This is a genomic window from Stenotrophomonas sp. 21LCFQ19, assembly GCF_056861425.1.
This window is the reverse complement of sequence record NZ_JBSPUF010000016.1, coordinates 1-115,343: the sequence shown is the minus strand read 5'-3', so window position 1 is coordinate 115,343 and position 115,343 is coordinate 1. Positions and strand designations below refer to the sequence as shown.

The 115,343-nt window shown below is 64.0% G+C and carries 91 protein-coding genes and 1 tRNA gene (1 of these 92 running past the window's edge); 53 read left to right on the top strand and 39 right to left on the bottom strand.

Going from position 1 to position 115,343, the window contains the following annotated elements:
• The 5 genes from AC13FW_RS16890 to AC13FW_RS16870 form a co-directional block, all read right to left on the bottom strand.
• Positions 1-164, bottom strand: partial view of a TonB-dependent receptor plug domain-containing protein gene (locus tag AC13FW_RS16890; RefSeq protein WP_482989845.1) — the start only. It extends 2,689 nt beyond the left edge of the window; only the first 164 of its 2,853 coding nucleotides appear in the window; its start codon is at positions 162-164; its stop codon lies beyond the left edge, outside the window.
• Positions 165-402: 238 nt separating this feature from the next.
• The gene (locus tag AC13FW_RS16885) at positions 403-1,710 is read right to left on the bottom strand and encodes an ABC transporter permease (RefSeq protein WP_482989844.1); all 1,308 of its coding nucleotides are present in this window, start codon (positions 1,708-1,710) and stop codon (positions 403-405) included.
• A 10-nt stretch (positions 1,711-1,720) separates the two neighbouring features.
• Positions 1,721-2,881 carry an ABC transporter permease gene (locus tag AC13FW_RS16880; RefSeq protein ID WP_482989843.1) on the bottom strand — a complete coding sequence of 387 codons (1,161 nt, stop codon included), beginning with the start codon at positions 2,879-2,881 and terminating at the stop codon, positions 1,721-1,723.
• Positions 2,882-2,892: 11 nt separating this feature from the next.
• Entirely contained in the window at positions 2,893-3,579 is a 687-nt protein-coding gene (locus AC13FW_RS16875; protein WP_282269254.1) for an ABC transporter ATP-binding protein, read from the bottom strand.
• A gap of 413 nt (positions 3,580-3,992) precedes the next feature.
• Positions 3,993-5,243, bottom strand: a complete 1,251-nt coding sequence (locus tag AC13FW_RS16870; protein ID WP_482989842.1) for an efflux RND transporter periplasmic adaptor subunit — start codon at positions 5,241-5,243, stop codon at positions 3,993-3,995.
• Positions 5,244-5,454: 211 nt separating this feature from the next.
• Between AC13FW_RS16870 and AC13FW_RS16865 the strand changes: the two genes are divergently transcribed.
• From AC13FW_RS16865 to AC13FW_RS16845, 5 genes are all read left to right on the top strand, one after another.
• The gene (locus tag AC13FW_RS16865) at positions 5,455-6,375 is read left to right on the top strand and encodes an ABC transporter ATP-binding protein (protein WP_482989841.1); all 921 of its coding nucleotides are present in this window, start codon (positions 5,455-5,457) and stop codon (positions 6,373-6,375) included.
• Positions 6,375-7,154 (top strand): ABC transporter permease, encoded by a 780-nt coding sequence (locus tag AC13FW_RS16860; RefSeq protein WP_482989840.1) that lies wholly within the window; start codon positions 6,375-6,377, stop codon positions 7,152-7,154. The genes AC13FW_RS16865 and AC13FW_RS16860 overlap by 1 nt, the downstream gene beginning before the upstream one ends.
• A 35-nt stretch (positions 7,155-7,189) precedes the next feature.
• Positions 7,190-8,395, top strand: coding sequence for a sensor histidine kinase (locus tag AC13FW_RS16855; RefSeq protein ID WP_482989839.1), 1,206 nt, complete (start codon positions 7,190-7,192; stop codon positions 8,393-8,395).
• Positions 8,392-8,994, top strand: a complete 603-nt coding sequence (locus AC13FW_RS16850; protein ID WP_482989838.1) for a response regulator transcription factor — start codon at positions 8,392-8,394, stop codon at positions 8,992-8,994. Before AC13FW_RS16855 ends, AC13FW_RS16850 begins: the two co-directional genes overlap by 4 nt.
• A gap of 213 nt (positions 8,995-9,207) precedes the next feature.
• Positions 9,208-9,978 (top strand): ThuA domain-containing protein, encoded by a 771-nt coding sequence (locus AC13FW_RS16845; RefSeq protein ID WP_482989837.1) that lies wholly within the window; start codon positions 9,208-9,210, stop codon positions 9,976-9,978.
• Positions 9,979-9,983: 5 nt separating this feature from the next.
• Here AC13FW_RS16845 and AC13FW_RS16840 read toward each other — a convergent pair whose 3' ends face one another.
• From AC13FW_RS16840 to AC13FW_RS16820, 5 genes are all read right to left on the bottom strand, one after another.
• Entirely contained in the window at positions 9,984-10,520 is a 537-nt protein-coding gene (locus AC13FW_RS16840) for a cytochrome b (RefSeq protein WP_482989836.1), read from the bottom strand.
• Positions 10,517-11,626, bottom strand: coding sequence for a catalase family peroxidase (locus AC13FW_RS16835; protein ID WP_482989835.1), 1,110 nt, complete (start codon positions 11,624-11,626; stop codon positions 10,517-10,519). The genes AC13FW_RS16840 and AC13FW_RS16835 overlap by 4 nt, the downstream gene beginning before the upstream one ends.
• A gap of 595 nt (positions 11,627-12,221) precedes the next feature.
• On the bottom strand, positions 12,222-15,341 hold the full coding sequence (locus tag AC13FW_RS16830) for an efflux RND transporter permease subunit (RefSeq protein WP_482989834.1): 3,120 nt from the start codon (positions 15,339-15,341) through the stop codon (positions 12,222-12,224).
• A 6-nt stretch (positions 15,342-15,347) separates the two neighbouring features.
• Positions 15,348-18,572, bottom strand: coding sequence for an efflux RND transporter permease subunit (locus AC13FW_RS16825; protein WP_482989833.1), 3,225 nt, complete (start codon positions 18,570-18,572; stop codon positions 15,348-15,350).
• A 47-nt stretch (positions 18,573-18,619) separates the two neighbouring features.
• Complete coding sequence (locus tag AC13FW_RS16820) at positions 18,620-19,861, bottom strand: efflux RND transporter periplasmic adaptor subunit (protein ID WP_482989832.1); 1,242 nt, start codon at positions 19,859-19,861, stop codon at positions 18,620-18,622.
• A 587-nt stretch (positions 19,862-20,448) separates the two neighbouring features.
• On the opposite strand from AC13FW_RS16820, the gene AC13FW_RS16815 reads away from it, so the two are divergent.
• From AC13FW_RS16815 to AC13FW_RS16765, 11 genes are all read left to right on the top strand, one after another.
• A complete protein-coding gene (locus tag AC13FW_RS16815) occupies positions 20,449-21,768 on the top strand; it encodes an amidohydrolase (protein ID WP_482989831.1) in 1,320 nt (439 codons plus the stop codon).
• A gap of 45 nt (positions 21,769-21,813) precedes the next feature.
• Positions 21,814-22,677 (top strand): DUF4261 domain-containing protein, encoded by an 864-nt coding sequence (locus AC13FW_RS16810; protein ID WP_482989830.1) that lies wholly within the window; start codon positions 21,814-21,816, stop codon positions 22,675-22,677.
• An 82-nt stretch (positions 22,678-22,759) separates the two neighbouring features.
• Positions 22,760-23,569: an NADPH-dependent 7-cyano-7-deazaguanine reductase QueF gene (gene queF / locus AC13FW_RS16805; protein ID WP_482989829.1), complete on the top strand. Its 810-nt coding sequence runs from the start codon at positions 22,760-22,762 to the stop codon at positions 23,567-23,569.
• A 99-nt stretch (positions 23,570-23,668) separates the two neighbouring features.
• Positions 23,669-23,971 (top strand): LysM peptidoglycan-binding domain-containing protein, encoded by a 303-nt coding sequence (locus AC13FW_RS16800; RefSeq protein WP_482989828.1) that lies wholly within the window; start codon positions 23,669-23,671, stop codon positions 23,969-23,971.
• 48 nt (positions 23,972-24,019) lie between these two features.
• Entirely contained in the window at positions 24,020-24,502 is a 483-nt protein-coding gene (locus AC13FW_RS16795; protein ID WP_482989827.1) for a hypothetical protein, read from the top strand.
• A 526-nt stretch (positions 24,503-25,028) separates the two neighbouring features.
• Entirely contained in the window at positions 25,029-27,260 is a 2,232-nt protein-coding gene (locus tag AC13FW_RS16790) for an NADP-dependent isocitrate dehydrogenase (protein ID WP_482989826.1), read from the top strand.
• 250 nt (positions 27,261-27,510) lie between these two features.
• On the top strand, positions 27,511-28,479 hold the full coding sequence (locus tag AC13FW_RS16785; protein WP_482989825.1) for a hypothetical protein: 969 nt from the start codon (positions 27,511-27,513) through the stop codon (positions 28,477-28,479).
• Complete coding sequence (locus AC13FW_RS16780) at positions 28,476-29,024, top strand: GTP-binding protein (RefSeq protein ID WP_282272045.1); 549 nt, start codon at positions 28,476-28,478, stop codon at positions 29,022-29,024. The genes AC13FW_RS16785 and AC13FW_RS16780 overlap by 4 nt, the downstream gene beginning before the upstream one ends.
• Positions 29,017-29,433, top strand: a complete 417-nt coding sequence (locus AC13FW_RS16775) for a roadblock/LC7 domain-containing protein (RefSeq protein WP_282272047.1) — start codon at positions 29,017-29,019, stop codon at positions 29,431-29,433. The genes AC13FW_RS16780 and AC13FW_RS16775 overlap by 8 nt, the downstream gene beginning before the upstream one ends.
• Positions 29,434-29,899: 466 nt before the next feature.
• A complete protein-coding gene (gene aceK, locus AC13FW_RS16770) occupies positions 29,900-31,630 on the top strand; it encodes a bifunctional isocitrate dehydrogenase kinase/phosphatase (RefSeq protein WP_482989824.1) in 1,731 nt (576 codons plus the stop codon).
• A gap of 60 nt (positions 31,631-31,690) precedes the next feature.
• Positions 31,691-32,572: an energy transducer TonB gene (locus tag AC13FW_RS16765; protein ID WP_482989823.1), complete on the top strand. Its 882-nt coding sequence runs from the start codon at positions 31,691-31,693 to the stop codon at positions 32,570-32,572.
• A 251-nt stretch (positions 32,573-32,823) separates the two neighbouring features.
• On the opposite strand, the gene rho is transcribed toward AC13FW_RS16765, so the two are convergent.
• Together rho and trxA are read right to left on the bottom strand one after the other, a co-directional pair.
• Entirely contained in the window at positions 32,824-34,593 is a 1,770-nt protein-coding gene (gene rho / locus AC13FW_RS16760; protein ID WP_482989822.1) for a transcription termination factor Rho, read from the bottom strand.
• Between the two features lie 225 nt (positions 34,594-34,818).
• A complete protein-coding gene (trxA, locus tag AC13FW_RS16755) occupies positions 34,819-35,148 on the bottom strand; it encodes a thioredoxin TrxA (RefSeq protein ID WP_057628040.1) in 330 nt (109 codons plus the stop codon).
• 196 nt (positions 35,149-35,344) lie between these two features.
• Here trxA and rhlB point away from each other — a divergent pair, with 196 nt between their 5' ends.
• The 7 genes from rhlB (at position 35,345) to AC13FW_RS16720 (ending at position 42,401) form a co-directional block, all read left to right on the top strand.
• Positions 35,345-37,009 carry an ATP-dependent RNA helicase RhlB gene (rhlB, locus tag AC13FW_RS16750; RefSeq protein ID WP_296252711.1) on the top strand — a complete coding sequence of 555 codons (1,665 nt, stop codon included), beginning with the start codon at positions 35,345-35,347 and terminating at the stop codon, positions 37,007-37,009.
• A gap of 431 nt (positions 37,010-37,440) precedes the next feature.
• Entirely contained in the window at positions 37,441-38,127 is a 687-nt protein-coding gene (ftsE, locus tag AC13FW_RS16745) for a cell division ATP-binding protein FtsE (RefSeq protein WP_481510910.1), read from the top strand.
• Complete coding sequence (gene ftsX / locus AC13FW_RS16740) at positions 38,124-39,092, top strand: permease-like cell division protein FtsX (RefSeq protein WP_482989821.1); 969 nt, start codon at positions 38,124-38,126, stop codon at positions 39,090-39,092. Before ftsE ends, ftsX begins: the two co-directional genes overlap by 4 nt.
• A gap of 7 nt (positions 39,093-39,099) precedes the next feature.
• Positions 39,100-39,942 carry a response regulator gene (locus AC13FW_RS16735; RefSeq protein WP_482989820.1) on the top strand — a complete coding sequence of 281 codons (843 nt, stop codon included), beginning with the start codon at positions 39,100-39,102 and terminating at the stop codon, positions 39,940-39,942.
• Positions 39,939-40,658: a uracil-DNA glycosylase gene (gene ung / locus AC13FW_RS16730; protein WP_482989819.1), complete on the top strand. Its 720-nt coding sequence runs from the start codon at positions 39,939-39,941 to the stop codon at positions 40,656-40,658. Before AC13FW_RS16735 ends, ung begins: the two co-directional genes overlap by 4 nt.
• Positions 40,659-40,836: 178 nt before the next feature.
• Positions 40,837-41,712 carry an RNA polymerase sigma factor RpoH gene (rpoH, locus tag AC13FW_RS16725; protein ID WP_282272958.1) on the top strand — a complete coding sequence of 292 codons (876 nt, stop codon included), beginning with the start codon at positions 40,837-40,839 and terminating at the stop codon, positions 41,710-41,712.
• A gap of 287 nt (positions 41,713-41,999) precedes the next feature.
• Entirely contained in the window at positions 42,000-42,401 is a 402-nt protein-coding gene (locus AC13FW_RS16720; RefSeq protein WP_482989818.1) for a GFA family protein, read from the top strand.
• 21 nt (positions 42,402-42,422) lie between these two features.
• Here AC13FW_RS16720 and AC13FW_RS16715 read toward each other — a convergent pair whose 3' ends face one another.
• Positions 42,423-43,703, bottom strand: coding sequence for an NAD(P)/FAD-dependent oxidoreductase (locus tag AC13FW_RS16715; protein ID WP_482989817.1), 1,281 nt, complete (start codon positions 43,701-43,703; stop codon positions 42,423-42,425).
• Between the two features lie 127 nt (positions 43,704-43,830).
• Between AC13FW_RS16715 and AC13FW_RS16710 the strand changes: the two genes are divergently transcribed.
• Together AC13FW_RS16710 and AC13FW_RS16705 are read left to right on the top strand one after the other, a co-directional pair.
• Positions 43,831-44,634 (top strand): NYN domain-containing protein, encoded by an 804-nt coding sequence (locus tag AC13FW_RS16710; protein ID WP_481510853.1) that lies wholly within the window; start codon positions 43,831-43,833, stop codon positions 44,632-44,634.
• A gap of 18 nt (positions 44,635-44,652) precedes the next feature.
• Positions 44,653-45,273, top strand: coding sequence for a glutathione S-transferase family protein (locus AC13FW_RS16705; protein ID WP_482989816.1), 621 nt, complete (start codon positions 44,653-44,655; stop codon positions 45,271-45,273).
• A gap of 414 nt (positions 45,274-45,687) precedes the next feature.
• On the opposite strand, the gene AC13FW_RS16700 is transcribed toward AC13FW_RS16705, so the two are convergent.
• Positions 45,688-48,828: a TonB-dependent receptor gene (locus AC13FW_RS16700; protein ID WP_482989815.1), complete on the bottom strand. Its 3,141-nt coding sequence runs from the start codon at positions 48,826-48,828 to the stop codon at positions 45,688-45,690.
• 1,238 nt (positions 48,829-50,066) lie between these two features.
• On the opposite strand from AC13FW_RS16700, the gene AC13FW_RS16695 reads away from it, so the two are divergent.
• From AC13FW_RS16695 to AC13FW_RS16640, 12 genes are all read left to right on the top strand, one after another.
• Positions 50,067-52,526: a GH92 family glycosyl hydrolase gene (locus AC13FW_RS16695; RefSeq protein ID WP_482989814.1), complete on the top strand. Its 2,460-nt coding sequence runs from the start codon at positions 50,067-50,069 to the stop codon at positions 52,524-52,526.
• Between the two features lie 98 nt (positions 52,527-52,624).
• Positions 52,625-53,683 carry a LacI family DNA-binding transcriptional regulator gene (locus AC13FW_RS16690; RefSeq protein ID WP_482989813.1) on the top strand — a complete coding sequence of 353 codons (1,059 nt, stop codon included), beginning with the start codon at positions 52,625-52,627 and terminating at the stop codon, positions 53,681-53,683.
• A gap of 43 nt (positions 53,684-53,726) precedes the next feature.
• Positions 53,727-55,034 (top strand): L-fucose:H+ symporter permease, encoded by a 1,308-nt coding sequence (gene fucP, locus AC13FW_RS16685; RefSeq protein WP_482989812.1) that lies wholly within the window; start codon positions 53,727-53,729, stop codon positions 55,032-55,034.
• Positions 55,035-55,040: 6 nt separating this feature from the next.
• Positions 55,041-56,036 (top strand): carbohydrate kinase family protein, encoded by a 996-nt coding sequence (locus tag AC13FW_RS16680; RefSeq protein WP_482989811.1) that lies wholly within the window; start codon positions 55,041-55,043, stop codon positions 56,034-56,036.
• Complete coding sequence (locus AC13FW_RS16675; protein WP_482989810.1) at positions 56,033-57,265, top strand: AGE family epimerase/isomerase; 1,233 nt, start codon at positions 56,033-56,035, stop codon at positions 57,263-57,265. Before AC13FW_RS16680 ends, AC13FW_RS16675 begins: the two co-directional genes overlap by 4 nt.
• Positions 57,266-57,479: 214 nt before the next feature.
• A complete protein-coding gene (locus AC13FW_RS16670) occupies positions 57,480-60,140 on the top strand; it encodes a beta-mannosidase (protein ID WP_482989809.1) in 2,661 nt (886 codons plus the stop codon).
• A complete protein-coding gene (locus AC13FW_RS16665; protein WP_482989808.1) occupies positions 60,140-61,573 on the top strand; it encodes a glycoside hydrolase family 47 protein in 1,434 nt (477 codons plus the stop codon). Before AC13FW_RS16670 ends, AC13FW_RS16665 begins: the two co-directional genes overlap by 1 nt.
• Before the next feature lie 232 nt (positions 61,574-61,805).
• Positions 61,806-62,468, top strand: coding sequence for a response regulator transcription factor (locus AC13FW_RS16660; protein ID WP_282270172.1), 663 nt, complete (start codon positions 61,806-61,808; stop codon positions 62,466-62,468).
• Positions 62,465-64,297 (top strand): sensor histidine kinase, encoded by a 1,833-nt coding sequence (locus tag AC13FW_RS16655; RefSeq protein WP_482989807.1) that lies wholly within the window; start codon positions 62,465-62,467, stop codon positions 64,295-64,297. Before AC13FW_RS16660 ends, AC13FW_RS16655 begins: the two co-directional genes overlap by 4 nt.
• A gap of 102 nt (positions 64,298-64,399) precedes the next feature.
• Positions 64,400-66,541 (top strand): hypothetical protein, encoded by a 2,142-nt coding sequence (locus AC13FW_RS16650; RefSeq protein WP_482989806.1) that lies wholly within the window; start codon positions 64,400-64,402, stop codon positions 66,539-66,541.
• 24 nt (positions 66,542-66,565) lie between these two features.
• Positions 66,566-66,787, top strand: a complete 222-nt coding sequence (locus tag AC13FW_RS16645) for a hypothetical protein (protein WP_482989805.1) — start codon at positions 66,566-66,568, stop codon at positions 66,785-66,787.
• A 196-nt stretch (positions 66,788-66,983) separates the two neighbouring features.
• A complete protein-coding gene (locus tag AC13FW_RS16640; protein WP_482989846.1) occupies positions 66,984-68,033 on the top strand; it encodes a serine hydrolase domain-containing protein in 1,050 nt (349 codons plus the stop codon).
• Between the two features lie 283 nt (positions 68,034-68,316).
• On the opposite strand, the gene AC13FW_RS16635 is transcribed toward AC13FW_RS16640, so the two are convergent.
• On the bottom strand, positions 68,317-70,512 hold the full coding sequence (locus tag AC13FW_RS16635; RefSeq protein WP_482989804.1) for a primosomal protein N': 2,196 nt from the start codon (positions 70,510-70,512) through the stop codon (positions 68,317-68,319).
• 421 nt (positions 70,513-70,933) lie between these two features.
• Between AC13FW_RS16635 and AC13FW_RS16630 the strand changes: the two genes are divergently transcribed.
• From AC13FW_RS16630 to sppA, 4 genes are all read left to right on the top strand, one after another.
• Positions 70,934-71,953 carry a hypothetical protein gene (locus tag AC13FW_RS16630; RefSeq protein WP_481615598.1) on the top strand — a complete coding sequence of 340 codons (1,020 nt, stop codon included), beginning with the start codon at positions 70,934-70,936 and terminating at the stop codon, positions 71,951-71,953.
• Positions 71,946-72,506, top strand: a complete 561-nt coding sequence (locus tag AC13FW_RS16625; protein ID WP_482989803.1) for a DUF3106 domain-containing protein — start codon at positions 71,946-71,948, stop codon at positions 72,504-72,506. The genes AC13FW_RS16630 and AC13FW_RS16625 overlap by 8 nt, the downstream gene beginning before the upstream one ends.
• A 141-nt stretch (positions 72,507-72,647) precedes the next feature.
• Positions 72,648-74,012: an MATE family efflux transporter gene (locus AC13FW_RS16620; protein WP_482989802.1), complete on the top strand. Its 1,365-nt coding sequence runs from the start codon at positions 72,648-72,650 to the stop codon at positions 74,010-74,012.
• A 70-nt stretch (positions 74,013-74,082) separates the two neighbouring features.
• Entirely contained in the window at positions 74,083-75,990 is a 1,908-nt protein-coding gene (gene sppA / locus AC13FW_RS16615; RefSeq protein WP_482989801.1) for a signal peptide peptidase SppA, read from the top strand.
• A gap of 284 nt (positions 75,991-76,274) precedes the next feature.
• On the opposite strand, the gene AC13FW_RS16610 is transcribed toward sppA, so the two are convergent.
• Positions 76,275-76,505, bottom strand: a complete 231-nt coding sequence (locus AC13FW_RS16610) for a hypothetical protein (protein ID WP_482989800.1) — start codon at positions 76,503-76,505, stop codon at positions 76,275-76,277.
• A 95-nt stretch (positions 76,506-76,600) separates the two neighbouring features.
• Here AC13FW_RS16610 and AC13FW_RS16605 point away from each other — a divergent pair, with 95 nt between their 5' ends.
• Positions 76,601-77,377 carry an SDR family oxidoreductase gene (locus AC13FW_RS16605; protein WP_482989799.1) on the top strand — a complete coding sequence of 259 codons (777 nt, stop codon included), beginning with the start codon at positions 76,601-76,603 and terminating at the stop codon, positions 77,375-77,377.
• Here AC13FW_RS16605 and AC13FW_RS16600 read toward each other — a convergent pair.
• From AC13FW_RS16600 to AC13FW_RS16560, 9 genes are all read right to left on the bottom strand, one after another.
• Positions 77,365-77,988, bottom strand: coding sequence for a DUF4124 domain-containing protein (locus AC13FW_RS16600; RefSeq protein ID WP_296248628.1), 624 nt, complete (start codon positions 77,986-77,988; stop codon positions 77,365-77,367). The genes AC13FW_RS16605 and AC13FW_RS16600 overlap by 13 nt on opposite strands.
• On the bottom strand, positions 77,988-78,656 hold the full coding sequence (locus tag AC13FW_RS16595) for a DUF4124 domain-containing protein (protein ID WP_482989798.1): 669 nt from the start codon (positions 78,654-78,656) through the stop codon (positions 77,988-77,990). The genes AC13FW_RS16600 and AC13FW_RS16595 overlap by 1 nt, the downstream gene beginning before the upstream one ends.
• 239 nt (positions 78,657-78,895) lie before the next feature.
• Positions 78,896-79,456, bottom strand: a complete 561-nt coding sequence (gene tsaC / locus AC13FW_RS16590) for an L-threonylcarbamoyladenylate synthase type 1 TsaC (RefSeq protein ID WP_482989797.1) — start codon at positions 79,454-79,456, stop codon at positions 78,896-78,898.
• A gap of 251 nt (positions 79,457-79,707) precedes the next feature.
• Complete coding sequence (locus AC13FW_RS16585) at positions 79,708-82,209, bottom strand: DNA topoisomerase I (protein WP_482989796.1); 2,502 nt, start codon at positions 82,207-82,209, stop codon at positions 79,708-79,710.
• A gap of 188 nt (positions 82,210-82,397) precedes the next feature.
• Positions 82,398-83,321, bottom strand: a complete 924-nt coding sequence (locus AC13FW_RS16580; protein WP_296248621.1) for an RDD family protein — start codon at positions 83,319-83,321, stop codon at positions 82,398-82,400.
• Between the two features lie 33 nt (positions 83,322-83,354).
• Complete coding sequence (locus tag AC13FW_RS16575; protein ID WP_482989795.1) at positions 83,355-84,089, bottom strand: GYF domain-containing protein; 735 nt, start codon at positions 84,087-84,089, stop codon at positions 83,355-83,357.
• A 21-nt stretch (positions 84,090-84,110) separates the two neighbouring features.
• Positions 84,111-84,584 carry a DUF494 family protein gene (locus AC13FW_RS16570; protein WP_282268100.1) on the bottom strand — a complete coding sequence of 158 codons (474 nt, stop codon included), beginning with the start codon at positions 84,582-84,584 and terminating at the stop codon, positions 84,111-84,113.
• A gap of 45 nt (positions 84,585-84,629) precedes the next feature.
• Complete coding sequence (dprA, locus tag AC13FW_RS16565; RefSeq protein WP_482989794.1) at positions 84,630-85,781, bottom strand: DNA-processing protein DprA; 1,152 nt, start codon at positions 85,779-85,781, stop codon at positions 84,630-84,632.
• A gap of 78 nt (positions 85,782-85,859) precedes the next feature.
• Entirely contained in the window at positions 85,860-86,984 is a 1,125-nt protein-coding gene (locus AC13FW_RS16560; RefSeq protein WP_282268096.1) for a LysM peptidoglycan-binding domain-containing protein, read from the bottom strand.
• A 128-nt stretch (positions 86,985-87,112) separates the two neighbouring features.
• Between AC13FW_RS16560 and def the strand changes: the two genes are divergently transcribed.
• The 4 genes from def (at position 87,113) to AC13FW_RS16540 (ending at position 91,054) form a co-directional block, all read left to right on the top strand.
• Positions 87,113-87,628 (top strand): peptide deformylase, encoded by a 516-nt coding sequence (gene def, locus AC13FW_RS16555; protein ID WP_282268094.1) that lies wholly within the window; start codon positions 87,113-87,115, stop codon positions 87,626-87,628.
• A 181-nt stretch (positions 87,629-87,809) separates the two neighbouring features.
• A complete protein-coding gene (fmt, locus tag AC13FW_RS16550; protein ID WP_482989793.1) occupies positions 87,810-88,733 on the top strand; it encodes a methionyl-tRNA formyltransferase in 924 nt (307 codons plus the stop codon).
• A 4-nt stretch (positions 88,734-88,737) separates the two neighbouring features.
• Positions 88,738-90,081, top strand: coding sequence for a 16S rRNA (cytosine(967)-C(5))-methyltransferase RsmB (rsmB, locus tag AC13FW_RS16545; RefSeq protein ID WP_296248610.1), 1,344 nt, complete (start codon positions 88,738-88,740; stop codon positions 90,079-90,081).
• 205 nt (positions 90,082-90,286) lie between these two features.
• Positions 90,287-91,054 (top strand): glycosyltransferase family 25 protein, encoded by a 768-nt coding sequence (locus AC13FW_RS16540; RefSeq protein WP_482989792.1) that lies wholly within the window; start codon positions 90,287-90,289, stop codon positions 91,052-91,054.
• A gap of 31 nt (positions 91,055-91,085) precedes the next feature.
• Here the strand turns inward: AC13FW_RS16540 and AC13FW_RS16535 are convergent, their stop codons facing one another.
• The 5 genes from AC13FW_RS16535 to AC13FW_RS16515 all read right to left on the bottom strand — a co-directional run bounded on the left by AC13FW_RS16535 (position 91,086) and on the right by AC13FW_RS16515 (position 96,296).
• Positions 91,086-92,003, bottom strand: a complete 918-nt coding sequence (locus AC13FW_RS16535; RefSeq protein ID WP_482989791.1) for a glycosyltransferase family 2 protein — start codon at positions 92,001-92,003, stop codon at positions 91,086-91,088.
• Positions 92,000-92,947 carry a UDP-glucuronic acid decarboxylase family protein gene (locus AC13FW_RS16530; RefSeq protein ID WP_481508833.1) on the bottom strand — a complete coding sequence of 316 codons (948 nt, stop codon included), beginning with the start codon at positions 92,945-92,947 and terminating at the stop codon, positions 92,000-92,002. The genes AC13FW_RS16535 and AC13FW_RS16530 overlap by 4 nt, the downstream gene beginning before the upstream one ends.
• Positions 92,948-93,063: 116 nt before the next feature.
• Positions 93,064-93,978: a glycosyltransferase family 2 protein gene (locus AC13FW_RS16525; RefSeq protein ID WP_296248602.1), complete on the bottom strand. Its 915-nt coding sequence runs from the start codon at positions 93,976-93,978 to the stop codon at positions 93,064-93,066.
• Positions 93,975-95,264, bottom strand: coding sequence for an O-antigen ligase family protein (locus AC13FW_RS16520; RefSeq protein WP_482989790.1), 1,290 nt, complete (start codon positions 95,262-95,264; stop codon positions 93,975-93,977). Before AC13FW_RS16520 ends, AC13FW_RS16525 begins: the two co-directional genes overlap by 4 nt.
• A 195-nt stretch (positions 95,265-95,459) precedes the next feature.
• Positions 95,460-96,296: a glycosyltransferase family 2 protein gene (locus AC13FW_RS16515; protein WP_482989789.1), complete on the bottom strand. Its 837-nt coding sequence runs from the start codon at positions 96,294-96,296 to the stop codon at positions 95,460-95,462.
• A gap of 101 nt (positions 96,297-96,397) precedes the next feature.
• Between AC13FW_RS16515 and AC13FW_RS16510 the strand changes: the two genes are divergently transcribed.
• Positions 96,398-97,429: a CDP-glycerol glycerophosphotransferase family protein gene (locus tag AC13FW_RS16510; protein WP_296248596.1), complete on the top strand. Its 1,032-nt coding sequence runs from the start codon at positions 96,398-96,400 to the stop codon at positions 97,427-97,429.
• 263 nt (positions 97,430-97,692) lie between these two features.
• Here the strand turns inward: AC13FW_RS16510 and AC13FW_RS16505 are convergent, their stop codons facing one another.
• The 4 genes from AC13FW_RS16505 to AC13FW_RS16490 all read right to left on the bottom strand — a co-directional run bounded on the left by AC13FW_RS16505 (position 97,693) and on the right by AC13FW_RS16490 (position 102,039).
• The gene (locus tag AC13FW_RS16505) at positions 97,693-99,186 is read right to left on the bottom strand and encodes a PH domain-containing protein (RefSeq protein ID WP_482989788.1); all 1,494 of its coding nucleotides are present in this window, start codon (positions 99,184-99,186) and stop codon (positions 97,693-97,695) included.
• A 17-nt stretch (positions 99,187-99,203) separates the two neighbouring features.
• The gene (locus tag AC13FW_RS16500; RefSeq protein WP_482989787.1) at positions 99,204-99,710 is read right to left on the bottom strand and encodes a PH domain-containing protein; all 507 of its coding nucleotides are present in this window, start codon (positions 99,708-99,710) and stop codon (positions 99,204-99,206) included.
• 212 nt (positions 99,711-99,922) lie between these two features.
• Positions 99,923-101,044 (bottom strand): GTP cyclohydrolase II RibA, encoded by a 1,122-nt coding sequence (gene ribA / locus AC13FW_RS16495; RefSeq protein WP_482989786.1) that lies wholly within the window; start codon positions 101,042-101,044, stop codon positions 99,923-99,925.
• A 74-nt stretch (positions 101,045-101,118) separates the two neighbouring features.
• Positions 101,119-102,039, bottom strand: coding sequence for a lauroyl acyltransferase (locus AC13FW_RS16490; protein WP_482989785.1), 921 nt, complete (start codon positions 102,037-102,039; stop codon positions 101,119-101,121).
• 63 nt (positions 102,040-102,102) lie between these two features.
• On the opposite strand from AC13FW_RS16490, the gene dtd reads away from it, so the two are divergent.
• From dtd to AC13FW_RS16475, 3 genes are all read left to right on the top strand, one after another.
• Positions 102,103-102,543 carry a D-aminoacyl-tRNA deacylase gene (dtd, locus tag AC13FW_RS16485; RefSeq protein WP_482989784.1) on the top strand — a complete coding sequence of 147 codons (441 nt, stop codon included), beginning with the start codon at positions 102,103-102,105 and terminating at the stop codon, positions 102,541-102,543.
• A gap of 93 nt (positions 102,544-102,636) precedes the next feature.
• On the top strand, positions 102,637-104,484 hold the full coding sequence (gene rpoD / locus AC13FW_RS16480) for an RNA polymerase sigma factor RpoD (RefSeq protein ID WP_482989783.1): 1,848 nt from the start codon (positions 102,637-102,639) through the stop codon (positions 104,482-104,484).
• Positions 104,485-104,715: 231 nt separating this feature from the next.
• A tRNA-Ile gene (locus tag AC13FW_RS16475) sits at positions 104,716-104,791 on the top strand.
• A gap of 312 nt (positions 104,792-105,103) precedes the next feature.
• On the opposite strand, the gene AC13FW_RS16470 is transcribed toward AC13FW_RS16475, so the two are convergent.
• On the bottom strand, positions 105,104-106,000 hold the full coding sequence (locus AC13FW_RS16470) for a tyrosine-protein phosphatase (protein WP_482989782.1): 897 nt from the start codon (positions 105,998-106,000) through the stop codon (positions 105,104-105,106).
• 18 nt (positions 106,001-106,018) lie between these two features.
• Entirely contained in the window at positions 106,019-108,280 is a 2,262-nt protein-coding gene (locus tag AC13FW_RS16465; protein ID WP_482989781.1) for a TonB-dependent receptor, read from the bottom strand.
• A gap of 136 nt (positions 108,281-108,416) precedes the next feature.
• On the opposite strand from AC13FW_RS16465, the gene AC13FW_RS16460 reads away from it, so the two are divergent.
• Entirely contained in the window at positions 108,417-109,061 is a 645-nt protein-coding gene (locus tag AC13FW_RS16460) for a TetR/AcrR family transcriptional regulator (RefSeq protein WP_296253045.1), read from the top strand.
• A gap of 666 nt (positions 109,062-109,727) precedes the next feature.
• Here AC13FW_RS16460 and AC13FW_RS16455 read toward each other — a convergent pair.
• From AC13FW_RS16455 to AC13FW_RS16445, 3 genes are all read right to left on the bottom strand, one after another.
• Positions 109,728-109,982, bottom strand: coding sequence for a hypothetical protein (locus AC13FW_RS16455; RefSeq protein ID WP_482989780.1), 255 nt, complete (start codon positions 109,980-109,982; stop codon positions 109,728-109,730).
• A gap of 46 nt (positions 109,983-110,028) precedes the next feature.
• Positions 110,029-110,553, bottom strand: a complete 525-nt coding sequence (locus AC13FW_RS16450; protein ID WP_482989779.1) for a YbbD-related protein — start codon at positions 110,551-110,553, stop codon at positions 110,029-110,031.
• Between the two features lie 408 nt (positions 110,554-110,961).
• Positions 110,962-112,377, bottom strand: coding sequence for a sensor histidine kinase (locus AC13FW_RS16445; protein WP_482989778.1), 1,416 nt, complete (start codon positions 112,375-112,377; stop codon positions 110,962-110,964).
• A 428-nt stretch (positions 112,378-112,805) separates the two neighbouring features.
• Here AC13FW_RS16445 and AC13FW_RS16440 point away from each other — a divergent pair, with 428 nt between their 5' ends.
• Both AC13FW_RS16440 and AC13FW_RS16435 read left to right on the top strand, forming a co-directional pair.
• A complete protein-coding gene (locus AC13FW_RS16440; protein ID WP_482989777.1) occupies positions 112,806-113,525 on the top strand; it encodes a response regulator transcription factor in 720 nt (239 codons plus the stop codon).
• A gap of 684 nt (positions 113,526-114,209) precedes the next feature.
• The coding region (locus AC13FW_RS16435; RefSeq protein WP_482989776.1) for a tandem-95 repeat protein at positions 114,210-115,343 on the top strand (1,134 nt) is incomplete at its 3' end.

The following is a 115,343-nucleotide window of genomic DNA, read 5'->3' as shown; positions in this document are numbered from 1 at the left end:
TGGGCGGTCTCAACGCTGGCTTGGCGGATGCGTGAACCGGTGATCTCGATGCGGTCCAGGGTGGTGGTGGTCTCGCCCGCATCCTGTGCGAACGCGGTGAGGCTGGAGCTGCCGAGCAACGCGAGGGTGATCGCGGAGCACAGTTTGGTCGACTTCAAATACATCGCTTTCGGTTTTCCTTTATACCAACTACAAAAAAAGCGCCCTTTTGGGGCGCCGTCACAGATGCATCACCGTTGGGGGAGGGACACAGCATCTGCCATCACAGCTCCGCTGGCCGCCGGGACTTGGGCGGGCGCGCATGATGACCGAAACCGATGGCTGCGTGAAGGTAGACTTTCCGCCAACCCACCTGCACAAGGGCAGGTGGGTTGTTTGCTGTGCGGGCTGCGCCGTGTTGAGTCAGGTTTCGCGCAATGCGGTGGTGATGGGCAAACGCGCCGCGCGCAGCGCGGGGAACAGGCCGCCGACCAGGCCAATTCCCAACGCCCACTTCAATCCGCTCCACAACAGTGGTGGCGAGACCTTGAACTGGAACACCACCTGGCTGAAGTTGTTGCCCAGGGTTGAAACAGTGAAGTTGTTGAATGCCAGCCAGGCGACGGCACCGCCCAGCAGACCGCCCAGCAGGGCCAGCAGCATGGTTTCCAGCATCACCGCGGTAACCACCGGCACGCCACGGAAGCCGATTGCGCGCAGCGTTGCGATTTCCCGCGCACGGGTGGCGACGGCGGCATACATGGTGTTGAGTGCGCCGAACACCGCACCGACGGCCATGATCGCGCCGATCACCGTGCCCAGTACCTTGAGCAGCTTGTTCAAGCCGCCGCCCTGCTTGCGGTAATACTCGGCCGTGCTTTCGACGTCGAGCTTGAGCCGCGGATCGTTGGCGACGGCTGCCTTGAAGCTCTCAAAGCCTTGTTTGCCGTCGGTGCGCACGCTGATCGATTGCCAGGCACTGCGGTTGTAGGTAGTGGCCAGCGTCTGCGCATCGGTCCACAACTCCGAATCATGCGCATCGCCGGATTCGAAGATACCGACCACCGTCCAGGCTTGATTGCCCAGCATCAACTCCTTGCCAACCTCCAGGCCCTGGAACTGCTTCTGCGCCCCTCGGCCGGCGACGATCTCACGAAGGCCCGCACCGAATTTGCGGCCTTCGACCAGCTTTACCTTGTCGTGCACGGCCCAGGCCTGCTCGCCGACACCACGGAACTGTGCGTTGACATCGGTGCCGTCGCCGCGCGAGGTGAGGTTGACCACCTGTGAGACTTCAGCAGACAGCAACGGCCGGCCATCTTCACCACGCTTCACGCCTGGCAGGGTTTCCAGCAAGGGCACCTGATCGCGGGTGATCACCGAGTTGGTCTCGGCCTGCGAGCCACCGCGCAGGACGATTGCGGTGCTGTCATCGCCGGTGCTTTCCAGTGTGGCCTGGAAGCCGTGGCCCATCGCCAGCATCGCCACCAGCACGCCGACCACACCGGCGATACCGATCACGATCACCGATGAGGCGCCCCAACGCTGCGGCAGGCTGGCAAGGCCAATCCGGGTTGCAGCCAGTGCCAGCCGCCCGGTGCGCGTGAGAAGCAGCCACAGTGTGATTGCCACCGCGAGTACCGCCACACCGATCCATGGCAGCGCGATCCACACGCCAAGGCCAACCACCAACAGCACGATCACCAGCGCATTCGAAAGAAAGTTCTTCATGTCGTTGTCCTCAGCGCCCGGCCAGTGCGTCGACGATCTTCAGGCGCTTGGCCCGCAGTGCCGGCAACACGCCCACCACCAAGCCGATCACCACGATCAGCACCAGTCCCACGATCCAGGTCTGTGCCGGCACGTGCGGCGGCAGCAGGCCCATGGTCTGCGGCGCCATCACCGGCAGCGCCAGCGCGGCGAGCCCCAGGCCGATCGCACCGCCCAGGCCGACCAGTACGATGGATTCCACCATCACCAGCATCAGCATGGTGCCGTCCTTGAAGCCCAGCGTCTTCAGCGTGGCAAGTTCGGGCACGCGTTCACGCACGGCCTGGGCCATGGTGTTGCCGGTGAGCAGCAGCAAGGTGAAGAACACGGCACCCATGATCGAAGTGACGATCATGCCGATGTCGGCGAACTGCTTGATGAAAGCTTGCTGGAAGGCTGATTCGGTCTGGCTCTTGGTTTCGTGATCGGAGTTGGCCGAGATCGCGTCGATGGCCTGCGCCACACGTGAAGCATGATCCGGGTTGTCCAGACGCACGGTGTACCAGCTGACCTGGTTCTTGATGTAGTCGTTGGATTCGTCGAAGTACTTCCAGTTCATCGTCAACTGGCGTTCTTCGTTGGCAGCGGTAGCGGTGTTCTTGGACTTGAAGGTACCAACCAGCTGCAACGGCCAATCGTTGCTGCCACCACGCGGGAAGATGGTGGCCTGCAGCGGAATGGTGTCGCCGATCTTCCAGCCGAACTGCTTGGCCAGCGACTCACCGACGATGGCGCCGGTACGCGTGTTGCGGAAGGCCTCCACCTGTTCCTTGGAAATGTCGAACTCGGTCATCAGGTCGAAGTAGTTCGGCGCAACCGAGAAGTTCGGGAAGAAATTTTTCTGGTCCTGGTAGATGCCGCCGAACCACATGGCATAGGTGACGTCGTCGACGCCCTCGATCTGCCGTATCTGCGACTCCAGCCGGATCGGCAGTGATTGGGTGATGGACAGACGCGAGGCCACCACCAGGCGGTTGGCACCGGCCACGGTGCTGCCACCGCTGGCAAAGGCCACGCGCACCGAATCGAGCATGCCGAACAACAGGAAGGCGGTAACGATGGAGAGCAGGGTGAACAACGTACGCGTGCGGCTGCGGAACAGCTGCGCCCAGATCAAAGAGAAGTACTTCATGGCCGTGCTCCTCAGTGCACCGGGGCGTCGACCAGCTCGCCCTTGTCCAGATGCACGGTGTGGGTGGCGTACTCGGCGGCCTTGGGATCATGGGTAACCATGATGATGGTCTTGCCGTGTTCGCGGTTGAGCAGCTGCAGCAGGCCCAGCACTTCCTCCGCGCTCTGGCGGTCGAGGTCGCCGGTGGGCTCGTCGCAGATCAGGAAAGTGGGATCGGAGACGATGGCGCGGGCGATGGCCACGCGCTGCTGCTGGCCGCCGGACAGCTCGTTGGGCCGGTGATCGCGGCGATCCGCCAGGCCGACCAGGGTCAAGGCGATCTGCGCACGCCGCTTGCGGTCGCTGGCGCTGAGGTTGGTCAGCAGCAGGGGCAGCTCGACGTTCTTCTGCGCGCTGAGCATGGGCATCAGGTTGTAGAACTGGAACACGAAGCCAACGTGGTGGCTGCGCCAGGTGGAGAGCTGGCCCGCGCTGAGCTGGTCGATGCGCTGGTCTTCGATGTTGATCTCGCCACCGCTTGGGGTATCCAGGCCACCTATCAGGTTGAGCAGGGTGGTCTTGCCGGAACCGGATGGGCCCATCAGCGCGACGAAGTCGCCACGGTCGATGTCCAGGTTGATGCCGTGCAGGACCTGCACTTTTTCCGGGCCACGCTGGTAGGTCTTGGTGATGTTGCGCAGGGAGACGAGGGTGCTCATGGATGATCCTCAGCAGTGACGCGGTGGTGTTTGATGTTGGATATTGAGTGCTTGATGCCGGACGTGGGATTGCTTCGCTTTGCTTCTGTTCCCTCCCTTTGCCGAAGGCAAGGGGAGGGTTAGGGAGGGGGGCTTTGGCTTTGCTTTTCTCTGGCGTTGGCCGTTGCTGTTGTTGCTTTCCCCTCTCCCGCCTGCGGGAGAGGGGTAGGGGTGAGGGCTGCTTCTGCTTTGCTTCAGGTTTCTGCAGTAGCTCTGCTTCATGTGGCTTTCAAAGCCAAAGCCAAAAGCACCCCTCCCCAACCCTCCCCTGCGCTTTGCGCAAGGGAGGGGGTAGAAGCAAAAGCAAAAGCAGAAACGCTACTTCAATGCATCAAGTGATTCGCACCAGCTCTGCAAACATCACAAACCCGCGCTTACTTCTCCGCGCCTTCCAGCGCCACCTTGTCGCCATCCTTCAATTCCGCTGCAGGACTGAGTACCACTGTCTGCCCGGCACTCAATCCCGACAGCACCTGCTTGTCCTTGGCCAAGACCTGGCCTACTTCCAGTGCCTGCTGTTTCACCTTGTCATCAGCCTGCACCACGAAGGCGACCGGCTTGCCGTCGCGCTCGACGATGGCGGCAGTGGGTACGCGCACGCCCTTCGGTGCTTCAGTGCCAGCGGCTGCGGCTTTCTCCAGGAAACTGACGCGTACGCCCATCTCCGGCACGATGCGAGGGTCCTTTGCTTCCAATGCCACACGTACCTTGACCGTCGCCTTGCCGCGGTCAGCGGTGGGAATGATGGCGATCACGTGGCCCGGAATCTTCCAATCCGGGTAGGCATTCAGCACGATTTCCACCGGCATCTTCGGCTGTACGCGGCCGATGAAGGCTTCGCCTACCTCCACTTCCACTTCCAGCGATTCCATGTCGACGATGGTGCCGATGCCAGTACGGGTGAAGCCGCCACCGGCCGACAGCGGCGAGACGATCTCGCCGGGCTGCGCAGCCTTGGCCGTGACCACGCCGGAGAACGGTGCACGCACCACGTTGTTGTCCACGCCCAGGTCGGCGATGGCCAGCGCATCCTGCGCGACCTTGGCGTTGTGGCGTGACGTTGCCAGCTGCGCGCGCAGGCTGTCGCGGGCGGCCACGGCCTGGTCATACTGCGAGCGTGAAACCAGTTGCTGGCCAACCAGCGACTGCAGGCGGCTCGCCTCAGCTTCGGCCTGGCGCAGCTGCGCCTGCAGGCCTTCGGTCTGGCTGCGGGCGGCATCGAGCTGGGCGGCGTTGAGGCTGCGTTGCGCGTTGGCATCGATCGGGTCCAGCGTGGCCATCACCTGGCCTTCTTCGACCCGCATGCCTTCCTCGATCATCACCTCGCGTACCTTGCCGGTGATCTTGGCCGAGACGGTCGCCATGCGCCGGGCAACCACGTAGCCGCTGGCGTCCAGCACCGAGCTGTTGCCGGCACCGGCCTGGTTCATGGCCACCACGGGGGCGGTCTGCACCGTCACCGGCGGTTTGCCGCCCAACATGGCGCCAATGCCGAGTACCAGCAGCAGGGCTACTGCCAGTCCGATCACGATCCACAACCAACGGCGCGACGGTGCCGGGCCACGCGGTGGCGGGGCGGAGCGGTCGATGCGGAGTTCCTTCAGCAGTTCGGCAGATGCATTCATGGGTAGCAGGACGGCGTGAGAGCGGGAATGTGACCGCAACTTAGCGTAATTCGCTGCGGCCGACAGTGATGGACCGGGACGGGCACATCATAGGCAGCACCCTGCCCGGCGCGCAGGTGACGGCTGTCATGTGCTTTGCCTGATCGGATTCACTGGGGACGCAGACATCGCCGACCTAATGTTGCGGCACTCCCTGAAGAAGGCGGCGGCAATGACGGCACATGGTGAAGTACTGGCAAGCCTGCAAGGCGTGCACAAGCATTACGGTGCAGTACGGGCCCTGGATGGCGTTGATCTGGAGCTGCGGGCCGGGCAGGTGCTGGCGCTGCTTGGGCCAAATGGTGCAGGCAAGACCACCGCCATCAGCCTGCTGCTGGGCCTGCTGCGGGCCGATGCCGGGCAGGTGCAGCTGTTCGGTCATGATCCGCAGCAGCTGGCGGCGCGGCGTGGCATCGGGGTGATGCTGCAGAGCGCCGCGTTGCCGGAGACCTTGAACGTGGCCGAGCTGATCCAACTGTCGGCCAGCTACTACCCGGCGCCCCGCGATCTGGCGGATGTAGCCGCGCTGGCCGGTATCGAGGACCTGCTGAAGCGTCGCTACGGCAAGCTGTCCGGCGGGCAGCAGCGACGGGTTCAGTTCGCCCTTGCCGTATCTGGGGGGCCACGGCTGCTGTTCCTGGACGAACCCACGGTTGGCCTCGACCTGCCGGCCCGCCAGCAGCTGTGGGCGACGGTAAGGGCCCTGGTCGCCGAAGGCACCGCGGTGGTCCTGACCACCCACTATCTGGAGGAGGCCGAGCGCTTGGCCGATCGTGTCTGCGTGCTGCTGCGCGGACGTATCGTCAGCGACGGCAGCGTGGATGCACTGCGCGCACGGGTCATCCATCGCAGCATCCGCTGTGTCAGCACCTTGGATGCGGCGGTGCTGGCGTCCTGGCCAGGAGTGGTGCAGATCAACCGGGACGGTGACTACCTGCAGCTGCGCAGCGACCGCGTCGAAAGCGTGGTGCGGCAACTATTGCAGGCAGACCCTGCGCTATCCGGACTGGAGGTGCAGCCGGCTGGCCTGGGCGAAGCCTTCACCGATCTGACTGCAGCCGATGCTGCGCAAATACAACGTGAGGCAGCCTGATGAACAGCCAATACGAATCCATGCTGCCGGTGATGTCGTCCCGCCAAGTGCTGGGTGCCTATCTGCAGGAGAGCCGTGCCGAATGCCTGCGCTATCTGCGCTATCCGGGTTTCGTGCTGCCGACCCTGCTGTTTCCGGCAGTCTTCTATCTACTGTTCGCGGTGCTGCTCGGCCACACGCAGCCGGCCCAGGCCGCCCGCTTCCTGCTCGGCAGCTATGTCACCTTCGGGGTGATGGCGCCGGGCCTGTTCGGCTTTGGCATTGCGCTGGCATTGGAACGTGACAATGGCCTGCTCACCCTCAAGCGCGCGATGCCGATGCCGCCGCTGGCCTATCTGCTCGGCAAGATGGTGATGGCGATGCTGACCGCGCTGGCCATCGTGGTGATCCTGCAGCTGTTGGCCACCACCGTGGCCGGGGTGCAGCTCAATGCCTCACAGATGCTGCGGCTGACCGCGGTGGCAACCCTGGGCACCTTGCCGTTCTGCGCACTGGGCCTGTTGCTGGGCACGCTGGCCAAGGGCAATGGTGCGGCCGCGGTGATCAACCTGGTTTACCTGCCGATGGCGGTGTTGTCGGGCCTGTGGTTTCCCTTGAAGGTGCTGCCGCCGCTGTTGCGGGACTTGGCGGTGATCTGGCCGAGTCATCATCTGAATATGTTGGCGCAGGGTGCATTGGACTTCGAGGTGGGCAGTGCGTGGCCGCACGTGCTGTGGCTGCTCGTATTCACGGTAGCCATCACGGCGGTGGCCGGTTGGCGTCTGCGCCGCCACGGCTGATGGCATCATTGCCGCATTGCACAGGATGAAGGTCGATGGGATTGCAGCGCCCTGGGTGGTTGAAGCCGGCACCGGACTCGGTGGTGGCCGACAACATCAAGCTCGGCAAATGGCCGTGGGTGGATGCCGTGCATCTGCTGTGGACGGTGTGGGTGTTCATCACGCCGATGTTCGGCGCGGGCTACACCCTGCGCTGGGCGTTGATCACCCTGTGGTCGTTCCCGCTGTTCATCGTGTTCTACATGTTGACGCTGACAAGCGCGCGGCGGCACGCGCCGATCTTCGCGCTGGCGATGATCGTGCTGTCGATGGCGCTGCTGCCGATCTACCCCTCCGGCATGAACTACTTCGTGTTCGGTTGCGTGATGCTGCGGACCAACCGTTGCATCAGCACGCGCCAGTACATGTTCGAGCTGGTGCTGTTGAACCTGGCGTTCCTGTCGCTGGCTTGGTGGATTGGCTACCCGTGGCAGGTGATTGCGTGGATTCCGGCGTTGACGGTCATCATTGGATTGATCGTCAATGTCGAGCGAACCAGCAGCGAGAAGGATGCAGCGCTGCGCCTTTCCCATGAGGAAGTACGACGCTTGGCGGCGACCGCCGAGCGCGAGCGCATTGGTCGCGACCTGCACGATCTGCTTGGGCATACCTTGTCGCTGATCACCTTGAAGATGGAACTGTCACGCAAGCTGTTCGAACGCGACCCGCAGCGCTCACAGCGCGAGCTGGCCGAGGCCGAGCAGATCGCGCGCGATGCGCTGGCCCAGGTGCGCAGCGCGGTTACTGGTTTTCGTGCTGCCGACCTTGCTGCTGAGTTGGCTTCGGCCCATCTATTGCTGGAGTCTTCGCGCGTGCATCTGCGCTATTCGCCGCCGCCCGCGATGCATGGGTGGATCGAGGCTGGCTTGTCGATGGTGTTGCGCGAGGCCGCGACCAATATCGCTCGCCATGCCCAGGCCAATGAAGCCCTGATCAGCATCGACGTTTCGCCGGAGGCGGTGCAGATGGAAGTAGTGGACGACGGTCGCGGTGGTGTTTCAGCCAACGGCAATGGTCTGGCCGGAATGCGCGAGCGGGTGTTGGCATTGGGCGGTGAACTGCAGATCGAGTCGCCGAAGGGCCAGGGTACGCGCTTGAAGATCCGTGTCCCGGTGCAGGCGCAGGACAGGCCGTCGACGTTGGTCGCCGGCGTGCCGCAGGCCGACGCAGGAAGTCTGCCGGCACAGGAGGCACGCGCATGATCCGCATCCTGTTGGCCGAGGACCAGGCGATGGTGCGCGGTGCGCTGTCGGCACTGCTCAACCTGGAATCGGATATCGACGTGATAGGCACGGCTGCCGACGGCGAACTCGCCTGGCGCGAACTGCAGCGCCTGAAGCCGGATGTATTGGTCACCGACATTGAAATGCCACTGCTGACCGGGCTGGAGTTGGCACAACGGGTGCAGCGCCAGCAGTTGCCGATCAAGGTGGTGATCGTCACCACGTTTGCCCGCAGCGGCTTCCTGCGCCGCGCATTGGACGCTGGCGTGCAGGGCTATTTGCTCAAGGATGCGCCGGCCGAGAAGCTGGCTGATGCATTGCGTCAGGTGCAGCGCGGCGGGCGTGCGATCGACCCGCAACTGGCAGTAGAGGCCTGGTCCGAGGCAGACCCGCTGAATGATCGCGAACGGCAGGTGCTACGACTCGCCGGAGAAGGCCGCTCGGCCAATGAGATCGCCGAGCAGCTGGGTTTGTCGCATGGCACCGTGCGGAACTACCTTTCCGAATGTATTGGCAAACTTGGCGTCGCAAATCGCATTGAGGCGCACCGCGTGGCGCGCCAGAAAGGCTGGTTGTAGCCAAGCTGTAGCGCCGAGCCATGCTCGGCAGGGGCCTCCCAAGCAGACCCAACCTCGCTGCAATGGACACAGTGCGAGCTTCGCGGCTTATGCCGCTCCCACAAGCGGTTGGCGGTATGCCTTTATCCGCATGAGCTATGAAATTTCAGCAACGCCGCCGTTGCCGCGTCGACGGCACACTATGCTCGCTGCAATCACGGGCAGGAGCTGGGCATGCGAGGTAGATGCTGGATGTTGGCGGTATTGCTGGGTATCAGCAGCCCTGCATGGGCGCAGCAGTTCAAGGTGCTGGTCGCTGCAATCCCCAACCAGTACCACCATGACTACATCCCGGTGGCCAAGCCGCAGTTCGAGGCGCTCGCGCGGCAGCACTACTTCGCGTTGACCTGGGCGTGGAACACCACTGCTTTCGATCAGGATCTGGCGCAGTACGACGCCATCGTGCTGCTCAACACGCCGGCCACCGAGCTGGCACCGACGCAGCGTGAGAAGTTCCAGCAATACGTGCGCAATGGCGGAGGCGTGGTCGCGGTGCACAAGGCGTTCGCGATACAGCGTGGTGAGTGGGCGTGGTACGACCGTATGATTGGCCGCTCGTTCCGTACCCATCCCTATCTGCAGACCGCCATGGTCGATGTGGTCAACCGTGATTTTCCGGCGACCGCGGGTCTGCCGCAGCGCTGGATGTGGAGCGATGAGTGGTACGAGTACGATCCCCCGTACAGCGATGACCTGGTCACGCTGCTGGCGGTTGATGAGCGTAGCTACGATCCGACCTTGATCTGGCCGGGCCAGGTTGCCAAGGGCATGGGCAGGGATCATCCGGTGGCGTGGTATCACCGGTTCGAAGGTGGTCGCGTGTTTGCCACCGCGCTGGGACATCAGGCCGAGGCCTATAACGATCCGCGCTACCTGGAGCACCTGTACGGCGGCATCTACTGGGCTGCTACCGGCAAGGGCGAGGGCAAGCCGCCAGCGCGGTGAGCGCTTTAGCGGCGTGGGCCGCGTGCCATCGCCTGGAACACGCCATCGCGGCGCACCCAGGCATGGAACAGGGCCGCGCCCACATGCATCAGCACCGTGGCAAACAATAGGTAGGCCAGCAGGCTGTGGGCATTGCGCAGCAGTGCATACAGCGATGGCGTATGCGGCACGATGGCCGGCAGCTGCACGCCGCCCCACAACACGATGGGATAGCCGCCCGCGGACAACATCGCCCAGCCAATCAGCGGCATCGCCAACATCAATGCATACAACAACCAATGCGATGCGGTGGCGGCCCATGCCTGCCATGCCGGCAGGTCAGTGGGCAGCGGCGGTGGCCGGTGGCGCAGGCGGTTGTACAGGCGCAGCACGGCCAGTAGCAGGATCAGGATGCCGAGAGGTCGGTGCAGGTTGATCAACCCCGGCCGCAGGTGCACCGAGGCAACCATGGTCACGCCGACGAACAGCATTGCCAGGATCAGCAGCGCCATGCTCCAGTGCAGTACGCGCGCCAGCAGGTTGAAGTGGCCGTTGCTGTTCATGGCTGCACCTGTGCGTTGTCACGCGCGGCTTCGCCGGTAGCGCGCTCGCGCTCGCGACGATTGAAGGATTGCGAGTACACCGCCGAGCGCGCGGCCAGGATGGGATCGTCGCTGCCTTCGACGCCGCCTGGAAGAATCAGTGGGTCGAAGTTGAGGTCGTTGCAGCTGCCTTGTTCCTGCGGCTGCATCCGTTCGATGGTGAGCACGCCAGCGGTTACTTGCTCGCGTTCCGCAGGCCACGGCACGGACGGGTCATTGATCGCGTCCTGTGTGCTGGCCAGGGTCACCACCAGATTCCAGCGGATCGGGCCCTGTGCGAGCCGCTGCTGAAGATCCTGGCTGAGGAAATCCACGCCGGCCTGTTCGCGGGTTGCGGCATCCAGCTCACGCGGCGTGGCCTGTGGTTGCCAGCGCCAACGTACCGCTCGGCGTTGCCCCTGCGCATTGGTGAACCAGAAACTGTTGACGCTGTTGAACTCGGTGCTGGCCCAGCTGTCGGTCCACGGTGCGGTCTTGGCCCATTGGGTGAAGGCACGGGCGCTCGGATATTTTTCCTGGATCGCGGCCTGCTTGGCCGGGTCCGGCTTGCCGGTGGCGGGATCGGGAATCTGTGCGCGGGTCTGCTCGTAGAAGGCCTCCGGTGTCGCGACGGCGAGGAACGGGAAGCTGTTCATGGCCATGCGCCATTGCTGGCCGTCATCGCTGCTCAGCTGCAGGGCGATACTGCGCACGCGCGCATTGTTATCGGCACCATGCGGGTTGCCGCCGCCTATCGACAGCCGTCCGAGTACCGGCACACGCGCCTGTTCGAAGACGCGGGCGTGGGACAGTTGTGGTGCCTGTACGTTTGGTTCGAACCAGCCGTTTACACATACGCCCTTGCTGTGGGCGCGACGAAAGCCGGGATGGTTTGCGCCGGTGGCTTCGATGGCGTCGGTGAAGTTCTGTGCGGTCAGGCGATCACGGCCAATCCAGCCAGCGAGCCAGGCAAAGCCGAGTGCGATTGCACCGAGGATCAACGCGATCAGGCCGATCCAGGGCAGGGGAGAGTGCGGCTGGCTGCCGCGCGCTAGCCCGCCGTGACGGGTGAACTTGAATAGGGGCATTGCGGTACCAGTCGTGTCTGACGGGAGCGTGGTGCCGCTATACGGTGGCAGAACTGGCTGCCGAGGGCCAGCGTTGCTCCCTCCCTTGCGCGTATGCGCAGGGCTTTCAGCCCCCCTCCCTTGCGCGTAGCGCAGGGGAGGGGGGGGGAGGGGTGAGCTTTTGCGCTGTTGCTGTTGCTTTGGCTGCTGCCTTTTCTCGCTTGGATCGCATGCGTGCATGCAAATCGAAAGCTGAAGCCAAAGCCAAAGCCAAAGCCAAAGCCAAAGCCAAAGCCAAAGCCAAAGCCAAAGCTCCCCTCATCCCAACCCTCGCTCCGCGCCCCGGCCCTTGCGCTGGCGCAAGGGCGTTCGATGGGCAGCGAACCAGTGGTTCGCAAGCTGCCCCTCTCACCCCGCAGGCGGGAGAAGGGCTAAGGCGACAGCCGGAGCCAAAGCAACAGCAACAGCAACGGCCAGAGCAACGGCCAGAGCCAGAGCCCCTCCCCGACCCGTCCGGCCCGAAGGCGTAGCCTTCGGTCGTTCATCAGGTCGCGCGGCGCTGCCGCGCAAGCAGACCTTCTTCACCCCCTGCGCTGCGCGCAAGGGAGGGGGTGTATCACGCGCGTGCCAGCTTGCGCAGGCGCTTGCGCTCCCTGCTGCGTGCACGCCAGTTGCGCCAATGCTGCTGCAGGCAGGAGAAGATCACATACAGCGCCGGTGTGCTCAGCAGGGTCAGGCTTTGCGAGATCAGCAGGCCGCCGATCATCGCGATGCCCAACGGACGGCGCAGCTCGGAGCCTTCACCCAGGCCAATCGCCAGCGGCAGCGCGGCGAGGATGGCGACCATCGTGGTCATCATGATAGGGCGGAAGCGCACGATGCTGGCTTCGCGCACCGCTTCGGCCGGGGATTTGCCGTGCACGCGCTGCGCGACCAGGGCGAAGTCGATCATCATGATCGCGTTCTTCTTGACGATGCCGATCAGCAACACCAGCGCGATCATCGAGATGATCGACAGATCGGTATTGGTGACCCACAGGGCCAGCAAGGCACCCATGCCCGCTGCCGGCAAGGTGGACAGGATCGTCACCGGATGCACCAGGTTCTCGTAGAGCATGCCGAGCACGATGTAGACCGTGGCGATGGCGGCGATGATCAGCATCAGCATCGCCACCGGGTCCATGGCCTGGCGGAAACCTCCGGGCGCAGCCTGGCGGATATCGCCGGGCATGCGCAGGCCTTCGATCACCGATTTGACGATGGCATCGCCTTCGCCACTGCTTACGCCCGGCGCCAGGTTGTAGCTCAGGTCCATCACCGTGTACTGGTTCTGGTGGGTGACCTGCGACGGCGCCAGGCCGGGTTCCTGATGGGCGAGGGCGGTCAGCGGAATCATCTGCCCGCTCTTGGACGGCACATACAGGTCTTCAATCGCGGCCGGGCTGCCGGTCTGGCTGGGCAGTGCATTGACCACAACCCCATACTGGTTGAGGTCGGCATAGATGGTGGAGATCTGGCGTTGGCCGAAGGCGCCGTACAGCGCACCGTCGATGGCGCCGATGGTCACGCCAAGACGCGAGGCCTTTTCGCGGTCGATGACGATCTTCTGCATCAAGCCGCCCTTGTCCACGTCCGAGCCGACATCACGCAGTTGCGGATGTTGCTTCAACGCGGTCACCAGCTTGGGCAGCCACTCGGCCAGTTGCTCGGCGTCGTTGCCCTGCAGGGTCACGCGGTTCTGCGCGCCCTGTGAACCACCACCGCCGCCGTCGGAGGGAAGGTCCTGGATTGCGCGCAGACGCACATCCAGATCCGGGAACTGCGCGGCTTTGGCGCTGAGCCGGCTGACCACCACATTGGTGGGCTCCTTGCGGCCTTCCTTCTCGGTATGCAGCTCGATGTTGAACTGTGCGCTGCTGCCCTGGCGGCTGGAGCCCAGTCGCGAGCCAACCATCTTCACCGCCGGGTCGGCCAGGAAGGTATCGCTGAGCCGGCGTTGGCGTTCGGCCATTTCCTGGAACGAGACGGTGGCACTGGAACTGGCACGGCCCCAGATAAGGCCGGTGTCCTGTTCGGGGAACTGGCCCTTGCTGACCGAGCCGGCCAGATAGAACGTGGCCACGATCAGCAGCAATGGCGTCAGCGACAACAGCAAGGCATGCCGCAGCGAGAAATCCAGTGCGACCGTATAGACCTTGAGCATCCCCTCATGCACGCGGTCCAGCATGCGGTTGGTGCGGGTATCGCGCGCGCCTTCGGCATGTGGATGCAGGAAGCGTGCGCACAGTGCCGGGGTCAGGGTCAGCGAGACCACGGCCGAGACCAGGATGGCCGCAACCAGGGTGAGGGTGAACTCGCGGAAGAACGCACCGATCATGCCCTGGGCGAAGATGATCGGCAGGAACACCGCGATCAGCGAGGCGGTGATCGAGACGATGGTGAAGCCGATCTCGCGCGCGCCGGCCATCGCTGCTTCACGTCGCGGCATGCCCTCGTCGAGATGGCGCATGACGTTCTCGATCACCACGATGGCATCGTCGACGACGAAGCCGATGGCAATCACCAGCGCCAGCAGGGTGAGGTTGTTGAGGGTGAAGTCCAGCGCGTACATCACCAGCGCCGCACCGGCCAGCGACAGCGGAACGGTCACTGCGGCTATCAGCGTCGGCGCGAGCCTGCGCAGGAACAGCGCCATGGTCAGGATCACCATCAGCAGGCTGATCATCAAGGTGATCTGCACTTCAGCCAGCGAGGCGCGGATGGTCGGCGTGCGATCGAAGTACGGGGTCAGCGTGGTGCCTGCGTCCAGATAGCCGGTGAGCGAGGGAATGGCCGCTTTTACCCGATCGACGGTAGCGACGAGGTTGTCGCCGCTGCGCAGGTAGACATACATCAGTACGCCGCGCTTGCCGTTGAACCACGCGGCTTGATATGCGTCCTGCTGGCCGTCGTAGACCGTGGCCACATCCTTCAAGCGCACCACCGCGCCATCGTGGGTGGAGATGGCGACGTTGGCGAAATCCGAGGCCTTGCGGATCTGGTCGTTGAGGATGATCGCGGTCTGGCTGCTGCCGTCGCTGAGGAAGCCCAGCGGCGAGGCGACGTTGGCTGCGCGCATCGCGTTGCGCAGGTCATCCGGGCTCAGGCCCAGTGCAGTCATTGCACGCAGGTTGAGGTCCACGCGCACCGCCGGCGTGGAAGCACCGGCGATATCCACCTGCGAGACACCGGGGAGCTGGCGCAGGCGCTGCGCCAGCAGTGAGTCGGCGGTGTTGTACAGCTCGGCTACCGACTGCGTGTCCGAGGTCAACGCCAGCGCGATCACTGGATCGTCGTTGGGATTGGCTTTCTGGTAGGTGGGCGTATTGATGCCGGCCGGCAGGTCAGCCATGGCCGCGTTGATCGCAGCCTGCACATCCTGTGCGGCCGAATCGATGTCGCGGCTGGTGTTGAACATCAGGAACACCATGCTGCGGCCATCGCTGCTGCTGGAGCGCATGGTGTCGATGCCCGGCACCTGGCCGAGGTGGCGTTCCAATGGCGCGGTGACCGTGGCCGCCATGGTGTTTGCGTCGGCACCGGTATTGGAGGCCTGTACGAAGATCACCGGGATGGCGAGGTTGGGCAGGGCGGCAACGCCCAGCCGCAGGTAGCAGAGCAAGCCGGCGAAGAACAGGCCGATCGCCAGCAGGGTGATGCCGATCGGGCGCGAGATGAAAGGCGCGGAGATGTTCATCCGCGCTTACCGTGCCGTCTGCAGGCGTGCAGCGGCACGTTGTTCACGACGCTTGGCCGCCCACTCGGACAGGCGCTCGAAGTACAGGTAGATCACCGGCGTGGTGTACAGCGTGACCAGCTGCGACAGCAGCAGGCCGCCGACGATGGCCACACCCAGCGGACGCCGCAGCTCCGAACCGATACCGGTGCCCAGTGCCAGCGGCAGGGCGCCGAGCATGGCCGCGGCGGTGGTCATCATGATCGGGCGGAAACGCAGCAGGCAGGCGCGACGGATCGCGTCATAGGCATTGGCGCCGGAGCGCTGCGCGTCCAGCGCGAAGTCGATCATCATGATCGCGTTCTTCTTGACGATGCCGATCAGCAGCACGATGCCGACGATGCCGTCCACCGACAGGCTCATGCCGCACAGATACAAGGCCAACAGTGCGCCGACACCGGCCGGCGGCAGGGTCGAGATGATGGTCAGCGGATGGATCCAGCTTTCGTACAGCACGCCGAGCACGATGTAGATCACCGCGATGGCGGCCAGCAACAACAGGATCACGTCGGTCTGGCTGCTGGAGAACTCGGCGGCGGTGCCGACAAACTGCGCCTGCATCTGCTGCGGAAGTTCCAGTTCGGCCACCGCCTTGTTGATCGCATCCACGCCTTCGGACAGGGAGTAGCCCGGTGCCAGGTTGAACGAGATCGTCGCCGAGGGCAGCTGCTGCTGGTGGCTGACGATCAGCGGCGCGGTACCTGGCTTGGCGCTGGCAATCGCCGACAGCGGGATGCTGCCGCCTGCGCCCAGCGCGATGCCGGTATTGGCACTGCCGATGCCGGTGGCGGTGGACGAGTTGCTCGAGGTCACCTGGCCCAGGGTGGTGGCATTGCTGCCGCTGAGCGTGCCGCTGCCGTTGCTGCCGATCGCCAGCTGGTTCATCAGCGCATCGCTGGTACGGAACTCCGGCGCCACTTCCAGCACCACGCGGTATTGGTTGAGCTGGGTGAAGATGGTCGAGATCTGGCGCTGGCCGTAGGCGTCGTACAGCGTGTCGTCGATGGTCTGCATCGGCACGCCGTAACGGCTGGCCTTGTCGCGGTCCACTTCCACATGCAGCGCGCGGCCGTGGTTGGCCAGGTTGTCATCGACGTCGGTCAGTTCCGGCAGCCGGCGCAAGGCATCGGTGACGCGCTCGGTCTGCTTGGCCAGCTCGGCGCTGTCCATGTCCGACAGCGAGAACTGGTAGGCGGTGGCGGCCACGCGCGTATCCAGGGTCACGTCCTGCACCGGCTTCAGGTACAGCGCGATGCCGGGGATATGCGCGGCGGCGGCCTGCAGACGCGGCAGGATCACATCCAGCCCATCGCGATCGCCACGGTCCTTGAGCACGATGCTCAGCTGGCCCTGGTTGAGGGTGGGATTCATGCTGCCAGCGCCGATGTAGGCGGCGACGCCGGTGACCGCTTCATCACTCTGCAGCGCAGCGGCCACGGCTTGCGTGCGCTGCTGCATCTGCTCGAAGGCGACGTTCTGGTCGGCGATGACCACGCCGGTGACCATGCCGGTGTCCTGGTCGGGCAGCAGGCCCTTGGGGATCACCATGTACAGCAGCACGGTCAACGCAACCGAGGCCAGGGCGATGCCCAAGGTGAGCGGCTGGTGGTGCAGCACCCAGTCCAGCGTGCGCTCGTAGACGCCGACCAGGCGCGACCAGGCGGTGACCTTGCCTTCCGCTGCGGTCCGCTCGTGCGCGTCGTCGCCTTCCGGCAGCGCATCGGGCTTGAGCAGGTAGGCGCACATCATCGGCGTCAGCGTCAGCGAGATCACCATCGAGATCGCCACTGCAATCGACAACACCCAGGCGAACTCGTGGAACAAACGGCCGGTGACGCCCGGCATCAGGATCAGCGGCAGGAATACCGCGATCAGCGAGACCGTCAACGACAACACGGTGAAGCCAATTTCCCTGGAGCCGATCTCCGCCGCTTCCTGGCCGTCCTTGCCCTTCTCGATGTAGCGCACGATGTTTTCGATCATCACGATCGCATCGTCGACCACGAAGCCGGTGGCCACGGTCAGCGCCATCAGCGACAGGTTGTCCAGCGACATGCCGGCGAAGGCCATCACCCCGAACGTGCCAAGCAGGGACAGCGGCACCGCCACCGACGGGATCACCGTCGCCCACAGCCGGCGCAGGAACACGAAGATCACCGCCACCACCAGGCAGATGGTGAGGACCAGGGTGAACTGCACGTCATGCACCGAGGCGCGGATGGTCACCGTGCGGTCGGAGAACACATCGAGCTTCACGTCGGCCGGCAGCATGCCCTGCAGGTTGGGCAGGATCTGGCGGATGTTCTCCACCGTCTTGACGATGTTGGCACCGGGCTGGCGGCGTACTTCCAGCAGCACTGCCGGCTTGCCATCGGCCCAGGCGGCGAGCTGGTCGTTCTCGACGCCATCGACCACCTTGGCGACGTCACGCAGGCGTACCGGCGCGCCATTCTGGTAACGGATGATGATGTCGTTGTAGTCGGCCGCGTCGCTGAGCTGGTCGTTGGTGGACAGCGTATAGCTCTGCGTCTTGCCGTTGAGCGAGCCCTTGGGTGCGTTGACGTTGGCCTGGGTCAACGCACTGCGCAGGTCTTCCAGGGTCATGCCCATGTTGGACAGCTGCGCCGGATTGACCTGGATGCGCACTGCAGGTCGCACGTTGCCGGCGATGGAGACCAGGCCGACGCCGTCGGTCTGTGACAGGCGCTGGGCGAGGATCGAGTCGGCGAGATCGTTGACCTCACGCAGCGGGCGCGTGTCCGAGGCCAGCTTCAGGGTCAGGATCGGCGCATCGGCCGGATTCACCCGGTTGTAGACCGGCTGGTAGGGCAGCGAACTGGGCAGGGTGGCCTGGCGGATGGCCGCCTGCACGTCCTGCGCGGCGGTATCCAGATCGCGTTCCATCGAGAACTGCAGCACGATGCTGGACAGGCCTGCCGACGAATCGGAGGTCATCATGTCCAGCCCGGAAATCTGCCCCAGCTGCCGCTCCAGCGGCGTGGTCACCAGCGAGGCCATGGTCTGTGCGCTGGCGCCCGGGTACTGGGTGGTCACCACCAGGCTGGGCGCTTCGATCTCGGGCAGGGCCGCAACCGGCAGGCGCTGGTAACCGAGGATGCCCAGCAGCATCAGCCCGATCATCAACAGGGAGGTGGCGATCGGGCGCCGGATGAAGATAGTCGAAAAGCCCACGGTCGGTTCCTGGTGCGGGGGAGGGGAGGCGGGTGCGGGCCAGCGCCTCAGCGCGGCGGGCCACCCCGTCCACCACGGTTGCCCTTCTGGCTGGCCGCCTTGAGCTGTTCTTCAGTCGGCGTCGGCGGTGCCTGGCCCGGTGCCAGTGCATTGACCTTGCTGCCTTCCTTCAAGCGGAACTGGCCTTCGGTGACGACCTTGTCGCCGGCCTGCAGGCCCGTGCTGATCACCACGTGGCTGTCATCGACCTGACCACCCTGCACCACCTCACGCAGGGTGACGGTGTTGTCGGGCTTGACCAGGTAGACGAAATCGCTGGTGCTGCTGCGCTGCACCGCTTCGGCCGGCACCACGATCGCGCCGGGCAGCACGTTGAGCTTCATCTGCACATTGACGAACTGGCCCGGCCACAACGCATCGTTGGCATTGGGGAACTGTGCGCGCAGGCGGAAGGTGCCGCTGCTGCTGCTGATCTGGTTGTCCACCACCTGCAGCACGCCGTCGGCATTGACCACGCTGCCGCCTTCGCGGTCCAGGGTGGCGGTCTGCAGCGGGCCTGCGGCCTGTCCGCTGCGCACTGCGTCGAGCTGCTGCTCGGGCAGGTTGAACAGCACATAGGCCGGCTGCAGCTGGGTGACGGTGACGATCTGGCTGCCGGCGCTGACCACATTGCCCGGGTCAACCGCACGGATACCGGCGATACCGTTGATCGGCGAGGTGATGCGGGTGTAATCCAGCTGCACCTTGGCCTGTGCGGCCGAGGCCTGCGAGGCGGCGACCGCGGCCTGGTATTGGGTCACCTGGTTGCGCAGCGTTGTCAGGTCGGTCTGGGCGACGAACTGGCGGTATTCCGGTGAGTTGGAGCGTGCATAGTTGGACTGTGCGGTAGCCAGCAGGGCTTCGTTCTGGCGCTTGCTGGCGACGGCTTGGTCGTACTGTGCCTGGAAGGTGCGCGGGTCGATCTGCGCCAGCAGCTCGCCCTTCTTGACCGCCTGGCCTTCGCGGAAGTTGACGCTGAGCAGCTGGCCACCGACCTGCGGGCTGACGGTGACGGTATTGAACGCGGTAACCGTGCCTTGCGCGGTCAGGTAGACCGGCACGTCCTTCTTCTCGGCGCTGACCGCGGTGACCGGCACCGGGTCCTTGTCCTGCTCACCCTGGCCGCCCTGGCTCATGCCTGCCGGCGCCGCACCGGCCTTCTGCTTGCCGCCCCCCATCACCCGATAGCCGATACCGGCCACCAGCAGCACTGCAATGACCAGCAGTACGATCTTCCAGAAACGCGACATGCGAAAACTCCTGATGAACCGATAGGGGAGGGCAAACAAGGCGCAGAGGATACCGCCGCACCTGTTGTCATGGAGGCATGACCGATGGGCCACGCATACAGACCCGTGCAGGTGATGAACGTTCCATCGCGGCATCGGTTGACCTGATGTTGTAGTGCCGAGCCATGCTCGGCAGGGGTGTTCCCAGCGTCGCATCAACCTGCAGGAATGCTGTGGGAGCGGCGTCAGCCGCGAAGCCGACACATTGGGAACCACCAATTGGTCTGCGATCTGGCTGTTCTTGTAGGAGCGGCGTCAGCCGCGAAGCCGGCCCGGTGGGAGCCACCAATTGGTCTGTGATCCGGCGAGCCATCAGCTTCGCGGCTGACGCCGTTCCCACAAGCCGGTGGTTGCGGGGCAGGCCCTTTGCCGAGCATGGCTCGGCACTACATGAAGCCCACAAGCTGACGGGGTGTTAGGAAGGCTCCTGCCGAGCATGGCTCGGCACTACCGCCGATCGCCTGCAGCGTGTCGGTTCCCTGCCGGCGGGCGGTTGGCCCATGATTGGCCTACATTCACCCTGTCACCGATTGGAAGGAGAGTTGCTGATGGCCCGCAAGACCGTGTTGCTGTCTGCCTTGCTATGCGCCCTTGCCCCGCTGGCGCAGGCCCAGGATGCCGCCCCGCGGCCCGAGGTGGCAGCTGCCGCCACTCGCCTGCAGCAGCAGGTGGTGGATTGGCGTCGCGACTTCCACGCCCATCCGGAGCTCTCCAACCGCGAAGAACGCACCGCGGCCAAGGTCGCCGAGCGCCTGCGTGCAATGGGGCTGAACCCGAAGACCGGCGTCGCCGTACACGGCGTGGTCGCCATCATCAAGGGCGGCCTGCCCGGGCCGAAGATCGCCCTGCGCGCCGACATGGACGCGCTGCCGGTCACCGAACAGACCGGCCTGCCGTTCGCATCCAAGGCCACTGCCGAGTACCGCGGCGAGCAGGTCGGGGTGATGCATGCCTGTGGCCATGACGCGCACACCGCAACCCTGCTGGGCGTGGCCGACGCGCTGGTCGCCATGCGCGACACGCTGCCCGGCGAAGTGATGCTGATCTTCCAGCCGGCCGAGGAAGGCGCGCCGCCGCCGGAGCAGGGCGGTGCCGACCTGATGCTGAAGGAAGGCCTGTTCAAGGACTTCAAGCCGGAGGCGGTGTTCGGCCTGCATGTGTTCTCCAGCGTGCAGGCCGGCCAGATCGCCGTGCGCGGTGGTCCGCTGATGGCGGCCTCCGACCGGTTCGGTATCACCGTCAATGGTCGCCAGACCCACGGCTCGGCGCCGTGGAACGGCGTTGACCCGATTGTTGCGGCCTCCGACCTTATCGGTACCGCGCAGACCATCGTCAGCCGCCGCGCCAACCTGTCCAAGCAGCCGGCAGTGCTCACCTTCGGCGCGATCAAGGGCGGCATCCGCTACAACATCATTCCCGACTCGGTGGAGATGGTGGGTACCATCCGCACCTTCGACCCGGACATGCGCAAGCAGATCTTCGCCGACCTGCGCAACGTCGCCGAGCACACCGCTGCCGCCCACGGTGCGACGGCTGTCACCGACATCTACGAGAAGGACGGCAACCCGGCCACGGTCAACGATCCGGCACTGACCGCGCGCATGCTGCCCAGCCTGCAGGCGGTGGTTGGCAAGGCCAACGTCTACGAGCCGCCGCTGCAGATGGGCTCGGAGGACTTCTCGCTGTACGCACAGCAGGTGCCGTCGATGTTCTTCTTCGTCGGCTCCACTGGTGCCGGCATCGACCCGGCCACTGCGCCGAGCAATCATTCGCCCAAGTTCCTGCTCGACGAAAAGGCGCTGGATGTGGGCCTGCGCGCGCTGTTGCAGGTGTCGCTGGATTATCTGCACGGTGACAAGGCAGGTTGAGTCCGGGTAGTGTCAGGGGCTTACCTACAAGGAAGAAGGCGCTCCATGACAGCCAGCCTGGCCATGCTGCTGCAGTCGCAGCTCGACCCTCAGCTCACCGCCGAAGCCTTGCTTGCGCAGATGCGCAGCGATTGGCCCGACCTGGACCAATCGCTGCTGCGGGTGGGCGAGGCAACGACGGAAGGCGCCGTCGACAAGGATGCCGATGGCGACGATTCGCCGATGCTGTGCCTGGAATACGCCGACTACCTGATCGCGTTGATGCCGATTCCGGTGCAGATCGGCGATGACATCGCGCAGATCTGTGCGCACAGCCGGCTGTGGCCAGATGCCACGCCGGCACCGGTGGACTACGCAGCACACACCATCGTCACCGTGATGCGCTTCGGCGACGACGGGCAGGAAACCAATCTGGTTGCACAGGCGGCACTGCTCAGTCGTGTGCTGGCATCGGCTGTGGCCGTGTCCAACAGCATCGAGGCGGTGTACTTCGGCAGCGCCAATCACGTGGTGCTGCCAAGCTTGTTCCGCGAGCTGACCCAGGCCACCTTGCCCGAGCCGCTGCCGATCGCCTGGGTGGCGATCAATGTCGGCCAGCGCCCGGACGGGGTGATGACCGGCCATACCCGCGGCATGGACATGCTGGGCCTGATGGACATCGAGATTCCCGAGACCGGGGAAACTGCTGAAGGCGTGTTCAGCCGCCTCACCGGCATCGTCGATTACCTGATCGAGAACGGCATGGTCATCAGCAATGGCGATACCCTCGGGGCGACCGAGGAGGAGCGTATCCGCGTGGTCTACGGCCCCTCTGCGCTGGACCCGGAGCGCGAGGTGATGCGGCTGGTGAGCGAGGATATCCCGCAGGCCAAGTCCGGCAAATCGTGGTGGGCGCGGCTGCTGAACTGACGCTGCGCCAGGCAACGGTTTTCCTGCGAATGAGCGCCTCGGTATATCCGGCGCTCAAGCTGGCGCAACTACAATGGGGCCGATGAACACTCCCCAAGATTCCAGCCTCGGCCGCGAGGTCGACTACCCCCGCCAGTACGACGCCAGTCTGCTGTTCCCGATCCCGCGCGCCGGCGCCCGTGCCGAGATCGGCCTGGGCAGCGAACTGCCGTTCGCCGGCGAAGACCGCTGGCATATCTATGAGCTGGGCTGGCTGGACGCGCGCGGCAAGCCCTGCGTGGAGACCGCAACCCTGTACGTGCCGGGTACCTCGCCGAACCTGATCGAGTCCAAGTCGCTCAAGCTGTACCTGAACTCGCTCAACGGGGCACGTTTCAACCGTGCCGAAGCCGTGCGCGAGCGCATTGCCACCGATCTGTCGGCCTGCGCCGGTGCCGATGTGCGGGTGGAGTTCGGCCTGCCGCCGGTCGAACAGGCGGCAGGTGAGAGCATTGACCACCTGGATGTCGCCATCGACAGCTATGGCCCGCCCGATGCGGCCTTGCTGCTCGCCGATTCCAGCACGATGGCCAATGAGACCCTGGTCTCGGCGCTGCTCAAGTCCAACTGCCCGGTGACCGGCCAGCCGGACTGGGCCAGCGTCAGCATCCGTTACCAGGGCCCGCGCATGGACCGTGAAGGCCTGCTGCGTTACCTGGTCAGCTACCGCGACCACGCCGAGTTCCACGAACAGTGCGTGGAGCGGATCTTCCTGGAGCTGAGCCAGCGCTGCCAGCCCATCACGCTGGAGGTCGAGGCACGCTATACCCGCCGCGGCGGCCTGGACATCAACCCGCGCCGCTCCAGCCCGGGCCTGTCCGCCAGCCACCCGATCCGCGACCTGCGTCAATAAACATTCAGCTGCGTACGCAGGTTTTTACGTCGGCACGATGAAACCTTAACAGGCCTCGTGCAATCGTTGCTCCCCGTCAGTCACGGAGGAGCAACCTGGATGAGCAGTACTGAGAAGAAAGCTGATTTTTCTGGTGTGACCTCAAGCGTTGATACCACTGCCGAAGTTGTAACCAAGGCGGATTTCTCGGGTGTCACCAGTACAGTCGACACCACCGCGGAAGTCGTAGGCGAGCAGCAGTACACCGTGCAGAGCGGTGACAGCCTGTCCAAGATCGCCAAGAACCTGCTCGGCGATGGCAACGCGTGGAAGAAAATCTTCGATGCCAACCGTGATGTCCTCGACGACCCGGACAAGATCCGCCCCGGGCAGACGCTGAAGATTCCAGCGCGCCAGGGTTGATCCTCGCGCCAATACATACGCACCTTCAAATCAGATTCGGAGCAATTCATGAAGAACACTTCGCTTAGCAGTGCCCTGATGATCGCCGTGGTCGGTGCCGTGGCACTGGTTGGTTGCAAGAAGAAAGAGGAAGCTGCGCCCACTCCGCCGGCGCCGGCTGCAACTGCCCCGGCTCCGATGGTTGAGGCAGCACCTGCGGCGCCGGTTCTGGCGGTGACCGCGGTGACGGTTGGCAACACAGCGGCAGCTGACAAGTCGGTGGCCCCGGTCGCGGTATTGGCGGCCAAGGACAAGATCATTGTGTCGATTAAAACCGACGGCACCGCCAGCAATGTCAACTTGGGTGCCAAGCTGACGTATCAGGATGGCCAGGTCGCCGGCGAGCAGAGCAATACGCTCAACACGACTGCGGCTGAGACCACCAACATCGAATTCGCCAACAGCAAGCCGTGGCCAGCTGGCAAGTACACCGCCGACGTCACCGTCGATGGCAAGGCTGCCGGTACCCCGCAGCAGTTCGAGGTGAAGTGAGCAAGGCGTAAGCCGGCGAACTCTCTCCCGCCGGTGATACGCATGGGCGCAGCCACCAGGCTGCGCCTTTTTTTTTGCATCAACCGTATATGCTTGTTGTAGGAGCGGCGTCAGCCGCGAAGCAGGGACACCATCGGGTGAAGGCATTCGGGCAACCTCAGCGTCGCGGCTGACGCCGCTCCCACAGAAAGCAGCGTGCCGCTGCATGGAGCCGCAGTTTGCGCACTGTGTGCACCTGTTCCATGTATGGCGCGGGTGGTTGCAGGTGAGACCACCACCACCGTGGGCGACATGAGCAAGACGGCGCAAGGCCTGCGCGGGCTTGCGCTGCAACAGGCCCGCCACTCCCTACCTTTGCGTATGGGTTTGCTTTGCCCGGCCCGGTCGAAAACGCGACAATACAAGGGTTTCCCAATCCGGCAGCCGGATGGGGTTTGCGCGCCGGCCCACTGGATGGTCGAGCGCCTGCCCAATCGCCGCTGCCGTTCCACGCACCGCATCCGTCAGCAAGAGAGTTTTTGCCCCCATGTCGAATACGCCGAAGATCATCTACACGCTCACCGACGAAGCTCCGTTCCTGGCCACGCAGTCGCTGCTGCCCATCGTCGATGCCTTTACCGCGACCGCCGGCATCGCCGTCGAAACCCGCGATATCTCGCTGTCCGGCCGCATCCTGTCGCAGTTCCCGGATTTCCTGAAGGACGAGCAGAAGATCAGCGATGATCTGGCCGAACTGGGCGAACTGGCCACCAAGCCGGAAGCCAACATCATCAAGCTGCCGAACGTGTCGGCCTCGGTGCCGCAGCTCAAGGCCGCGATCAAGGAGCTGCAGGACCAGGGCTTCATCCTGCCGAACTACCCGGACGCACCGACCGACGACGTGTCGCGTGACATCCAGGCGCGCTACGACAAGATCAAGGGCAGTGCGGTCAATCCCGTGCTGCGCGAAGGCAACTCCGATCGCCGCGCACCGTTGTCGGTGAAGAACTACGCCCGCAAGCACCCGCACCGCATGGGCGCCTGGACTGCCGACTCCAAGTCGCACGTCGCGCACATGGACGGCGGTGACTTCTACGGCAGCGAAAAGTCGGCCACCGTCGCCAACGCCGGCAGCCTGAAGATCGAGCTGGTACAGAACGACGGCAACACCGTCGTGCTGAAGGCCAAGACCGCAGTGAAGGCCGGCGAAATCGTCGACGCCTCGGTGATGAACCGCAAGGCGCTGGCGGCGTTTGTTGATGCACAGATCGCCGATGCCAAGGAGCAGGGCGTGCTGTTCTCGCTGCACCTGAAGGCGACCATGATGAAGGTCTCCGACCCGATCATGTTCGGCGTCGTGGTCGACGAGTTCTACAAGGACGTGCTGGCCAAGCACGCCGCCAGCCTCGCCCAGATCGGTTTCGATTCCAACAACGGCATCGGCGACCTGTACGCGCGCCTGTCGCAGCTGCCGGAAGCCGAGCAGGAAGCGATCAAGGCCGACATCGCCGCCGAGTACGCCAAGCGTCCGGCCGTGGCCATGGTCAACTCGGACAAGGGCATCACCAACCTGCACGTGCCGTCGGACGTGATCGTCGACGCCTCGATGCCGGCGATGATCCGCGACTCCGGCAAGATGTGGAATGCCGAAGGCAAGCTGCAGGACACCAAGGCCGTCATCCCGGACCGTTGCTACGCCGGCGTGTACCAGGCCGTTATCGACGACTGCAAGGCGCATGGTGCGTTCAACCCGGCCACCATGGGCTCGGTGCCGAACGTCGGCCTGATGGCACAGAAGGCCGAGGAATACGGCTCGCACGACAAGACCTTCCAGATCGCTGCCGATGGCGTGGTCAAGGTCACTGACGAAGCCGGTAACGTGGTGTTCGAACACGCCGTCGAAGCCGGTGACATCTGGCGCATGTGCCAGACCAAGGACGCGCCGATCCAGGACTGGGTGAAGCTGGCGGTCAGCCGCGCCCGCCTGAGCAACACCCCGGCGCTGTTCTGGCTGGATGCCAAGCGCGCCCACGATGCGCAGGTGATCGCCAAGGTCGAAAAGTATTTGAAGGACCACGATACCAACGGCCTGGACATCCGCATCCTGTCGCCGGAAGAAGCCACTGCCGTGTCGCTGGAGCGCATCCGCAAGGGCGAGGACACCATCTCGGTGACCGGCAACGTGCTGCGTGATTACCTCACCGACCTGTTCCCGATCCTGGAGCTGGGCACCAGCGCCAAGATGCTGTCCATCGTGCCGCTGATGGCCGGTGGCGGCCTGTTCGAAACCGGGGCTGGCGGCTCGGCGCCGAAGCACGTGCAGCAGTTCGTCGAAGAGGATTATCTGCGTTGGGATTCGCTGGGTGAGTTCCTGGCCCTGGCCGCATCGCTGGAACACCTGGGCCAGCGTTACGACAACAAGGGTGCCACCGTGCTCGCCAATGCCCTGGACGCTGCCAACGGCAAGTTCCTGGACAACGACAAGTCGCCGTCGCGCAAGCTGGGTGGCATCGACAACCGCGGCAGCCACTTCTACCTGGCCATGTACTGGGCGCAGGCGCTGGCCGAGCAGAACGACGATGCCGCGTTGAAGGCAAAGTTCGCACCGCTGGCCGAAGTACTGACCAGCAACGAGCAGAAGATCGTCGACGAGCTGGCAGCGGTGCAGGGCAAGGCCGTGGACATCGGCGGTTACTACCGTCCGGACCTGGCCAAGGCCGGCCCGGCGATGCGTCCGAGTGCCACCCTCAATGCCGCGATCGCCAGCCTCAAGGCTTGATCAAACGTAAGAGCAGTAACAGCGAGTTGTAGCTGCCGTTACACATCGAAAGCCTGCCTCCTCCCAGGAGGCAGGCTTTCTTGTTTTCGCGTGATGACCGCGTGTAGATGCGACCAAGGTCGTGTGCCGAATGCGCCACTGAAAAATCGAAGTGTGGGACCAATCACCCTTTCACATGCAGCATCTGGAATAGCCTGATTCGACACGCAGGGAATCGCATGACGCGAGCGCGTCAAAAGGGGAAGAGGGCATGACCAGGGTGCTGGTAGTGGGCTCGGACACCCGGGAGGAGCAGACGCTCCTCGGGCGATTGAGGGAGATTGCGGGGCTACCACCGGAGGGTCTGCAACGCTGTGTCGATCTGGACCAGTGCGACCTGCTCCTGGTCCGCGATACCCCGGCGTTGCGCAGCGCTGCCCAACACATGGCCAGCAAGCGGCCGGCGATGCGCTTATGGCTGCACGATGATGCCGGCGCCGTGCACGATGGCCGCAGTAGCGGCGAACTGCATCTGGATCGGGCGCAGATCCAGCACGCGCTGGCACCGCCGCCCACGCCGACAACCACCGATGGTCTGTATCTGGCCAGCGGTGCCAAGCAGGTTACCCGTCTGTTGCGGCAGCGCTTGCAGGTGAAGCAGGGCCGGGCGGTGCTGTCGTTGCAGGGCCAACCACAGCTGCTGATTGATTTCGAACACGACCAGATGGTGCCGCTCTACGTGCATCCAGCGCAGGGTCCCAGCCTTGCCCAGCAACTGGGTGACGTATTCGAGCTGTTGGCGCTGCAGGAACTGTCGTTGGCGCGCTTCCAGGCCTTGGCGGAGAACCTGTCGCGGCAACCGCTGCGGCCGCTGCTGTGGCAGATGGCGCAGTACGGCGACAACTGGACCGATTTTGATCGACGCCTGCAACAGAACGCGCGCGTGAGCCTGCTGCGCTGGCCGGACTTCCGTGTGCTCGCCCATCAACACGATGGTTTCAGGCTGTGCTCGCTGCTGCTGAAGAAGCCCTGCACCCTGGCCGAATGCACCGAGCTGCTGGAACTGGACAGCAACGCAACGCGCGCCTTCATGCGCTCGGCCTACCTGTGTGGCTATGCCACGGTGCAGCTGCCAGAGCCCGCAGCTGCGCCGTCGCCGGCGCCGGCCAAGCTTGGCGCCAGCGCCCTGCTGGCACGCATGTGGCGCAGCGTCCGTCACCGTACAGGGACCCATGCATGATCGAACACAAGGTAGTGATTCTGGGCGCCATGGGGGCAGGGAAGTCGACGCTGGTGCGTGCTGTAGCGGGCGGCACCGTCATTGATACCGACGTACTCAATACCGACGCCAGTTCCTCCAAGCTGGTAACCACGGTGGCGATGGACTATGCCGACGTGAGTCTGCCCAATGGCGATCGGCTGCGCCTGTACGGCACACCTGGGCAGGAGCGGTTCTCCTTCATCTGGCCGGTGCTGCTGCAAGGCGCGCGTGGCGTGGTGATCCTGGCTGACGCCTCCAGCCCTGACGTGGCGCAGGAAATGGAGCGTTACCTGCTGGCACTGCGCGAACACGCCGGGACGGTTCCGGCGGTCATTGGTGTATCCAAATTCGATCTTGTGCCGGACGTGGACCTCGATGCCTGCCTGCTGCAGGCACAGAAGACCGCCGGCCGGCCGTTGCCACTGGTGCCGTTCGACGCACGCTCGGAGGATGCGGTGATGCTGCTGATGGATGTGCTGATGGGTGAGGTCGAAGCCGCTGCCCTGGTGGGTGCCCATGACTGAGGCCAAGGCGATTGCATTGCTGGAGGATTGGGAGGTCGCCGTGATAGACCAGCGGCTGCAGGAGTTCACCAGTTCAGTGGATGGTGTGCGTGCCGCGGTGGTTGCCAGCATCGATGGTTTTGTCCTGGCACAGGCGGCCACCGAGACCTCCAGTGGCGAACGCCTGGCCGCCATGACCAGCGCCATGCTGGCCCTGGCTTCGGCGGTTGGTCGCGAGCTGGCGCTGGGCACGATGGACGTGCTGATGCTGGAGGCCAGCGAGGGCAAGGTATTGATGCAATCGATCCAGTTGCCCCGCGGCTCGCTGCTGCTGATGGCCGCTTGCGGCCAGCGCAGCGTGATCGGCCATGTGCTGTGGAGTGCGCGCGAGTGCGGGCGCAAGATCCAGGCGGAATTGTCCGGGGAGTGAGGGAGGCACTGGCTGCGGCTGCATTGGAGCCAAAGCCAAAGCTCCCCTCATCCCAACCCTTCTCCCGCGGGCGGGAGAAGGGCTAAATCAAAAGGCAAGGCCAAGGCCAAGGCCAAAGCCAAAGCCAAGGCCAAGGCCAAAGCCAAAGCCAAAGCCAAAGCCAAAGCCAAAGCACCCCTCCCCAGCCCTCCCCTGCGCTAGGCGCAAGCGAGGGGGCGGAGCTTGCGCTCGCACGCAACCTGCAGATGGCCGCGATCCACCCCCTCCCTTTTGCGTAGCAAAGGGGAGGGTTGGGGAGGGGTGCTCTTGGCGCGAAACCCCCAATCCACGAACAACTCCACGCCCAGGCCTGCCCCGAACAGCAGCCAGTGGCGTATGGTCAGCGCAACTCCCCGGTGTTCTCCCGCATGCGATTGCCCCGTACCTGCATTGACCCAGCACCTCGGCAACGTCTGGTCATGCCGTCATGACCGAGTCGGCTACAGACAGCGCGTTGGCCGCCAGCATCGCCAGCTGCATCGCGCAGGGCTTCGATGATTACCACCGCGACTTCGCCCAGATCAGCCGGCGCGCACGCGAGCGCTTCCAGCGCCGGGACTGGACCGCTGCCAAAGCCGATGCAGTGGAGCGCATCGAGCTGTATGACGTCTGTGTTGCACAATGCCGCACCCAGCTGGATCAGCTACTGCAGGGCAGTAGCGAGCTGCAGCTGTTGTGGCGGCAGGTCAAACAGGACTTCGCCGGGTTGATCGAAGGCCGCATCGACGGCGAGCTCTACAAGACCTTCTACAACACGCTCACCCGGCGTCTGTTTGCCACCCATGGCGTGGATGACAGCATCGAGTTCATGGCGTTGGACATTGAACCCTCCGACGCCATCACCCATCCGGTCGCGCGGCATGTCTATGCAGTGTCCGAGGCGCGCCCGGCCGAAGCGTTCTCACGCTTGTTGGCGGACTATGCGTTCGACCTGCCGTACACGCACCAGCTGCGTTGTGCGGCGGCCATCGCGGTGCGGCTGCAGGATGATCTCTCGCATTGGGGGCCGTATCCGGTGCGTGCGATCGAGTTGTTGCAGACCGTGTTCTACCGCGAGCGACGTGCCTATCTCGTGGGGCGCGTGTTCGGCGAGCACAGGTTTTCGCCGTGTGTGATTGCGCTGATCAACGATGAAAGCGGGATTCGCGCGGAGGCGGTGCTGAGCCGCCGCCGCGATGTGGCGCATCTGTTCGGCGTCTCACGCAGCTACTTCCAGGCCGACCTGCCTACCGTGGCTGATGCAGTGGTGTTCCTGCGCAGTATCCTGCCGGGCAAACCGGTGGATGAGATCTACACGGTGTTGGGCCGGGCCAAACAGGGCAAGACCGAGCGTTACCGCACCTTCTTCAGTCATTTCCAGCAGCACGACAACGAGCAGCTGGTGCACGCGGATGGCACGCCCGGTATGGTGATGACGGTATTCACCCTGCCCAGCTACCCGCTGGTGTTCAAATTGATACGTGATCGGTTTGCGTGGCCGAAGACGATGAGTCGGCAGGATGTTGAAGACAAGTACGCCTTGGTCTTCAATCTGGATCGCATCGGGCGCTTGCTGGATGCCCAGCCTTATCGCTACCTGCGCTTCCCCCTGCAACGGTTCGCGCCCGCGCTGCTGCAGGAACTTGTGCAGGAGTGCAGCCAGAGTGTCCGCGTCGATGGAGACGAGGTAGAGATCGCGTTGTGCTACGTGCAGCGGCGTTTCCGGCCGTTGAATCTCTACCTGCGTGAGCAGGGTGCAGAGGCGGCGCGCGCTGCCGCGCTGGACTATGCGCAGGCGATCCGCGACATGGCCTGCAACAACATCTTCCCCGGTGACATGTTGTTGAAGAACTTCGGCGTGTCGCGGCATGGTCGCGCGGTGTTCTACGACTATGACGAACTGTGCCTGGTGACCGAGTGCACTTTCCGCGCATGGCCACGGCCGCGTAGCGAAGAGGAGGCGATGGCGGCCGAGCCCTGGTTCCATGTCGCGCCCAACGATGTCTTCCCGGAACGCTTCGGGCTGTTCATGGGCTTGCCGCCGTCGTCGCTGGAGCTGGTGCAGGAGAAGTTTGGTGAGCTGTTCGATCCGGCCTGGTGGCAGGGTCTGCAGGTCGGGTTCCAGCAAGGGCTGTACCCGGACACCCCGCCGTATCCGCGTGCGCTGCGCCTGGCCTGAGGCTTGCGGCGATCCACGGGCCGCGCTTTAATCCGCTTTCTGGACACAAGGAGAAGTGGGATGCGACAGGTATTTGCGGCCATGGCATTTGGCGCCTTGCTTCTGACTACGATGCCGGTACCTGCCAGCGCAGCGAATGGCGGCGGTATCGCGGCGGTGCGTGAGCGGATTGAAAGCAGCATGGTGATCCGAGGCGAAGTCAGTATCGAGACCGACGGCTCGGTATCGGCAGTGCAGCTGGCCAAAGAGGACAAGCTGCCTGTCGGCGTGGTGAGCATGGTGCGCGATGCGGGGCTGAAGTGGCGCTTCGAACCTGTGCTCAGGGATGGCGTCGCAGTTCGTGCGGTGGCACCGATGAGCCTGCGTGTCATCGCCCGCAAACTTGATGGTGATCGCTATGAAATCAGCCTGCGCGGCATCAATTTCGCGCGGCTTGATGCCGATGATCCGGAGAACATCGCGCGTATCTCGCTGAAACCGCCGCGCTATCCCGAACAAGCCTTCCGTGCCGGGGTTTCCGGCAGCGTCTACCTGCTGGTCAAGGTCGGCAGGGACGGCAAGGTCGAAGACGCGTTTGCCGAGCAGGTGAACCTTACCTTCCTCAGCCGGGAGAACGATCAGCGGCGTGCCCGCGAGCTGTTGGCCAAGAGTGCTTTGGCCGGCGCCAGGCAGTGGACCTTCCGGGTTCCGACGCAAGGTCCAGGTGCTGCTCAACCGTTCTGGAATGTGCGTGTGCCGGTCAGCTACTCCCTGGATAACGGTGGTGCCGAAGGCCAGGAACAGGGGCGTTGGGTGAGTTATGTGCCGGGTCCGCGTGAGCGTGCGCCGTGGCGCGAAGACAGCGAACAGCTTGGTTTCTCGCCGGACGCGCTTGCAGATGGCAGCGTCAATCTGGTCGACAACAATGGCCCGCAGCTGCTGACCCCGCTGCAAGGCAGCTGACTCTCCGTGAGGTAGTGGCGGGGCCAGGGGGGGGGGGGGGGTCACCGGAACACCCCAACGGGGCGCGCCGCCCGCCGGGGCGGCCCCCCCGGCCGGGGCGCCCCCCCCCCCCCCCCCCCCCCCCCCCCCCCCCCCCCCCCCACTACAGGTGGAGCTGCTGGTGCCGCGAAGCCCGCATCGCATGCCCAATCAACGCCCAACAAAAACCCCGCTTTCGCGGGGTTTTTGCCTGCAGCCAACTCCAGCCGGAATCAGCGCTTCATCGAGCCGAAGAACTCGTCGTTGGACTTGGTGTTCTTCATCTTGTCCAACAGGAATTCCATCGCGGCGATTTCGTCCATCGGGTGTAGCAGCTTGCGCAGGATCCAGATCTTCTGCAGCAGCTCCGGTTCGATCAACAGGTCTTCGCGGCGGGTGCCGGAACGGTTGATGTCGATGGCCGGGTAGACGCGCTTCTCGGTGATGCGACGGTTCAAATGCACTTCGCTGTTGCCGGTGCCCTTGAATTCTTCGTAGATCACTTCATCCATCTTCGAGCCGGTTTCAACCAGCGCGGTGGCGATGATGGTCAGCGAGCCGCCTTCTTCAACGTTGCGTGCGGCACCGAAGAAACGCTTCGGGCGGTGCAGGGCGTTGGCGTCCACACCACCGGTCAGGACCTTGCCGGAGCTGGGCACGACGTTGTTGTAGGCGCGGGCCAGACGGGTGATCGAGTCGAGCAGGATCACCACGTCCTTCTTGTGCTCGACCAGGCGCTTGGCACGCTCGATCACCATTTCGGCAACCTGCACGTGGCGCGCGGCCGGCTCGTCGAAGGTCGAGGAGACCACTTCGCCGCGCACGGTGCGCTGCATTTCGGTCACTTCTTCCGGGCGCTCATCCACCAGCAGCACGATCATGTGTACTTCGGGATGGTTGGTGGTGATGGCGGTGGCGATCTGTTGCATCATCATCGTCTTGCCGGCCTTCGGCGGCGAAACGATCAGGGCGCGCTGGCCCTTGCCCTGCGGTGCCATCAGGTCGAGGATGCGACCGGTGATGTCTTCCGAGGAGCCGTTGCCACGCTCAAGCGTGAAGCGCTTGCGCGGGAACAGCGGGGTCAGGTTTTCGAACAGCACCTTGTTCTTCGAGGCTTCGATCGGCTCACCGTTGATGGTGTCCACGATCGACAGCGCGAAGTAGCGCTCGCCGTCCTTGGGGAAGCGGATGCGGCCCGACAGGTGGTCACCGGTGCGCAGGTTGAAGCGGCGGATCTGGCTGGGCGAGATATAGGTATCGTCCGGGCCGGCCAGGTAGCTGGCTTCGGCCGCACGCAGGAAGCCGAAGCCGTCCGGCAGGATTTCCAGCACGCCGTCGGCGGCGACGCCGTCACCGTGGCGGGTCAGCACCTTGAGCAGGGCGAAGATCACGTCCTGCTTGCGGGCGCGGGCCACGCCTTCGGAGATCTGCAGCTGTTCGGCGATTTCCAGCAGCTTCTGTGCCGGCATCCGCTTCAGGTCGCTGAGCGAATAGACCGGGAAACCTTCCGGTACGCTCGGCATCTGGCGGGGGACAAAATTGTCGTTGCCGCCGTCGTTGCCCATGCCGTTGTCGTCACGCTGACGGTTGCGGTCACGGTCGCGACGGTTGCGGAAACGGTCGCGGCGGTTGCCCTGACCCTGACCCTGGCCCTGGCCCTGCTGATTCTGCTGGCCGTAGCGCTGCTGGTTGTTGTTGCCTTCGCCGTTGTCCTGGCCACCCTGCGAGGTGTTGTTGTCGCCGGAGCTTGCTGCCGGGGCCTGGCCTTCATTGCTGGACGCCGCCGCGGCGGGCGCGGGAGGCGCAGCAACCGGGGCAGGTGCCGGAGCCACAGCTACCGGAGCCGGGGCGGCCGGGGCGGCAGGCAACGGAAGAGCCGGCTGGGCGGGGGCAGAAGCACCGCTGTCGGCGCTTTCAACGGCTTTGGCAACACGCGGCTTGCGCACGCGCTTCTCGACAGGAGCGTCGGTGCTCCCGGTTTCGGAAGGAGTGTTCTCGGACAAGTGCTTGATTCCTCTCGCTTGGATGTGCGAGCGCCCTGCGGGGCTGCGAATTGGTTGGGATGGTCCGGACGAGAACCCGTCCAGAGGGTGCGGCACGCGAATGCTGCCGGATGTAGCGACACTAACACCGCCATGCGCGGCGGTGCAAGCGCCTGCAAAACCCTGTTGGGCCGCGGTCAGGCTGGCCCGGTGGCCGGCGGCACCGGGCCGCCGGACCATGCTGGATCAGACCAGCGCCTTGTCGATCATCTGGCTCAGCTGGCCCTTGCCGACTGCGCCGATCTGGGTGGCCTGGATCTGGCCATCCTTGAACAACAGCAGCATCGGGATCGAGCGCACGTGGTACTTGATCGCGGTGGCGCGGTTCTCGTCCACATTGACCTTGGCGATCTTCAGCTTGCCGTCATAGGCATCAGCCAGTTCGTCCAGGACCGGGGAAATCATCTTGCACGGGCCGCACCATTCAGCCCAGAAATCCACCAGGACCGGTTCGCTCGATTGCAGGACGGCGCTGTCGAAGTCGGCGTCGCCGACGTGTAAAACCTTATCGCTCACTTGGAGTCTCCTGGTGCAATGCGACTGCCCATGCCGGGTTGGCGGTCGCATTGCGGTAAACTGGGGCATTGCGCGGACAGTGGGCAGGGCCCAGGTGTCGCGCGACCCGGCGCAGGGGCCGCAGTGTGCGACGGTGCCCGAATCGATGCAAGCTGCCCGGCCACACTGACCGGCTGGCACTACAAAGACGAAATCAATGAGCGACAAACCGCTAACCGACGTGACATTTTCCTCCTTCGAGCTGCAGCCGGCCTTGCTGGCGGGCCTTGAAGGCGCGGGTTTCACCCGCTGCACCCCCATTCAGGCGCTGACCCTGCCGGTGGCTCTGCCAGGCGGCGACGTCGCCGGCCAGGCCCAGACCGGTACCGGCAAGACGCTGGCCTTCCTGGTCGCCGTCGCCAACCGCCTGCTGACCCGTCCGGCGCTGGCCGACCGCAAGCCGGAAGATCCGCGCGCGCTGATCCTGGCACCGACCCGTGAGCTGGCCATCCAGATCCACAAGGACGCGATGAAGTTCGCTGCCGACACCGGCCTGCGCTTTGCGCTGGTCTATGGCGGCGTGGACTACGACAAGCAGCGTGAACTGCTGCAGCAGGGCGTGGACGTGATCATTGCCACCCCCGGCCGCTTGATCGACTACGTCAAGCAGCACAAGGTGGTTTCGCTGCACGCCTGCGAAATCTGCGTGCTGGACGAAGCCGATCGCATGTTCGACCTGGGCTTCATCAAGGACATCCGCTTCCTGCTGCGGCGCATGCCGGAGCGCACCACGCGCCAGACCCTGCTGTTCAGCGCCACCCTCAGCCACCGCGTGCTGGAGTTGGCCTATGAGCACATGAACGAGCCGCAGAAGCTGGTGGTGGAGACCGAAAGCATCACCGCCGACCGCGTCCGCCAGCGTATCTACTTCCCGGCCGACGAAGAAAAGCTGCCGCTGCTGATCGGCCTGCTGTCGCGCAGTGAAGGCGCGCGCACCATGGTGTTCGTCAACACCAAGGTATTCGTCGAGCGTGTTGCACGCGCTCTGGAAAAGGCCGGTTACCGTGTTGGCGTGCTGTCCGGTGACGTGCCGCAGAAAAAGCGTGAGAGCCTGCTCAACCGCTTCCAGAAGGGCCAGCTGGAAATCCTGGTGGCCACCGATGTGGCCGCACGCGGCCTGCACATCGACGGCATCAAGTACGTCTACAACTACGACCTGCCGTTCGACGCCGAAGACTACGTGCACCGCATCGGCCGCACCGCGCGCCTGGGCGAAGAGGGTGATGCGATCAGCTTTGCCTGCGAGCGCTATGCGATGAGCCTGCCGGACATCGAGGCCTACATCGAGCAGAAGATCCCGGTCGAAGCCGTCACCACCGAACTGATGACCGCGTTGCCGCGTCCCGAGCGCGCGCCGCTGCCTGAGGGCGAAGAAGGTGAGAGCGTTGGTGCCATCTTCCGCGAAGCCCGCGAGCAGAAGGCCGCCGACGAAGCCCGTCGTGGCGGTGGTCGCAGCGGTGGCAAGCCCGGTGAACGCCGCGGCGAGCGCAGCGCCGACGGCAAGCCGCGTGGTCCGCGCAAGCCGCGCGTCGAAGGCGCCCCGGCCAATGCCGAAGCCACGCCCAAGCCGCCGCGTCCGGCCGCTGAAGGTGCGCCGAATGCCGCCAACAGCCCGGCAGTGGAAGGCGAGCGCGCACCGCGCAAGCGTCGCCGTCGTCGCCACGGTCGCCCGGTTGAGGGTGCCGAAGGTGCAGCACCGGCAGTGGCCAACAACAACGGCCCGGTGCAGGTACAGGCCAAGCCGATGCGTGCTGGCAACGACAGCGACTCGTTCCTGACCCGCCTGGGCCGCAAGATCCGCCGGATGCTGTCGGGCAGCTGATCGCCGCGAGCCTGTAGTGCCGAGCCATGCTCGGCAGAGGCTCTAGCAGCAAGGTCAAAACGGTAGTGCCGAGCCATGCTCGGCAGCGGCATTGCCGGTAAAACCCCATGCCGAGCATGGCCCCCCAAACCCGGCTGCCCCCGCCCCCCCCCCCCCCCCCCCCCACCCCCACCCCCCCCCCCCCCCCCCGGCCCCCCCACTACAGCGCCCTCCCTTTTGCGCAGCTAAAGGGGAGGGTTGGGGAGGGGTAAGCTTTTTGCCGGTTGATGCAATCCCGGTTTCCGGGGGCGTGCCGCTTTTACCGCATGGCTGGTAAAGCCCCTTGCCGAGCATGGCTCGGCACTACAGGTTTCGCTCTGCCGAGCACGGCTCGGCACTACACGTGACCTGTATCCCCCGCAGTCCGCCCGCGCTCCTGCATAATCAGCACGATGAGCGTCCTGCGTTTTGACAATGTCAGCAAACACTATGCCGGTGGCCATCAGGCGCTGCTGGATGTCAGCTTCGAGGTGGCGGCCGGCGAAATGCTGTTCGTCACCGGGCACTCCGGTGCCGGCAAGAGCACCTTGCTCAAGCTGATCCATCTCAGCGAGCGGCCAAGCCGCGGCGCGGTCATCTTCGGCGAGCGCAACCTGCTCAAGGTGCGCGGCGGCAAGGTTGCCCTGCATCGGCGCGAAGTCGGCGCGGTCTACCAGGACCATCGCCTGCTGGTCGATCGCAGCATTGGCGAGAACGTCGCCCTGCCGCTGATCCTGCGCGGCGACCGTCGTGCCGATACCGGCAAGCGGGTGCGCTCGGTGCTGGAACGGATGGGTCTTGGCCACCGTGAGAAGGCGCTGCCCAGCGAACTGTCGGCCGGTGAGCAGCAGCGCGTCGGCATCGCCCGCGCGATTGTCGCCGAGCCCAAGCTGCTGGTGGCCGACGAGCCCACCGGTAATCTTGACCCGACCCTGGCCGCGGAAATCATGACCTTGTTTGCCGAGCTGCCGGCGCGCGGCACCAGTGTGCTGGTGGTCAGCCATGACCTGGCCCTGCTCAAGCAGATGCGCAAGCGCGTGTTGATCCTTGACCACGGCCGTCTGGTCGATGACATCTCGCCGCAGGACCTGGCCGAATGACTAGCAGCAACAGCAGCGAGAAGTCCGCAACGAACACCAGTACGGCGGCACCGTCGCGCCTGGCCACCTGGATCAACCACCATCTGCACAGCGTGGTGTTCAGCCTCGGCCGCGCACTGCGCAGGCCGTGGGCAACCGCGCTGACGGTGGCGGTGATGGCGCTGGCCCTGGCACTGCCGTTGGGGTTGTCGATCGGGCTGGACAACCTCAAGCATTTCTCCGGTAGCGTGCAGCAGTCGCGCGATATCAACCTGTTCCTGAAGACCGATGTGGACGGCGCCGCCGCGCAGGAACTGGCCAAGACCCTGCGTGCCCGTGCCGATGTTGCGCAGGTGCAGTTGCGTACGCCGGATGAAGGCTTGGCCGAGCTGCGTGAGAACGCTGGTCTGGGCGAGGCCATTGATGCGCTGGGCGAAAACCCGCTGCCCACGCTGCTGATCGTGACTCCAGCCGATGGCGCCGACGCAACCCTGGCCAAGTCGCTGGAAACCCTGCCGCAGGCGGACCTGGTCCAGCACGATGCACTCTGGCGGCAGCGCCTGGATGGCTGGCTGAACTTCGGCGCACGCCTGGTGCAGGTGTTGTCGGTGCTGCTGGGCCTGGGGGCAGCGCTGGTGGTCGGCAATACCGTGCGCCTGGACATCCAGGCACGGCGTGAGGAAATCGGTGTGCTGCAGTTGCTGGGTGCCAGCGACGGTTTCATCCGCCGTCCGTTCGTCTATCTGGGCGCGTGGTACGGGCTTGGTGCTGGTGCGCTCGCCTTGGGCCTGATCGGCGTGTGCGGGCTGGCCCTGCGCGCGCCCTTGGCCAACCTGTCGCAGAGCTACGGCAGTCCTTTCATGTTGCATGGCCTGGATCTGCTGCATTCGGGCATGGTGCTGGTTGGCACCACGATCCTGGGTTGGTTGGGGGCATGGCTGGTGACCGGTCACTTCCTCAGGCAGACTCGCCCGACCGAAACCTGAGGCCCGCATGTCCACGCACGAGCTCAAGCACCTGATCAGCGACGCGCCGCGGGTAATGGTGGTCGATGGATCCAAACTGGTACGGCGCCTGATCAGCGACGTGCTCAAGCGCGAACTGCCTGATGTCGAGGTGGTGGGCTGCGCCAGCATCGCCGAGGCGCGCGAAGCGCTGGCCGCTGGCCCGGTGCATCTGGTCACCACTTCGCTGGCCCTGCCTGATGGCGATGGCCTGGCGCTGGCGCGTGGCGTGCGCGAAACCGCCGGGCAGGCCTATGTGCCGGTGATCGTGGTTTCCGGCGATGCCCAGCAGCATCTGGAACAGCGCCGCTTCACCGAATACGTCACCGACTATTTCGACAAGGCGCTGGGCCATGAAGCCTTGGCGACCTTCATCCGTGGCTATGTGCAGCCGGAGCCGGTGGCCAATGCGACCGTGCTGTATGTCGAAGACAGCCGCGTGGTGGCGGAAGCCACCAAGCGCATGCTCGAACGCCACGACCTGCATGTCGTGCACGTGCTTACCGCCGAGGATGCGTTCTCGCTGCTCACCGCCGAGTCACTGGGCCGCACCACGCGGCAGGTGGACCTGGTGCTCACCGACGTCACCCTCAAGGGCGAGCTCAGCGGCCGTGATGTGGTCGAACGCATCCGCGTCGACTTCGGCTATGGCAAGCGACGCTTGCCGGTGCTGGTGATGACCGGTGACAGCAATCCGCACAACCAGTCGGCACTGCTGCAGTCCGGCGCCAATGACCTGGTGCAGAAACCCATCGAAGAGCGCCTGCTGGTGACCAAGGTGTTGTTCCAGCTGCGGCTGGCACGCATGGCACAGCCGGCGGTGGTGCTGTGAGCGAAGAAGGCGCACAGATCCAGCTCGAGCCCAGCTGGAAGGCGCGCATCGGCGATTGGCTGCTGCGCCCGGAAATGCGCGAACTGTCGGCCTTCCTGCGCAAGCGCAAGGCAGCCGGGGCGCATGTGTTTCCGCCCGGCCCGGAAATCTTTGCTGCCTTCAACGCCACCCCGTTCGAGCAGGTCAAGGTGGTGGTGCTGGGCCAGGACCCGTACCACGGTTATGGTCAGGCGCATGGCCTGAGCTTCTCGGTGAAGCCGGGCGTGCCGGTGCCGCCGTCCTTGCTCAACATCTATAAAGAGATCGAGGCCGACCTGGCCATCCCGCGCCCGGACCATGGCTGCCTGCTGCCGTGGGCGCAGCAGGGCGTGCTGCTGCTCAATGCGGTGCTGACCGTGGAAGAGGGCAAGGCAGGCGCGCATCAGGGCCGCGGCTGGGAGGGTTTTACCGACCACGTGGTCGATGTGCTCAACCGCGAGCGCGAAGGCCTGGTGTTCCTGCTGTGGGGCGCTTACGCCCAGCAGAAGGGCAAGGTCATCGATACCCGGCGCCACCGCGTGTTCAAGGCGCCGCATCCCTCGCCGTTGTCGGCCCATCGGGGCTTCCTCGGTTGCCGCCATTTCTCGCAGGCCAATGACTACCTGGCCCGCAACGGCCAGGCCCGGATCGACTGGCGGCTGCCGGCCTTGGCCGATCTGGCGCCGTCTGATCGCTGAACTGCCTTGATTGCTGTCATATCGCGGTGACCTTGGCTTTGCTACCTTGGTGGGGTTTGGAATGCCGTCGTTGCTGTCGCCTATTCGGGTTTGACCTCGAGTTTGCGAACAAAAACAGAACGCTGGAACTTTTTCTGTACTGAGCAGTCCAATAGTTCGACTGCTAAGATGAGGTCCTATGAACCTGAACACCTCTACTGCCCTTGTGGCAAACAATCTCCCGATCCCCAGTGCGCTCGGTTCGCTGGACGCCTACATCGGTGCCGTGCACCAGATCCCGGTGCTGTCGGTCGATGAGGAGCAGGAACTGTCGCGTCGCTTCCGCGACGAGCAGGATCTGAACGCCGCGCGTGAGCTGGTGCATTCGCACCTGCGCTTCGTGGTGCACGTGGCCCGCGGTTACAACGGCTACGGCCTGCAGCTGGGCGACCTGATCCAGGAAGGCAACATCGGCCTGATGAAGGCGGTCAAGCGCTTCGACCCGGACATGGGCGTGCGCCTGGTGTCCTTCGCGGTGCACTGGATCCGTGCCGAGATGCACGAGTTCATCCTCAAGAACTGGCGCATCGTGAAGGTCGCCACGACCAAGGCGCAGCGCAAGCTGTTCTTCAACCTGCGCAAGTCCAAGACCCGCCTGGGCTGGATGAACGCCGCTGAGGTCAGCGCCGTCGCCAAGGATCTGAACGTCTCCGAGCGTGAAGTGATGGAGATGGAATCGCGCCTGTCCGGTCGCGACATCGGCTTCGATGCGCCGTCGGATGAAGACGACGATCATGCGCCGCCGTCGCCGGCTGCGTATCTGGTCGCGCGCGATGAAGATCCGTCGCAGGCCTATGAGCGCGAGGACAGCGAAGACAACCAGCTGAGCCTGCTGCGCGAAGGGCTGGCCAAGCTCGACCAGCGTTCGCGCGACATCATCGCCCGCCGTTGGCTGGAAGCCGACAGCAAGGTGACGCTGCAGGAACTGGCAGATGAGTACGGCGTGTCGGCCGAGCGCATCCGCCAGATCGAAGCCAACGCGCTGAAGAAGATGAAGGCACTGTTCGCCGCCTGAGCAAGGCAGCAGCAGTAACACGAAGGCCCGGGGAAACCCGGGCCTTTGTTTTGTAGTGCCGAGCCATGCTCGGCAAGAGGCCTTGTGCACGAACTAACCCGCTGTAGTGCCGAGCCATGCTCGGCAGAGGCATTGCCGGTGGCGGTTGGTCCGTGCATGGAGCCTCTGCCGAGCATGGCTCGGCACTACGGACGGGGTTCTGGTAAAGCCCCTGCCGAGCATGGCTCGGCACTACCGGTGAGCTTTCCCGTGTAGATTCGGCATTCTTCTTGCAGACGGAGCTGGTGATGAAAGGGAACTGCCTGTGCGGTGCGGTCGAAGTGATCGCCAATGAGCATTCCGAAATCGGTCTATGCCATTGCAGCATGTGCCGGCGCTGGTCCGGTGGGCCGCTGTTCGCGGTGCATTGCGATGATCAGGTGCAGGTCATCGGCAGCGCGTTGAAGACCTACCGTTCCTCCGACTGGGCCGAGCGCGGCTTCTGCTCACAGTGCGGCACGCACCTGTATTACCGGTTGGTGCCGGACGGCGAATACTTCGTGCCGGCCGGCTTGTTCCATGAACAAGCGTTCGAACTGGCCAGCCAGATCTTCATCGACGAAAAGCCGTCGTACTACGAATTGGCCAACGAGACGCCGAAACTCACCGGGCGCGAAGTATTCGAACAGTTCGCCAACGGCAACAGCTGATTGCCGCTGGTGCGGCCGTGATCAGCCCGCAGGTTCCTTGCCATCGTCCTCGTCGGCATCGCCGAGGATGATGCGCGCGCTGCGCTGGTAGCTCCAATACGCTACCGCCCAGTTCAGCAGCACCACCAAGCGGTTGCGGAAACCGATCAGGAAGAACACGTGCGCGGCCAGCCAGAACCACCAGGCCAGCAAACCGGACAGCTGCAGCTTGCCGACATGCACGATCGCTGCCATGCGGCCGATGGTGGCCAGGTTGCCCTGGTCGTTGTAGCGGAATGGCGCCGGCGCTGGCTTGCCATCAAGACGCGCGCGGATCACCTGCGCCACGTACTTGCCCATCTGCTTGGCGGCTGGCGCCACACCCGGCACCGGCCGCCCGTTGGCCTGCATCAGCGCGACCAGATCGCCACCGGCGAAGATCTCCGGGTGGCCGGGAACCGTGAGGTCTGGTTCCACCTGTACGCGGCCGGCGCGGTCCAGTGGCACGTCCAGCGTGCGTGCCAGCGGTGAAGCGGCCACGCCGGCTGCCCACACCACGGTGCGTGCGGGTACGTGGGTGTCGCCCAGTTGGAAGCCCTGTCCGTCGATATGGCTGACGGCGGTGCCGGTAAGCACTTCCACACCCAGCTTTTCCAGCTGGCGGCGCGCCTTCAGTGACAGCACTTCCGGGAAGGAGGACAGCACCCGCGGTCCGGCTTCAACCAGGCGTACCTTGGCGTCGGCCGGATTGATATGGCGGAACTCGTTCTTCAGCGTATGGCGGGCAATTTCGGCCAGGGTGCCGGCCAGTTCCACACCGGTCGGACCACCGCCAACGATGGCGAAGCTCAGCCATGCCGCACGTTTGGCGGGGTCGGGCTCGGCTTCGGCGCGCTCGAAGGCCAATAGCAGCTTGCGGCGCAGGTAAAGCGCGTCGTCCAGCGTCTTCAGGCCGGGCGCGTCGGCGGCCCATTCGTCGTGGCCGAAGTAGGCATGGGTGGCGCCGCTGGCGACCAGCAGCATGTCGTAAGCGATCTGGCTGCCATCGCCGAGTTGCACCTGCTTGGCATGTTTGTCGATGGAGACCACTTCACCCAACCGCACCTCGATATTGCGTTGCCTGCCGAGGATATGTCGCAGCGGTGCGGCGATATCCGGCGAGGACAGGCCGGCGGTGGCCACCTGGTACAGCAGCGGCTGGAACAGATGGTGGTTGCGACGATCGACCAGGGTGATGCGCAACGGCGCATCGGCCAGCGCTCGGCTGGCCCAGAGCCCGGCGAAACCTCCGCCGATGACGACAAGATGCGGGTGTTGCGGCATGACGTACTCCGGTGTGGCCGGTGCACCGGCCGTGGGGGCGGGTTGTCAGCGCATATCATCGCATTGATGTGCTTTGAAACAGCGATGACCGATACTGGCGGTCAGCTTGCCGCCATGGAGTCACCCCGTGTCTGAGCCCGAAAAGCGTATCGCGTTGTTGATCGACGCTGACAACGCGCCGTCATCGAAGATCGACGAGATTCTTGTGGAAGTGGCCGCCTTCGGCGTGGCCAATGTGCGCCGTGCCTACGGCGACTGGAAGAACCCACGCTTGAAGGGGTGGGAAAGCGTGTTGCATGAGTTCGCGATCCGGCCGATCCAGCAGTTCGCCTATTCCAAGGGCAAGAACGCCTCGGACATGGCGATGGTGGTGGACGCGATGGACCTGCTGTACGCGCGCAACCTGGACGGCTTCGCGATTGTTTCCAGCGACGCCGACTTCACCCCGCTGGTGATGCGCATCCTCACCGATGGCGTGAAGGTGTATGGCTTCGGCGAACAGAAGACGCCCTTGGCTTTCGTCAACGCCTGCTCGAAGTTCACTTATCTGGAAGCGCTGGGCAACGATGCGCCCGAAGTCGTCGAGCAGGTGGCTGCCAGCAGTGCGCCGACCGCGGCGACTGCAACGGAAGTCGCGGAGCCACCAGCAGCGCCAATCAAGCCGCGCAGCACCAATGAACTGCGTGGTGACACGCGCCTGCTCAATCTATTGCGTGGCGCGGTGGATGCAGTGGCTGATGAGCAGGGCTGGGCCCTGCTCAGCGCCGTCGGCAACCAGATCGCCAACCGCGCGTCGTTCGATTCCCGCAATTATGGCTATCGCAAGTTGAGCGAGTTGATCGATGCCACCGGCCTGTTCGAGGTCAAGCGTGCCGGCAAGTCATCGGCGGTACGCGCGCTGCCACGCAAGGGAGCGCGCGATGAAAACTGAGTTGAAAGGAGTGGCGGAATGTTGAAGATATGGGGCCGGCGCAATTCCAGCAATGTGCGCAAGGTGCTGTGGTGTGCCGAGGAGATCGGTCTGCCGTATGAGTCCATCGAAGTGGGCGGCGCGTTTGGTGGCACGCAGACGGCCGAATACCGCGCGATGAATCCGAACGGCCTGGTGCCGGTGATCGAGGACCAAGGCCTGCCGGTCTGGGAGTCCAACGCCATCGTGCGTTACCTGTCGGCACGTTATGCGCTGGACGTGTTGTATCCGTCCGATCCGGTTGAGCGTGCACGCAGCGAACAATGGATGGATTGGACCACGTCGAGTTTCGCGGTGGCGTTCCGTGACCTGTTCTGGGGCGTTGTGCGTACTGCACCGGCGGACCGCGATGAGGCGCGCATTGCGGCGGCGTTGTTGCGCTGTGGTGAGTTGCTGACGCTGGCTGATGCGGCGCTGGAAAAACAGCCCTGGTTGTCCGGCGAGCGTTTTGCGATGGGGGATGTTCCGCTGGGCGCCTTCATCTACGCCTGGTTTGAAATGCCGATCCAGCGACCGGAGCTGCCGCATCTGGCAGCGTGGTATGCGCGCCTGCAGCAGCGGCCGGCGTATCGGAAAGGGGTCATGACGGCGCTGACGTGAGTTATAGGGATGCGCGATTGCCAGCCCTTCTTCCGCATGCCGGATTGCTAGCCCCTCTCCCGCATGCGGGGTGAGAGGGGCAGCTTGCGAACCACTGGTTCGCTGCCCATCGAACGCCCTTGCGCCAGCGCAAGGGCGGGCGCGCGGAGCGAGGGTTGGGGTGAGGGGAGCTTTTGACTCCAGCGTTGCTGCTTGTTCGACAGGAAATGGCGTGGAAGAGGCGAAATAGAAAAGCAAAAGAAAAAACGCAAAAAGCGCCGCCCATCCGCCCCCGCTTTCACGGGGGCAGGCTCTTCGGGCGCCTTCCCCCGCAGGCGGGAGATGGAAAGCAGTCTCCGCTGAATTAAAAAAGCCGCGCTGTAACCAGCGCGGCTTTCTCACTACCTCCGTGCGGACAGCACGGTTGGACCAGCTTTAGAACTTCCAGGTCAGGCCCATGTACAACTGGCGACCTGCATAGCTGTTGGAGTAGAGCCGAGCCTTGGTGTCATTGCCAAGGTGCGCGCGTTGCTCCGACTTGGTGGCATTCAGCACCGATGCGCTCAGGGTCAGGTCCTCACGGATGTTGAAGGCGGCGTTCAGGTCGAGCTGGTCGTAGGGCTCGGAGTAGACAGTGAAACCGTTGACCTGGTCACCCACAACTTCACCGCGACGGTTGTACGAAGCACGTGCAAGGAAGCGGCTGTTCTCGTAGAACACGGTGACATTGGCCTGGTTCTTGGCGCTGCCAACCAGCGGCGAGGAACCGATGTTCTCGCCATCGATTTCCAGCGATGCGAGGTTGGTGTCGTTGTAGGTGTAGTTGGCCTGGACGCCAAGGCCGAAGTCGAAGGTGTACTGGCCATACAGTTCAACACCCTGTGAGACACCATCGCGGCCGTTGACGTCGGTGGCGTAGTTCTGCACCGTCACCGTCTGGCCGCCGACATTCACCTGCATGTCACGCTGCACGCGCACGGTGAAGTTCTTCACATCCTTGCGGAACAAGCCAACGCCGGCAACCGCGCCGGGCTTGAAGTACCACTCCATGCTCAGGTCGTACTGAACCGCCTCGAACGGATCCAGGTTCTTGTTGCTGCCAGAGCCATACCAGCCCGGATTCACGGCGCCGCCAGCGACGACGCGGTCGGCGCTGTACTCGGCACTGTAGAAGCTCAAGCCGCCCGGATAGGCGATGCTGGTGTAGCGGGGGCGGGAGATGACCTTGGACGCAGCACCGCGCAACACCAGATTGTCGGTAATGTCCCATGCGATGTTGAAGCTGGGCAGGATGTCGGTGTAGCTCTTGTCCAGCGTCGCCATTTCATAGGTCTTTTCGCGGGCCATGCTGTCGGGCAGGCGCACGAAGCCGCTTTCGCAGCCATAACCGGTGTTCGAGCCCAGCAGCGCAGCGGCGGCGGGATCGGTACAGGCCATCGGCGTCCCGTTGGCATTGTCAGCGAAGTAGTCGATGAAACGCTCGACCGAGTCGCTGGATTCAGCATGCTGTTTGGTATGTGCGACACGCACGCCGATGTTGCCGCGCAGGCGCTCAGTACGGAAGTTGGCCTGGAAGTAGCCCGAATAGACCTTTTCGCCGACGTTGTAGACGAAGTCGTCTTCACGACGGTTCTGCGCCGCGCCGTATCGATTGTTTAGGTAGTCGATGTAGCCGGGGTAGTTGATGCCCGGGAACACGTTCGCGTTGAAGCCACCGCCGATGTTGCTCAGCGGCTGTGACAGGAAGAAACCAGGTTGTGCGATGCCGGCGGTGGAGTCGCAACCGGCCTGATAACGCTTGCTGTAGTCACTGGGGTCCGCGCCCTGGCATACCCAGTAGGTATTGCCGGTATTGCGGTGCACCTTGGTGTCACTGTACTTGGCGCCAAACTGGATCGAATCCAGCATGCCTGCTTCAAACAGCTTGTTGAAGTCAGCCTGGAAGTGATTCTGCTTGATGCTGGTCTGCGTCCAGGACGAATCGGTGGAGCCGGTGTCGATTTCTGCGATGCCGGACATCAGCTTCTGCTGCAGATCCGGTGAGAACGTGGCCGTTGGCGTGCCAGAGATGTCCCAGGCGCTGTACAGGTTGCCGGCTTCCCAGGTGTCACCGACCTTGCGGCGCGGCTTGGCAGCGGTGCGGAAGCTCATCGACGGGCCGCCTTCGGACCAGGTACGGCCACCGGCGAACGATGCTTTCCACAGCGGGCTGATGTCCCAGTCGATGGTCAGGTCGCCGGTCTGCGACAGTGCCTTTTCGCGGCTATAGGTACCGGTGATCTGCGGGGTGGGAATGGTGCAGTCGTCCGGGCCCCAGCCACCGCCAGGCAAGCCCGCAGCGGCAGCTTCGTCTTCGCTGCAGATGTAAGTCTTGCCCGGCAGTTTTTCGTACTCGGCACCGGTGACGATGGTGCCACTCGGATCAAGGGTGAACCCGTTGAGCAGACGGCCGGGCTCCCAGTTGCCGTCGCCGGCCACGCGCGCGAGGTTCCATTCCGGAATCTTCAGCATGTTCTGAGTGTAGTTGCCTTCCAGCTCGAAGCGGAAGTAGTTCGCGGTCATGGTTACGTTGTCGACCGGCTTGAACTGCAGGGTCAATTGACCACCGCTGCGCTCCCGCTTTTCATCCTTGACGGCGAAGTTCACCGATGTCGGCATGGCGAAGCCGGAGTAGTGATTGCCGTTCTGGTCGTAGATGCCCGAGCGACCCCAGAACTGGGAAATACCAGTCAGCGGGTTGCCATTGGTGTCGACCGGCGGGTTGCGGGTAGTGCCGGGTTCGTTCCAGACGTAGTCGTGGCTGATGTTGCCATTGGCATCGAGGCGGTCGCTGTACCACTGCCAATCTTCGGTCGTCGCCTCCATCGTGCGGCTGCGGCGATTCTGCTGGGTTGCGCCGACCAGCACGCCGAAGCGCTCGTCCTTGCTATGCCAGGAATACATTGCTGAGGCCTGTGGATCGATACCACTGGTGGTGTCAGAAGTGGTGCCTTCGATGCTCGCGAAGCCCGAGTTCGACTCCATGTCCAGAGGGCGACGGGTGCGCAGGATCACCGTGCCGCCGATACCGCCTTCTTCGATGCGAGCTTCCGGGGTCTTGTACAGCTCGGCGGCCGACAGCATGTTGGACGGCAGCAAGGTGTAGTTGAACGAACGCGAGGCTTCGTTGTTGGTTTCCGAACTGGCGACGTAGTTGCCGTTCAACTGGGTCAGGGTCAAGTCGGCAGCAAGGCCGCGCACGCTGACGTTCTTACCTTCGCCGCCGCTGCGGGTGATGATCACGCCGGGCACGCGCTGCAGCGCGTCGGCCACGTTCTTGTCGGGGAACTTGCCGACGTCTTCTGCCGTGATCACTTCGACCACGGCATTGGCATCGCGCTTCTGCTCAAGGCTTTTTTCGATGGCGTAGCGGTAGCCGGTGACGTTGACGCTATCGAGCGTAGTGGCATCGGTGCTGGTGTTGGTGCTGGCCTGTTGCGCGAGCGCTGCGCCGGGAACGGCTGCGACGGCGAACAAGGCGAAGGCAATGGCGGCGGACAATGTGTCGCGGCCGTGCTTGCGTGTGATCTGTTTCATTTCTCTCCCTCTCCTGGATTGAATCGCTAACTGTCACGTTGATTTGGACTTGTATCGATCTAAAAACGGGTGAAACCGGGGCCTTGTTGCGTTCGCTCAATGATTGGTCTGGCGCTCGAGCAGGGTTCCGTTGCCGGGATCGTGGGGGTGTCGATTTGGATCGATCTAAACGATTGGCGCGCATTTTTTAGCACAGCCAAAGGTTTGACGCATGCTGCTTCGCAATATGGCCTTGCTCCCTCCCTTTGGCCGGAGGCCAAGGGGAGGGCTGGGGAGGGGGTGGCTTTTGGGGCCTTACCGGGAAAGCCCCTGCCGAGCGTGGCTCGGCACTACGCCTGGCTCCCTCCCTTTGGCCGCAGGTCAAGGGGAGGGTTGGGGAGGGGGTGGTTTTTGGGGCCTTACCGGGAAAGCCCCTGCCGAGCACGGCTCGGCACTACGCTTGGCTCCCTCCCTTTGGCCGCAGGCCGAGGGGAGGGCTGGGGAGGGGTTGGCTGTTGAGGCCTTAGCGGGAAAGCCTCTGCCGAGCATGGCTCGGCACTACGCCTGGCTCCCTCCCTTTGGCCGCGGGCCGAGGGGAGGGCTGGGGAGGGGTTGGCTGTTGAGGCTTTACCGGGAAAGCTTCTGCCGAGCGTGGCTCGGCACTACGCCTGGCTCCCTCCCTTTGGCCGCAGGCCGAGGGGGAGGGCCGGGGAGGGGTTGGCTGTTGAGGCTTCACCGGGAACGCCCCTGCCGAGCATGGCTCGGCACTACGCCTTGCTCCCTCCCTTTGGCCGCAGGCCAAGGGGAGGGTTGGGGAGGGGTTGGCTGTTGAGGCTTTACCGGGAACGCTCCTGCCGAGCATGGCTCGGCATTACAGGGGCGGGTTTTCGCTCCGATGTTGCGCCGCAGAATGCGCTGGGCGAAATGCTCATGCTTTACTTGGATCGATCTAAATTTTCGGCAACGTGCTTCCGGGGATGCAGGTGGGGCCGCGCAGGGCGGGGTCCAGCTTGCTGCAAGCCACTGAAAACACTGCCGAGCAGCGTGTTCCACGGCCCAAAGTTTGTTGCTTTTGCCCCGCCAGCCGCCGTCGTGACGGTCGTCGGGGCAACAGCAGGGGCCTACCCGTTTTGCTGATGCCTGGCATCTCTCCCCCATCCCGTTCCCGGATGGGCTGGACATCAGCGGCCCGGCTTGTCCGGGCCAACTTCTGCCACAGCTACACCGCCGCCGTACCGACCGACCCAAGGATCCAATGCATGAGCCGATCGCCATCCACAGCCACTACCCGCCGCCGCCCGATGGCAACGGCTGCCTGCCTGCTGGCGCTTAGTTTCGCGCCGTTGCTGCAGGCCGCGCCGTCGGCCGCGCTGGAGCGCGAGGTCAATACTTTCATCGGCAGCAAGGATGACGGCAATACCTTCCCGGGCGCGTCGGCACCGTTCGGCCTGATCCAGGTCAGCCCGATCGGCAGCCACTACTCCGGCTGGCGCTATGACGACGAGAAGATCCGCGGCTTCGGTCATTCCTTCATTTCCGGCGCCGGTTGCTGGGAGCAGGGCGGTCAGGTCTCGGTATTGCCGGTGACCGGCAGCATCGGTCCCGGTGGTGACTTCGACACCAAGGATCCCAAGCGCTTCGACCACAAGAACTACGCCTCGGCCTACAGCCACGACGGCGAAGTCGGCCAGGCCGGCTACTACAAGGTCCGGCTGACCGATTACCGCGGCATCGACGTGGAAACCACCGCGCTGACCCGCGCTGCCGCCGAGCGCTACACCTTCAGCGCAGGCGTCAGTGAAGGCCAAGTGCTGGTCAATGTTGCCCAGGCCAATGAGCGCCATTCGGTGATCGGCAGCGTCATCGACGTGGTTGGCGACCGTGCGGTGGAAGGCAAGCTGGTCACCAAGAGCTTCTGCGGCGGCCACCAGTACACCACCTGGTTCCGCATCGAGTTTGACCGCCCGTTCAAGGCGCACGGCACCTGGGGCGAGGAAGGCGGCCTGCCCGGCGCGCGCCACAGCATGGAAGGCGAGGCCAAGCCCAATGGTGCGTGGCTGAGCTTTGACCTGGCCGATGGCCGCAGCGTCACCGCCACCAGTGCGATCTCGCATGTGGATGCCGAAGGTGCGCGCAACAATCTGCGCAGCGATGGCATGCAGGGCGGCAAGCTGCTGGGCTTCGATCGCATGCGTGCGCTGTCGCAGGCGCAGTGGCGCGAGCAGCTGGGCAGCGTCAAGATTGAAGGTGCGAATGCCGATGACCGCACCGTGCTGTACACCGCGCTGTACCACGCGCTGCTGCAGCCGATGACCGGCAGCGATGCCGATGGTCGCTATCGTGGCTACGACGACGTCATCCACCGTGCCGATGGCTGGACCTACTACGAGTATTTCTCGCTGTGGGATACCTACCGCACGCAGAACCAGTGGTTGGCCCTGACCCGTCCGGAAGTTGCACGTGATATCGGCCGCAGCCTGCTGGCCATCAACGAACAGGGCGGTTGGTTGCCGCGTTGGGGCTATGCGAATTTCGAAACCAATGTAATGACCGGCGACCCGGTGACGCCGTTCATGGTCGACCTGTGGCGCTTCGGTGCACTCAAGGGCCGCGAGGCGGAAGCTTGGGGCGCGTTGCGCCGCAATGCCTTCGAGATGCCGCCGATCAATTCGCGCATGGCTGGTCGTTCCGGCAATGCCAGCTATCTCGCCAATGGTTATGTGGCCTATGACCGTGCCTTCCCCTCCAAGGGCATGGACGTTGATCCGCACCACGGCGGCTCGGCAACGCTGGAGTACGCATTGGCCGATTGCGCGCTGGCGCAGATGGCCGATGGCCTGGGTCACGCCGACGATGCAGCGACGCTGCGCACTCGCGGCGGCAATTGGCACAAGGTGTGGGATGCGGATGTGCGTGATGCCGAAACCGGCTTCACTGGTTTCCCGCGTCCGCGCGACGAGAACGGCAAGTGGTATACGCCTGCCGATGGTCATTACAGCCCGCGTTCGCAGCACGGCTTCCATGAAGGCACCGGCTGGCAGTACCAGTGGCTGGTCCAGCAGGACGTGCCCGGGATGCTGCAGGCGATGCATGGCCGCGAACAGGCCGGCAAGCGTCTGGATGCGTTCTTCGCCTATGACGCGCTGCTGCAGTCACCGCTGACCGCTGCACGCAAGGAATGGGTGGTTGGTCCGTACAGCTACTACAACCAATACCGCTACAACCCGAACAACGAGCCTGACCTGCATTCGCCGTGGATGTATACGCTGATCGGCCAGCCGTGGAAGACCGCCACCGTGGTTCGCGCGGCGCAGCAGCTGTTCACCAATGCGCCGAATGGCGTTACCGGCAATGACGACCTTGGCACGATGTCGGCCTGGTACCTGTTCAGTGCGCTGGGCCTGTATCCGGCAGTGCCGGGCAGTGGCCAGTTCCTGCTGCATGCGCCGCGCTACAGCAAGGCCGAGATCACCCTGGGCAACGGCCGCACGCTGCGCCTGCAGGCGCCGGGCGCCGATCCGCGCAGCCTGCAGTACATCCAGAGCGTGCAGGTTGATGGCAAGCCGCAGCCGGCGGTGTGGCTGGATTGGCAGCGCCTGCAGCAAGGCGGCGATGTGCGCTTCACCCTCGGTGCGCAGGCACCGGAGCAGGGTTGGGGCACCGCACAGGCGGACCTGCCGGTGTCGTACTGCGCCACCCCGGGCAGCGCCCAGCCGTGAGCTCGGGCAGCGCCAAGGCCGGAAAGAAGGGAACGGGCAGCGCAAGCGCTGGCCGTGATCCTTTAGGCTTGGCGCATCCCGGAACCGCAGCGGAAACGATGAAAGACACTTCTACCGGCGCCAAGGGCGCACGCAAGGCCGGCCAACGCGCGGTCACCGTCACCGACATCGCGCAGGCGGTAGGCGTGTCGCGGGCTACCGTATCGCTGGTGCTGCGCGGCAGCCCCTTGGTCAACGTGGATACGCGCGCCAAGGTCGAGGCCGAGCTGCGCAAGCAGCGTTATGTGTACAACCGCACCGCCGCCAACCTGCGTCGTCGTACCTCGTCGTCGATCGCGTTGGTGATCAACGATCTGTCCAACCCGTTCTTCGCCGAATTCGCCTCGGGCGTGGACGAAGCGCTGGGTGGCAAGGGGTTCGTGACCTTGCTTGGCAGCACCGGCGAATCGCCGCAGCGTCAGCAGGCGGTGTTGAGCACCTTGATGGAACACACGCCGACCGGCTTCATCCTGTCGCCGGCCGAAGGCAGCGATGCCGAAGAGCTGCGCCATGTACTGGGTGCACATGCCAACGTGCTGCTGTTCAACCGTGAACTGGCCGGCGCGGACTGGGATTTTCTCACTCTGGACAACCAGCACGGCGCGTACATGGCAACCCGCCACCTGATCGAACGCGGTCATCGTGATATCGCCTTCTTTGGCGGGCATGGCGCATCCAGTTCCTGCGCGCAGCGTCGTCTGGGTTACCAGCAGGCATTGAGTGAAGCGGGCTTGCCCTTCCATGCGGACTGGTTGATCGAGTCCGCGCCCAACCGTCTGGAAGCGGCTGCACGTACCGGTGAATTGTTCGAATGCGCACAGCGGCCCAGCGCGGCGGTCTGCTACAACGACACGGTTGCATTGGGCCTGATGCTGGGCCTGACCTCGCGTGGCATACGTCCGGGCGGCGACTTCGCCGTTACCGGCTTCGACGATATATCCGAGGCTGCGGTCGCGGTGCCGCCGTTGACCACGTTGACGGCTGATCCGCGTGAGCGTGGTCGTCAGGCTGCAGCCTTGTTGCTGCAGCGCCTGGACAACCCCGATGCAGCACCGATGCGTACCGTCGCACCGGTGCAGCTGCGGATCCGCGAAAGCAGTGCAGCAAGACCCAGCTGACTCCTCAACCCCATCTTCCGATTACCGTATCCAGGCAGCCCACATGCACATACCAACATCGCCGTCATCTACATCAAGCCAGTCGGCGCCCGTGGTCAATACGCGTGTGGCTTTGGCGGTGGCGACGACCATCTTCTTCATGTGGGGCTTCCTGACCTGCCTCAACGACATCCTGATCCCGCACCTGAAGTCGGTGTTCGAACTGAACTACACCCAGGCGATGCTGGTGCAGTTCACTTTCTTCGGTGCCTACTTCCTGATGTCGCTGCCCGCGGGCCGATTGGTGGCGCGGCTTGGCTACAAGCAGGGCATCGTCGCCGGCCTGGTGATTGCCGGCATCGGTGCACTTGGCTTCTGGCCGGCGGCTGAGCTGCGTATCTATGGCGCCTTCCTGGCGGCCTTGTTCGTGCTGGCAACCGGCATCACCGTGCTACAGGTGGCGGCCAATCCCTATGTGGCGCTGCTTGGCCCGGAGCGCACCAGCTCCAGCCGCCTGACGCTGGCACAGGCGCTGAACTCGCTGGGCACCGCGATCGCGCCGATCTTTGGCGGCATGTTGATCCTGGGCAATACGGTCAAGAGCGCCGACGAGCTGACCGCGCTGCCGCTGGCTGACCAGTTGGCCTATCGCGCGCAGGAAGCGCAGTCGGTGCAGGGGCCGTATCTCGGCCTGGCAGTGGCCCTGTTCCTGCTGGCGCTGTTCGTGTTCCTGTTCCGGCTGCCGTCGCTGAGCGAGAACAGCGAACAGGCCGACAGCGCACGCCACAGCTATGGCGATGCGCTTCGCCATAAGCACCTGCTGTTCGGCGTGCTGGGCATCTTCTTCTATGTGGGTGCCGAGGTCTCGATCGGCAGCTTCCTGGTCAACTACCTGTCGCAGCCCAACATCGGCGGCTTCAGTGAGCAGCAGGCCACGCACTACGTGTCGCTGTACTGGACAATGGCGATGATCGGCCGCTTTGCCGGTTCGCTGCTGCTGGTGCGCTTCTCGCCGCGCAAGCTCCTGGCGCTGTTCGCGTTGATCAATGTGGGTTTGCTTGCACTGACCATGGCCAGCGAAGGCCAGGTAGCCTTGTACTCGATCATGGCGATCGGCCTGTTCAACTCGATCATGTTCCCGACCATCTTCGCGCTCGGCATCGAACGCCTGGGGCCGTTGACCAACAAGGCGTCCAGCCTGCTGATCATGGCCATCGTCGGCGGCGCGGTGGTGCCGTTCCTGCAGGGCGTGCTGGCCGACCGCATCGGCGTCCACCATTCATTCGTACTGCCGTTGCTGTGCTACGGCTACATCATTTTCTACGGGCTGGTCGGTTCGCGTACCAGCACCGGCGTTACCCAACAGGACTAAGGCCAGATGGGCAAGATTGTTTGTTTCGGCGAGATTTTGATCGATCTATTAGCGCAGCCGCCGGCCTCGGCGGACACCCCGCGCGCCTTCCTGCAGTACGCCGGTGGCGCCCCCGCCAACGTCGCAGTAGCGGCCGCGCGGTTGGGTGCCAGCAGCCATTTCGCCGGCATGCTGGGCCGCGACATGTTCGGTGACTTCCTGCTGGAGAGCCTGCAGCAGGCTGGGGTCGAGACCGACTGCATCGTGCGTACCGACGCAGCCAAGACCGCGCTGGCCTTCGTCGCGCTGGACGCGCATGGCGAGCGCAGCTTCAGCTTCTACCGGCCGCCGGCGGCGGACCTGCTGTTCCGCGCCGAGCACTACCTGCCGGCCTGCTTCGACGGCACGGCCTGCTTCCACGTCTGCTCCAACAGCCTGACCGAAGCGGACATCGCCGCGGCGACCTTCGCCGGCATGGAGCGCGCGCGCGCCGCGGGCGCGGTGGTCAGCCTGGATCTGAACCTGCGCCCGGCGCTGTGGCCAGCCGGTGTCGATCCCTCGCCGCGCCTGTGGCAGGCCTTGGAGCGCGCTGACCTGATCAAGCTCTCGCGCGAAGAGCTCGATTACCTGGCCGCGCCACTGGGTGCCGACGGTGATGCGCAGGTACTGCGCCGCCTGTTGGCTGCGCAGGCACGCTGGGTGATCGTCACCGACGGTGCGGGCACGCTGCGCTGGTATACCCGCCATGGCGAAGGCGAGGTACCGAGCTTCCGTGTGCAGGCGGTGGATACCACCGCTGCCGGCGACGCCTTTGTCGGTGGCGTGCTGGTCGGGCTGGTTGAGCGTGGTGGTGCAGGCGCCGGTTTTGCCGCGTTCTGCCAGACCCCGAATGCAATCAATGGCACGCTGCGCTTCGCGGCTGCGGTGGGTGCCCTGGCGGTAACCCGCAAGGGTGCGTTCGCGGCAATGCCCGCCTTGAGTGAAGTACAGCAGCTGCTGCAGCAACAGGAAGCCATCGCATGACCACCACGCCCGATTTCCGTTCCCCGGCCTTCCTGCGCGCGCATATCGCCGACACGATGGCCTTCTATCATCCGCATTGCATCGATGCGGATGGCGGTTTCTTCCACTACTACCGGGACGACGGCAGCATCTACGATCGCAGCCATCGCCACCTGGTCAGCAGCACCCGCTTCGTCTTCAACTATGCGATGGCTTACCGCGAGTACGGCAATGCGGAGTATCTGGATGCGGTGAAGCACGGCGTGCGCTACCTGCGTGATGTGCACCGCAATCCAGCCACTGGCGGCTACGCCTGGACCCTGCGCGATGGCAAGGTCGAGGACGACATGAACCACTGCTATGGCGTCGCCTTCGTATTGCTGGCCTACAGCTGTGCGCTGAAGGCCGGCATCGAGCAGGGCCGCGAGTGGATGGACGAGACCTGGCAGCTGCTGGAACGCCACTTCTGGGAGCCGCAGCACGGCCTGTACCGCGACGAAGCCGACGCCAACTGGAACTTCACCGGTTATCGCGGCCAGAACGCCAACATGCATATGTGCGAAGCAATGCTGGCTGCGTTCGAGGCCAGTGGCGAACAGCGCTACCTGCAGCGCGCCTTGCAGCTGGCCGACAACATGACCCGCCGGCAGGCAGCCAAGGCCGGCGGTCTGGTCTGGGAACACTACGATATCGATTGGAACATCGATTGGAACTACAACCTGGACAACCCCAAGCACCTGTTCCGTCCGTGGGGGTTCCAGCCCGGTCACCAGACCGAATGGGCCAAGCTGCTGATGATCCTCGACCGCCACGTCGATGCCGATTGGCTGGTGCCGACCGCGCGGCATCTGTTCGATACGTCGGTGGTGCGTTCGTGGGACGAAGCGCGCGGTGGCCTGTATTACGGCTTCGCGCCGGAGTCGCGCCGCCAGCCCAACATGGATGGCGCGGCGATTGGTGGTGACAGTTTCGTCTGCGACGGCGACAAGTATTTCTGGGTGCAGGCCGAGTCGCTGGCGGCCGCCGCGCTGCTGGCCAAGCGCACCGGCGATGCCGGCTACTGGGAGTGGTACGACCGTTTGTGGACGTACTCGTGGCAGTACTTCGTCGATCATCGCTACGGTGCGTGGTTCCGCATCCTCGATGCCGACAACGGCAAGTACGACGACGAGAAGAGCCCGGCCGGCAAGACCGATTACCACACCATGGGCGCCTGCCACGAAGTGTTGAACGTGGTGCGCGAGGGCTGACAATCAGCATTCGCATTGCTTCAGTCGTCATCCCCGCGAAGGCGGGGATCGCTCTGGCTCTCTGCTTCAGTAGCGAATCTCAGAGCAAGCGTAGTTTCATGTTTTGTTGAAGACGGTTCCGCGGTCCGTAAGAGAGCGCAACCAGTAGCAGGGAGGAAGCAGCATGCAGCACGTGCACCTGAAATTTGGATCGATACAAATTCATGCTCAACGCGTGTGCCGCGGCCTGTTGCTGTGCGCGCTGTGGCTGGCGTCAACTGCAGCAGTGGCTGCACCATTGCGGGCGCAATGGAGCTTCCGCCTGCTACCGGGCGATGCACAACTGCAGACGCATCCAGGCATGGATGCGTGGAAACAAGCAACGGTGCCCGGCAGCGTGCATACCGATCTACTCGCTGCCGGCTTGATTGGTGATCCTTATGTCGGCGCGGCCGAAGCCGGCCTGCAGTGGATCGGACTCGCTGATTGGGAATACCGCGCCCGCTTCGACGTGGATGCCGCAAGCCTGGCGCGGCCGCACGCGGAGCTGCGCTTCGATGGCCTGGACACCTTCGCCGAAGTCCGCCTCAACGGCGAGCCGCTGCTGAAGGCTGACAACGCGCACCGCACCTGGCGTGCGCGGGTCGATGGTCGCCTGCGCGCGCAGGGCAATGAACTGCAGATCGTGTTCCGCTCGCCGATCCGCACCTTGCTGCCGCAGGTGCAGGCGATGCCGCACAAGATTGCCGGCAACTATCCCTCGCCCTACGGGGATGAGCCCAAGGATGCGATGGTCGGCAACTTCGTACGCAAGCCCGCCTACCACTTCGGTTGGGACTGGGGTCCGCGTTACGTCACTGCCGGTGTATGGCGGCAGGTGCATCTGGATAGCTGGGATCAGCAGCGCATCACCGATCTTGCAGTACGCACCGATGCATTGGATGCGGACAAAGCCAATTTGAGCGTACAGCTGCAGGTGGAGCAGGCGGACAAGGCCGGCACCCAGCAGGTCGTCATCGACGTGCGTGACCCGGACGGAAAGACGGTTGCACAGATCAAGCGCGATGTCGCATTGGCGCCGGGCGAGAACAACCTGTCGCTGCCACTGCAGATCGACAAACCGCGCCGCTGGTGGCCGGTGGGCTACGGTGCACAGGATCGCTACACCGTGCAGGCGCGGCTGGGTGAGGGCAAGCAGAGCGCATTGGAATCCAGCATCCGCATCGGCCTGCGCACGGTGCAGCTGCAGCGCGAAGAGGACAAGGACGGCGGGCAGGGCTTCGGCTTCGTCATCAATGGCGTTCCGGTATTCGCCAAGGGGGCGAATGTCATTCCGTTTGACGCCTTCCCGGCACGGGTAACGCGTGAGCGCCTGCGCCGCGACCTGCAGGCCGCGCGCGATGCCAACATGAACATGCTGCGCAACTGGGGCGGCGGCTACTACGAAGACGATGCCTTTTTCGACATCGCCGATGAGCTCGGTTTGCTGGTGTGGCAGGACTTCATGTTCGGCGGCGGCATGCAGCCGGGCTATGACCCTGCGTTCCGCGCCAATGTGGTCGTCGAAGCGCGCGACAACATCCGCCGCCTGCGGCACCACCCCAGCATCGTGCTGTGGTGTGGCAACAACGAAGAAGAGACCGCGTGGAAGGATTGGGGCCACGGCAAGACCTTGAAGGAGGCCGATCCGGTATTCGCCGCGAAGGTCTGGCAGGGCTATGTGGACCTGTTCGGCAAGGACCTGCGCAGCGTCGTCGCCGAGGAAGGCCTGGGCGTGCCGTACTGGGCCAGTTCGCCCAGCAATGACCTGGACACCAAGGCCAATGATTCGCGTCGTGGTGACAAGCACTACTGGGAAGTCTGGGGCAACCCGGCGTTGCCGCCGACGGCCTACCTGAAGGAAACCCCGCGCTTCATGTCCGAGTATGGCCTGCAGGCCTGGCCGCAGCTGTCGACCATCAACGCCTTCGCCACGGCGGAAGAACAGCAGGTGGATGGGCCGGTGATCGAGGCGCACCAGAAGTTCCTGGCCGGCAAGGGCAATGAGCGTCTGCTGCACTACATCGAGATGGAATTCGGCACGCCGCGCTCGTTCCCTGATTTCGTCTACCTGAGCCAGATGATGCAGGCCGAGGGCATCGAACTGGCCGCGTTGCACCACCGCGCCTCGCGGCCGTACACGATGGGTTCGCTGTACTGGCAGCTCAACGACGTGTGGCCGGGTGCCTCCTGGTCCAGTGTCGACTACTACGGCAATTGGAAGGCACTGAACTTCCACGCCCGTCGCTTCTTCGCCGATGTGGCGGTGGCCGCGCTGCGCGATGAAGGCAGCACCCGTTTCAGTCTGCTCAACGACGGCCGTACAGCACTGCAGGCGCAGTGGCGTGTGCGTGTGCTGGATTTCGATGGGCGGGAGCTGCAGCAGCAGCGCAGGCCGATCAGCCTGCCCGCGATGTCGGCCACCGAGGTTGCGCGCTTCAGCGACGCCGAGCTGCTGCAGGGGGCAGATCCCAGTCGCAGCGTCGCCGTATTCGAACTGCTGCGCGGTGACTCAGTGGTGGCACAGCGCCTGGTCTACTTCGTCGCCGCCAAACAGCAAGCCATGCAGCCGGCACAGCTGCACAGCGAGCTGCGCGCCGAAGGCGATCATTACCTGCTGCAGCTGCGCGCCGACAAGCTTGTCCGTGGTATCTGGATCGGCTTCAACGACGCCAACGCCAGCATCGAGGACAACGCCTTCGACCTGCTGCCCGGCCAGACCCGCACGCTGGTCGTGCGCAGCACCGCACCGCTTTCCACCCTGCGCACGGCCCTGCACCTGCAGACGCTGGGCGACACCCTGCAGTCCCGTCCCGTTGCATCGCAAGACAACGCTTCCGTCGAGAGGATCCACTGATGACCCGTTCCCTGCGTACCGCCCCCCTGGTCGCCGCGCTGATGCTGGCGCTTTCCGCCTGCAGCCAGCAGGCCGCCGCTCCCGCCACCTCCCCGGCTGCACCGGCCGCAGCTGCTGCACCGGCCGACGCCGCGCTTCCGGCCGTCGATGACGCCGAAGCCGCGCGCATGGCCGAGCAGGTCCGTGAGGCCACTCGCCACGCCTGGCAGGGCTACATGCAGTACGCCAAGGGCCACGACGACCTCAAGCCGCTCAGCGGCCAGCCGCGGGACTGGTATCCCAAACCGCTGCTGATGTCGCCGGTCGATGCACTGGACACACTGCTGCTGCTCGGTCTGGACAAGGAAGCCAACGAAGCACGTGAGCTGATCGTCACCCAGCTGTCCTTCGACCAGGACATGGACGTGCAGAACTTCGAGGTCACCATCCGCCTGCTCGGCGGCCTGTTGTCGGCCTACCAGATGACCAACGACGAACGCCTGCTCAAGCTCGCCGATGACCTGGGCACGCGCCTGTCGCCGGTGTTCGACAGCCCGACTGGCCTGCCGTACACCCACGTCAACCTGCACACCGGCAAGACCAGCGGCAAGATCAGCAACCCGGCCGAAACCGGCACGCTGCTGCTGGAGTTCGGCACCCTGGCCAAGCTCACCGGCAAGCAGGCGTATTACGACAAGGCCAAGCGTGCATTGGTGGAAACCCACAAGCGCCGCTCCAAGATCGGCCTGGTTGGCTTGAACATCAACGTCGAGACCGGCGAGTGGACCAACAAGGACGCCTCGATCGCCGGTGGCATCGACTCGTACTACGAGTACCTGCTCAAGTGCTGGAAGCTGTTCGGCGACGAAGACTGCAAGAAGATGTGGGACGAGAGCATCGGCCCGATCAACCAGTACCTGGCCGATGAATCGCGCGAAGGCGAGCTGTGGTACGGCCACGCCGACATGGACACCGGTGCCCGTACCTCCACCACTTACGGTGCGCTGGACGCGTTCATGCCGGGCCTGCTGGCCCTGGGCGGCGACCTGGACCGCGCCAAGCGCCTGCAGGAATCCAACCTGAAGATGTGGCGCCTGCATGACATCGAGCCGGAGTCGCTGGACTACGCCAAGATGGAAGTGCGTTCGCCGAGCTACGCGCTGCGCCCGGAGATCGTCGAGTCGGCTTACTACCTGCACCACTACACCGGTGACGCGCGCTACCGCGGCATGGGCAAGGAATTCTTCGACGACTTCGTGCGCTACACCCGCACCGATCACGGCTTCTCGGCGCTGAAGGATGTCCGCAGCAAGGAGAAGGACGACTCGATGGAGAGCTTCCTGTTCGCCGAGACGTTCAAGTACTACTACCTGCTGTTCGCCCCGGCCAAGACCCTGGACTTCGAAGGCATCGTCTTCAACACCGAAGCCCACCCGCTGCGCCGTACCTGGTAAGAGCGAGCGAGAGCAGAGGCTCTCCCAGATCAATCCGAAGCTAGGCTTCCCATGGATTTTCCGAAGCTAGGCTTCCTCCCCTCTCCCGCTTGCGGGAGAGGGGCAGGGGGTGAGGGCCGCCTCGCCTAACGATCCAAACGGAAGCAGCTTCTCCGCTCCAAGTGCCTCCCATCACAAGCCCACCGTAAGAGCACGCTAAACTCCGCCACAACACGGACCATGGCGGGGGCCGATGGAGTTGTCTTCCATCCTGATCATCGACGACGACACAGCTTCGCTGGCGAGGCTGGTCAGGCTCGTGTCCGAATTACTGACGGACCAACAGACACGGATTCACACCGCCGACAGCCTCGGCAGCGCCCTTGCACTCCTGCAAGCCCATCAGTTCGACCTCGCCCTGGTCGACATGCAACTACCCGACGGCACCGGCATCGAACTTGTCGGTTGGATGCAGCAGCATGTGCCGCAGCTGCAAGCAGTGATCGTGTCCGCCTTTGCCGAGGAAGAAAGCATCTTCGCTGCATTGCGCGCCGGCGCCGCAGGCTACCTGCTCAAGGACCGGGAGGACATCGAGCTGACGGTCGCACTGCGCAGCCTGCAACGCGGTGGCGCGCCGATCGACCCGATGATCGCGCGGCGCATTCTGGCCTTGCTGCCAGCGGTTGCGCAGCCTCCAGTCGCTGCTCCAGCAGCGCCCGCCGTGCAGCTGTCCGAGCGTGAGCTCGGCATTCTGAACCACGTTGCGCAGGGCTACGGCAACCGCGAGATTGCCGAGTTGCTCGGCTTGTCGCGGCTCACCATCGAAGCCCATACCCGCAACATCTACCGCAAGCTGGCGGTGGGCTCGCGGACTGCCGCGGTATACGAAGCGCGTGCGATGGGGCTGCTGCCTTGATCCGCTGGTTCTTGCTGTTGCTGCTGTCGGCCTGCATGGCCAGCGCCAACGCAGGGGCGGGGGACATCACCCGTATCACCCACGCTGAAGCTGTACGTGCAGACTGGCAATCGCCAGCAGCACCCGCGCAAGGTTGGGTGCAGGTGCCCCTGGCTGACCAGTGGCAGACGCGCTGGCCCGATCACGACGGCGTGGTCTGGTATCGCCTGCGTTGGCAACAGAATGACGCCAGTCAAGCAACCGGCCTGCTGCTGGATTACACCTGCATGGCAGCGGCCGTATATCTCAACGGCAGCCTGATCGACCGCGATCCATCCTTGATCGAGCCGCTTTCGCGTAGCTGGCATGTACCGCGCTATTTTCTGTTGCAGTCGCCGTTGCTCAAGCAAGGCGAGAATGAACTGCTGGTTCGGGTCTCTGGCCTGGCGGCCTACCAACCTTCGCTGGGGGTGGTGGATGTAGGCGACCCGCAGATCCTGCAGGCACGCTTCCGCAAAGAAGTTTTCGTCCGCCATGACCTGCAGGTACTGGATAGTGCGATTGGCTTCGTGCTGGCTGCGGTTATCGGGCTGTTCTGGCTGCTGCGGCGCAAGGAGTCGATGTACGGCTGGTACGCGTTGAGCGCGGTGTTCGGACGCCTGTACGACAGTAATTTCTTTGCCAGCAGCCCGTGGCCGTTCCCCAGCACCGATGGCTGGCAAGCCTTCATTGGTGCCTGCTACGTGGCCGGTGCTGCTGCCCATACCGTCTTCCTGCTGCGTTTCTGCGAGCGGCGCTGGCCGCGGCTGGAGCGCGTGTTGCTGGCCATTGCAGTGCTGGTGATGGCGGGCGCCCTGCTGTGGCCGCAATGGATGGGGCCGCATCGCAACGTCTATCTGGTACCCACCATCGCCTTCCTCTACCTGGTCTCGTTCACCTTCATGGGCTATGCGCTGCGCAGCGGCCGGCGTGATTACCAGGTGCTGGCGCTGTGCATCATCCTGCCGATCGCGGTATCGCTGCATGATCTGGGCGTGTACATGGGCTGGTATGGCGGTGTCAGCTACCTGGGATCGTTCACCTCGCCGCTGATGCTGCTCGGCATGGGCTTCGTGCTGGCGTACCGCTTCGCCAATACCATGCAGCGGGTGGAAGGCTTCAATGCCGAGTTGCGCCATGAAGTGCAGCAGGCCACCACGCAGTTGGCGGATACCTTGCAGCAACAGCATGCGCTGGAGTTGTCGCATAGTCGCGCCGGTGAGCGCCTGCAGCTGGTGCGTGACCTGCACGATGGCTTTGGCGGCACCCTGGTGGGCGCAATCGCGCGCCTGGAGCAGGCGCCCGATGACATGCCACGGCAGAAGGTCATCGGCATGCTGCGCGAGATGCGTGACGACCTGCGCCTGGTCATCGACAGCACCGCTCGCGAGCAGGCGGATCTGGTCGAGCTGCTGGCGCCGCTGCGCCACCGAGCCAGTGGCTTGCTGGATGCGGTGGACATCCAGGCCCACTGGCACCTGCAGGACATCGATGGCATCGAGCTTGGAGCCAGCCGCAGCCTCGACCTGTTGAGGTTGCTGCAGGAAGGCCTGACCAACGTGTTCAAGCACAGCCGCGCGCAGCGCGTGGATGTCTACCTGCGCAGGCAAGGTGACCAGCTGCAACTGCATATCGACGACGACGGTGTTGGGCTGGTGCAAGCTGCCGGTGGCAAGGAGGCATCGGGTACTGGCGCTGGGCTGGCCAGCATGCACCTGCGTGCACGCAGGCTGGGCGGCGAACTGCAGGTATCAGCCGCCGCCAATGGCAGCGGCACGCGGCTGGCGTTGCTGCTGCCACTGATGGCGTGATCTGGTGACGGTCCGGCTGGCTGCCGACTACCTGATTTCGTGGATGCGGGACATGTAGGCCCAACGGTAGGTTTGTCCCTTGCTGATTCGGGGGATCCTTCCATGAACCGTCCTGTCCTTGCCAAGGCTGCGCCGCTGGCCGTGCTTGCCATGCTGGGCCTGTTGCCGTTTTCGCCAGCGCAGGCTGCTGAAGTCGTTGGCGGTACCTCGCCGACCACGCCCTGCACGCAAGACGCCAGTACTGGTGCCATTGCCTGCCAGGAAGGCAGTCGGGTTGGCGCTGATGGCAATCCGGGGCCGTCGCAGCCGGGCTGGAGCAGTTCTGCTGGAGGGCTGGGAAATTCCACCGGCAACACCGCCTTCGGGCAGGGCAGTTCGGTCGGCATCGGCGGGCAGGGCTCGAATGGCACCGCAGGGGGGACCGGTGGTACCGGTGGCAATGGCGGTGCCTACAACCTGGCGTTCGGCAGCAACAGCAGTGCTGGTAACGGTGGCAGGGCCGGTCAGGGCAGCGCGGGTGGCACAGGCGGCAATGGTGGCGCCGGCGGCAACTACAACATCGCGTTGGGCAATGGCAGCCAGGCTGGCAATGGCGGTGACGGTGTCGAAGGCTGCTGTGGCTTCCATGGTGCCAGCGGAACGGCAGGCACGGACAACAATGTCGCCATCGGCAGGAATGCGATAGCTGCCGGTGGTGGTTCGGTCGCGCTGGGCTCTGGCAGCAGCGACGGTGGTCTTGCCGATGTGGTGTCGGTGGGGTCGGCTACATTGAAGCGGCGCATCACCAACGTTGCCGCCGGCACCGCTGGCAATGACGCGGTGAACCTCGCCCAGTTGAACGCGGTGTCTGCATCCACCAGCAGTGGCTTGTCGGGTGTGGCGGCTTGGCTGGGCGGCGGTGCTGCGTACAGCGGGGGCGTGTTCACCGCACCCAACTATGCGATCCAGGGAGGGGTGCAGCACAGCGTGGGCTCTGCGCTTGGTGCTCTGGATACTGCGTTGACCAACCAAGGCGCGGACCTGCAGAACTACGTCGACGCCGAAGCGGGTGCTGCGTTGGCAACGGCCAACCAATACACCGATACGCGTGAAGCAGGCATCCGCGCCGATCTGCTGGGCGCGGACGCAGTGATGTTGACCACCGCCAACAGCTACACCGATGGCCGTGAGGCCGCCGTGCGGAGCGACATGGCAGCCAGCGCCAGCACCACGCTGGATGCCGCGATTGCGCACGCCGATGCGCGTGAATCGGTGGTACGTACGGACATGGCCGGCGCGGACGCGGCGACGCTGACGAGTGCCAACAGCTATACCGATACGCGTGAGGCGGCCATCCGCAACGACATCGCCGCCGGAGGGGACGCCACGCTGGATGCGGCCAACGCGCACACCGATACGCGCGAGGCAGCGATCCGCACCGATATGGCCGATGCGGACGCGTCGACCCTGGCCAGCGCCAACAGCTATACCGATGCGCGTGAGGCGGCCATCCGCGACGACATCGTCGCCGGTGGCGCGGCCACCTTGGATGCGGCCAATGCGCATACCGATGCGCGCGAAGCGGTGATCCGCACGGACATGGCAGCGGGGGATGCGGCAACGCTGGCTTCGGCGAATGCCTACACCGATACGCGTGAGACTTCGTTGCGTGGTGACCTCGCGGCCGGCGATGCGGCCACGCTTGACTCCGCCAACCAGTACACCGACCAGCAGGTCGCCAACAGTCAGGCGATGGGGCTGCAGGCCGCGCGCGCACATGCCGATGCCGGTGACGCCGCGACCTTGGCCGCGTCCACGGTTTACACCGATGCCCAGGTGGCCACCGTGCGCGGTGAGGTCAGCGCGGGGGATACGGCGACGTTGGCTTCTGCAAACCAGTACACCGATACAACCGCAGCCCAGACCCTGACCAGTGCCAATGCGTATACGGATAGCGCGCTGGCCGCGTTCAGCGACGACTTCACCCGCTTCCATGACAGCGTGGAGCAACGCCTGCGCAATCAGGATCGACGCATCGACCGGATGGGCGCGATGACATCGGCGATGACCAACATGGCGATCAACGCGGCCGGTGGCCAGAGCGCGCGCGGGCGGGTTGCGGTGGGCGCCGGTTTCCAGGGTGGGGAGCAGGCGTTGTCGATCGGTTACGGCGTGCGGCTGGGGGCGCGCGCTTCGTTCTCGCTGGGCGGCGCCTTTGGTGGCGGTGAGAAGTCCGCCGGTGTTGGCTTCGGCGTTGACCTTTGATGTCGACGGCCGCGGACGTGTAGCGTGACAGCCCTCGCGTTGCCGCTGGTGCTGCGCCTGGTGCCAGCGTTTGCTATCGAGGCGAGCGCGAATCCACAGCACTGCCGTATTCGCAACGGCTCATGGATCCTCAACGATGCAGGGCTGCGTCGCGAGGTTGAACTGTCCATCGGGAGTGCGGCGTGGCACGTCGTCATCCGCGAGCAGAGGATGATGCAGCGGAGGCTGCAGCATTCCGGGCGCTGAGGTGGGGGGCTCAGCCCGGTCGAGGCAATGGCGAATGCCGGGTGCGGGTGATCGCCGGTTTAAACCTTTTGCCCGTTGCATGCATCCAACTCTGGAGTCGGTGATCGCGACAGCCGCGATCCGACGCATTTCCGCCATCCACGACCGGAGCCAGACGATGCGGCCTGCAACCTCCCGATACCTGTTGTGCCTGGGTGTGCTTCTCTGCGTGCTGCCTCTTCAGTTGGCCGCGGCCACGCTGGAGGGTGCCAATGAAGCGACGCGGCGCTTCATTGTTGCCACCATGGAGGAAAGAGGCATCCCGGGGCTGCAGGTTGCGGTGGTCAAGGACGGCAACGTGGTGTTTTCGACGGCGGTCGGGCTGGCCAATGTCGAGAACAAGGTGGCAGCCACGCCTGCGACCCTGTTCCCCATCAACTCGGCGACCAAGGCATTCACCGGCGTGGCGGTCATGCAGCTGGCCGAAGCCGGGCAGCTTGATCTTGATGCGCCAATCTCCGCTTATCTGCAGCAACTGCCCGCCGCGTGGCAGGCGATCCGCGTACGCCAGCTGCTGGCGCATACCTCGGGCCTGCCGGATATCGTCGATGCGCAGGGCCTGGTTGGTGGTGGCTCCGAAGCAACGGCATGGCAGCTGGTTGAGCAGCAGCCGATGCAGGCCTTGCCGGGCGCGCGGTTCGCCTACAACCAGACCAACTACGGCTTGCTGGCCAGGATCATCGCTCAGCGCAGCGGCAGGACCTATGAGGACTATCTGGCGGACAACCAGTTCAAGCGTGTTGGCATGACGCACGTCGGGTTCGGTGACAGCTACGATCTGCTGCCGAACGCGGCGACCATGTACAGCTTTTTTCCACGCAGCAGTGATGCTGCCGGCGCACCGAAGCGACTTTCGCACTGGTTCTACGACATGCCACAGGGCTTGTGGGCCGGTGGTGGCATCCAGACCACTGCCGATGATCTGGCGCGGTGGTTGGCGGCCCTGTTGCAGCAGCGCGTGCTGCGTGCTGACAGCCTTGCGCGGATGTGGACGCCAGAGCGTCTGAACGATGGCAGTGAAGGTGATTGGGCCGCGGGCTGGCCAGTATCGGGGCCGGCGGGAAAGCGCCAGATCAGAAGCTTCGGTGGCGCACGGGCGGCGTTCGTGGTCTATCCGGACGAAGGCCTGGCGGTGGTGGTGTTGACCAATCTTGTGGGTGCCAACCCGCAGCAGTTCACCGATCAGATTGCCGATTTCTACAGATAGCAGCGTAGTGCCGAGCCATGCTCGGCAGGGGCATTCCAAGCAATGCCTTGTAGTGCCGAGCCATGCTCGGCAGGGGCATTCCAAGCAATGCCCTGTAGTGCCGAGCCATGCTCGTGGGCCGCGCAATGCTCGGCAGGGGCTTCACCGGTAGACCCCGACGTAGTGCCGAGCCATGCTCGGCAGAGGCTTTACCGGTAAAGCTCCAGCCGAGCATGGCTCGGCTCTACCGGGATCACGCGCATTTTCAGCTTCGCGGCTCGCGTCGCTCCTGCAAAGCACCAGATCAGTACAGATCCATCGGGTCCACATCCAGCGACCAGCGCACGCGGCGCGCCTGCGGCAGGCCATAGGCCTGCACCATCAAGCCATCCAGCGCTGCGTGCAAGGGACGCCGCTGCCCGGCCGACAACAGCAACTGCGTGCGCTGGAAGCCTGCACGACGTGGCATCGGTGCCGGCATCGGTCCAAAGCGTTCAAGGTCGTTCTGTTTGGGAAGCAGGTGCTTGAGCGCGGCGAGGAATTCATTGGCCTGCTCCACCTGCTTGGCTTCGGCACGCAGCATGGCCATGTGCGCGAATGGCGGAAACCCAGCGGCCTCACGCTGCAGCAGTTCGGCATCGGCAAAGGCGTGGTAGCCACCGTTGACCAGCGTATGCAGCAGCGCATTGTCCGGATGGTGGGTCTGCAGCCAGACCTCGCCGGGGCGCTCCGCGCGTCCGGCGCGGCCGGCGACCTGGATCAGCTGCTGCGCCAGTTTTTCGCTGGCGCGGAAGTCGGCCGAGAACAGGCCTTCATCGATGCCGACCACGACCACCAGGGTCAGCTTCGGCAGATCGTGGCCCTTGGCCAGGATCTGCGTGCCGACCAGGATGCCGGGTTGATCGCCCAGCGTCGCCAGTGTCTGCTCCAGTGCATCGCGGCGGGCGGTGGTGCTGCGGTCGATGCGCAGCACCGGGTAGTCGGGGAACAACTGCAGCAGGCGTTCTTCCAGGCGCTCGGTACCAATGCCCTGCGGCTGCAGCGCCAGGCTGGCGCAATCCGGGCAGGCCAGCGGCACCGGCTGGCGCGCGCCGCAGTGGTGGCATTGCAGGCGGCGGCCGCCACCGTGCACGGTCATTGGCGTCTTGTGCAGCGGCGTGCTGCAGCGTTTGCACGGCGCGGTCCAGCCGCAGTCATGGCAGAGCAGCACCGGCGCGTAGCCGCGGCGGTTCTTGAACACCAATACCTGGCTGCCGGCCTTCAGGTGCTGCTCGATGCCGACCAGCACTTCCGGTGACAGGCCATCCTGCAGCGGCCGCTTGCGCACGTCGAACACGCGCACGCCCGGCGGCTTGGCATCACCGGCGCGTTGCTGCAGGCGCAGGTGCGTGTAGCGACCGCTGCGTGCGTTGTGCAGGGATTCCAATGATGGCGTTGCACTGCCCAGCACCACCGGCACATTCAGCGCCTTGCCGCGTACCATGGCGAAATCGCGTGCGTGGTAGCGGATGCCGTCCTGCTGCTTGTAGCTGCCGTCATGCTCTTCGTCGATGACGATCAGGCCGGCCTGCGGCAGTGGTGTGAAAATCGCCGAGCGGGTACCGACGATAACGCGCGCTTCGCCGCGCGAGGCGGCGGCCCAGACGCGTGCACGTTCGTTGTCGTTCAAGCCCGAATGCAGCGCATGCACTGGAATGCCCAGACGGCTGCGGAAACGGTGCAGGGTCTGCGGGGTCAGGCCGATCTCCGGCACCAGTACCAGTGCCTGCTTGCCTTGCTGCAGGCAGTGGCAGATGGCCTGCAGGTAGACCTCGGTCTTGCCGCTGCCGGTGACGCCATCGAGCAGGAAGGGCTGGAAACCCTCGGCCGCCTGCAGCGCGTCGATCGCTTCTTGCTGCTGCGGGTTCGGCACCGGGCCGGCGACGATGCGCGGCTGCGGAATCACCGCAGCCACTTCGATCCGTCGCGCATGTTCACGCTTCGACAGCGCGCGGGCGGCACTGCGCCAGTCCTCCAGCTGATTGTCCAGCAGGTCTTCATTGACGGGACCGTCGAGCAGCAGCGAGGCCAGGCGCTGCGGGCGGGTACCGCTGCGCAGACGCGCGTAACCGGCGCGGCCTGCCTCGGTCAGTTCCCAGGCCCAGCCGTGGGTATCGGCCAGCGGCTCGCCGCGGCGCAGGGGCGCGGGCAGCGCGGTGGCGATCACCTCGCCCAGTGGGGCGTGGGTGTAGCGCGCCAGCCAGCGCAGCGAGGCGCTGAGCTCGCCCCCGATCAGCGCGGCGTCATCCAGCCATTGCAGGGCCGGTCGCAAGGTCGCCGGGTCATCGCTGTAGCCGATGGCCTCGACTACCCCGACCAGCTCGCGCGGACCGAACGGCACCCGCAACCGACGTCCCACATCACCAGCCTCGGGCGCGGGACTGCCGACCGGAGGCAGGTAGTCGAACAGCTGTGGCAGGGGCACTGGCAGGGCGAGGCGCAGGGTGGGGCAGTCAGGCATGGGCCAAGTTTAGCCGCAGCCGACGACTTGGCTCGCTCCATTCACCGTCATCGTGATGCTGTGAAGTCCTGCATAAATGCGGCGTAAACGCTGGCTGCGCTTGGAGATTTATTGTTATCCACACATCCTGTGGATAACTCTGTGGGTGAGTAATGTGCTCCACGCGTTCAGGGCGATGGAGCAAGCCTTTGGGTCAACTTGGTCAAAAAATAGCCAAATAAGATATTCAATAAAAATCAATGGCTTATCCGTGAAACAAAAAAGAAATACAGTCTCACGGCGGCGTGCTTGGGTCGCTTGTCACAGCGTATTGACGCTGTGCACAAGTTGTTGCAGCGGCTTGCAGAATCGGTCCGCTGCTGCTTTGGGGCGTCGGCAGCGGGGTGTGCGCTCGGTATCATCACGGCATGACGGAGTTCACATGATGGCTGCACCAGCCCCTCTTTCGCCGGCCGCAGCCAATGCTCTGTCCGCCTTCTTGCGCGGGGTGGAACGCCGCGCCCTGGTCGTTGCCGAGCTGCAGGCTGGCGATGCCGCCGTCGGTGAACGCGCGGTGGCCGTGGCCATGCGTGCGTTTGCCGGCCATGCAGCGCAGCTGCTGATGGTTGAATGGCCGGCCCGTTTCTGGGGCCTGCTGTGCAGCACCCCGCAGTTGCTGAAGCCGACCAGCCCGGGCAACTGGGAGCCGGCCTTCGCACACCTGGGCACGCTGGCAGCAGGTGAACGCCTGGCCTTGTTGCTGCGGATTGGCGCCGGCCTGGATGAAACAGCGGCTTCGACGGTGCTGGGCGTTGACGCCACTGCCTATCGGCAGGCCCTGGCGGGCGCCTGTCCGGTGGATGCAGATGGTCACCCGGATGCCGCAAGCTGGCGGGCCTTGGCCGAGCAGGTGCAGGCGCTGATCCGCGACCTGTCGCCGCCGCGCCTGCAGCAACTCGAACAGCTGCGCGATTCGGTGATTACCGGCGCCTTGCCCGCCGCAGCCGCTGCGCCCACTGCCGCTGGCAACAGCCCGCGCGTGGAAGAGGAGCGTCGCCGCAAGCCTGCGCCGCGACGTAAGCCGGCCAAACCCTGGACGTTGCGCACCTGGCTGCTGCTGTGCCTGCCGCTGCTGTTGCTGGCAGTGGTGGCGCTGTGGTGGTGGCGTTCGCATACGGTGGTCAGCACAGACCCGGATGCTGGCAATGGGCTGGTCGACAACGGTCCGGTGCAGGTGGAATCGCTGCCTGACGACAGTCCCCCGGCCGGACCGGGCGAAGACCCGCATGCGGCCGCCGATGCGGCCATGCTGGCCGATCCTGCGTTGGACACGGCCCGCGATGCTGACTTCCATGCCTGGTATGCAGCCGGTGGCCCGATCCCGGTGGACGAGTCACAGCCGCAACCCAGCCGTCCGGAACCGGCCGGTGCAGCGCTGGAGACGGCCGATGCCGATGAGTAAATCTGTTCTGGCGGGCCTGATCCTGATGGTTGCGCTGCCACTGCAGGCGGCTGCGCCGACCGCTTTGCCGGGGCTGCCGACCACGACCGGCAGTGCCAGCGTGATCAGCACGCGCAATGCCTGGGCCTCGATGAGCCCAGCGCAGAAGCGCGAGCTCCGTAGCCGCTACGCAGCCTGGCAGGCACTGCCGGCCAGCGAACAACAGCGCATCCGCCAGGCGGCGGAGGCAATCGCCGCGCTGCCGGACGCACAGCGCCAGGCCCTGCGTGCGCGCTATGTGGCCATCGACCAGATGCACCGCGATGGTTGGTTGCTGGGCCCGCAGCTGGGTGTGTTGTATCCGCGCCTGCAGCCGCTGTTCGGCTACCTGCCGGCGGCTGAGCGCGAGCCGGTGATTGCGCTGCTGCGACAACTCGATGCCGCCCAGCTGGAACAGCTGAGCCTGATTTCGCAGCGCACGCCGCCGCAGCAACGTGAAGAACTGCGCACCCAGTTGCTGGCCTTGGCACCGGCACAACGCGATGCCTGGCTGCGCGAGAAAGTCGGGCACTGAGTACCGCGCCGTGCGACAGCACGCCATCCGTTCATCCGCGGTGCGGGGCCGTAGCGACCTTGCCACGGTAGAATAGGCACACTCCGCGACCCGGCATCTGTGCGCTTCCTGCGCCGGCCGTAGTCCGCGTCCCTGTGTTTTATGTCCATGTCTCCCGCTACGCCGCGCTTCATGCAAGAAGTGCGGACGACCGGACTGCTCGCCCTGCCGTTGGTGCTGGGCCACGTTTCCACCGGTCTTATTGCCTTTGTCGACAACACCATCGCCGGCCACCATGGCACCGATACCTTTGCTGCGGTCAGCATTGGCACGGCCCTGCTATGGCTGCCGATGCTGGTGCCGATCGGCACCTTGATCTCGCTCACCGCCTCGGTGTCGCAGCTGCACGGCGCTGGCCGTGACCGTGAAATCGGCCCGCTGTTCCGCCAGGCACTGTGGTTGGGCGTGGGCCTGAGCGCGTTGATGTTCCTGTTCCTGAGCGTGGTGCCGGCGTTCCTGCCAGCGTTCGGTATCGCGCCCGAGATCGTGCCCGGTGCCACCGACTTCCTGCATGCCATCCGTTGGGGTGTGCCGGCGCTGACCCTGTACTTCTGCATGCGCTACCTCAGTGAAGGCATGCATTGGACCTTGCCGACCATGTTGATCGGTTTCGGCGGCCTGCTGGTGCTCGGGCCCTTGGGGTACGCGCTGTGCAACGGCAAGTTCGGCTTCCCCGAGCTCGGTGCCGAAGGCCTGGGCATCGCCTCCTCGGTGACCATGTGGGTGCAGGCGCTGGCCTTCGCCACCTACCTGTGGACCACCAAGCGCTTCGCCCACCTGCAGCTGTTCAGTCATTTCGAACTGCCGCGCCCGCGCGCGATCTGGGACCTGCTGCGTACCGGCCTGCCGATCGGCATCACCGTGCTGATGGAAGGCGGTCTGTTCATCATCACCGCGCTGCTGATTGGCCGTATCGGTGCCACCGAGGCCAGTGCCCATCAGATCGCGATCAACGTGGCGCAGTTGTGCTTCATGATCCCGATGGGCGTGGCCGAGGCCACCACCGTGCGCGTCGGCCACGCGGTCGGCAGCAACGATCCGCTGGGCGTGCGCCGTGCCACCTGGGCGGGTTATGCCATCGTGCTGGTGACCCAGGTGGTGTCGATCACCGCCTTGTTGCTCGGCCATGACGCGGTGGTGGGGCTGTATACCGACGACCTTGCGGTGGCCGCGCTGGCCTCCACCCTGCTGTTGTATGCGGCCACCTTCCAGATCCCCGATGGCATCCAGGTGCTGTCCGCTGGCGCCCTGCGTGGGCTCAAGGACACCCGCGTGCCGATGTTCATTGCCATGTTCGCCTATTGGGGCGTGGGCATGCCGGTCGGCGCCGGGCTTGGACTGGGGCTGGGCTGGGGCCCGCAGGGCATGTGGATCGGCCTGATCATTGGTTTGACCGTGGCTGCGGTGTTGCTGGGTTGGCGGTTGCGGGTCAGCAGCAGCCGGCTCATCACCCAGGCTACCCCCTGACTTAAAGGCCATGCCGGCGGCGTCCGGTTATGCGTATCCTGACTTGCAACCAGCCCCAATCGGAGCGTCCATGAATCCCCCTCCAGTGCCACGCCGCAATCCCGTTGCCAGCTTCTTCATCGGCATCTGGGACGTGATGAACTTCACCCGCCGGTTGATCCTCAACCTGCTGTTCTTCGGCTTGCTGTTCCTGATCCTGATCGGTTTGATGGTCGCCGTGGGCAAGGGCGCTTCGTCGACGACCGTGCTGCAGGAAGGCACCACCCTGGTGATCGCGCCGGAAGGCCGTCTGGTCGAGCAGTACAGCACCGACCCGCTCAGCCGCGCGCTGGGCAAGGCGCTGGGTGAAACCAATTCCGAAGAGCTGCAGCTGCGCGATCTGATCCGCGCCATCGAAGCAGCCAAGGACGACAAGAAGATCAACCGCGTGGTGCTGCAGCTGGACAAGCTGCAGCCCAGTGGCTTTGCTTCGATGCGTGAAGTGACCGCCGCGCTGCAGGATCTGCGTGCGGCCAAGAAGCAGGTCGTGGCCTTCAGCGAGAACATGGGCCAGTCGCAGTACCTGCTGGCCGCGCAGGCCGATGAGGTCTACCTCGACCCGATGGGCGGCCTGTTGCTGGAAGGCCTGGGTCGCTATCGCCAGTACTTCCGCAGCGGTCTGCAGGACAAGCTGGGCGTGGACGTGCACCTGTTCAAGGTGGGCGAGTTCAAGTCTGCCGCTGAGCCCTATGTGCTCGACGCCGCCTCGCCGCAGGCCAAGGAAGCCGACCTGTTCTGGATGAACGACGTGTGGCAGCGCTACCTGGGCGACATCGCCAAGGCACGCAAGCTCGACGCCGCGCAGCTGGCTGCCGGCATCGACACGCTGCCCGAAGGCATTGCCGCCGCCGAAGGCGACCTGGCCCGTTTCGCCCTGCAGCAGAAGCTGGTGGATGGCCTGAAGACCCGCGAAGAAGTGGACGCGCTGCTCACCGAGCGCGGCGTCGCCGACGGCGATGCTGACGGTGGCTACCGCCAGATCGGCCTGGGCGAGTACCTGACCCAGCTCGACGCACGTCGCTCGCCGATGGATTCGCGTCCGCAGGTTGCCGTGGTGGTTGCCGAAGGCGAGATCGCTGGCGGCGACCTGCCGGCCGGCCGCATCGGTGGCGTTTCGACCTCGGCATTGCTGCGCGAAGCACGCGACGACGACGACGTGAAGGCAGTGGTACTGCGCGTGGACTCGCCGGGCGGCGAAGTGTTTGCCTCCGAGCAGATCCGCCGTGAAGTGGAAGCGCTCAAGGCCGCTGGCAAGCCGGTGGTGGTGTCGATGGGTGACATGGCGGCATCCGGTGGTTACTGGATCAGCATGAACGCCGACCGCATCTATGCCGACGAATCCACCATCACCGGCTCGATCGGCATCTTCGGCATGATCCCGAACTTCGCCCGCAGCCTGGACAAGATCGGCGTGCACACCGACGGTGTCGGCACCACCCGTTTTGCCGGCGCGTTCGACGTGACCCGGCCGATGGACCCGGCCGTTGGTCAGGTGATCCAGTCGGTGATCAACAAGGGCTATGCCGATTTCACCGGCAAGGTGGCAGCGGCACGCAACAAGCCGGTTGAAGCGGTGGATGAAGTCGCACGCGGCCGCGTGTGGAGCGGTGCGCAGGCCAAGGAGCGCGGTCTGGTTGATGCCTTCGGTGGCCTGAAGGCGGCCGTTGCCGATGCGGCGGAGCGTGCAAAGCTCGGTGAAAGCGACAAGTTCCGCGTGCGTTACATCGAGAAGGCAGCTACCCCGTTCGCGCAGTTCATGACCGGCTTCGCCGGCAGCCGCGCCGGCGCCTGGATGCTGGCCGACTCGGGCGTCGCACGCATGCTGATCGCCAAGCAGATGCCGGAGCTGGACACCCAGCTGCGCTTCGTCGAAGACGCAGTGAAGGACCGCAATGGTGCACCGGTGAAGTCGCTGGCGTATTGCTTCTGCGGTTTGTAAGCGCGCCTGTGTGATGTGCAACAACAACGCCGCCCAAGGGCGGCGTTGTTGTTTTTGCACTGTAGTGCCGAGCCATGCTCGGCAGGGGCTTTCCAGGCAATCCTCTGTAGTGCCGAGCCATGCTCGGCAGGGGCGTTCCCGATAGAGCCCGTTGCCGAGCATGGCTCGGCACTACATGTGGGTTTTCGCGGTAAGGCCCCATTGCCGAGCATGGCTCGGCACTACATGTGGGTTTTCGCGGTAAGGCCCATTGCCGAGCATGGCTCGGCACTACAGGTGATGCGCTACTTGGCGGTATCGGTGCCACCAATCGCCGCATCCAGCTCGGCTTTCTGTGCCTTGCTGGCCTGCTCGGCCGCTGCAGCAGCAGCCTTGGCCTGATCCAGATCCTTCTTCATCGCATCACGCAATGCGGTGGCCTGCGGCTCAGGAGGGCGTTCGGTGTCCGGCACTTGTGGCTTGCATGCTGCCAGCGCAAACAGCAACGGCACCATCAACAGGGAAAGACGCTTCATCGGCATGCTCCGCTGGGCTCAGACAGCTATCCTAGCCCCATCTTCCCGCAGCGTCCCTTCACGGACGCCGCACCCTGCATTGATGAGGAAACAGCATGAATCCGCAGCGTTGGCGCCTGGATGGGCAAACCGCCTTGGTCACCGGTGCCAGTGCCGGTATTGGCCTGGCAATCGCACGTGAGTTGCTGGGGTTCGGTGCTGATGTGCTGATCGTCGGGCGTGATGCCGACGCACTTGAAACCGCGCACGATGAACTGGCCGAAACCTTCCCGGAGCGCGCCATCCACGCGCTCTCGGCCGACGTCAGCGATGACCAGGACCGGCAGGAAATACTCGACTGGGTCGAAGACCACAGCGATGGCCTGAACATCCTGGTCAACAACGCCGGTGGCAACACCACCAAGGCGGCAACCGAGTATTCCGAAGACGAGTGGCGCGGGATCTTCGAGACCAACCTGTTCTCGGCATTCGAGCTATGCCGCTACGCGCACCCGTTGCTGACCCGGCACGCATCCTCGGCGATCGTCAATGTCGGTAGCGTCTCCGGCATCACCCATGTGCGCAGCGGCGTGGTCTACGGCATGACCAAGGCGGCGATGCAGCAGATGACCCGCAACCTGGCCTGCGAGTGGGCCGAGGACGGTATCCGCGTCAACTCGGTGGCGCCGTGGTACATCCGTACCCGCCGTACTTCCGGGCCGTTGTCCGATGCCGACTACTACGATGAAGTGATCGCGCGCACGCCGATGCGGCGCATCGGTGAGCCGGAAGAAGTGGCCGCTGCGGTGAGCTTCCTGTGCCTGCCGGCATCGAGTTACGTCACCGGTGAATGCATCGCGGTGGATGGCGGCTTCCTGCGTTACGGGTTCTGAGTGTTGCAGTCGCTGCCAGCCAGCAGTGACTGCAGGCGGAGATGTTTTTCCCGCAGCGTCTCGGCCTGGCTGGCCGCTGCAAAACGCCATTCCGATTCGGCGTCGTTCACCCATTGCTGCCAGGTAGCGCAGCGCTGCGCGGGGTCGACCGCCGTGCAGGTATCGCGAATCACTTCGCAGGCATCGCCTGCGCCCGTATTGGGGTTGCCGTCCAGACCGGTGACCTGCATGGCCACGCAGCGTGACGGCGGCTCGCTGGTTTCGCTGAAATAGTTCTGGCCTTCGCGTGTACGGCACTGGAACAGCTCGGGCAACGGCACCGGTGGTGCCGTCGCAACTGCGGTGGCTTTCGGCGGTTCGGGTGCCGCAGCAGGAACGGGTGCCGCGACCAAGTGCGGCAGCGTTGCAGGCGCCGGACTGGCAAGCGGTGGCGGAGGTGGTCTGGTCTCCACTGCCTGCATGACTTTTTTGCTCTGCTGCTGCGTGCCTTTGGGGCAGGGCATGTTCTGCACGGTGAGCGCGCCGGCGGCATCAGTGCAGCGGTAGAACACGACCTCGCCGGCCTGTACGCTGGCGCTGGCCAGAAGCAGGATCAGGATCAGGCAACGCATCAGGTTCCCCCGCAGTCCTGTTCAAGCCGCGCGTCGATGCCGCGTTGCTCGCGGGTCAGTTCCCGACGTTCGCTCTGCAGCGCGCTGTTGTAGCGGCGGATCAGTTCCCAGCGCCGATCGCGCAGGCGCGCGCAGACTTCCTGTGGCGGCAGGGCATGGCAGCTGTCTCGCACCAGCACCGAACCCATCGGAACCGCGACACCTGCTCGCCACGGGATACCGCCTCCGCCGGGTGGGCGCGGCGGGCGTGGGCCACCGTGGCCGGGACCATGGGTTGGGTAGGCATAGCCCCAGGTCGGTACCCAGCGTGGATTGCCTTCGTTGTTGTCGCTGGTGTAGCGCTCGCCTTCGCTGGTGACGCACTCGTACATCGGCTGTGGTGGCTGCACCGTGACCACCCGCACTTCGCGCTGGATGACCGGCACGGTTGCTGGGGGGGCTGCTGTGGAGGCCTGCCGCGGTGGTGGATCCTTCGGCCGCGTCATCTCCAGCACCTGTTGCTGATGCGCCTTGGTGCAGGGCGCATCCTGCAGCGACACCGCGCCATTGCTGCCAACACAGCGGTAGATGCGGACATTGTCCGCCGAGCTGGCGGGAGGCGGGTCAACCGCCAGGGCCACGGCAGGCAACCAGACCAGGCAACCGAGCAGGGGCAGGCGAGCGCGCATGCCGGCAGTGTGCCACGACGGCTTCGTTGTTGTTGTAGGAGCGGCGTGAGCCGCGAAGCTGGCAATCTTGCCGGCCGCGTTCCTGTGTAGCGCCGAGCCATGCTCGGCTGCGCCGAGCCATGCTCGGCTGCGGCGCTACCGGTGAAGCCCCTGCCGAGCATGGCTCGGCGCTACGCCGTTGCCCCCTCCCTTTGGCGTAGCCAAGGGGAGGGTTGGGGAGGGGTTGGCTTTTCGGCTTTTCAGTCGCGCAGGACTGCGCCGGTGGCGGCCACGCGTATGCGGGTAGGTTGGGCCAGGCCGCCGGTGGCGCCTTCCAGCAGGCCATCCAGCAAGGCCAGCAGGGCAGGGTCCAGCTGCTCACGGGAGCGCGCTGGCGGCTCGCCGGCGAGGTTGGCACTGGTCGATACCAGAGGGCCGCCCCAGGCCTCGCACAGGGCCTGTACCAGTGGATGCGCAGTGACCCGCACGGCGATGCCGGTGTGTTCGCCGGTGATCCAGCGTGGGGCGCGTGGGCCGGCCGGCACGATCCAGGTGTTGGCGCCGGGCCAGCTTTCCAGCACCGCCTGCCGGCGATCGTCTGCCAAGGCATCCAACTGCACCCAACCCTCCAACTGCACCGGGCTGGCGGCGATCAGGATCATGCCTTTCTCGACCGGGCGCTGTTTCAGCGCCAGCAGCTTCATCACCGCGGCTTCGTTGGAAGGATCACAGCCCAGGCCCCAGACCGCTTCGGTCGGGTAGGCGATCACGCCGCCGGCCTTGAGGGCCGGGACGACGCTGTGCAGGTCGAGTTCGAGCATGGTCAGCACCGTTGGAGGGCCAGTGCGTTCGATGGCGCTGGTCCGCGAAAGGACGCAAAGCAAAGGCCGCCCGGTGGGCGGCCTGCTGCGGGTGGTGCTGATTATCCGCTTGTTGGCGGGGGAGGGGAGATGAAAGCAGTAGCAGTGCTGGTTCTCACCCTCGGGAGCAAAGCCTACCCTCATCCGTCCCCCGCCTTCGCGGGGGCAGGCTCTTCGGACACCTTCTCCCGGAGGGAGAAGGAAGTGCAGGTTCAGAACGGCGGTGCGTCGTCGGCGGCCGACTTCTTCACTGCCTTCTTGGCGACGGTCTTCTTGGTGGCTTTCTTCGCCGCGGTTTTTTTGGTCGCAGCTTTCTTGGTTGCCGCTTTCTTGGCCGGGGCCTTCTTTGCGGCGGCCTTCTTCGGCGCGGCTTCCTTCTTGACCGTGGTCTTCTTGGCGGCCTTCTTGCCGAAGCCCTTGCGCACTGGCTTGCCGGTATCAGCCATCAGCTGTTCGACTTCGGCCAGGGTCAACGAGGCCGGCTCGCGGTCCTTGGGGATCTTGCCGTTCATCTTGCCGTCGCTGATGTACGGGCCGAAGCGACCGTTCAACACCTGGATGTCCGAACCCTCGAACTCCTTGATGATGCGGTTGCGCGCGATCTCTTCCTTCTCTTCGATCAGGAACACGGCGCGGGCCAGGTCGATCTTGTACGGGTCGTCTTCCTTGGTCAGCGAGGCATAGGTGCTGCCGCGCTTGGCGAACGGCCCGAAGCGGCCGATGCCGACGGTGACTTCCTCGCCATTGGCATCGGCACCAAGCTTGCGCGGCATGTCGAACAGCTTCAGTGCTTCGTCCAGCGAGATCGAGTAGATGCTCTGGCCTGGTTGCAGCGAGGCGAACTTGGGCTTCTCCTCGTCTTCGACGGTGCCGATCTGCACCATCGGGCCGAAGCGGCCGATACGGGCGGTGACATCCTTGCCGCTGACCGGGTCGGGGCCGAGCACGCGCGCGCTGCCGGCATCGGTGCGGTCCAGCGATTCGCTCTTGTCGGTGACCAGTTCCTTGAACGGGCCCCAGAAGCGTTCCATCAGCGGCACCCACTCTTCCTCGCCACGCGACACCGCATCCAGCTCGTCCTCGAGCTTGGCGGTGAAGTCGTAATCGACGTACTGGGTGAAGTGGCTGGACAGGAACTTGCTGACCGCGCGGCCGACGTCGGTCGGCTTGAAGCTGCGGCCTTCCATCTCGGTGTACTTGCGGAACAGCAGGGTCTGGATGATCGAGGCGTAGGTGGACGGACGGCCGATGCCGTATTCCTCAAGCGCCTTGACCAGCGCTGCTTCGGTATAGCGCGGCGGCGGCTGGGTGAAGTGCTGGTCGGCGACGATGCGGTCCAGCGGCACGCGGTCGCCGGGCTTCATCAGCGGCAGCTTGCGGCCTTCGTCCTCGTCCTCGGCGCTCTTGCTGTCCTTGCCTTCCTCGTACACGGCGAGGAAGCCGGGCACCACCACGGTGGTGCCGCTGGCGCGGAACACGTGCTCGCTGCCGGCCGACAGGTCGACGCTGACGGTGTTCAAGGTGGCAGGGATCATCTGGCAGGCGACGGCGCGCTTCCAGATCAGCTCGTACAGCTTGCGCTCGTCATCGGTGAGGTACTTGCCGACCTGTGCCGGGGTGCGCAGCGCGGAGGTCGGGCGCACGGCTTCGTGGGCTTCCTGCGCGTTCTTGGATTTGGTGGTGTAGGTGTTGGGCTTGTCCGGCAGCGAGCTGATGCCGTAATCGCGGGCGATCACGTCGCGGATTTCGGCCAGCGCGTCCTGCGACAGGCTCACCGAGTCGGTACGCATGTACGAGATCAGGCCGACCGTGCCTTCGTCGCCGATGTTCACGCCTTCGTACAGCTTCTGCGCCACCTGCATGGTCTTGCGGGTGGTGAAGCCGAGCTTGCGCGAGGCCTCCTGCTGCAGCGTGGAGGTGGTGAACGGTGCGGCCGGGCGGCGCTTGCGCTCCTTGCTGGCCACGTCGGTGACGTGCAGCGAGCCCTGCGCAGCCTGCTGGATGCGCAGGCGTGCGGCCTCGGCGGTGTCGCCGTCGGTGACTGTGAACTGCTCGAACTTCTGCCCGTCCAGCTTGATCAGGCGTGCATTGAAGTGCTGCGAGGGATGCGCGCAGGCAGCCTCGATGCTCCAGTATTCGCGCGAGATGAAGGCTTCGATCTCTTCCTCGCGCTCGACGATCATGCGCAGGGCCGGACTCTGCACGCGGCCGGCGGACAGGCCGCGCTGCACCTTGCGCCACAGCACCGGCGACAGGTTGAAGCCGACCAGGTAGTCCAGCGCGCGGCGTGCCTGCTGGGCATCGACCAGGTCCGAGGCGATTTCACGCGGCTGGGCGATCGCTTCCTTGATCGCGCGCGGGGTGATTTCGGTGAACACCACGCGCTGCATCGGCTTGCCATCGGACAGGCCGCGCTGTTTCAGGATCTCGGCGATATGCCAGCTGATTGCCTCACCCTCGCGATCCGGGTCGGTCGCCAGCAGGATGTCATCGGCGCCCTTTGCGGCTTTTGCGATGGCTTCGACGTGCTTCTCGTTCTTCTCGATCAGGTCGTAACGCATGGCGAACCCGTTCTCGGGGTCGACCGCGCCTTCCTTGGGAACCAGGTCCCGCACATGCCCATACGAGGCCAGGACCGTGTAGTCCTTGCCGAGGTATTTATTGATCGTCTTGGCCTTGGCCGGTGATTCGACGATGAGCAGGTGCTTGGGCATGTCAGTACATTCTTGGGGCGGAACGCCCGTGTGGGGGCGCTAGGGTGGCTTAAACCGGGACGATAGTGAAGCCGATGTTTGGGTTGTGCATAAGCCGACGCCCGGGTTGCGGCCCGGGCGTTCAGCTTGGTTCCTTATTAGAGGAATCATGCCGGAGGGGCTTGTGTCAAGCCGCCCCCGGTAATTTGTCAGTTCAAACCCGCTGCAGCGACGCCGAGAAGCACGAACAGCCCGATCAGGCAAAGCAAGCCCAGGCCGGCCAGCGACAGGATCACGATGGTGACCGTTCCCAGCCCCTGCTGCTGCCATTCCGGATGATCGGTGAAGGCGTGCTTGTCCACCACCAAGGTGTCGCAGATGATGTCGTGCAGCGCCTGCTTGCGCTCGGTGAAGGCGGCCATCACAAAGCCGATGCACAGGGTGATGCTGCTGAGGATGTAGGCGAAGAAACGGCCCACCGCGCGGCCCATGGTAAGGCGCTCGCCGTTGCTGCGGACCACCTTGATGCCCACCGCCATCTTGCCCAGGGTGGCCTGGTACTTGGAGGAGTGCATCCATGCCGGATACATCAGGTTGCCGACGAAGATGATCAGGTAGCCGATGCCCAGGGTCAGGAACATGCCGATCGAACCGGCGGCGGAGTCCGAGCCGCCCGATACACCGCCGACAATCGCGCCGAGGATGCTCAGCGGGATCAGCACGATGTAGGTGAAGGTGGTCAGGATAACGTAGTCGATGAAGTAGGCGGCCACGCGCTTCCAGAAGCCGGCCTGCACGACCAGGCCGCCCTGCACGGCAGCGGGATTGACATCCTGCGGACGGCTGGCCGGTGCGGCGTAGGGTGAGTTTGCCTCTGCGGCAGACCGTGCGACGACGGCTTCGCCGCTTTCAATGGCGGCGTAGTCCTGACGCAGGTCGATGCCGGTGCTGGCCTGGGTGATCAGCTGCAGTTCGTCGGCGATGGCCGAGAGCGGTTGCCACTGCTGCATGCCTTCGCGCCACACCAGGGTGCCCAGGTCGATCTCGCCTGCGCGGAATTTTTCGCGGAGCGCATCCGCTTCAATCGGACCATGCCGCTCGCGCTGGGCATCAGCGTAGTACCACTGGCTCATCTTTTTCCCCGTAAAAGTTCTGAACGCTACCAATCAGCCGCGACAGTCGATCGGCAGGTAGTTGTCGTCGACATCGGAACTGCATTCCCAGCTGTCGGCCTGTATATCGTAGTCGAGCCAGATGCTTTTGCCGTCAAGTTGCGAATGTGATGGAACCCGCAGGAAGGCTTCCAGCCCGCAATGCCCCTCTTCAAAGCGGCCTACATGGACCTGGGCGACGTCGCCGCTGGCATAGCTTTCCGGGGTGCCGAAGCCTTCGTCATCATTGATCGGGCAGCGCTGGTTGGCGGCGACGAACTCGGCCACCTGATGCTTCAGGCCCAGCAGTTGCCCTGAAACCATCGTTGTCTTGGAGCGCATCACGTACTGCTGGTAGGCCGGCATCGCGATGGCCGCCAGGATGGCTAGGACGGCAATCAGGATCACGCCGACGACCGCGGCGATGATGCCGGCGATCGCGCAGCCGGACAGGCCCTGGCGGGGAGCTGCAGCGGATGTCGTGTGGATGGTTTGTAGCCCCGGAGGCAGCGACGGCGGTACTGGCGGTGCGCTTGCCGACACCGGGTTTTGCAGGTCGAGCCCAAGCTCGCCGGCGAACTCGCGCAGCGGCCGCCAGTCACCGGCACCTTCGCGCCAGACCAGGGTGTCCTCGTCGATACGCCGGGACTGGAAAAGCCGGGTGATGTCTTCGTCACTGATCGGGCCGCGGCGTTCGCGGTTACCCTCGGCGTAGAACCATTGGTTCACGTAGGTATTGTCCTTATGCATCCCTGCACGCCGGTGTTGGGCTCAGTGCAGGGGTTCGGGTTCGTCGACGAACATCTGGGTTTCCATCCAGGCATAGGCGGCTTCGGCGCCGGGCTGGTTGAACAGCACCATCAGCACCACCCACTTCAGGTCGTCCAGGTCCAGTTCGTCCTGGTCCAGCGCCATGGCGCGGTCCAGCACCAGTTCGCGCTGGTCGGCGTCGAGCACGCGTTGTTGTTCCAGGAACAGCAGGAAACCACGGCTCTCCACGTCCAGCTTGTCGAGCTCGGGGCCGTGGAACACGCGTACCGGCCCGTCAACGCGGGGCTGGGCCACGGCTGGGCGTTGTTCGGCCAAGGCATCGAGCCAATCGAAGGCCTTGTTGATTTCGGCGGGACTGAAACCGGCCTGGATCAGGCCGTTCTGTAGCGAGTCGCGGTCTCGGATGAGATCAGCATCTTCGCTGAAATAGTGTTCAAACAGGTACAGCAGGACGTCCAGGATGCTCTCTTTCATTGCCCCTCGGCCTGCGCCATTGGCGCTGTGGAGGTGAAGAAACCTTCAGGTGCGGGTATAGCGGCCGTGCGCCGACGAAACCTTCCCTTCCAATTCCATGAGCAGCAGCATGGAGGACAGGCTGGCGGCCGTCAATCCAGTGCGCTCGATCAGTAAATCCATACCGGTTGGGTCATAACCCAAGGCGTCCCACAATCGCTGGTAGTCTGGGTCCGGTGGCGTGACGGCCGGGTGCTGGCCGGACGGTACAGGGGAGATGGGGGTCTGAAGCCGGGTTTGCAAGGCGCAGGCCAGTTCGTCGGCCAGATTGGCCACGCCTTCAAGAATGTCGGCGCTGTGTGTCACCAATGTTGCACCTTCACGTATCAGCCGGTGGCAGCCGCGTGCCATCGGATTGTGGATGGAGCCAGGCACCGCAAAGACCTCGCGGCCGGCCTCGCTGGCCAGGCGCGCGGTGATCAGTGCGCCGGAGCGTTCGGCGGCCTCGATGACCACGGTGCCGAGGGCAAGCGCCGCCAACAGGCGGTTGCGGGCGGGGAACTGGCCGCTGCGCGGTGCTGTGCCTGGCGGGTATTCGCTGATCACCGCGCCTTCGGCGGCAATCTGTGCCTGCAGCTGGCGATGGTGGCGCGGGTAGGCCAGGTCCGGCCCCGTCCCGATCACTGCATACGTGCTGCCGCTGCAGGCCAGCGCCGCCCGGTGCGCAGCCGCATCGATGCCGGCGGCCAGTCCGCTGGCGATGGTGAGGCCGCAGCCAGCCAGTGTGGTGGAGAAGTCGCGGGCGATATGGCGCCCGCCGGCGGTGGGCATGCGACTGCCGACGATCGCGATTGCCGGTTGCCACAGACGTGCCGGGTCACCGGCGATGAACAGGGCCAGTGGTGGATTCGGGCTGTCGCGCAGTAGCGGTGGATAGTCCGGGTCACCCCAGCCAATCAGCTGATGGCCGTCGGCGTCCAGCCAGGTGACGGCGCGCGTCCAGGCGTCTGCATCGGGTTTTGCCAATGCCTTGCGCTGCGCTGAGGTGCAGCCGGCGGCCTGCCAGCCGGCGGGGCCGGCAGCCAATGCGTCGGCGCTGCTGCCATGTTGATCGAGCAGGCGGCGCAATGTCTGCAGTGGTCCGCCGGCCAGTGCCAGGGTCAGCAGGGCCGGACAACAGGGTGGGGAGGGGAGATTGGCGAAGGCTGATCGAGGCATGGCCCAGCCTGCTGCCACAAACAACAACGGCGCCCTCGGGCGCCGTTGTGCTGCATCGTAAGGCTAGACCGCAGGCGCTTATTGCGCGTCCGGGTGCTTCAGCTCATAGCCTACGCGGGCCGGCTTGGTGCCTTCCATGATCAAGGCATAGCTGACCTTGTCGAAGGTGCGGAACACCATCGCATGGCCTGCATATTCGTCAGGCAGGGTGACCCGGCCAGCGCCGGTCTTCAGTGCATCGTCCATGCGCGAGGAGCCGGGGTACTGCATGCGATGGGCAACGTGGCTGCCGCTGCGCCAGATCGAGAACACCGTTCCGTTGTCGATACCCTCACGGGCGCCGCCGGAGATGGCGATCACATCGCGTGGGCCGCCGCTGCTGAAGGTGTCGGTCACCGCAAGCACGCGCAGCTGACCTGGCGCGGAGGCGTTGGCCGGGGCGTGCGGGACGAACTGCAGGTCGTATGGGGTGGTCTGCACTGGCACCAGGCGGTCGCCGGCGCGTACTTCCCTGCCGTTGTCCTGCAGCTGCAACGTGGACGCCTCCACGTTACCGCTGGCTACCTGGGTCAGGGTGCCGGCATTCACCTCTGCCAGCTCGTAGCCCAGGAACTCGTTGCGGTCATTGGCGGCTACGAAGCTCTCCCACAGGTTGCCGCTGCCCAGGATGGCCCGGCCGCGGTTGTCCAGGTCATCCGTGGGCTTGGGTTGGTTGAAGCGCACGGTCGGGCGCACCACCATGTAGCGTTGGCCGGGCTGCGCGCCCTCCAGCCCGCGGACATAGGCCTTCTGCCCCAGGGTAGCGCGCAGGCGGTTGTCTTCCAGGCCGACCACATAGGGCAGGTCCTCGAAACTGTCCACCACGTTCAGGTTCTTAAGGAAAGGCTCAACGTCCGCCAGCGGTACGCCGGTGATCGGTGCTTCCTGGCGCGGGCCTGCCTGGGCCGTCACCCGGTCCAGATAGGCCAGGCTCAGAACGTCGCCCGGGTAGATCAGGTGCGGGTTCTTGACCTGCGGGTTGGCCTGCCAGATCTCCGGCCAAAGCCACGGCTTTTTCAGGAAACGTGCCGATATGTCCCACAAAGTATCGCCCTTGCGCACCACGTAGGTGTCAGGGTGGGTACCGTTCATTTCGACGGCCACGGCATAGGTCGTGACGGTCAGCATCGCCACGGCGGCGACCGTACGTAATTGTTTCAACATGGTTGCGATCTGCCTGATTCCCCAACAGGTTGTCGCACTATATTGCAGAAACGGGGGCGCCGGGCAAGCGCAAGCGGTAGAATTGGGACATCTTGCCGAAATAAGCGGCATCCCGGATTGGTATTGCCATGGCCCTCCTGCCCATTCTTGAGTTTCCAGACCCGCGCCTGCGCACCAAGGCGGCCCTTGTTGAAGCGGCCGAGGTGACCACGCCGGCCTTCCAGCAGCTGCTCGACGACATGCTGCAGACCATGTATGACGCCCCAGGCATTGGCCTTGCTGCCAGTCAGGTGGACGTGCATAAGCGCTTCATGGTCATTGACGTCAGCGAAGAGCACAACGCGCCACAGGTGTTCATCAACCCGCAGATCGTCAGTGCCAGCGAAGGCGGCCGCGTCTATCAGGAAGGCTGCCTGTCGGTGCCGGGCATCTATGCCGATGTCACCCGCGCTGACTCCATCGTGGTGCGCTACCTCGACCGCGAAGGCAAGCAGCAGGAACTGGCGGCCGATGAGTTGCTGGCGACCTGCATCCAGCATGAGATGGATCATCTGGACGGCAAGCTGTTCATCGACTATCTGTCGCCGCTCAAGCGCGAGATGGTGCGCAAGAAGCTGGCCAAGTCGCGCAAGCACGTAGCTTGATTTGAGGCGGGGATCGGGGACCCGGGATTGGAAAGGGCATGAATTGCTGCGTTTCTTCCAGTCCCGGCGTTCTGTTCTGCATCCCTGATCCGCACGCTCTTTCTTTCGATTCGCGATTGGTAGCCGCCGCCGCTGCGCAGCTTTTGCCGAGTCCGAATCCCGAATCACGAATCCCCGCCCAATGAAAATCATCTTCGCCGGTACGCCGGAATTCGCCGTTGCTTCCTTGGCCGCCGCCGCGCGCCAGCATGAAGTGGTGGCGGTCTACACCCAGCCGGATCGCCCTGCAGGCCGTGGCCGTGGCTTGATGCCGTCGCCGGTGAAGCTTGATGCGATCGCGCGCGGCATTCCGGTATTCCAGCCGGAAAGCCTGAAGACGCCCGAAGCCCAGCAGCAGCTGCGCGAATTGCAGCCGGATCTGATGATCGTGGTGGCTTACGGCCTGATCCTGCCCAAGGCGGTGCTGGCCATCCCGACCCACGGCTGCTGGAACGTGCACGCCTCACTGCTGCCGCGCTGGCGCGGCGCCGCGCCGATCCAGCGCGCGATCGAGGCGGGCGATGCCGAAACCGGCGTCTGCCTGATGCAGATGGAGGCGGGCCTGGATACCGGCCCGGTGCTGCTGCGCCAGCACACCCCGATCAGCGATGCCGATACCGGTGGCCAACTGCATGACCGCCTGGCACAGCTGGGCGCGCAGGTGCTGTCCGATGGCCTGGGCTTGTTGCGCGCCGGCTTGAAGCCGGTGCCGCAGCGCCAGCCGGAAGCCGGTGTCACCTATGCACACAAGCTGGACAAGGCTGAAGCCCGACTCGATTGGGCCGAGCCGGCTGCTGCGTTGGCGCGCCGCGTGCGCGCCTTCAATCCGTGGCCGGTAGCCGAGGCTATGTTGGCTGGCGAGCGCGTGCGCATCCACGGTGCGGTAGCCATTGAGGACAATCGCGGCCAGTCACCGGGCACGGTGATCGGTGCCGCCCGTGAAGGTATCGACATCGCCTGCGGGCAGGGCGCATTGCGCCTGCGCGTGGTGCAGCGCGAAGGCGGCAAGGCGATTACCGCTGCCGATTACCTGAACGCACGCCGCGATCTGCGAATCGAGGGCTGAGCGGATGACGGCTGCTACCTCCTCGCCGTGGGGCAAGTCCGCGGCGGCACAGCCCGGCGTGCAGACCCGTGCGCTGGCGGCCAAGGTGCTGGCGGCGGTGATCGGCAAGGGCCGCTCGCTGAAAGCCGAACTCGGCGCAGCCCTGCCCAAACTCGACGACAGCCGCGACCGCGCACTGCTGGAGGCCATCTGCTTTGCCGCGCTGCGTCGCCGCGTCGTCTACGACCAGGCACTGCGGCAATGGCTGCAGAAGCCGTTGGGCGCGCGCGATGGTGATCTGCGTGCGTTGCTGATGGCCGGTTTTGCACAATTGGATGTGTTGCAGCTGCCGGCCCATGCCGCGCTGTCGGCGACCGTGGAGGCAGCGCGCGCGCTGGGCCGTGAGCGTCAGGCCGGCATGGTCAATGCATTGCTGCGCCGCGCACAGCGCGAAGGCTTTGCCGAGGCGCGCGCTGAAGATGCGTGGCCGCAATGGTTGCTGGCCCAGGTTCGGCGCGACTGGCCGGAGCAGGCCATGGAGATCATCGCGCAGAGTCTGCAGCCCGCGCCGATGTGGCTGCGGGTGAACCGTCAGCAGCATTCGCGCGAAGCGTATCTGGGTTTGTTGGCCGAGGCCGGCATTGAAGCCATCGCCGAGCCCTTGTCGGCCGATGCGGTGCGCCTGCCGGTTGCGGTGCCCGTGAACAGCTTGCCCGGCTTCGCGCAGGGCGCGGTGTCGGTGCAGGATCTGTCGGCGCAACAGGTTGCCGATGCGCTGCAGGCGCCATTCGGCGCGCGGGTGCTGGACGCATGCGCCGCGCCGGGGGGCAAGTCCGCGCATCTTTTGGAGCGCGACCCATCCCTGCAGTTGCTGGCGCTGGACGTCGATGCCCGACGTCTGCAGCGCATCCGCGAAACCTTCGCCCGTACCGGCGTCGGCGCACAGGCGCAGGTGTTGGCGGTGGACGCCACCGATACCGCTGCCTGGTGGGACGGCAATCCGTTTGACGCGGTGTTGCTGGATGCGCCGTGTTCGGCCACCGGCATCATCCGTCGACAGCCGGACGTGCTATTGCACCGCCGTGCCGAAGACATCGTTGCATTGGCGGCCTTGCAGTCGCGCTTGCTGGACGCATTGTGGGCAGTATTGCGCCCCGGTGGCGTGCTGCTGTACTCGACCTGCTCCATCCTGCGGCAGGAGAACGGCCAGCAGGTGGTGGACTTCCTTGCGCGTACACCCGATGCACAGGTGCAGGCATTGCCCGCTGTGTTCGGGCATGAGGTTGGCGGCAACCGCCAGCGACTGCCCGGTGAGCAAGGCGGCGATGGCTTCTTCTATGCGCGGCTGGTGAAAGCGACGCAGGGCTGAGCGGGCGTTCTCCGTGCTTCGGACCAAGCTGGCGCTGGCGTTGGCCGTGAAATCAAGCACCGGCCCAGTTTTGCTTGCGGGCGCCAGGGCAGGGGGGGGGCAGGCAATTGTTGATCAGGTACTATCATGACTCGTTGTTGTGTCCAGGATGGCTTCCGGAAAGCGGGGAGCCCGTGTGGATTCTTTTCCAGGATTGCGTCGCGCAATGACTCGACCGTCTGCTGATTTGCCTCTTTATGTGATCAACCTGCCGGCATCGGCGGATCGCCGTGCCTCGATCCAGCGGCAGGCAGCCGCTCTGGGCATCGAGGTGACGATGTGGGAGGCGGTCAATGGCAGCATTCCGCACCCCTTGTTTGCCAAGGTCGATGAAAAGCGGCGCCTGGCCTGCAAGGGCCGCCCTTTCCGCCCCGGCGAGATCGGCTGCTGGGCCAGCCACTACTTGTTGTGGCAGCAGTGCGTGGACAGTGGTCGACCGATGATGGTGTTTGAAGACGACATCACCATCGACCCGCGGTTTCTGGACGTGTTGCGTGATCTACCGTCACTGCCGGAGTCGGTGGGGTACTTCCGCCTGCATGCTGCGGACCGCCCCAGCTCGGCCTGGATAAGGTTCGGCGACTCAGTCCTGCACCGCTACTGGCGTAGCCCACTGTGCGCGTTTGGCTATTACCTGACGCCAGAGGCGGCTGCGAAATTCCTGCGTCACGCCGAGCACTGGGTGCTGCCGGTTGATGACTATATGGACCTGGCCTGGCTGCACGGAGTGGAGTGCCTCGGCCTCAAGCCCGGCGTCGTGCGCAGCGGTCATCTGTTCGCTTCGGTGATCCAGGCCGGGCGCAAGGCCAAGCCTGCTGTTGGGCCGTTGGGTTGGCTGAGCCGCGAGGCTTATCGGGCAGGCCTCAGCGTGCGCTGGTTTGCCTACAATCTCGCTTCGCGGTTGCGCGGGCGTGCACCGGCGGACAACGGTTGATACGCGGGATCCGCTGCAATGACGCCGCTGTTCAACGGCGGCGTGACTGGCGTCCGGACAGGATGCTGATGGCTCTTTCGTAGCGCTTCCACCAGGGCGCTTCCCCGCGCAATGCGATGCTGGCGTAGCGATGCCGTTCCTTGCGGCTGGGCTTGGGTTTGGTGCGGTACTCCTGTTTGCCCAAGCTGCAGCAGCCATCGTCCAAGCCACTACGCGCGGCGTATACACGAACAATGCCGTAGTTGCGCAGCGCGTTGCGATACAAGCTTGTCGGCTCACGGCGGGTTGCCCACCAGCCGTTGTTGCCATGGGTGCGATATTCCACGCAGGCGGTGGGCAGGTAGTACTTGCGGGCGCCGAGGATGCTGGCACCGTGCACCACGCATGCATCAGCGCACAGCTTCCACTGGCGTCGGAAGCTGTGCGGAAGGTCGAGTACGTTCTCGGCCCAGGCCCGGCGCAGGCTCAGCGCCGAGGTGGGGGCGCCATACCAGGGCACCAGGAAATAGGTGCTTATTGCGGTATAGCCCAGGTCGATGGGCTCCTGGCTGTCTTCGTAGCGGATGTCCAGGTTGTCGATGCCGAAGGTCTGCAGGTCGCTGAAGACGAAGTCGACATCGCGGCGGGCGTCATATACCGCGCCGATCTTTTCCAGGTATTCCGGCTTCCAGCGATCATCGGCGTCCAGGAAGCAGATCACATCGGCGTTGGCAGCGGCCACGCCGCGTTGAAACGCGGCCAGTTGTCCTTCGTTCTCGCCAAACAGCAGCGTCACCCGGGCATCGTCACCGTAGCGCTGGCGCAGCAATTCCGGCGAGCCATCGCTTGAACCGTCGTCCACCACCAGGATCTGTGCGGCGGCCCGGGTCTGGGCCAGTGCGCTGTCGATCGTCTCGCAGACGAACTTGGCGTAGTTGTAGTTGGTGATGACGACGGCGAACGTGGTCACGCCTGGTCCTCGGCCAGCAGCTTGCGGAAGTAGGCGATGGTTTCCTTCAGGCCATCTTCCAATGCGACCTTTGGTTCCCATCCCAGTTTTTCACGGGCCAGCGAGATGTCCGGCTGGCGCTGGCGCGGATCATCCGAGGGCAGGGGGCGATACACCAGGCGCGAGCGACCGCCGACCAGGCGCAGGACCATTTCGGCCAACTCCAGCATGGTGAACTCGCCGGGATTGCCGATATTGATGGGCCCGGTGAAGCCGCGCTCGGTGTCCATCGTCCGCAGCATCGCTTCAATCAGATCATCCACGTAGCAGAAACTACGGGTCTGGCTGCCATCGCCGAAAATGGTGATGTCTTCGCCGCGCAAGGCCTGCACGATGAAGTTGCTCACCACGCGGCCATCGTTGGGATGCATGCGTGGGCCGTAGGTGTTGAAGATACGCACGACCTTGATGTCCAGCGCGTGCTGCCGGTGGTAGTCAAAGAACAGCGTTTCGGCGCAGCGCTTGCCTTCGTCATAGCAGCTGCGGATGCCGATCGGATTGACCCGGCCCCAGTAGCCTTCCTGCTGCGGGTGCACTTCCGGATCGCCATAGACCTCGCTGGTGGAAGCCTGCAGGATGCGTGCATTCACGCGCTTGGCCAGGCCCAGCATGTTGATCGCGCCGTGCACCGAGGTTTTGGTGGTCTGTACCGGATCGTGCTGGTAGTGCACGGGAGAGGCTGGGCAGGCCAGATTGAAGATGCGTTGCACTTCCACATACAGGGGGAAGGTGACGTCGTGGCGCATCAGCTCGAAATTGGGCAGGTTCAGCAGGTGCGCGATATTGCGCTTGCTGCCGGTGAAGTAGTTGTCCACGCAAAGGACATCATGCCCCTGCTGGATCAGTCGATCGCATAAATGGGAACCAAGAAACCCCGCACCACCTGTGACCAAGACGCGTTGCATGAAAAACTCTCGAGAAGATGGAGGATAGGGCGGGCAAGGGCGTTCAATGCCCAGCGGGTAACACATTCTGCCACGATCTGTGCCCTTGGTTGGGATGCATTGGTGCCGAAAAGATGCTAGCCGCTGATCGGGCGAGTGGCGGGCTTGCCGCACCCTGGCACCAGGTCCAACCCCAAGGCAGCAGAAAATGCCGCCGCTCCCCATGCGGCCCACTTGATTACATCGCGCCGACGCAGCAGCAGGCTGTAAACCAGCATCGCTGGCACTGCAGCTGTCATCAGCTTGACCAGATGGATCCGTCCTGCGCCAGTACCCATGTAGCGGCGTATGGCGATCTGGCGTGAACGTGCGTAATGGAAGCGCTTGATGAAGTCGGTGCGCATGCTGGGTGCCGATGAGGCGCCGCCCTTGTGGAAGGCGCGTGCAGCCGGCTGCAGTAGGCATTGGTGGCCGGCCCTGGCCATCCGCAGGCACAGGTCATCGTCTTCGTAGTAAAGGAAGAAGGTTTCGTCGAAGCCGCCGATCTCCCGGAATGCACTGGTCCGCTGCAACTGGCAACAACCGTGAATCCACTCGGCGGCGGTGACCTTGTCCGGCACCGTGAACGTACTGTTCGTGCCCGGCCTGAAGAATGCCTGGCGGTGCGAGATCTGTGGAACGGTTTCGCTGCGCCAGTTCTGCGGGCCAACCACGCTGGCCTGCGGGTGGTCGCGCAAGCAGTCCAGCAGGCATTGCAGGTCGGCCGGGGCGATGACGCAATCCGGGTTGAGCAACAGGGCGAACGGCGTCTGCACGGTCGCCATTGCCTGGTTGTTGGCGGCGCCAAAACCGGCGTTGCTGGTACGGGTGATCAGCCGTGCATGTGGAATGCGTGCGGCGATCCGGGTGGCAGTGCCATCGCAGCTGCCGTTGTCGATGATGACCACATGCGGGAACGGGGCGAGCGTGCTTGCCATCGCCTCCAGAAGAGCCGAGCTGTTGTAGGTGACGCAGACAATGGTCACCTCATCGAACGGCGGACTGCGGCTCATGGCGTGGATTCGCGTGCTCTACCGATGCCATGCCAAGGGAAGCTGCCCAGCGGGATGCTGGCCATCAGCAGCATGAAAACATGGCGGTGGGTGAAGTTGCTCCAGAGTCCATTGGCCAGGCCGGCGGCCACATAGATGATGAGGATGCTGGCAAAGATACCTTTTTGAGGGTCGTGCAGCTTGCTTACATGAACGGCAAAGGCCAGCAGCAGGGCCGCGAATACCAGCAGGCCAGCCACGCCTTCCTCGGCCAGGATGAGCAGGGCTTCCTGGTGTGGGTGGCCCGTAATGAAGGGTTCCGAGCCTGGGATGGCGCGCATCTGCTCCATGTAGATGGGCTCCCACTGGTTCAGGCCGTGTCCGAACACCGGGGCATCGGCGATGATCGGCAGGGTTTGCTGCCACAGCCACAGGCGGATGCCGCTGGACGTGGGCTCCTGGGTGACCAGATAGCTGTCCACTTCCTCGGTGACCGAGCTCAGCATGCGTTCGCGGATGCTGGGTGTGGACCACAGTACGCTGATGGTGACGACGACCAGGCCGGTACTGATGATAAACGTGCGCCAGCCGTTGAAACGGTGCGCAACCAGCCGGTAGATCCAATAGCCGAGCAGCGGCAGCAATACGATGTAGGTGGTACGGCTCTGGATCAGCAGCACCACGTTGCACAGCACGACCGCGGCAGCAAGCAACGCAGCGATGCGTAAACCCCGCTCGTTGCTGTTGAAGGCCACAGCCACCAGCATCGACATCAGGATCAGGCTGGCCAGCCCCTGCTGTGTGTATTCCTTGAAGACGGTGTTACGCATGGAGGGCTGGATTTCAGCCACTGCACGCTGTGGTACCAGACCGAACTGCATCAGGTAGGAGATCAGCACCACCACCCCGGCGGCGACAGCAAATGCTGCCAATGCACGCCAGCGCCAGCGTGAATCGCGCAGCAGGCTGGCAATGAGCAACGGGTACAGGCAGCCCCACATCGAGGCTTCGCCAAACGCAGGGGCGTCTGAGCCAATCCATGCATGCAGCGCGCTGGCGAACAAAACGCCGAACCAGACCAGGAAGCCGATGACCACTGGCTCACATAGCGCGGAGCGCCAGCGTGCAACCAGGTCCGCGCCAGCCAGTGAACACAACAGGCTCAAGCCCAGCAGGATGTTGGTGGCGGGCTTGTTGAGCGGGGCAGCGAACAGCGTAAGCACCGCGCACCATTGGCCAACCGTCAGCAGCCGGCTGCGCAGTGCCTGTAACAGCAGGGGAGATTGGACCGCAGACAACTGATTCACGTGATGGATCACACCGGTTGGGCGTGGATACGCCGCTGGGAAAGTGGCAGTGACAGCAGAACGGCCACCGTGCAACCAGTCTGATTTTCAGTCGGTAGAACAAACAATTCTAGCGACGCAAACCCGCATCTTCAACGAACTGCGTCGCGTGTTCATGGTAACTACCGCCGCACGTTCAGCAACAATCGGTGTCCTTCAGTCGCGCGGTTTATCAACACTGGCATCCGCGGATGGCGTCACCAACGGCTGCCCGTTCTGCAGCAGCCACAGCATGATGGTCTTCTGCCGCACGTAGTTGGCGCTGACGAAGGCCTCGATCAGGCCCGGCCAGCCATCCAGGAAGCCGCGCTTGACCACGTAGCTGCGGATGAAGCGCCAGCTCGGGGCGATGATCAGCTTGCCCAGGCTGGCGTGCTTGCCCTTGGCGAACTCATGCTCGGCCATCATCCGCGCGTACTTCTGCTTCTTGTCCAGCAGTTGCAGGAAGCTGCGGTAGGGGTGGTGCAGCAGGTCGCCCTTGAGCAGGGCGGCCGGGCCGTCCAGCGAGACGGCTTCGTGGATTTCGCGATCGCCGCGCCAGCCGCCGTGGCGGCGGTCGAACAGGCGCAGTACCCGGTCCGGATAGGCGGTGCCATGGCGCAGGAAACGGCCGAAGTACTCCGAGCAGCGCGCGAAACGGTAGCCGACGGCACGGGGGAAGCCGGCGTCACGCTCGGCCTCGATGGCCGCGCGCAGTTCCGGGTTGACCCGCTCATCGGCGTCCAGGCACAGCACCCAGTCGTGGCTGGCCTGTTCCACGCAGAACGCCTTCTGGCTGCGGAAGCCGGTGAACGCACGTTGCACCACGCGGGCGCCAGCGGCTTCGGCCACGGCGACGGTGGCGTCGCTGGAGAAGGAGTCGACCACCACGATCTCGTCGCAGAACGCCAGCGAGGCCAGGCAGTCGCCAATGCGGTCGGCTTCGTTGAAGGCGATGATGCAGGCCGACAGGCGTGGGCGCTGGGCGGGCAGGGCGGTGCTTGGGCTGGGCATGCGGGGTCTGGTACGGGGGATCGGGCAAAGCCTAGCAGCGACGGCTTCCACTGGCGATGCGATAATTTCGGCATATCCGGGATATTCAGGAGTTCCCCACCGTGCCACGCCACTATCTGCTGTACGGGTCCGAGCGCTATGCGCTGGCCATCCTCCGCCCGCTGCAGGCGGCGATCCGCGCACGTGGTGATGAGGCGGCATGGTTCTTCGATGGCCCCGGCGCCAGTGATCTGACCGCCGACGAGACCTTGTTGACGGTAGAGCAGGTGCGTGCGTGGAACCCCTGCGCGGTGATTACCTCGTCCAACGCGGTGCCGCACTTCTTCCCCGGGGTGAAGGTCGAGACCTTCCATGGCTTTGATGCGGGCAAGCCGCGCCACATCTATATCCGAGGCTTCTTCGACCTGTACTGCACCACCGGCCCGCGTGATACCGCCGCGTTCTCGGAGCTGGCACAAAAGACCGGACATTTTTCGGTGGTTGAGACCGGCTTCCCGAAGATCGACCCGTTCATGAGCCAGCTCAAGGACGAGCCCGATCCCGTGCGCGAGCCACCGGTGATCCTGTACCACTCCACCTTCTCGCCGTCCTGGAGCGCCGCCGGCATCCTGTACGACGAGATCAAGCGGTTGTCGCAGACTGGCGAATGGCGCTGGATCGTCACCTTCCATCCGAAGATGGACCCGGAAATCACCGCCAAGTACCGCGCGCTGGAAGGCCCGTACCTGCGCTTCGCAGACGACGACAACATCCTGGACCTGTTCCCGCAGGTGGACATGATGTGCTCGGACACCTCCTCGGCGCTCAACGAATTCCTGCTGACCTACAAGCCGGTGGTGACCTTCAAGAACCGCCGGCCGGGCCCGCAGCTGCTGGACATCGACGACCCGGGGCAGTTTGAAGGCGCAATCCGCACGGCGCTGTCGCGGCCGCCGGAATTGATGGCGGCAGTGCGCCAGTTTGCCGACCAGCTGCACCCTTACCGCGATGGCCAGTCCAGCGAGCGCATCCTGCAGGCGATCGATGATTTCATCGCCAAGGGTGGCCGCAACCGCAAGCCCAAGCCGCGCAACTGGTGGCGCAAGATCAAGCTGCGCAAGCGCATTGGTTATTGGGGTCCGGCGCGGGTTTGAGGATCAGCAGTTTCGCCTGGCCACGATGCCCAGGGTGAAGTCAGGTTGCAGCGGCATGGGTGTAGCCCGGGTAAGCGCAGTGCACCCGGGGAGAGGGACCAGCTCGGTGACTCGGCTTCACGCCTGATGCTGGTTCTGGAGAAGCTGGTTTTCCGTTGCCAGACTTTGGCGCGCTTCCCACCTCCCGGGTGCGCTGCGCTTACCCGGGCTACGGGGCTGCTCCAAGCCCCTCTTCTCTTGCGGGAGAGGAAAACGCGTTGCCATCACCAGCGCAGCTTGCGCCGCACCATCTCCCGCTCAAGCTGCGCCATCAGCGCACGCGCCTGCGCTTCCTCAAGAAAACGCAGCTGCAAAGCAGGCGAACCACCTGCACCTGCGGTATCCAGCGTCAGTGTCGCGGTGCCGAATCGCCGGTCCAGCGGTGAGCGATCCAGTCGCAGGGCCTGCAGTTTGTCCAGCTCGGCTACCCGCCACCAGCGGTTCCACCAGCCGCCACGAATGGCCACGCGCTGCGCGTCGATGTTGTAGCCGATGCGGCTTACCTGGCGGTGCGCCTTCAGCGCCGACCATGGCAGCCAGAGCAGCGGCAACAGACCCCATGCACTGCCGGTTTCGTACACCAGCAGTGCAGACAGCAGGCTCATCAACAGCAGCGCTGGCAGGCACAGCCGCCACCAGCCCCGTGTACTTACCGGTAGCCATTGGGTGGGCGGCCATTGCAGCTGCGGTAGCAGGTGCTGCAACAGGCCGTCGCAGGCAGCGGGCGTTGCCAGCGGTGCCAGTTCCTTCAGTGCGCGCCCGTCCTGTTCCTGCTGTTGCCCGCCGCTGGCGATATCCACACGCAGCTGGCGGCGCTTGAACAAGCGATGCAACGCACCTTCGCGCAAGGTCCAGGCCTGGATGCGACGGCGTGCCACGCTGCTGCGCACACGAGTGAACAGGCCGCGTTCGACGGTAAGGCGACGGTCGGCCTCGCTCAGGCGGAAACCGTAGTACTGCACGATGGCCAAGCCCACCGATAGCAGCCGCATCAGGACCAGCGCGAAGGCGAGCAACAGCAGGCCGGTGGCGACCATGGTCAGCGTGCCCAGCTGCAGCTGGCTGGCATAGCCGAAGGCGTGGCGGCCCTGTTCTTCGATGAAATCGGAGGTGGTCCGGCGCGGGAACAGTTGGTAGGCCGCACCGATTGCCGCCGCCACAACGACCATTGCGCGGTTGGAAATAAGCCCCTGCCGCACCAGTTCGGACAGCGACAGGCTCAGCAGTACACCATCGGTGGGAGTGTCCGCTTGGTCGCCGTTTGGCGCTGCTTCGCTGCCGCCCTGGCGGATCAGCCGCTCCAGCTCCAGCGCTTGCGCCAGTTTGAGTACACGCATTTCCGCTTCGGGCTTGTCGCCGCCAGCCGATTCCAGTCGCAGCTCGGCCACGCCGAACATGCGGTGCAACAGGTTCTGGTGCACGACGACGTTGTGGATGCGCGCGAACGGGATCTCGCGACGGGTGCGCTCGAAGATGCCGCTGCGGATGCTCAGCGCATCGTTGCCGATGCGATAGCGGTAACTCAGGTATTGCAGCACCGCGCTGGCGACCAGCGCCACCACGATCGCGCCACTGATCCAGTGGTGGTAAGGCAGGTCGTCATCGCGGCGGCTGCCGAACACCAGCAAGGCAACCAGCGGCAGCAGGAACTGCTGCACCTGCTGCTGCAGGGCGAACAGCCACGACCACGGATGCAGCCGTTGTTCGTCGCTGGGCACGGGGGGCGGGAGTTCGCTCACAGCGCGTCGTCGTGGTCGAGCTGCCGCGCCAGGCGATCACGCAGGCGTTCGGCATCAGCGTGTGCCAGTCCGGCCACGGCGACGGTGTTCATGCGGGTGCCGGCGGTATGCACGATCAGGGTCGCCAGGCCTGCCATGCGTTCCAGCGGGCCGCGGCGCAGGTCCAGGTGCTGCACGCGCGATACCGGCACGTGGCTTTCGCTCTGCCACATATGGCCACGGCGGACACCGAGCGATTGCGCGTCCAGCCGCCAGAAGGTGAGCCGATGCCGGCGCCAGCCGAACCATGCGCCGAGCAGGGCGCCAAGTACGGCACCGGCCGAGGGGATCAGCAGCCAGCTCGATTGCTTGGTGACCAGCATCAGTACCACGCAGGCCGCGCCGAACAGCAGGGCCATGCTCAGTGCCGAGCCGGTGGCGGCGAACAGCGCGCCGCGCGGCGGCAGCGGTTGCCACTGGATGTCGTCCGGCAGCTGTCGATCGAAGGCAGGAGGTTCAGTCATGCGCAGACGATATAACGCCGGGACCGTACAGCGGTAGGTGCGATGCCGCTGGCAGTTGTGGGAGCGGCGTCAGCCGCGAAGTTGGCGAGGCGGCAGGCCGCCGGAAAGCCTGCGCTCGGAATATCAAGGTTGGGCACCATCGTGGGCGCCGGATGTTGCAATAGCTTCGCGGCTTACGCCGCTCCCACAAACGCAACAAAAAAAGGGGGCGCTTACTGCGCCGCCATGATCAGCGCATCCACATCCAGGTGATGGCCGGCGCGTGCGGCCTTGGTGCGCAGGTACTGCTCGTTTTCGTGGGTGATCTCGCCGGTCACCGGCACGCAGCCAACGACCTCGATGCCGGCCTTGCGCAGGTGCTGCACCTTGGTGGGGTTGTTGGTCAGCAGCTGGATGCGCTGCACGCCCAGCGCGCGCAGCATGGCCACTGCGCTGCCATAGCGGCGTTCGTCGGCACCGAAGCCCAGCTGTGCATCGGCGTCGATGGTGTCCAGGCCTTCGTGTTGGTAGCCGTAGGCGCGCATCTTGGCGGCGATGCCGGTGCCACGGCCTTCCTGGTCCAGGTACAACAGGATGCCGCCGCCCAGCTCCTTGAGCGTGCGCAGGCCGCGCCGCAGCTGGTCGCCGCAATCGCATTTGAGCGAACCGAACAGGTCGCCGGTGAGACAGGACGAGTGCACGCGCACCGGCACGATGCCGCTCATGTCCGGATTGCCAACGATCACCGCAACCTGGTCGCGCTGCGCCACGCCGCCACGGAACACGGCGAATTCGCTCATGCCAACGTCACGCAGCGGCACCGGCGAGCGCGTTACCAGTTCGTAGTCCTGGCCGGCCTGGCCAGCACCTTCGTACAGGGCGGTGGTGTCCAGCTGCAGGCAGTCATCGAACGGGCTGCCTGCGGCATCCAGTTCCACCGAGATCATGGCCGGCAACAGCAAGCCCAGCCGCGCCACTTCCACCGTCGCTGCATCCAGCACATTGCCATTGGTTTGCGCGTCGGCTGGCGCGATCGCATCGCGCAGGTAGGCCAGTGCTGGCAGCTCGGCAAACGCGCGATCAGCCAGTGGCAGGTGGATGCCGTTGGCGGCGTTGATGCCCAGCGTCTGCGCGCGCGCTGCGCTCAGGAACAGGTAATGGCGACCTTGCGCGGCCTCGGCAAAGGCGGCGTAGCCTTCCGGCGAGCTGCTGTCCAAGGCAATGCTGGCCAGTCGTTGCCGGCCATCGCTGATCACTACCGGGCGGCCCGCACGGAGTTCGGCGGCGGCACGCTCGCAGCGGATGGCGGCGGTCTGGCCGAAGTAGGGCGGGCTGGCGGAAGCGGGGCTGTTCATTTGAAACCTTATGGGGGCCGTTGGCTGTCGAATCAATCGAGCGGCACGGGTGACGCAGTGTTGCAGCAGCAGGTTCAGTGCGGGTGACGGGCAGTGGCGTAAGGGTCGTGCTCGCCGCTGCCCGGCGGCCGCAGCGTGTAGCGCTTGTAGGTCCACTGGTACTGCGCAGGATCGCGGCGGGCGATGCGCTCGATGCCGGCATTGAGGGTAGCGGCGGCCAGTTGCAGATCCGGGTCGGCGATCTGGGCTTCGGCTGGTTCGATATGCAGGGCGAAGTCCAGATTGGGGCCGGTACGCTCGCACCAGCCGTACAGCAAGGTGGCGCCGGTGCGCTCGGCCAGGCGGTTGACCAGGGTCATGGTCAGCGCCTGCATGCCGAAGAACGGAACGAATACGCCGTCGCCGTTCTTGGGTTGCTGGTCGGGCAGGATGCCGGTGGCGCCGCCGTCCTTGAGTACCTTGAATAACTGCCGCACTGCTGGGCCTTCAGCACGCACCTGACGCACGTTGTCGCCGCCGCGGCACAGCTGCAGGAACTCATCGCCGACCGGGTTCTCCGGCGGTGCATAGACGATGGCGATCGGCCCGCGCGAGGCCAGCCACTGGTTCAACAGCTCCCAGTTGCCGTAGTGCGGGGCAATGACGATCACCCCCTTGCCTGACGCCAGCGCGGCGTCATACAGGTCCTGTCCGTGGCGTTCGCGCAGGTGGCGGGACAGGTTCTGCGCAGGGGCGTGGGTCCACAGGTACAGGGTTTCCAGTGCCTGGCGGGCGGTGGTGCGCAGCACCTCGCGGTGCAGGCGCGCGCGCTGGGCGGGGTCCAGTTCCGGGTAGGCCAGCTCCAGGTTGCGGTGGGTCACCCGGCTTTCGCGGGCATTGATGCTGCGCCACAGCCAGGCCACCGTGTCGGCCAGGGTCCGTTGCCAGGACCAGGGCAGGTGGGTCAGGGCGCAGGCGAGACGGTAATAGAGCTTGGCGGTGGATTGCGGTTTCATTCCCCCAAGTTTAGCCGCTGGCGCCCGATGCTATGGTGCCCGGCCCTACAGCAGGAGCTGCCAATGCTTTGCCTGATCCAACGTGTCACCCAGGCCTCGGTCACCGTCGACGATGCCGTGGTCGGGCAGATCGGCCCGGGCCTGCTGGCCCTGGTGGGGGTGGAGCCGGGCGACGATGAGGCGATGCTGTCGCGGATGGCGGACAGACTGCTCGGTTACCGGGTTTTCGCCGACGATGCCGGCAAGATGAACCGTTCCTTGCGCGATACCGGTGGTGGGCTGCTGCTGGTCAGCCAGTTCACCCTGGCCGCCGATACCCGTTCAGGCATGCGTCCGAGCTTCACCAGCGCCGCACCGCCGGCCGAGGCTGAACGGCTTTTCAACCGATTGGTGGCTATCTGCCGTGAAAAACACAGCCCAGGGGTGGAAATTGGCCGCTTTGGTGTCCATATGGTTGTCAGCCTGATCAACGATGGGCCCGTAACCTTTCTGCTCAGACCGTAGCGCGCCGCGAACCCACCGCCCCGGCAAGCGCTATGCTGCGCTGGTATAATGCTAGGTTCCCATCTTCACAATCGCCGGTGGCGCGAGCATTACATGGCCAACGAACGTCCTGCCCAGCAAAACGACATCAAGCTTCTGATCAGCAAGGGCCTGGAACAGGGCTACCTGACCTACGCCGAAGTTAACGATCATCTGCCCGACGACATGGTCGATCCGGAGCAGATCGAAGACATCATCGGCCTGATCACCGGCATGGGCATCGATGTCCACGAAGTTGCCCCGGACGCCGACACGCTGATGCTCAGCGACGGCAACACCGGCAACCGTGAAGTCGATGATACCGCCGCTGAAGAAGCTGCTGCTGCACTTACCGCACTCGACACCGAAGGTGGCCGCACCACCGACCCGGTGCGCATGTACATGCGCGAAATGGGTACGGTCGAGCTGCTGACCCGCGAAGGCGAAATCGCCATCGCCAAGCGCATCGAAGAAGGCCTGGGCCAGGTGCAGGCTGCACTGGGCACCTTCCCGCTGGCCGTTGAGTCGGTATTGGCCGACTACGAACTGCACAAGGAAGGCAAGAAGCGCCTGGCCGAAGTGATCGTCGGCTTCAACGACCTGGTCGAGGAAGCACCGGCACCGGCCGTTGCCGAAGACACCAGCGACGACGCTGATGCAGACGGCGACGAAGACGACGACGGCGACGACGTCGAGGAAGAAGCCGGTCCGACCGGTCCGGATCCGGTGGAAGTGGCTGCCCGCATGGAGCAGCTGGCCGCCGACCTGGCCAAGTTCAAGAAGGCGCACGCCAAGGGCGACGTCAAGGCCCAGGCCAAGCTGCGCGAGGAAATCTCGGCCACCTTCGTGACCCTGAAGCTGCCGCTGCCGCTGACCGACGTGCTGGTGCGCCTGCTGCGCGACACCATGGCCCAGGTCAAGTCGCAGGAGCGCCGCGTGCTGCACCTGGCTACCATCACCGCCCGTATGCCGCGTAAGGATTTCATCCGCTCGTGGGAAGGCAACCAGACGAATCTGGAGTGGGTGGAAGACGCAATCAAGCGTAAGCAGAAGTGGTCGTCGGCCCTGCGTGACGTCAAGGACCAGATCGTGTCCGAGCAGCAGGCCACCATCGACCTGGAAAAGAACACCCAGCTGAGCCTGGACGAGCTGAAGGAAATCAGCCGCGTCATGGCCTACGGCGAAGCCAAGGCGCGCAAGGCCAAGAAGGAAATGGTCGAGGCCAACCTGCGCCTGGTCATCTCCATCGCCAAGAAGTACACCAACCGCGGCCTGCAGTTCCTGGATCTGATCCAGGAGGGCAACATCGGTCTGATGAAGGCCGTCGACAAGTTCGAATACCGTCGTGGTTACAAGTTCTCGACCTATGCCACCTGGTGGATCCGCCAGGCGATCACCCGCTCGATCGCCGACCAGGCCCGCACCATCCGTATCCCGGTGCACATGATCGAGACGATCAACAAGTTGAACCGCATTTCCCGCCAGATGCTCCAGCAGTACGGCCGCGAGGCCACGCCGGAGGAGCTGGCCAAGGAAATGGACATGCCGGAAGACAAGATCCGCAAGGTGATGAAGATCGCCAAGGAGCCGATCTCGATGGAAACCCCGATCGGCGACGACGAGGATTCGCATCTGGGCGACTTCATCGAGGACACCAACGTGGAGTCCCCGATCGAGAACACCACCAACATCAACTTGTCTGAAACCGTGCGTGACGTGCTGGCCGGCCTCACCCCGAGGGAAGCCAAGGTGCTGCGCATGCGCTTCGGCATCGACATGAACACCGATCACACGCTGGAAGAAGTGGGCAAGCAGTTCGACGTGACCCGCGAGCGCATCCGCCAGATCGAGGCCAAGGCGCTGCGCAAGCTGCGTCACCCGAGCCGTTCGGAGCAGCTGCGCAGCTTCCTCGACATCGAGTGAGTGGTGGCTTGCAAGTGATTGCTGGCGCGTAAGTGCCGGAATGAAAAACCCCGCCTTGGCGGGGTTTTTCTTTGGGTGGGTGGAGGTGGATTGGATGGGAATCACCGCCAGGACCTGGCCAATGCTGCAGCCATGCGCGGGCGTTGCGCTTTGCGCAACAGGCGCACATCAAAAGCAGACACAGGGAAGTAGTCGCACGCTGCAAGCTCCACTACACTGTGTCGTCGCTACGGGCCTATAGCTCAACGGTTAGAGCAGAGGACTCATAATCCTTTGGTTCCAGGTTCGAATCCTGGTGGGCCCACCACGTAATTCAATGCGTTGCGGTGTTTTTTCCTGCAATGCATGCATCCGGGGAATTGGCTGGTGCCCGTACTGCTGGAGCGAACTGCGCAGACTTCCGCGGCAATCCCAGCTTGTACTTCCGACATGAGCCAACGTCAGCGAGCTCGCGGCTCGGATATCGAGTGCAAGCTGCCGAACGAAGACCTCTGAATGATCCGCATAGGACGGGACCAGCATAAGAGCCGGCCCCGTCACTTACTTCTCGAATCCTGTTTGTTGGGCCGTTCTCAATGCTGCGTGGTCCGTTGAACCGTCGCAGCATTTAGGTCGGATTTCACCCTGCCTGGCCCAGGCGTGCTTTGAGCTGCTGGATCTCTGCATCGCTGATGCCGATGGATTTCAGATAGCCCTCAGCACCGCCGTACTGCTGCTGTAATGCGGAGAGAAACATCTCCATGTTCTCCGGCGCAGTACCTGCCATGCCTGCCATCTTCCTGCCGATCTCCGGGTTCTGGCGGATGAGTTCCATCATCTGCGCGTTCATCGCACTGTCCTTGGGCTGCCCTTCCAGGTAGTGCGCAGAGATCGCGTAGTTGTGCACGATGTCGCCATCGGCAACGCCGGCCAGGTTCAGCAACAGGCCGGCGATGATACCGGTACGGTCCTTGCCCGCCGTGCAGTGGAACAGCACCGTACCGTCCTTCTCGGCCGCGATGCGCTGGAACACCTGCTTGAACTGCGGCTGGCTGTGGCCGAGCCATTGCACATAGGCTTCGCCCAGGGAGTCGGGGAACGACTTCATCATCTTCGGCAGATCCATCTTCTCCGTACCCATCAGCGAGATGCGCTGGTAGTCGAAGCGGTCGTCGCTGGCCAGCAGGTCAGGCGACTGGGTCTGCTCATCGGCCGTGCGCAGATCGATGTCCAGCGTCACGCCGGCGGCGGCAAGGGCGTCGCGATCGGCGGCAGTCAATCGTCCAAGATCTGCCGTGCGGATGAACGCATTGGCGGGAATCGGACCACGGCTGCCTTGCAGGCCAGCGAAGGAACGCACATTCCATGCACCCTGCAGCGCCATGACGCGTTGTGCGTCATCGGCAAGCGGCTGTGTGTTGCCGCTGCGCATAGCGGTGGCCGCGGCGGGTGTATCGGCATGGGCGACGGCGCCGGCGCCGAGCACCGGAGTGAGCAGGGCCAGGGCGAGTGCGATCGGGGTGCTTCGCGTTTTCATCAGGGGGGTCTCCAAGGATTAGAAATTGACGGTAACGTCGAAGCCATAGGTGCGCGGATCGTTGAAGATGCCGGTCTGCCCCAAGGCGCTGCTGTTGAGCTTGTAGAACAGGTGTTCCTCGTCCAGCAGGTTGCGCGCCCACAGCGAGAAGGCGATGGTCGAGCCGGTGGTGTTCAACGGCACGTCCACCAGCGCGACGCGGGCATTCACCACGAACGAACTGTCGGTGAGCATCTGGTCGTACTCGCTGGTGTAGTAGCCATCGGACCAGTTGCCGTCGAGGTGGAACTTGAGTGCCGAGAAGTTGGCGAACGGCAGCAGGTAGTCGATGGATGCGCTGCCGGCGTTCTTCGGTGCCAACAGCGGTTTGACGGTGACCTCGACACCTGCGCCGAATGGATCGACGGCGGTCTGTGCATCGATCTTGGTGTATGCGTAGTTCAGGCCAAGGGTCAGGTTGTCCACCGGCATCACGCTGAATTCCAATTCGGCGCCACGTGACTTTCCGTTGGTCAGTGCGTTGGTGGTGACCATGGTGGTGCGTGTCTCGCCACTATTGGGGTCGAACGGCAGCGAGAAATCCATCTGCTTGTGTTCGATCTTCGAATCAAACAGGGCCAGGTTCAGGCGCGCACGGTTTTGCCAGAACTGCGATTTGAAGCCGAGTTCGAAGGCAGTGACTTCTTCGGGATCGAAAGCGGTGTAGGTGGTGGAGCGTGAGTTGGCGCCGCCGGCTTTGAAGCCGGTGCTGTACTTGGCGTACACCATTGCGCTGTCGGTTAAGTCATACGCGATGTTGACCATCGGGTCGAAGCGGCTCCACGAGTCATCGAAACGCAGCTGCGTGGCGACACCATTGACCGTGTGCAGTTGGCCCTTCTTGTCATCCTGGGTGTAGCGGCCGCCAGCAGTGAGGTGCAGGCGTTCCAGCGATGCCGGTGTCCAGGTGGCCTGGCCAAAGAAACCGAGGCTGTCCGTCCATGCTTTGCTGGCACGATCGATGCGGACCTTGAAAAGGTCGAGCGGGTTGGTTGCCGGGTTCACGGTGTAGCTGTTGCCATCCGCTCCCCAGCGCAGCATGTTCGGTGTCTGTGCGTTGTCCCCGGCGGTCTCGTGGTAGTAGAACGCACCGGCCAGGAACTCAATCTGCGAGGTGTTGCCGATCAGCTGCAGCTCCTGGCTGTACTGGTGCTGGTAGACCTGCGCCAAGCTGTATCGCCCGAACAGCGTATTCGGACCACCATAGGCGGATGTGGCATCCACCAGGCCCATGTCGAACTGGCCCTGGGTCAGCTCGCGGTAGGAGCTGATCGATTTCAGTTCGAGGGTGTCGCTCAGGGTCCAGCCCAGATTGAGCAGATGGCCACTGGTGCGGCCGATGTTGTCTTCCTGCGGGCCGCCCAGGATGGAACGACTGCGGCGCTCCTTGCTGGCGCCGGCACTCTGGAGGGGGCTCACTGCCGGGCCGGGAACCAGCATCTGCACGTGGTACGGCGTGGTCGCATCGTAGGAGCGGTCAAACGCGTACAGGGCGGAGAAGCTGTCGCTGGGCTGCCATAGCGCGCTGACGCGCGCGCCGCGCTTGTCGTAGCTGTTGAAGTCGCGCTCGCCGCGCATGGCGTTGTCGGTGGTGCCGCCGCGCTTGGCTTGCACCGCATCGATCTTGAAGCTGACGTCGCCCAGCTTGGGCAGGTCCAGGTGCAGGCCGGTGTTCTGGCCGCTGTAGTTGGAGACGCCGGCGTTGACGCTGCCAGCGAATTCTCCCAGCGGTTGCTTGGTGACGATGCTGACCGCACCGCCTTCGGTGTTGCGGCCGAACAGGGTGCCCTGCGGTCCCTTCAGGACTTCGATGCGTTCCACGTCATACAACATGCTGCCCAGGCCTTGGGCACGGCCCATGAACACGCCATCGACGTAGATGCCGACACCTGCATCGCGGGCGGGCTGGTTGGCGTCGCCAGAAGCACCGATGCCGCGTATGCCTATGTTCAGCGCCGAACTGCGGGTGGCGAACGGGGTAACGCGCAGTGAGGGAATGGAGCCGTCTGACAGGCTGCCGATCGAGATCGCGCTGCGGTCCTTCAAGGCCTCGGCATCGACGACCGAGACCGAAATCGGGGTCTCCTGCAGATTGGTAGCCCGCTTCTGTGCGGTGATGACGATCTGGTCCAGCGAAACCACATCGCGGTTGCCGCTATCCGCGCTTTCGGCGTCGCTGGCTACGGCCAGCTGGGGCAGGGCTGCCGCTATGGCGAGAGCGAGCAGGTGGGGGTGCTTCATGGCGGGGCGCATCGGATCCGTTCGCGGGGGAGTGGAAGACCGGGCGGATTCTGGGCGGCTGAAATTACAAATGAATGACCGTTCATTCACGCGTGACTGACGTACCATTCGGACACTTCACGCCTCCCAGCATGCGATGCCGCCCAATAAAGTCCTGTCCCCAGCTGCCGACGAAGCCGCTAGATCACACGCCGAAGCGCAACGTCAACGGATCCTGGATGCTGCCCAGCAGTGCTTCATCGGACGCGGTTTCCACGCAGGATCGATCAGCGAAATCGCGGCCGAGGCGAACATCAGCCAGGGGCTGATGTACCGCTACTTTGATAACAAACGCACATTGATTCTGGCCTTGATCGAGCGGCAGCTCGCGCACGACCAGGAGGCCATGCGGCATCCTCCGGCACCGGCCGATCTGGTCGAGAGCCTGCTGGTCTGCTACCAGCATTGGGCGCGTGGCGAGACCCTGGAAACGCGCGGCAGCACGATCGCCAGCGTGGTGCTGTTCGCGCAGATCAATGCAGAGGCGCATCGTGATCCGGTCATTGCCGAGGTAGTGCGCAATCACGACAAGCAGATAGGCGAGGCCATCGCACAGTGGTTGCGGCGTCACGATCAAGAGCGTGGCCGCGCTTTGGACGAAGGTGCTATCCAGCAGCGCGTCTTGTTACTGCGATTGCTAGTGGAAGGTGCAGCGATGCGTGCAGTTCGTAATCCAGATGTTTCGGAATTCACTCTGCGTGGTGTACTGACTGATCTGATTGCGCATGCATTGCCCGACTAGCCGGAACTTCGCGTCCAGAGGATCGTTCGCAGTGGGGCAGCCCATGAAGTATGGCTATTCGACTGCAGCAATGTAAGTTTGCGTTGTAAAGGCCGTTGCTGATCCTGATATCAATGATTGGTAGTCGTTGGGTGGGCGATCGATGCTGAGCCTACTGGCCGGCTCTAGGACTTCGGATGAGAGCGGGTTCTGCGCAGAAAGAGCTTCCGACGCGCACTGGATTCGAAGTTGGTTTGTTTTTTCTAGTGTGAGTAACGCGGTTAGTAACGTTTGGGGTTGGATGTATTAATATCCTTTAGATTCAGTTGCATAGGTTTGCTTTTTGATTGATGGTGGGCCACCATGAGATCAATTGCTTAGCTCTGTTTCTATCGAGTTGGAGCAAGGATTTCTGGAAAGGTTGGTGGAAAATTTCCGCGTTCGATCCGTCAGCTCCGTCCACTGTACATAGCGTGGAATCAATTGCTTGGCTCTTTCTTTCGCTGTGGAACGCGTTTCTTCGGCAAGATCCCATCACTGATCTTGATTGATGCAGTAGAGCGCGCAGGTCATCTCACCGCTGCCCAACAGGACAATTTCAGGGCGGCGTCGGTTCGGTTCCGAACAGGAGCCGGCGTCTAACTCTGGAGCTAAGCCGACCCGCGCAGCGGGTTCGGTTCGATAGAATTACCAGGCAGCATACCTGTCCATTAATTCTTGAAGTTTGGCAACGGAGAATCTGACTTTCACATTTGATGTGACGAATTCTTTGCCAATGAACTCGGCGACAGGTTTTCCTTCGAGCTCCTCAAAGAGGGCATCCATGCTCCTGGTAAAAAGGAGTTGCGTGGCACGCGTTGACGCCGCTTCGTTCTTTGGTGAAACATCGATGGCACGATACATTCGTGCCATCGCCTCGTGGAACTCGGGTGTATTTCTCATGTTGCCGACCTACCTGAAAGGCGGCACCGAGGGGCGGTTGCACCAGTCATGCCGGATGGAATCTTCCCTTGATACAGTTTGATCCTGGGGCCGCGCGTGGCGTGCCAATGATCCAGCCCCGATTCTGGGGGGACGTCGCAGAGACGCGCCAATGCAGCCCCTGACCGCCTGATTTGTGAACACCAACAAACATGGATGTTGGTGATACATCGCTGGGGCAACGAAAGAACGTGTAAGAACTATCGAGCTCGGATGGAGTCGGCCACCGCGATGGGTGATAGCGTGACGGAACAACGGCCGAAGCGGGAACTGCTTGGCATTGGCCAGGCGGGTACCAGCTGGTGTTGCTGGAAATACTGAAGGTCAGGGCGCTCTCATTCGTATCGATGTCATGGATCTCGCGGAGGTCGGTCGAGCTGGCGGGAAGCCACTTGGGAATCCAGCCGCCGGAAATACCGCCGCCAGCGACCACTGCGGCCATGTCTGGGTAGGAAGTCTCCGGGACCTCAGTCACGTTGCAGCCCGCGAAAGCTGCAACCAAGACGACTGCAAATTGCGATGATCTAGCCATGCCTGCTGACACCTGAGTTGAGCCGGGCCGCGTAGCGACATCGGCTTGGACGAATTGTTAGGCCCCAACCGAGCTCGCCAGCGGTGCGCGCTGACCGTGGTAGCGCTCGAACTGGATGAGCACAGCGGCGGGAAGTTCAGGTGCACCTGGTTGTTGGATACGAAACAGTGGCTCAAGCCACGGCGCGACAAGCGCGAAATGCTCTGGCCATGCGGGGGCCAATTCGCGCGATGAGATCCGTGCAGCATGTGTGTGGTAACCAACGCCGGACCAGACCCACAACGGGCGTGCGGCATCTTCTGGCGCCAAGTCGACGCCAATGCACTCGCCGGAAGGCGTCGGCCCTTTCGCCAGTTGATATGTGGTTTCGCTCATGAGGTCCGGCTGTCGATTAGATTCTTGCGGTGATTATTCCAGATAAACAATATCTGAAGTTGCGGAGGTGGGCTCGTGGCTGTCGGCAGCAGGGGACGCCAAAGGAAGTTCAATCCTTATGGTGGTACCGCCGGCAGGTGGGCATTCAAGGCTGATCGAGCCGCCTGCAGTGGTTACTATGTCCTTGACTACAGATAGCCCTAAACCAGTGCCTTCACCGGTAGGCTTTGTCGTGAAGAATGGATCGAAGGCCCGAAGCTGTACTGGCTCTGGCATGCCCGCGCCGTCATCAGATAGCGTCAGCGCGAATGATTTTCCTGCAGGGGCGGCCGATGCGGAAATTCTTAAGGTGCCAGTTTCGGGCATCGCATCGCGCGAGTTTCCAGCGATATTTAGAATCGCCAGTTCAAAATGGTTCCTGTCCATGTGGATGGAAATGGGGCGTTGTGGGATATCCAGCTGCAAGCGGATACGACTGCCCAGCAATTGTCGCAACATTGATTGAAGCTCGTGCGTTGCCTCGCAGGCGTCGAATGTTTCTGGGCGTGCTATTTCCAGACGACTGAAGTTCAGCAGTTTCCTGCTGATGGCCATTGCACGGCGTGTCGCCATCTCGATGCCTTCCAGCGTAGATGCGAGTGCCGGTATACCGCCATCGCTGGCAAGCTGGTTTCGCTGTTGTGCATAGCCCAGGATGATAACCAGCACATTGTTGAAGTCGTGCGCGAGCCCGCTTGCCAGGCGCCCGGCAGCATCCATTTTCTGCGAATGAATCAATTGCACCTGGGTGCGTTCACGTTCTGCGATCTCCTCGCGGAGCTGCCAGTTCGATTGTTCCAGTGCTTGGCCGCGCTTTTCAGATTCCTGCAGGCTTATACGCAGGGCAGCAACGGTACGATCGAGCACCACGGTAATGATCAGCCAGATGCCTGCAATTGAGATTGCCTTGCCAATCGATGCGGCCGGTGCGATGGCGCTGGCGCGGAAGGCATCCAACACAAGACACGCCAACAGCATTGCGGTTAGTGACGCGAGCATGAGCCAAAGAGCGCGACGGCCTATTACCAGGCCGGCCAGTGAAAGCAACAACAAGGGGATGGGGTCGGGCCGTATATGAGCCAGGCCCACGCTTGCGTAGGCAATACCGACGCATAGCGCCGTGACCGCCAGGAATAGCGTCACACCTTTGTGGAAGACGCCGCGACGTATCAACCTCAGTGCGATCCAGGCGGATGCGACCAGAAGGATGTCGGTGGCCAGGTCTGCATAGAGTTGCAAAGGGCCAGGCTTCTGCCAAGCGCCACTGTAGATCGCGTACAGAAAAACTGCTTTGTTCAGCGGTACGAAGATGCCGAAGAACAGAAGCAGTATCTGCAGGAAGGGTGCATTGCGCCTGTCGACTGCATTGATAATGGGGGTGTTGTTCAGCCAGCGGGAGATCGGATTCATGAGGTGCCTGGCAATATGTCCGGGGGGTATCTTGAGTGGTGCGAATCGGTCGAGGCTATTTCCCGATTCGCCGAATATACTTTTTCCTGCACACGGTTTTGTTTCCTGGGGAAGTCAAAAACCCGGGGTGATGACCTGTGCTGCACTCAGGGCATCGTAATGATCATGTCCAACGGGCGTTGCTGCAACGTTCGTCGCGATTCGGGTTGCAACGATCCGATGACTGAAACTTTGAATGGTTTTCGATGGTGCCGCAGTGTCATTCATGCCCGCGCGGCATGAAGCAATGAAGCAAAGAGCGGTAACCCAAGATCCGCTAACCAGGCGCACGCATGGATAGGCTTTTCTCCAGTACACGAGCTGGTTTCTGGAAGGCGCGTGGACCCGAACCGATGAGGCTTGGTCGTTGCAGTCCAGTGGTATCCGATATGATGGTCCAAAGACCCGCCCCCGAGAAGATGATCTTGTTACCGCGCCTCGCAATTGTGGAAGATGACGAAGAGCTTCGGGAGAAGATCATGGTTCCTATTCTCCGAAATGCGGGTTTCGATGCTATCGGGCTTGCGAGCGCATTGCAGTTCTATCGCATGTGGGCTGGATCCCCATTTGACCTTGTTCTTCTGGATGTGGGTTTGCCGGATGACGATGGTATCGATATTGCCAGGCATATGCGCGGCCTTTCGCCTTCGTTGGGAATCGTCATGTATACGGGCCAGGGAACGACTTCGGACCGCCTGCGAGGGTTGCGTGCCGGCGTAGATGCCTACCTGGTGAAGCCGACGGAGATGGATGAGGTGATTGAAACCTTACGTAACGTCCATCAACGGCGCGTGGGTCATGAGTCTCAAGCAACACATCCTGGTACATGGGTCCTGGACCGGAATGGTTGGGCTCTTTTGACGCCTGCAGGCGTCGCATTGACCCTGAACCAAGCCGAGCGCCAGGTGATGAGGATACTGGTGGCAACTCCAAACGAGCCAGTGTCCCGTGAGGCGTTGATAAAGAACCTGACAGCTGATGCCGACGGCTTTGATCCGCATCGGCTCGAGATGCTGATCTATCGCCTGCGGAGAAAGTGCATCGAGAACTCGGGGGAGGCGCTGCCTTTGCAGGCGGTGAGAGGGGCCGGGTACCTGTTTGAGCCCTGACAGGCATATCGCTTCGTCTCTTTGCGGACACGCTCCTCTGTGAGGAGTCGTCTGAAGGTTGCAGGACCGAGAGTTTCCACGAAAACCAGGCCGATGCGATAGCAGTTGCATGCTGGCGTTGCCTTGCTCACGCAATGTGAGCAAAGGTGAGTAACTCGCGATTGATGATCTCCAGGTGCAAACCTAGATTGCCTTTGCTTTTCCACGTGTTTCGTACAGGCCAGAGGCTTTGTCATTCACGGGGAGAATGGGGGCAGGAGAAGCGCATTCCGCAAGGTGTCTTCTACTGCACGTCTTGGCAATGGACGGTACTGCGGTGGACGACATCATGCCTTTGGGCATATGGCGCACCGCTCTGGTTTTGAAAGGGGGCAGGTATGACGCTGCGGCGGGTATCGCCGTGGAAAGCACCGCTGAGTGCAACTTCTGCAGAGCCTTTGTTCGCGGGAGTCAGCGATTGGGAGGTGTACAGGGCGTTATACGCACTGGTCGTACGTTTCGAACTCAACGCCAACGTTGCAGCCAAACGGTGGTTTTTTTACTTGCGCTACCGACCGTCGGCGGTGGTGGCAGTGTGCTGATAAGTGATCTCTTCGCCTGTGACCTGCCTTCCCGGTTTGATGCATGGGGTTGTGGTTTTGAGTCGGTGAAAAATTTTTCAGAAGTCTTATAACGAGGGAAAGCATGAATACGGAAGTCATCGCCAAGTCGTCCGGCAAAATTGCCGTTGTTGATTCTGGGGATTTGGCGCTCGCCCAGCCCAGCATCGTCAAGATCAAGGTCGGTCCTGAGACGGTTGAGCGTTTCGAGCAGGTCGGTAGTGACCTTCTGATTGTCCTCAAGGATGGCAGCACGCTGACCATTCGCGGCTTCTTCGTTCAAGACGATGAAGGTCACCGTAGTGACCTGGTTCTGGAAGATGTGGAAGGCGTGCATTGGTGGGGGCAGTACACCAGTCCTTGGTCTGACTTCCACTTTGCCGAAATCCAGGAAGACCTCGCTGCTGCTGGGTTTGTCCCGCCCGCAGCAGGCCTGCCGGCGTGGGCGATCGCCGCACTGGCGCTTGTCGGTGCAGGTGCTGTCTATGCAGCAGTCGACGATGGCGACGATGACAAGCACAGCAATCGGCCGCCAGAATCACCGGATTACGCGCACACCGTCGCGGAGAATGATCCAGTGAGCGGTCGTGTTGTTGGTGCTGATGCGGATGGTGATGCGCTGACTTATGCCGTCACTACGCAGCCGGTGAATGGCACGGTTACGATCAATCCACAGACCGGCGAGTACACCTATACGCCGAAGCCCGGCTACAACGGTCAAGATGCATTTGTCGTCACCGTAACGGACGGTCATGGTGGCAGCAGCACCAGCACAGTCAATATTGACGTTACTCCGGTCAATGACCTGCCAGTGCCGGTGGATCCCAACGAAGGTCTGGATCCCGGTGATCCGGGCTATATCCCCGGCCAGAGCTTCGATCCGGACTCGGGCGACTATGAGGTCACTACGCCGGAAGACACTGCTATCGACGGCAAGATCACGGCTACTGACGCTGATGGTGATCAGCTTACGTATGTGATCGGAGAGCCTCCGCTGAATGGCACGGTTACGATCGACCCTGAGACCGGCGAGTACAGCTATGTGCCGGCTCCGAACTACAACGGTACTGATGAGTTTACCGTTGTCATTGATGACGGCGAAGGTGGGACGACCACCAGTAAGGTCACCATCACCGTAACACCGGTGAATGATCCACCGGCGTTTGAAGACCCGAACCAGGGCGGCACGCCGCCGGGCCCGAATCAGCCGGGCACGATC

What these genes read in the sequence shown, in the direction of transcription:
- AC13FW_RS16885 (WP_482989844.1), bottom strand. Translation starts at nt 1,710, where the DNA reads ATGAAGAACTTTCTTTCGAATGCGCTGGTGATCGTGCTGTTGGTGGTT.
- AC13FW_RS16880 (WP_482989843.1), bottom strand. Translation starts at nt 2,881, where the DNA reads ATGAAGTACTTCTCTTTGATCTGGGCGCAGCTGTTCCGCAGCCGCACG.
- AC13FW_RS16875 (WP_282269254.1), bottom strand. Translation starts at nt 3,579, where the DNA reads ATGAGCACCCTCGTCTCCCTGCGCAACATCACCAAGACCTACCAGCGT.
- AC13FW_RS16870 (WP_482989842.1), bottom strand. Translation starts at nt 5,243, where the DNA reads ATGAATGCATCTGCCGAACTGCTGAAGGAACTCCGCATCGACCGCTCC.
- AC13FW_RS16865 (WP_482989841.1), top strand. Translation starts at nt 5,455, where the DNA reads ATGACGGCACATGGTGAAGTACTGGCAAGCCTGCAAGGCGTGCACAAG.
- AC13FW_RS16860 (WP_482989840.1), top strand. Translation starts at nt 6,375, where the DNA reads ATGAACAGCCAATACGAATCCATGCTGCCGGTGATGTCGTCCCGCCAA.
- AC13FW_RS16855 (WP_482989839.1), top strand. Translation starts at nt 7,190, where the DNA reads ATGGGATTGCAGCGCCCTGGGTGGTTGAAGCCGGCACCGGACTCGGTG.
- AC13FW_RS16850 (WP_482989838.1), top strand. Translation starts at nt 8,392, where the DNA reads ATGATCCGCATCCTGTTGGCCGAGGACCAGGCGATGGTGCGCGGTGCG.
- AC13FW_RS16845 (WP_482989837.1), top strand. Translation starts at nt 9,208, where the DNA reads ATGCGAGGTAGATGCTGGATGTTGGCGGTATTGCTGGGTATCAGCAGC.
- AC13FW_RS16840 (WP_482989836.1), bottom strand. Translation starts at nt 10,520, where the DNA reads ATGAACAGCAACGGCCACTTCAACCTGCTGGCGCGCGTACTGCACTGG.
- AC13FW_RS16835 (WP_482989835.1), bottom strand. Translation starts at nt 11,626, where the DNA reads ATGCCCCTATTCAAGTTCACCCGTCACGGCGGGCTAGCGCGCGGCAGC.
- AC13FW_RS16830 (WP_482989834.1), bottom strand. Translation starts at nt 15,341, where the DNA reads ATGAACATCTCCGCGCCTTTCATCTCGCGCCCGATCGGCATCACCCTG.
- AC13FW_RS16820 (WP_482989832.1), bottom strand. Translation starts at nt 19,861, where the DNA reads ATGTCGCGTTTCTGGAAGATCGTACTGCTGGTCATTGCAGTGCTGCTG.
- AC13FW_RS16815 (WP_482989831.1), top strand. Translation starts at nt 20,449, where the DNA reads ATGGCCCGCAAGACCGTGTTGCTGTCTGCCTTGCTATGCGCCCTTGCC.
- AC13FW_RS16810 (WP_482989830.1), top strand. Translation starts at nt 21,814, where the DNA reads ATGACAGCCAGCCTGGCCATGCTGCTGCAGTCGCAGCTCGACCCTCAG.
- queF (WP_482989829.1), top strand. Translation starts at nt 22,760, where the DNA reads ATGAACACTCCCCAAGATTCCAGCCTCGGCCGCGAGGTCGACTACCCC.
- AC13FW_RS16800 (WP_482989828.1), top strand. Translation starts at nt 23,669, where the DNA reads ATGAGCAGTACTGAGAAGAAAGCTGATTTTTCTGGTGTGACCTCAAGC.
- AC13FW_RS16795 (WP_482989827.1), top strand. Translation starts at nt 24,020, where the DNA reads ATGAAGAACACTTCGCTTAGCAGTGCCCTGATGATCGCCGTGGTCGGT.
- AC13FW_RS16790 (WP_482989826.1), top strand. Translation starts at nt 25,029, where the DNA reads ATGTCGAATACGCCGAAGATCATCTACACGCTCACCGACGAAGCTCCG.
- AC13FW_RS16785 (WP_482989825.1), top strand. Translation starts at nt 27,511, where the DNA reads ATGACCAGGGTGCTGGTAGTGGGCTCGGACACCCGGGAGGAGCAGACG.
- AC13FW_RS16780 (WP_282272045.1), top strand. Translation starts at nt 28,476, where the DNA reads ATGATCGAACACAAGGTAGTGATTCTGGGCGCCATGGGGGCAGGGAAG.
- AC13FW_RS16775 (WP_282272047.1), top strand. Translation starts at nt 29,017, where the DNA reads ATGACTGAGGCCAAGGCGATTGCATTGCTGGAGGATTGGGAGGTCGCC.
- aceK (WP_482989824.1), top strand. Translation starts at nt 29,900, where the DNA reads ATGACCGAGTCGGCTACAGACAGCGCGTTGGCCGCCAGCATCGCCAGC.
- AC13FW_RS16765 (WP_482989823.1), top strand. Translation starts at nt 31,691, where the DNA reads ATGCGACAGGTATTTGCGGCCATGGCATTTGGCGCCTTGCTTCTGACT.
- rhlB (WP_296252711.1), top strand. Translation starts at nt 35,345, where the DNA reads ATGAGCGACAAACCGCTAACCGACGTGACATTTTCCTCCTTCGAGCTG.
- ftsE (WP_481510910.1), top strand. Translation starts at nt 37,441, where the DNA reads ATGAGCGTCCTGCGTTTTGACAATGTCAGCAAACACTATGCCGGTGGC.
- ftsX (WP_482989821.1), top strand. Translation starts at nt 38,124, where the DNA reads ATGACTAGCAGCAACAGCAGCGAGAAGTCCGCAACGAACACCAGTACG.
- AC13FW_RS16735 (WP_482989820.1), top strand. Translation starts at nt 39,100, where the DNA reads ATGTCCACGCACGAGCTCAAGCACCTGATCAGCGACGCGCCGCGGGTA.
- rpoH (WP_282272958.1), top strand. Translation starts at nt 40,837, where the DNA reads ATGAACCTGAACACCTCTACTGCCCTTGTGGCAAACAATCTCCCGATC.
- AC13FW_RS16720 (WP_482989818.1), top strand. Translation starts at nt 42,000, where the DNA reads ATGAAAGGGAACTGCCTGTGCGGTGCGGTCGAAGTGATCGCCAATGAG.
- AC13FW_RS16715 (WP_482989817.1), bottom strand. Translation starts at nt 43,703, where the DNA reads ATGCCGCAACACCCGCATCTTGTCGTCATCGGCGGAGGTTTCGCCGGG.
- AC13FW_RS16705 (WP_482989816.1), top strand. Translation starts at nt 44,653, where the DNA reads ATGTTGAAGATATGGGGCCGGCGCAATTCCAGCAATGTGCGCAAGGTG.
- AC13FW_RS16700 (WP_482989815.1), bottom strand. Translation starts at nt 48,828, where the DNA reads ATGAAACAGATCACACGCAAGCACGGCCGCGACACATTGTCCGCCGCC.
- AC13FW_RS16695 (WP_482989814.1), top strand. Translation starts at nt 50,067, where the DNA reads ATGAGCCGATCGCCATCCACAGCCACTACCCGCCGCCGCCCGATGGCA.
- AC13FW_RS16690 (WP_482989813.1), top strand. Translation starts at nt 52,625, where the DNA reads ATGAAAGACACTTCTACCGGCGCCAAGGGCGCACGCAAGGCCGGCCAA.
- fucP (WP_482989812.1), top strand. Translation starts at nt 53,727, where the DNA reads ATGCACATACCAACATCGCCGTCATCTACATCAAGCCAGTCGGCGCCC.
- AC13FW_RS16680 (WP_482989811.1), top strand. Translation starts at nt 55,041, where the DNA reads ATGGGCAAGATTGTTTGTTTCGGCGAGATTTTGATCGATCTATTAGCG.
- AC13FW_RS16675 (WP_482989810.1), top strand. Translation starts at nt 56,033, where the DNA reads ATGACCACCACGCCCGATTTCCGTTCCCCGGCCTTCCTGCGCGCGCAT.
- AC13FW_RS16665 (WP_482989808.1), top strand. Translation starts at nt 60,140, where the DNA reads ATGACCCGTTCCCTGCGTACCGCCCCCCTGGTCGCCGCGCTGATGCTG.
- AC13FW_RS16660 (WP_282270172.1), top strand. Translation starts at nt 61,806, where the DNA reads ATGGAGTTGTCTTCCATCCTGATCATCGACGACGACACAGCTTCGCTG.
- AC13FW_RS16650 (WP_482989806.1), top strand. Translation starts at nt 64,400, where the DNA reads ATGAACCGTCCTGTCCTTGCCAAGGCTGCGCCGCTGGCCGTGCTTGCC.
- AC13FW_RS16635 (WP_482989804.1), bottom strand. Translation starts at nt 70,512, where the DNA reads ATGCCTGACTGCCCCACCCTGCGCCTCGCCCTGCCAGTGCCCCTGCCA.
- AC13FW_RS16630 (WP_481615598.1), top strand. Translation starts at nt 70,934, where the DNA reads ATGATGGCTGCACCAGCCCCTCTTTCGCCGGCCGCAGCCAATGCTCTG.
- AC13FW_RS16625 (WP_482989803.1), top strand. Translation starts at nt 71,946, where the DNA reads ATGAGTAAATCTGTTCTGGCGGGCCTGATCCTGATGGTTGCGCTGCCA.
- AC13FW_RS16620 (WP_482989802.1), top strand. Translation starts at nt 72,648, where the DNA reads ATGTCCATGTCTCCCGCTACGCCGCGCTTCATGCAAGAAGTGCGGACG.
- sppA (WP_482989801.1), top strand. Translation starts at nt 74,083, where the DNA reads ATGAATCCCCCTCCAGTGCCACGCCGCAATCCCGTTGCCAGCTTCTTC.
- AC13FW_RS16610 (WP_482989800.1), bottom strand. Translation starts at nt 76,505, where the DNA reads ATGAAGCGTCTTTCCCTGTTGATGGTGCCGTTGCTGTTTGCGCTGGCA.
- AC13FW_RS16605 (WP_482989799.1), top strand. Translation starts at nt 76,601, where the DNA reads ATGAATCCGCAGCGTTGGCGCCTGGATGGGCAAACCGCCTTGGTCACC.
- AC13FW_RS16600 (WP_296248628.1), bottom strand. Translation starts at nt 77,988, where the DNA reads ATGCGTTGCCTGATCCTGATCCTGCTTCTGGCCAGCGCCAGCGTACAG.
- AC13FW_RS16595 (WP_482989798.1), bottom strand. Translation starts at nt 78,656, where the DNA reads ATGCGCGCTCGCCTGCCCCTGCTCGGTTGCCTGGTCTGGTTGCCTGCC.
- tsaC (WP_482989797.1), bottom strand. Translation starts at nt 79,456, where the DNA reads ATGCTCGAACTCGACCTGCACAGCGTCGTCCCGGCCCTCAAGGCCGGC.
- AC13FW_RS16585 (WP_482989796.1), bottom strand. Translation starts at nt 82,209, where the DNA reads ATGCCCAAGCACCTGCTCATCGTCGAATCACCGGCCAAGGCCAAGACG.
- AC13FW_RS16580 (WP_296248621.1), bottom strand. Translation starts at nt 83,321, where the DNA reads ATGAGCCAGTGGTACTACGCTGATGCCCAGCGCGAGCGGCATGGTCCG.
- AC13FW_RS16575 (WP_482989795.1), bottom strand. Translation starts at nt 84,089, where the DNA reads ATGCATAAGGACAATACCTACGTGAACCAATGGTTCTACGCCGAGGGT.
- AC13FW_RS16570 (WP_282268100.1), bottom strand. Translation starts at nt 84,584, where the DNA reads ATGAAAGAGAGCATCCTGGACGTCCTGCTGTACCTGTTTGAACACTAT.
- dprA (WP_482989794.1), bottom strand. Translation starts at nt 85,781, where the DNA reads ATGCCTCGATCAGCCTTCGCCAATCTCCCCTCCCCACCCTGTTGTCCG.
- AC13FW_RS16560 (WP_282268096.1), bottom strand. Translation starts at nt 86,984, where the DNA reads ATGTTGAAACAATTACGTACGGTCGCCGCCGTGGCGATGCTGACCGTC.
- def (WP_282268094.1), top strand. Translation starts at nt 87,113, where the DNA reads ATGGCCCTCCTGCCCATTCTTGAGTTTCCAGACCCGCGCCTGCGCACC.
- fmt (WP_482989793.1), top strand. Translation starts at nt 87,810, where the DNA reads ATGAAAATCATCTTCGCCGGTACGCCGGAATTCGCCGTTGCTTCCTTG.
- rsmB (WP_296248610.1), top strand. Translation starts at nt 88,738, where the DNA reads ATGACGGCTGCTACCTCCTCGCCGTGGGGCAAGTCCGCGGCGGCACAG.
- AC13FW_RS16540 (WP_482989792.1), top strand. Translation starts at nt 90,287, where the DNA reads ATGACTCGACCGTCTGCTGATTTGCCTCTTTATGTGATCAACCTGCCG.
- AC13FW_RS16530 (WP_481508833.1), bottom strand. Translation starts at nt 92,947, where the DNA reads ATGCAACGCGTCTTGGTCACAGGTGGTGCGGGGTTTCTTGGTTCCCAT.
- AC13FW_RS16525 (WP_296248602.1), bottom strand. Translation starts at nt 93,978, where the DNA reads ATGAGCCGCAGTCCGCCGTTCGATGAGGTGACCATTGTCTGCGTCACC.
- AC13FW_RS16515 (WP_482989789.1), bottom strand. Translation starts at nt 96,296, where the DNA reads ATGCCCAGCCCAAGCACCGCCCTGCCCGCCCAGCGCCCACGCCTGTCG.
- AC13FW_RS16500 (WP_482989787.1), bottom strand. Translation starts at nt 99,710, where the DNA reads ATGACTGAACCTCCTGCCTTCGATCGACAGCTGCCGGACGACATCCAG.
- ribA (WP_482989786.1), bottom strand. Translation starts at nt 101,044, where the DNA reads ATGAACAGCCCCGCTTCCGCCAGCCCGCCCTACTTCGGCCAGACCGCC.
- AC13FW_RS16490 (WP_482989785.1), bottom strand. Translation starts at nt 102,039, where the DNA reads ATGAAACCGCAATCCACCGCCAAGCTCTATTACCGTCTCGCCTGCGCC.
- dtd (WP_482989784.1), top strand. Translation starts at nt 102,103, where the DNA reads ATGCTTTGCCTGATCCAACGTGTCACCCAGGCCTCGGTCACCGTCGAC.
- rpoD (WP_482989783.1), top strand. Translation starts at nt 102,637, where the DNA reads ATGGCCAACGAACGTCCTGCCCAGCAAAACGACATCAAGCTTCTGATC.
- AC13FW_RS16470 (WP_482989782.1), bottom strand. Translation starts at nt 106,000, where the DNA reads ATGAAAACGCGAAGCACCCCGATCGCACTCGCCCTGGCCCTGCTCACT.
- AC13FW_RS16465 (WP_482989781.1), bottom strand. Translation starts at nt 108,280, where the DNA reads ATGAAGCACCCCCACCTGCTCGCTCTCGCCATAGCGGCAGCCCTGCCC.
- AC13FW_RS16460 (WP_296253045.1), top strand. Translation starts at nt 108,417, where the DNA reads ATGCCGCCCAATAAAGTCCTGTCCCCAGCTGCCGACGAAGCCGCTAGA.
- AC13FW_RS16455 (WP_482989780.1), bottom strand. Translation starts at nt 109,982, where the DNA reads ATGAGAAATACACCCGAGTTCCACGAGGCGATGGCACGAATGTATCGT.
- AC13FW_RS16450 (WP_482989779.1), bottom strand. Translation starts at nt 110,553, where the DNA reads ATGGCTAGATCATCGCAATTTGCAGTCGTCTTGGTTGCAGCTTTCGCG.
- AC13FW_RS16445 (WP_482989778.1), bottom strand. Translation starts at nt 112,377, where the DNA reads ATGAATCCGATCTCCCGCTGGCTGAACAACACCCCCATTATCAATGCA.
- AC13FW_RS16440 (WP_482989777.1), top strand. Translation starts at nt 112,806, where the DNA reads ATGATGGTCCAAAGACCCGCCCCCGAGAAGATGATCTTGTTACCGCGC.